The sequence below is a fragment of the Rhizobium sp. P32RR-XVIII genome (genome assembly GCF_012641395.1).
In the GTDB taxonomy this organism is placed as follows: domain Bacteria; phylum Pseudomonadota; class Alphaproteobacteria; order Rhizobiales; family Rhizobiaceae; genus Rhizobium.
This window is the reverse complement of the sequence record NZ_JABAIH010000003.1, coordinates 285,848-401,190: the sequence shown is the minus strand read 5'-3', so window position 1 is coordinate 401,190 and position 115,343 is coordinate 285,848. Positions and strand designations below refer to the sequence as shown.

The following is a 115,343-nucleotide window of genomic DNA, read 5'->3' as shown; positions in this document are numbered from 1 at the left end:
GTGGCAATCATCCACCAGGAGCTCAATCTCGTCCCTGAACTGACCGTCGCCGAGAACATGTTCCTCGGGCGCGAGCCGCTGATTGGCGGCCTTTTCGTTGACCGCAAGACCTGCACTCGCGAAGCACGGACGCTGCTTGCCCGCCTCGGTATAGCACTCGACCCGGAGGCGCGGATCAGCACGCTGAGGGTTGGCGAGCAGCAGCTCGTCGAGATCGCGAAAGCGCTCTCGCTCGATGCTCGCGTTCTGATCATGGACGAGCCGACGTCTGCTCTGTCGCCCGGCGAATGCGAGCGATTGTTCGCGATCATGCGGCAGCTCGCCGCCTCGGGGGTCGGCATCATTTACATATCCCACCGCATCGACGAGGTGATGCAGTTGAGCGATCGGGTGACGGTGTTCCGCGACGGTCGTCACGTTTGGACCAGGGCAATGGCTGACATTGACGAGGATCAGATCATCTCCGCCATGGTGGGGCGCAATCTCCACCGGTCCGAACACGCCCGGGACGGCGCCGATGTGGGTCGCGCGGCCGTGCTTTCGGTTCGCGACCTCGCGCTCGCGATTTCCGATCGCCGCGGCTGGAAGCAGGTGCTGCGGGGCGTCACCTTCGAGGTCGCAGCCGGTGAAATTCTCGGGATCGGCGGCTTGCTCGGCGCAGGCCGGACGGAAATCCTGCAGGCGATCACGGGCGCGACGGAAGGACAGGTCGGCGGGCAGATTCTCATCGAAGGCAGGCCGGTTACCGTGACCTCGCCGGTCGATGCGCGTCGCCTCGGCATTGCCTATGTCACCGAGGACCGGAAGGTGCAGGGACTGCATCTTCACGATACGATCACCGACAATGTCGCGCTTCCGCGCGTCGGACGGCTGGCGCGCTTCGGCATCCGCGATTTTTCCGGCGAGGAGGCGCTGGCGGCGAACGCCGTCCGAACGCTCGGCATCCGGGCGTCCGGCACGGATCAGGTGACCGGTACGCTGTCGGGCGGCAATCAGCAGAAAGTGGTGATCGGCAAATGCCTTGCCGCCGATCCGCGGATCCTGCTTCTCGACGAACCGACCCGTGGCATCGATGTCGGCGCCAAGAGTGAGATCTACGAGCTGATCTTCCGGCTCGCTGGCGAGGGCATGGCAATTGTTGTGGTGAGTTCGGAAATGCCGGAGCTGCTGCATCTGGCGGACCGCATCCTCGTCATGTCGGAAGGCCGGCAGACCGGCATTCTCGACCGGGGCATGGCAAGCGAGGAGCGTATCATGCAGCTCGCAGCGCCGCGTTCGCTGAGAAGGCAGGGAAAGGTGACTGCATGACGGTCATGAAACTCGTCTCACGCACGAAGCTTTACTGGGGGCTGATCGCCATCTTCCTGATCGGCGTGACTTTGTCGCCCGTGACCTCGTCGGGAAGGAACATCTTCCTTTCGAGCGGCAACCTGCTCGATGTGCTTCGGCAGGTTTCCACGACAGGGCTGATCGCTACCGGGATGACGGCCGTCATCATCACCGGCGGTATCGATCTCTCGGTCGGTTCACTGATGGCGATCTGCAGCGTCATCTGCGCCATGCTGCTTACCGTGCCGGGCGATACGCCCGCCTTCTTCGTCGGCGTTCCTGCCGCGCTGCTGGCAGCCCTCGTGATCGGTGCGGCGGTGACACGCTTCGTCTTCCTGAACATCGAGAAGAGCCGCACCGGCGTCGCCCATGGCCGCGACCTCACGCTCGATGCGACACGCGGCATCTATGTTCCGGCTTTCGTCGGTCTCGGCATCGCAGCACTTCTGCTCTTCTTCCTGCTACCGCAGAGCGAGAGCAAATTCGGTGTGCTCGGCGTGCTCTTGGTCGTGCCGGCGGTGGGGCTGCTCTTCGGAGCTATCAACGGCGTGATCATCGTGGTGGGCCGGCTGCAGCCTTTTATCGTGACACTGGCGATGATGGTAACGGCGCTCGGCATCGCGCGCCTGACGGCGGGACAGAACAATGCGGTGCTACCCGTCTATACCGGCTCCAATGCGACGGCTGATTTCGATATCTTGCGCTCGCTCGTCTTCGGCATCATCCCGATGCCCGGCATCTTCTTCATAACCGCAATCGTGCTCTACGGCGTGGTGCTGAAGTTCACGCCCTTCGGCCGCTTCGTCTATGCGATCGGCGGCAACGAGGAGGCGGCGCGGCTATCGGGCATCGACAGCGGCAGGGTCAAGATCGTCGCCTATGCCATGTCCGGTCTGCTCGCGGGCATCGCAGCGATCCTCTATGTCGCGCAATATCGGCAGGGAAAGCCCGATGCGGGAGCGGGACTGGAACTCGATGCGATCGCCGCGGTGGTGATCGGCGGCACCAGCCTCATGGGTGGCCGCGGCAGCCTGGCCGGCACCTTCTGCGGCGTGCTGATCTTCGGCCTGCTATCCAACATCCTGCAACTCCACAACATCAACTCGAACCTTCAGCTTGTGCTGAAGGGTCTCATCATCATCGGCACGGTGCTCGTTCAGGAGCGCAATGCACGCGATATTCTTGCGCGTTTCCGGCTCACCATGCCGCGGCACGCGAGATCGGAGGCGTCCGGGGAGGAGCGTCCGCCTAAGGAGACTATGTCTCTCAACACTGGAGGAAACGGAAATGAAACGTCGTGACATGTTGAAGATGGCGGTCGTTACAGCCGCGCTTTTCGCCACCACATCGCTTGTCGCCTCGCATGACGCGATGGCGCAGGACAAGAAGTTCCGCATCGGGTTCTCGCAGGCGACCACGATCGAGCCCTGGCGCGCCCAGTTCAACAAGGACATCATCGCTGAGGCTGCCAACCATCCCGAGGTCGAACTGATCATCACCGATGGCGAGGACAAGACGGAAAAGCAGGTGGCCGATGTCGAGAACCTGATCCGCCAGGAAGTTGATGCCATTCTGATCTCGCCGAAGGAATCCGCCGGGCTGACCGGCGTCGTGCTGCAGGCGATAGACGCCAAGATCCCCGTCTTCGTGCTCGACCGCAACGTCGACACCGACAAATACATCCAGTTCGTCGGCGGCGACAACAAGCTGATCGGCCGTGCGGCAGGCGAATATGCGGTGGAACTGCTCGGCGGCAAGGGAAAGGCGACAGGCAACGTCGTGGAGATCTGGGGCGGCATGGGCACGCAGCCGGCGCATGACCGGCACGACGGTTTCCATGAGTTCACCGACAAGGAGCCGGGCATCAAGAACCTGCTCGACCAGCAGTCGGGCGATTGGAAGCAGGACCAGGCCTATAACATCATGGCGACCGCGTTGCGCAACAACGAGAAGATCGATCTCGTTTACGGCCATAACGACCCAATGGCGTATGGCGCTTATCTCGCCGCCAAAGATGCTGGCCGCGAGAAGGAAATCAAGTTCATCGGCATTGATGCGCTGCCGGGCGAAGGCGTGACCTGGGTAAAGAATGGTGAACTGACTGCCACCTTCCTCTACGCTACTCCGGGTGCGGAAGGCCTGCGTCAGGCGATCAAGCATCTTAACGGCGAAAAGGTAGAAAAGACCGTCGTCCTCGATACGATGAAGGTAACCAAGGAGAATGCCGAACAGGTGCTCAAGGAAAAGGGCATGTAAGTCCGGTGCTGGACGAAAACGGACCGGCGTGCAGCGCCGGTCCGCGCTCTTTAGTAGGCGTGCTTCGTCAAGAACCTTGGAAGCGTCTCCGTTCTGCGAAGGTGACTGGACGCCTCACGCGAGCGACCGGAACCTCAGTGCTGTCTAGCGCGATGATGGTCGCTGGCGGCGGCCGCCGCAGGGCATCCTCAGCTGCTCTGCCGCGCCGCATCTTCGAGCTTTGAGCGCAGCCACCGATGGGCTGGGTCATGACCAAAGCGATTGTGCCACACCATTTGAACGGGCGTCGCAGGCGCCGACCAAGGCAACTCCGAGACCGCCACGGAACCCGATCTGAGAAAAACGTCAGCCAGTCTGGCGGGGGCGATGGCCGCCGCTGACGTTCCGGCCAGCAGCGTGGGAAGCGCGAGGAAGTGCGGCTGGACGACCTTCAGGTTCGGCGTCGCGCCGATCTTCGCGAACTCTCCCGCAAGCGTCGCGCGATCAAACATTTCCGTCCGCCGGGTCAAGCCGCGCTCGGATATCTGCCCATCCTCGATGCCGCCCGCTGCCACCACAAAGAGAGGAAGGGCGGAAAGCTGATCGACGGTGATGCGGCGACCGGCAAGGGGGTGATCAGGGGCAACCATCGCCACGTCCCGCTCATCAAAGAGCAGCTGGGCACGAAGACGATGGGGAATGTCCGAGAAGGAACCGAGAGCCACGTCAACCCGTCCCACATCTATCTGTGCTGTCAGGTCGATCCTTGTCGCAGGCAGGATCGTCACGCCCGCATGCGGTGCAAGTGACGCCAGGGTCCGAAGGAAATGCGGGACCACCACGGCCGTCATATAATCCGTCGCCGCGATGCAGAATTGGCGAGCAGAGGTTTCAGGTTCGAAGACCGGGGAACCTATCGCCCGCTCGGCAGCCACCAGCGCATCCCGCACCAGTGGCGCCATTTCGGTCGCGCGCGCTGTCGGCGCCATTCCCGCAGCTGTACGGACGAAAAGCTCGTCGTTCAACAGGGCGCGCAGCCGAGAGAGCGCGTGACTGACCGCCGAGGGGCTAAGCCCAATCGCCTGGCCGGCACGAAGCACGTTTCGTTCCCGCATCACCGCATCGAAAACGACAAGAAGATTGAGGTCGAGGTTGTTCATGCGTTCACAAGGTCTCCGACAATAATGCATGCCATGCATTTTCATATTGTCAACATTGCACTTCCTGAAACGGGCCGGCCGGGCGATGCTCGGGGCGTCGAACTACTTAACGGACACCAGCGATGACCAGCGACCCAGATACAGTCTCCGCCGTTGACCACGTCATGCGCGGTCGGTTTGCCAACCGGTTCTACGTGGATCGCCCTGTAGGCTTTGCGACGGTCACCCAGATCATTGACGTAGCACGTCATGCCGCGACAGGAGGGAATGTGCAGCCCTGGCGGGTACATCTGGTGACGGGCCATGCCAAAGCGGCGCTGGTCGGAGCGATCGGAGTTGCGCATGAGACCGAGGCCGGTGCCCATTCAGCCGAATACAATTATTTCCCGGAAAATCTGCCGGAGCTTTATGCGTCGCGCCGGCGGGAGTTCGGCGCCGTCTTTTATGGGTCGATTGGCATTGACGCCAAGGATCAAGCCGCGCGCGCCGCGCAGACCGCGCGCAACTACCGGTTCTTCGGCGCTCCGGTCGGCCTCATCTTCACGATCGATCGACACCTGGAAAAGGGAAGCTGGCTCGACCTTGGCATGTTCATTCAGAACGTGATGCTGGCGGCGCGGGCACGCGGTTTCGACACCTGCGCCCAAGAATTCTTCGCCCGCTACCATGCCGTCATCCGCCACCATCTGCCGCTTGCGCCGGAGGAGATGGTGGTCTGCGGCATGTCGATGGGATTTGCCGACCCCGAATGGTCACAGCGACGACCGCCGATGCCGAAAGCGCCGATCGAAGACATCGCTTCATTTCACGGCTTCTAAGCCCTTCCTGGAGGAACTTTCATGACTGAACGTGACGAACTGATCGAGGCAACAATTGCTTTCATCGATCAAATAAAAGACAAGACGCCGGGCGCGGAAATGGAGCGTTGGCTGAACGACAAGCACGGTCCTGGCAATGCAGTCTACGAAGACCTCGCGCGCCGTGTGAGGCGCGGCGTCGAGGACGGCTGGGCAGCCGACGTCGAGATCGGCGGGCGGCATTACCGGCGCAGCCGTCTTCTCGAGCCTTCCGCGAGAACGCATTATTTCAGTCTAACGACCGTCTACATGGACAGCCGTCAGGGCCGCCTCCCCGCCGACCAGAAGCCGGATTTGGCTCACGCTTTCCGGGGAGACTATCATCTCCATCCGTATGGCGAGTTCAACCTCGTTGTGCCATTGGAGCCGACCGCCGAACTGATGGGGCCGCTGGGATGGCGGCATGCCGGATGGACGGCGCCCGCCCCCGGCAGCCATCACTATCCCGAGGCCAGGGGCGGCGCGCTGATCGCCTTCTTCCTCCTGCCTTCCGGGCGCATCTCCTACGACATCGAGGCACCGGACAGCTGACTTGGTCTATCAGACCGGAACGCACGCTTGTCGTCGATGGTTAAATGGCCGAGCGGCAGTCTTCCTGTCCGGCTAGGATTGATGAGGTGACCGTGCTGGAGCAGCACGGTCACCGTTACTAACGGTAAACGGGAAAGCTTGACTGGCGACCCCGATGGCTTTTCTGAAAACCCACCTAAGCACCCTTTGGATTCTAATCGCGATGGACGAGGCATGGCACTTCCGCTTGCCTGGCTATTCGGCTGATTAGGCCCGGAGACGGATGTATACGTCCCCTACTCCTGACACGGCGGTCAACGACCCAGGAAATCGATTCCAGATCCGTAAAGCGGGGAGCCCCTGATTGAAAGGAGCGGCTATTCGATATATATGACAGAATTGAAAATCTTTGAGGAATTCATGCAAGTCGAGCTTCCGATCGAAACTATCGCAGAAAGCAGTTACCGGCGGATACGCGGCGACATCATTTTTGGCCGGCTGGTTCCGGGCCAGAAGCTGAAACTCGATAATTTGAAGGCCTCCTACGAGACCAGCGTCAGCACGTTGCGGGAGATCCTGAACCGCCTGACATCCGAAGGGCTTGTTGTGGCGGAAGGCCAGCGCGGTTTCGACGTTGCGCCGATGTCGGTTGCCGACCTTCGGGAGATTGCAGCACTTCGGCTATTGTTGGAGGAGCACGCACTTGAGCAGTCGTTTGACCAGGGCGACGTGGAATGGGAGGCTCGGCTCGTGTCCGCCCATTACAAACTGGCGCGAATGGAAAAGATGATGGCTTCGGGCGACACCAGCAGAGCCGAAGACTGGAAACGCTACGACTGGGAATTTCATCAGGCCCTGATATCCGCCTGCGGATCCCGTCTGCTCATGGAGACACATTCCGCCGTCTTCGACAAATATTTGCGGTATCAGATGGTTGCCCTCTCTTATCGTGGAGATGTCGCAGAACAGGAGCATAGGCAGCTTCTGGGCGCCGCTTTGCAGCGTGACAGCAAGACCGCAAAGAAAGTCCTTCAGCGCCACATCCAGGCAGGGGTGGAGCACGCGCTCGGAAAAGGACTGCTATCGGCCCTTCCCTCGCAAGCAGGATAGCGTCTTGCGGCACTCGCATGCTTGCGCGAAGCAGAGGATTACATGCTCAAAAATACTGGTGAACCTTCGGAGACCGTGAGCGACGTCGTGTTCCGGCAGATCCGTCAGGATATCATCTCGGGGGCCCTGGCGCCCGGTGCGAAGATCAAACTGGAGCAAGCCAAGGAACGCTACTCGATCAGCATTTCGTCGCTGCGCGAAATACTGAGTCGCCTGACCACGGAAAACCTAGTGCTGGCGGAGGGGCAGCGCGGCTTCGAGGTCAGCCCTGCATCCCGCAAAGAGCTTGAAGAACTCGCCGACCTGCGCACGGTGCTGGAAACCCATGCGATCGGCCTGTCCTTCGCGGCCGGAAATCTCGAATGGGAGGGGCGCATCGTTGCAGCCCACCACAAGCTGGCGGCCGCGGAGAGGAAGTTGCTTGCAGGCGATGCGTCACGCACCATCGACTGGGTTCGCTATGACTGGGAATTTCACCAGGCGATCGTCTCAGCCTGCAATTCCGCGACGCTGATGGCGGCGCTTTCTTCCGTGTTCGACCGGTTTTTGCGTTATCACATGCTGGCCCAGAGCTTTCGCGGCAAGGCCGTCGTCGACGACCACAAGCTCCTGTTCGAGCTCGCCTTGAAGCGCGACATCGAGGGGGCTCGAGCCGTCATCCGCCGGCACGTCGAGAGCGGCGTGGAGCATGTCCTGAAAAGCGGGCGCATTGCCTGACTTCAGGCATCAACCGGCGTCCTTGGGAATGCCCTCCGGCCGCATCTGCTTCTTGAGCGCGGCAATGCGGAAAATGGCATTGGACGCACCATAGCCGCGGTAGCCGCGGCGCTCGACAATTTCGAAGAAGAAGCCCTCGCCATATGTGCCGCTATAGAGCTGGAAATATTCGCCATGCTCGTCGCGGTCATAGAGGATGTTTTCTGTTTTCAGCCGCTCGGTGAGGTCGGGCTCCAGACCGAAGCGGGCCTCGACGTCATCGTAGTAGTTTGGCGAGATATGGAGCGCCTTGAAACCTCCCACCCGAAGAGTATGGGCGGTGGCGAATATATCGTTGGTCGAGAAGGCCAGATGTTGGATTCCCGAGCCGAATTTCTCGGCGATGAAATGACCGGCGAGCGTGCGGCGATTTTCCGCCCCGTTCATCGTGATGCGCAGCGTACCGGACTCATTTTCGACAACCTGGCTGCGCACGACACCGCTCGGATCGATGATATCGACCATGGGCGTCTTCCTGGTCTCGAAGATCGAGGTGTAGAAGAGCAGCCAGGTCAGCATTTCGTCATAGGCAACTGTCTGGGCGATATGATCGATCTGCTGCAGGCCGGCACCAGCAGCACGACCATTCTTCTCCGAAACGGGCTCGAAATCGATTTCCGAGAAACGGCCGAGCGGGCTCTTGTCATCGATGAGGTAGACGAGGCCGCCGCCGACGCCGCGAATGGCGGGAAACTCCAGTTCCCCATCGGCGACAGGCTGGCGGAAGGGCTCGGCATCGAGCGCCAGCGCCCGGCGATACGCCTCGGCAGCATCATCCACGACGAGCGCCAGCGCATAGGCAGATGTACCGTGGACCGCATAGGCCGCGTTCGCAAAGCCAGCGGTATCAACATTGACGAGAATGCGGATGCCGCCCTGTTCGAACAGCGTCACCTTCTTGGAGCGATGGACGGCAGCCTTGCGGAAGCCGAGAGCGCCGAGCAGGGCGACCAGCTCGACGGCCTCATCTTCATCGGTGGCAAATTCGACGAAACCGACACCTTTGACAGCAGCGCGTTCTGGCATGGGAACGCCGATCGGCGTCCGGACGCTCCGGCGAACCTGATCGGCCAGATAGATCAGTGACCGGTGGCCATCGGCGGCAATTGCCCGCGTCGAGCCGCCCCGGAACTGGTCATTGAAGATCTCCAGCGAGAAATAACCATCATAGCCTGTCGAGGCCACAGCCTCGGTAAAGGCCGTGACGGGCAGATCGCCTTCGCCCGGCATATTGCGGAAATGGCGGCTCCAATAGAGCAGATCCATGTCGATCAGCGGCGCATCCGCCAGTTGGACGATGAAGATCTTCTCCTTTGGAATCGAACGGATCGAGTTGATGTCGATCTTTCGTGACAGGGAATGGAAGCTATCGAGAATAAGTCCGACATTGGGATGATCGGCGCGGCGTACGATCTCCCAGGCGTCGCGATGGTCGTTGACATAACGCCCCCAGGCGAGCGCTTCGTAACCTATCTTCAGGCCACGTTTGGCTGCTCGCTCGCCAAGCTCGTGAAAATCGGCGACCGCGCGGTCAATGCCGCCGAGGGCCGCCTGCGAGACGTTCGAGCAGACGAGAACCATGTCGGTTCCGAGTTCCTGCATGACGTCGAACTTGCGTTCGGCCCGGTCGAAGGTGCGGCTTCGAAGCGCATCCGGCATGCCTTCGAAATCGCGGAAGGGCTGAAAGAGCGTTATTTTCAGCCCCAGGTCATTCGCCATCCTGCCAACATCGGCAGGGCTCCCGTCGAAGGCCAGGAAGTCGTTCTCGAAGATCTCGACGCCATCGAAGCCCGCCTGCGCGATGGCTTCGAGTTTCTCCGGCAGTTCACCGCTCAGCGTTACCGTCGCAATCGAGGTCTTCATGATCAACAACCCTTTCCATCGGCAAGACGAGGGCCAGTTGGCTGACTTGCATATAGCCGCCAACCTCCTCCTCATGGCATTATGTCAAATGTCGTGAGCATTTCAATTCAATTGATCAAATCGAAAGTATCATATGATTTTGAAAAACTCTGTTGATTTACGCCTGTTCCTCTGGCAAACAAGTGGTCATACAGTCGGGAGAGGATGACTGTTGGGTCGAAAGCGACCGCAAAAGGAGGAGGAATCAATGTTCAAGTCGATGCTGACGCGCCGAAATGCCATGCTGGGTGCCGCTGCTATCGTGGCTGCCATCGGGCTTGCAAAGCCGGCGGCCGCCATCACGCCTGAGGAGGTCAAGGCCAGAGGAAAGCTCATCGTGGGCATCCAGGGCGACAACCCGCCGTGGGGCTTTGTGACGAGCGCGGGCAAGCAGGACGGTCTCGATGCGGATATCGCATCGCTCTATGCCAAGGAACTGGGCGTGTCGGTCGAGTTCGTGCCTCTTGAAGTCAACAACCGTATCCCAGCGCTGACGACGGGTCGCGTCGACGTGCTCTTCGCGACAATGGCGATGCTACCGGATCGCGCCAAGGCTGTTCAGTTCAGCAAGCCTTATGTTGCCAACGCCATCGTCCTGATCGCCCCGAAAACGATGTCGATCAAGACCAATGAGGACATGGCCAATCTTTCGATCGGCGTCGCAAAGGGCGCGGCCCAGGACACGCAGGTCACCAAGAACGCACCACAGAGCGCAACCATCCGCCGCTTCGATGGTGATGCGCCCAGCGTCCAGGCTCTGGTGTCCGGCCAGGTGCAGGCGCTTGGCGGCAACATCTTCTACATGGATCGTGTCGAAAAAGCGCGTCCGGGGGAATTTGAAAACAAGCTCGAATTCCAGAAGCTCTACAACGGTGCCTGCACGCGCCTTGGCGAGAAGGAAATCAACGCCTCGATCAATGCCTTCATCGACAAGATCAAGGCGAACGGTGAGCTCAAGAAGATCTACGACAAGTGGATGAAGGTTCCGGTTCCGGAGTTTCCCGAGAAACTCGACGGCATTCCGTTCGCCGTCAACTAAGTCACTTACTGCTTCAGCAAGAGGCAAAAAAGGGGCGGGCATTACGGTGCCCGTCAACGGAATTGCCGTGCCAAAGGCTAGGGCCCAGCGCGTTTCGAGGAGCGCGATCATGAACAAGACGATATTTGTGCTCAACGGGCCGAACCTGAATCTTCTTGGCCAGCGGGAGCCAGCCATTTACGGCACGACGACGCTCGCCGATATCAAGGAAAAATGCCTCGCCAAGGCAAAGAGCCTGGGGTTCGACGTCGACTTTCGCCAGACAAATTTCGAGGGTGAGCTGGTGGAGAGTGTGCATCAGGCGCGCAACGCGGCCTGCGGCATCATCATCAATCCGGCCGGCTATACCTTCACATCGATCGCCCTGCTCGACGCGCTGAAGACGTTTGATCCGCCGAAAATCGAGCTGCACATATCGAACGTCCATGCCCGCGAGAGCATCTATCACAATTCGTTGGTCTCACGTGTCGCCACCGCGATCATGATCGGCTTCGGCGCAAACGGATACGAGCTGGCGATCCAGGCGATGGCCGGTATGGTCATGCGCGGCTGAGGAGAGGCGATGAACTACACCCTGGATTTCACGCCGGTCATCGACGGCTTGCCTGGGCTGCTGCTTGGCTGTCTCGGCACGTTCCTGCTTGCCATTTGCGGCATGCTGCTGGCAATCGTGATCGGCATCGGCGGCGTCGCGTTGCGGGATTCGCCGTTCAAGCCGCTGCGCTGGCTGATCATCGGTTTCGTCGAACTCATCCGCAACACGCCGTTTTTGGTGCAGATCTTCTTTCTCTACTTCGCGCTGCCGCTTGCCGGTATCCGGCTCGACCCGACGCCGACGGCGATCATCGCGCTCGGCATCAATGGCGGTGCCTATGCCATCGAGATTATCCGCGGTGGCGTCCAGTCCATCCCGAAGGGGCAGATGGAGGCGGGGCTGGCCCTTGGCCTCCACAAGGCGCAGGTCTTCCGGCTGATCATCCTCAAGCCGGCGCTACGGGCGATTTATCCGTCGCTGACAAGCCAATTCGTGCTGCTGACGCTGTCGACCAGCATTGCTTCGGCGATCTCGGCCTATGAATTGACTTCCGTCTCGCAACGCATCGAGTCGGAAAGCTTCAGAAGCTTCGAGGTCTATTTCACGGTCCTGATCTTCTACCTCGTCATTTCCTGGCTGATGATGCGCCTCTTTGCGCTCTTTTCGGCCCGTTATTTCACTTATCCGGTCAAGTAGGAGCCACCATCATGGGCAGCGAAGAATTCGTTTTCCTTCTGATCGGCCTGAAATGGACCGTCCTTCTGTCCGCCGTCGGCTTCGTCTGCGGTTGCATCGCAGGGCTTGGCGTCGCCTTGGCCCGCACGTCCGAGATACCGGTGCTGGAACGCGCTACGGCCGGCTACATCGCCTTATTTCAGGGCACGCCGCTGCTGATGCAGCTTTTCGTCGCCTATTACGGTCTGGCTTTGATCGGCCTGAAGCTCGACGCCTGGCTATCTGTCGCCATAGGATTGACGTTGCACGCCAGCGCCTATCTGGGCGAGATCTGGCGGGGTTCGATTGATGCCGTGCCGCGCGGCCAGACTGAGGCCGCAAAGGCGCTCAGCCTCAAATATGTCTGGCGGATGAAGGATGTGATCCTGCCGCAGGCGCTGCGCATCTCGCTGCCGGCAACGATCGGCTTCCTCGTGCAGCTCATCAAGGGAACGTCGCTGGCCTCGATCGTTGGCTTCACGGAGCTCACCCGCGCCGGCAACATCATCTCCAACCAGATCTTTGAGCCGCTGACGGTCTTCGGGATCGTAGGCGCCCTCTACTTCCTGATGTGCTGCCCGCTGACGATCTTCGGCGCGCACCTCGAAAAGCGATTTGCCGTGTCGGCGCGCTGATGACGCTCAAGCGAAACCACGAGAGATCGATGGAATTCAGACCATGACCAATGCTTCTGCATCGACCGTAGAGACGATGATCACCATGACCCACGTGGAGAAATGGTATGGCGCCTTCCAGGCCCTGCACGACATCAACATGTCGGTCCGCAAGAGCGAAAGGATCGTGCTGTGCGGACCTTCGGGTAGCGGAAAATCGACGCTCATCCGCTGCATCAACCATCTGGAGACCTACCAGAAGGGGGAGATCCGCGTTGGCGGCATCCTGATGGGAAACCAGGCAAAGGCGATCGATGCGATCCGGCGCGAGGTCGGCATGGTCTTCCAACAGTTCAATCTTTTCCCGCACCTGACGGTCCTTGAGAACTGCATGCTGGCACCGATGCGGGCGCTCGGCGTTGGAAAGACAGAGGCCGAGGAACGAGCCCGGTCACTGCTCGGCAGGGTCAAGATCCTGGAGCAGGCCGGCAAATACCCTACCCAACTCTCCGGCGGCCAGCAGCAGCGCGTCGCAATTGCGCGCGCGCTCTGCATGCGGCCGAAAGTCATGCTGTTCGACGAGCCCACCTCGGCGCTGGATCCGGAAATGGTCAAGGAAGTCCTCGATACGATGATCAGTCTCGCCGAAGAAGGCATGACGATGATCTGCGTGACGCATGAAATGGGCTTTGCCCGCCAGGTCGCTGACCGGGTGATCTTCATGGCAAGCGGCGCGATCGTCGAGGAAGCGCACCCGGCCGATTTCTTCACCAATCCGCGTCATGAGCGCACGCGCAAGTTCCTTGGCGAAATCCTGCGCAACTAGGCCCTCGAGGAAACTTCCATGTCAGAACAGTTGCAGATGGCTCCTTTGAAGATCGCCGTTATGGGCGCCGGCCTCATCGGCAAGAGCCATGTCGAACGCATCTTGGCCGAGCGGCGCACCGTACTTTGCGCCGTCATCGATCCATCAGACATCGGGCGCGACTTTGCGGCAAGCAAAGGAGCGACATGGCATACGACCTTTGCCGAAGCTGCCGCAAACGAGCGTCCGGACGGTGTCATCATTGCAACGCCGAACCAGCTTCATGTCGCAAACGCCATGGAGGTCATCAAGGCCGGCATCCCAGTCCTCGTCGAAAAGCCGATCGCGGATGATGCCGGAGCCGCCGCTATGCTCGTTGACGCTGGTGAAAGAGCCGGCGTCCCAATTCTTGTCGGCCATCATCGTCGCCACAACCCCATGATCCAGGCAGCAAAGCGCGTTTTGGAAGGCGGCCGACTCGGCAAGGTCCTGACCGCTCACGGAAGCTTCTGGGTGGCCAAGCCAGACGACTATTTCGACGTCGCATGGCGACGCCGGGCAGGTGCCGGGCCGACCTTTATCAATCTCATTCATGACGTCGACCTCTTCCGCTATTTCTTCGGCGAAGTTGAAAGCGTCCATGCGATGGAATCGAATTCCGCCAGGGACCATGCCGTTGAGGATACTGCCGTCGTCCTGCTTCGGTTCAGCAGTGGCGTTCTCGGCACGCTGAATGCCTCCGATGCCGTCGCGTCTCCCTGGAGTTGGGAAATGACGGCCGGTGAAAATCCGGCTTTTCCACGGCAGGATCAGACTTGCTACCAAATTGGCGGAACCGGCGGTTCGCTCGCAATTCCGCAACTTGCGCTTTGGACCAATGCATCGAAGCCTGATTGGCTGGAACGGTTGGTCGAAGAACACGTGCCATTCACCCCGGCCGACCCTCTTGCCGCACAGCTCAAGCATTTTTGCGATGTCATTCGCGGCAGCGCCGAGCCGCTGGTCAGCGGCCGGGAGGGACTTGCGACACTTCGCGTCATCGAGGCGATCAAGTCATCGGCCCGATCCGGTCAGACGATCCGCTTGACCGACGCTGACATGCGGCGAGGTCACTGACATGATCAGTGGAACCACGCAGCTGATCGCTCATCTCGGCTATCCAACGGAGTCATTCAAGGCGCCGCTGATCTACAACCCTTATTTCGAAAAGAGCGGGATCGACGCGGTCGTCGTGCCGATGGGCTGCAGGCCTGAAGACTATCCTTCCTTCCTCAAGCTCGTCTTCCGGCTTTCGAATATCCGTGGCGCTCTGATCACCATGCCGCACAAGATGACGACGATGAGCCTGCTCGACGAGGTTTCGACCAACGCCAGGGTGGCAGGCTCCTGCAATGCGGTCAAACTTGGAGCCGGCGGCGGACTGGTCGGGGACATGTTCGACGGCGAAGGCTTCGTACGAGGGCTCCTGCGCAAGGGGCAACAGGTAGCGGGTGCGGACGTGCTCGTCGTGGGTGCCGGCGGCGTCGGATCTGCCATCGCCGCCTCATTGGCCGGTGCAGGCGTGCGCCGGATTGCGCTTCATGACGACAACAAGGCGACATTGAAGGGGCTTCGAAACCGTCTCAACACATACTATCCCGCAACCGACGTAGCGATCGGTTCGACGGATCCCGCCGGCTTCGACATCGTCGTCAACGCGACACCTCTCGGGATGCGGAAAGATGACCCGTTGCCACTGGATGTCTCGCGCCTGTCCTCCGCCACGTTCGTGGGCGAAGTCGTCATGAAGGAAGAGATTACGCCGCTCCTTGCTGCGGCGCGCGCTCAAGGCTGCGCGTTCCAGGTTGGAACAGACATGTTGTTCGAACAAATACCAGCGTATCTGGAATTCTTTGGCTTCCCGACGACCACTGCGGACGATCTGCGCTCGATTGCTCTGTTCCCCTGAAGGGCGGTTGGCCGAACGATCGAAAGATCCATATCTCACCGACGGGATTATGTCCGGTGCGGGGCCGATCGGCTCGCTCAGTGCTTCTTGCTATTGAGTGCTTCTGACCGGGCGATCCGCGGCGGCGGTGGGCCGACATCGAGAACCGGTTCTCATCGACCGGAACCCAATCGCCCCCTGCCCGCAACAAGCCTCCTCAGTCCCGACACACAGGGTCCCTGCAACAAGCAGGAGGAGGAGGCGCCTGCAGCTCAAGCCGGCGCACTTGACGTTATATTTCTAGAAATATAACGATGGGTTTGTTGCAACACAACGCCAGCCCAGTCATGGGAGAGTTTCGAAGAGAGATGCGCGATGTCCGGTCTTGGTCTGAATGTTCCACGTGCGGTTTCGCTCCGCCAGCAAGTCACCGACAGCCTGCGTGCCTCCATCATTTCGGGGACTCTTCCTCCTGGACAGAAGCTGATCGAAAGGGAAATCTGCGAAGAAATGCGGATTAGCCGGACGGTGCTGCGTGAAGCCCTCCAGCATCTGGAAGCGGAGGGAATGATCGTCAATGTGCCGCCCAGGGGCCGATCGGTGGTGGCCATTACGCCGAAAGAAATCCGTGAGATCCTGTCCGTTCGACGCGCGATCGAAGCCCTACTGATTAGCGATTTTAGAAGAAACGCCAGCGAAAGTCAGGTCGTCGAACTGCGCAGACGGCTTGACGACCTCGAAACGGCTAACGAAGACGAGACAATGGCGATCGAGGATCAGATCTCGACGCTGATCATGGACGTGAGCGGCAACCGGACGGCGTCTGATATGTTAGCGCAGCTCAACAATCGCATCGTCCTATCGCGCCGCCTGTCCCGGTCGGACCCCATGGCGGGCGCCAAGAGACAGGCCGAACTGAGAGCCTTTCTCGCTGCGGTCGACGAGAGCAAGAGTGGCGTTGGAGATGCCAAGCGGGCGTCACGGTAGAGGCACTGGGCTCCGGTGCTCCGAAGCCCGTGCCTATTTCATCAGTCGATATGGACGCCGCCGATGTTTGCCACGGCGCGGCGTGTCATAAGCTCTGCGAGGTGCGCACGATATTCGCCGGATGCATGCATGTCGCCCATCATATCAGCAGGGTCGAGGTGCAGCCCGTCCAGGACGCCCGGCTCCAGCCGCGCGCTCAGTGCCTCCTCGGCTTCGGTCCAGCGAAAGACTCCGGAATTGCCAGCTCCGGTAATCGCGACGCGCACAGAACCGTCGCGAAGCTTCGAGACGAACGATGCGGCCAGCGAATAGCGTGATGCAGGATTGCGGAATTTCGCATATCCGGCGATCTCTGGAATCTTGAATTCCAGCCGCACGAGAATTTCACCTTCCTCCAACGCCGTCGTATAAAGCCCGGCAAAATAGTCGTCGGAAGATATCGCCCGGCGATCGGTATGGATTGTGGCATCGAGACTGAGAACAGCCGATGGGTAATCTGCTGCCGGGTCATTGTTGGCGACCGAGCCGCCGATCGTTCCAACATGCCGTACCTGCACGTCGCCGATCGATCCGGCAAGTCCGCACAACGCTGGTATCGCCGCCGCTATCTCACCGGAGCCTGCCACCGTCGCATGCGTCGTTGCCGCGCCAATGACGATCCTGTCGGCTGCAACAGAGAGACCGGAGAGCTCCGGAATACGGCGGACATCGATGAGGTTTGCAGGCGCGGCCAGACGGCCCTTCATGGCCGGGATGAGAGTGTGGCCGCCGGAAAGGTAGGCCGGCTCGTCACTGCTTGCGAAAATCTCCGCAGCCTCGGCCAATGTCTTCGGGCGATGATATTTGGTCTCGTACGTGTACATGGAGGGCTCCCCGTCCTTTGGCTTACTCAGCGGCTATGGCGTGCTCATCACGATATTTTTCGGCAGCCTGCAGGACGGCTTCGACGATGTTGTGATAGCCGGTGCAGCGGCAAAGATTGCCTTCGAGTTCGTGACGGATGGTATGTTCATCAAGGACACCGGCGTGACGGTCGATCATATTGACCGACGCCATGATCATGCCCGGTGTACAGAAACCACACTGGAGGCCGTGACATTCATGAAATGCAGTTTGGACGTCGTGCAGCTTGTCACCTTTCGCAAGGCCTTCCACCGTCGTCAGAGAGCTGCCATCGGCAGCGGCAGCGAGAATGGTGCAGGACTTTACCGCGCGACCATCGAGAATGACGGTGCAGGCGCCGCACTGCGTCGTATCGCAACCTACGTGCGTCCCGGTCAGTCCGAGATGGTCGCGAATGAGGTGAACGAGCAGCGTGCGGTCTTCCACGGTCTTGGTCTGCTCGGTGCCGTTGACGGTCAGGGTAACGGTGGACATGATCTTCTACCTTATTCTTTCAGCGGAGAACGGCCGCTGCGATCACCACCACGGCAACCGCGGCAGCGACGATGATCCATAGTTTCGCCGGGTTCATGGCAGGCGATGCGGCAGCAGAGGCAGCAGAGGCAGCGGATGCCGGACGCGGAGACGGCGCAGCCGCGACCGACGCGACTGAAGGAGCGACCGGCGGCACGGGTGCCGCTAGCGGCTCGGAGATACGGTCGGCGAGGCTCTTGAAGAACTCATCGGCGAGTTTCTTTGCCGTCGAGTCGATCAGCCGCGCGCCGAGCTGCGCAAGCTTGCCGCCGACCTGGGCATTCGCCACATAGGTCAGGATCGTCTCATTGCCGTCTTCGGCGAGCTTCACATCAGCGCCGCCTTTTGCGAAGCCCGCGACGCCGCCTTTTCCTTCGCCGGAGATCGTGTAGCTTGCCGGCGCCTCGATGTTGCTAAGCTTTACCGCGCCTTCAAACGTCGCCTTGATCGGACCGATCTTCGTCGTCACCCGCGCGATAAAGCCCTCCGCCGGACTGCCCTGCAGGCTTTCGCAGCCCGGGAGGCACGCCTTCAACACCTCCGGATCGTTGATCATCTTCCACACGTTTTCGCGAGAAGCCTTGATCCTGTATTCGCCCTTCAAATCCATCAGAAACCTCCCGGTGAATGCATCGACCCGCTCAGCGGTTGCCGGTCACGGTGTTGTAGTGGGCGAGGTCCAGATATTTGGACGGGTCTGTCAGCGTCGTTCCGCCCTTTCCGAAGCGTGAGCGCAGCTCCAGAACCCGCGTCATGCCATCCGCGAGGATCTTGGCATCCGGAGTCAGCCCGGAACGCGGCGAGAGCACGCTCGTCATGACCGATTGCAAGGCCGCCGGTTGAATCTCCGGCATCTTTTCCTGCAGGATACGTTCGGCCTGCGAGCGGTTCAGCGGATCGAGCGTCCAGGCCAGACCCTTGAGATACGCGCGGATGAAAGCTTTCACCGTCTCCGGGTTCTGCTCTGCCCAGGGGCGATGTGCGGCAACGGCGCCGCCCTGGTAGCTGTCGAAAATCTCCGTCGAAAGGCCAAGTACGTTGAAGCCGGACTTCCGCGCAATGCTGGTAAACGGCTCGATGGTCAAGGTCGCGGCATGCTCGCCTGACTTCACGGACTGCCACCGCTGCGGTGTTGCGCCAACGGGAACGTAGGTGACATCTTCCGGCTTCAGACCACCCCGCGCAAACATCTCGTAGAGCACGAAGGCAAAGCCGGTCGAGAGCGCATCGAGCGCGATGCTGCGTCCCTTGAGGTCGGAATAGCTTTTGACATCCGGAGCGGCAACGATGGCAAGCTCCAGCTGCGTCGCCCCCATGATCGTCACATAGTCGGGATTGACCGCGGCGCCTGCCGGCCCCTGCCCCTCGCCATAGGCGACGATATTGTCGAATGCCGTGAAGATAATGTCGAACTCGCCAGCGGCAGTCCTTTCGGCCTGAGCAATGGAATTCGGCGTTAGCGTCAGCTCGATCGAAAGACCCTCCGCTTCAAAAAAGCCGTTTTCGCTTGCAGCGAAAACCGGGAGATTGGGAGCGCCGGGGAAAGCAATGACGCGAACCGTTTGCTTATGGGTCATGGACGAAGTTCTCCTGAGTTATCGTGCACCGGCCTGATGAATGGCCTTCCAGACGGTGAAGGGCGTGAGCGGCATCGGCAATTGCGTGACGCCGTAATCTTTCAGTGCATCAATGACGGCGTTTGTTACGGTAACGAGCGCCGGCGTCGTGCCTCCTTCGCCGCCCGCTTTGACGCCGAGCGGATTTGTTGGCGAGATCACTTCGGCGATCTCGCAATTGAAAGATGGCAGATTGTCGAAGCGCGGCATGCCGTAATCCATCAACGAGCCGGCGAGCGGCTGACCCGTCGTCTCGTCGATGGCGCATAGTTCCCACATGGCCTGGCCGACACCCTGTGCAATACCGCCATGGGTTTGCCCGTGAACGATCAGCGGATTGATGCAGCGCCCCACATCGTCAATGGTCGAATAGGCGGTGATCTGCACATGCCCGGTCTCGGGATCAACCTCGACCTCACAGATCGCAGCCCCATTCGGAAACACGGGCGTGTGCATTTCATTGTCACGCGCAACCCGCAGGGGGCCGTCGGCCTCGCGGGTGCGGAGCGAGAGCTCGAAAATATCGATCGCTTCATTGCTGCCTCGCAGCTTGAAGTAACCACTCTCGAAGTCGATCGAGTCAACATCTACGCCATACAGGGCGGCGGTGCGGCGGCGTCCTTCGGCCAGAAGGTCGGCAGACGCCATCGCCATCACCGTACCGGCGTGACGCATCGAGCGTCCCGAATGCGAGCCGCCGCCGACACTCACGATGTCGGTATCTCCCAGGACGATCCAGACCTTTTCGACCGGTACCTGGAGCATGTCGGCCACAACCTGGGCAAAGCTGGTTTCATGCCCCTGTCCGCTGGGCTGCGTTCCGATCACGACTTCGATTGTTCCGTCGTCCTTGACCTCGATCTCGGCGCGTTCCTTGGGCGAACCGATCGAGGACTCGACGTAGTTGGCAAATCCGCGGCCAAGCAGCTTGCCACGCCTCGCCGCGTCCTGCTGCCGCTTCTCGAAGCCGTTCCAATCGGCAAGCTCGAGAGCCCTGTTCATGTTCTTTTCGTATTCGCCGCTGTCGTAGATGGAGCCCACCGCATTGGTGTAGGGCATCTGCTCCGGCTGAACCAGATTCCTGCGGCGCAGCTCGAGCGGATCGAAACCGAGCTCGCGAGCTGCGATTTCCACGAGACGCTCGATAGCGTAAGTGACTTCCGGGCGCCCGGAACTACGATAAGCCTGCGTGCACATCGTATTGGTGAAGACTGCGCGCGCGCGCAGCGCTGCAACTGGTATGTCGTAGGAGCCGGTAATCAGGCCCGAGCCTTTGCTGAGTGGCGAAAGCGAGACGCAGCGCATGCCCACATTGCTAAGGTTATCGGCCCGCAGCGCCAGGAATTTTCCTTCCTTGCTCAAAGCAAGCTCGACTTTCGTCACCAGATCGCGGCCCTGATAGTCGGTCAGGAACGCTTCCGAACGTGTTGCCGTGAACTTGACCGGCCGACCGACCTTCTTCGAGGCCCATAGAACGAGGCCGAACTCGACGTAGGCACGGTTGCGGGCGCCGAAGTTGCCGCCGACATCAAAGGACAGCACCCGGAGATTCTTGGGTTCGATGCCTAGAACCTTGGCAAGCTCCCCCTTCTGACGCACCGCTCCGCCGCTTCCTGCATAAAGGGTGTAGCGACCCGTCTCAGCGTCGAAGTTGGCAACCGCTGCGCGCGGCTCGATCGTCACCGCGGTCACGCGGTCGATATGGAAATCAGCGCGGATCACGTGATCTGCCTTGGCGAAGGCAGCATCGGTTCCGGCCCAGTCACCGAATTTCGACTCGATGAATACATTGTTCGGGACTTCATCCCAGACAGCCGGGGCTCCCGGTTCGGCAGCCGCAGCCGTGTTTGTCACGTGCGGCAGTTCCTCATAATCGACAAGGACCTTTTCGGCCGCGTCGGCTGCTTGCGCCGCGGTTTCGGCCACCACCATGGCAACGGCCTCGCCGACATGACGCGCCCGGTCAGCCGGCAGCAGGTAATGCGGTCCGATAAACGGCTTGCCGCCATCTGGCGCCGTCAACTTTATATCGAATTTTGTGGACGGCACGGGGCTGTGAGGGAGCGGCTCAAGCTTGTCGTCGAGAACATCCTGCCCCGTCAGCACAGCAAGAACACCGGGACTGGACAGCGCTTCGCTCGGATCGATCGACCGGATACGCGCATGAGGATATGGCGACCGCACCATCGCCGCATAGGTCTGGCCCGGAAAGTTGAAGTCGTCGGAGAACCGGCCCTTGCCGGTGATCAGGCGTCCATCTTCCTTGCGCGGAATGGGCTTGCCCACATGCCGGAAGAAAGCTTCTTCGACAAGCTTCATTTCAGGCGAGAGAGCGGGGTAGCTGATCTTCTCCCGCGCAGATTGCTCCAGCGTTTCAACGCGTTTTTGAGTTGGGTTGGCCATTCAGAACTCTCATCCTCCGCGACTTGCGGCATGCCGTTGCTATCAGGCAGTACGCTGTTGCTTCTCGTCATAATGTATGACAGTATGGCGATGTTAATGCAATCGAAAAAGACGGGCGTTTTTAAACATCTTGTTTCGCGATCCGGCCTATGTGCGATTGTGAATGATCGAAAATCAGCGGGAGGCGGCCTCTCTTCGGCCGCGGAAACGCATTTGGGAGCACCATTTTTATGAGGACAAAAGAGCAGAATGCTCCGCAGGATCTCCAGGAGCACCTCGCCCGGCTTGAGGCGAATGGATTGTTGACCAAAATCCAGGTGCCGATCGACAAGGATGCGGAGCTTCATCCGCTTGCGCGCTGGCAATTCCAGGGGGGCCTGCCCGACGATCAGCGCCGCGGTTTTCTGTTTACCGATGTTCACGGAGCAAAAGGCGAAAAATACGACATCCCCGTGGCTGTCGGCGTGCTTGCGGCTTCGCCCGCGATCTATGCAGCCGGCCTCGGCGTCGAGGAGGATGAGATTGGCGATGTATGGGTTCGCGCCATGGAGAACCCGATCGATCCGGTGATGGTCGATGAGGCGCCATGCCAAGAAGTCGTCATCACCGGCGATGCATTGAAGGCTGAAGGCGGTGGTCTTGGCAGCTTGCCTGTTCCGGTTTCCACGCCGGGCTTCGACAGTGCCCCTTATTTCACTGCAACGCTCTGCGTAACCCGCGATCCGGAGAACGGCATTCGCAACATGGGAACCTACCGCGCCGCACTTAAGGCTGAAGATCGCCTTGGCGTACGCATGGCAAGCCGCCTCAGCGGCGCCGGCGGATACCAGCATTGGCTCAAATATCAGAAGCGCGGTGAGCCGATGCCCTGCGCGATCGTGATCGGTTGCGCCCCGGCGGTGCTTTTCACCGGCCCACAGAAATTGCCGATCGATCAGGACGAACTTGGCGTCGCAGGCGGACTGACCGGCAAGCCCATCAGGATCGTCAAATGCAAAACGATTGACCTCGAAGTGCCGGCCGACGCCGAGATTGTCATCGAAGGACTGGTGGACACCGAACTTCTCGAGCCAGAAGGTCCGTTCGGCGAAAGCCATGGACACGTGGCCCTCGAAGACTTCAACATGTCGATGCGCGTGACGGCAATCACCCGCAAGCGCAAGCCGGTACTTGTATCGATCGTCAGCCAGGTCACCCCGAGCGAGTCGAGCGTGCTCAAGCGCGTCGCCTACGAGCCACTTTTCTACAATCACCTGAAGAAGGTCCTGAACGTCAAGGGAATCAAGCGCGTCGTCATGCACGAACCGCTGACCAATATCCGGAAGGTCATCTTCCTGGAATTCGACCGCTCGGCTCCGCAATCGGAAATCTGGCGTGGCCTCCAGGGTGCCGCGAACCTGCAGGCTCAGTGCGGAAAGATCGTCATCGCAGTTTCTGATGACATCGATGCGCGCAATGCCGACGCCGTATTCTGGTCACTCGCTTATCGCGCCAACATGATCGATGATGTGCATGTCAGTCCCTATCGTTCGGGCGGGCATGGTCCAAAATCGGGCTCGAAACGCGCCGAAGGCACCCTCTTGATCGACGCGACGCTCAAGGCGCCGATGCCGCCGCTTGCCCTGCCGGCAGAGCCCTACATGACACGTGCGCGAAAGATCTGGGAAGATCTGCAGCTCCCGCGTCTTTCGCCGCAGCCGCCATGGCATGGCTATTCGCTTGGCGACTGGAGCGATCTCTGGACCGGGTTTGCTGATTCGGCAGTCACGGGGGACTGGCGGGCGACCGGCGAGAATACGTTTTCACGCCGCCGGCCCGGCATCAAACCGGAAACTCCCGTTCGCGACATAGAGAAAAAGGACTGAGCTGCCACCGCGCAAATATACCCCCGACGCCGGCACGATTCCGGCGCCGGGAGGCATCCACGGGCTCCCTTGACGAAGACTCGCTAATGCGCGCAATAAAGATCTTTGAACAATGTCTGTCTGTGTGACAGTCATGTAATGTGGCACTATGAAGAGGCCTTAGCGGGGAAATCATGAATAATCGGGAAATCGAGCTTTTTGCACCCCTCAAGCAGGAGTCCGCACCCCTGCGTAACAAGATCATCCAGTCTTTGCGGCGGGCGATCGAAACCGGCCATCTGGAGCCCGGTGCCCGTCTGGTCGAGAAAGATCTTTGCCAGCAACTGAATGTCAGCCGCACGTCTCTTCGCGAAGCGCTGCGCCAGCTGCAAGCCGAAGGAATATTGACCGAACTCAACAATCGCGGGCTCGCGGTCGTCACGGTTACGGCCGAGGATGCCGGAAATATCTACCGCATCCGCGGCGTATTGGAGCCTTTGATCATCGAGCAATTCATAGAAAACGCACCTGACGCCGAAGTGGCGGCCCTCACACGCCACAGCAAGCGGCTGAAGGAGGCTTACAAGACTGGAACCGCCGAAGAGATCGTTGCCGCGAAGCGCGACTTCTACGATCTCATATGCTCCGGGGCTCGCAATCCGATCGCTTTCGACCTGCTGAAAAAGCTGACTCTTCTAACGTCCCCACTTCGCCGCCAGTCCGTCGTGCGGCCGGAGCGGCGGCTTCAGAGTATCAAGGAAATCGAGCAGATCGTCGACGCGATCGGCAAGCGTGATAAGCAGGCTGCCCATGTGGCCGCCGAAACCCATGTCGCGAATTCGGCGCGCTCGGCTCTCCACCGGAATGAACCTACAGAACTCATCCAAGCTTAAAGAAAGTTCCAGATCGCATGCGACGCCTCATCATAGCAATAACCGGAGCCTCTGGCATCATCTATGGCGTGCGCGCCCTGCAGCTTCTGAAGGACGTTGCCGATGTGGAGACGCATGCGATTATCTCACCGTCCGCTTTACGGACGGCTGCCGATGAAATCGACATGCCGGCGGAGGAAATCCGGGGCCTCGCGGACAAGCTCTATAACTACCGGGACATCGGCGCCGCCGTGTCCTCGGGTTCCTTCCGCACTGCAGGCATGCTTGTGGCGCCCTGCTCCATCAAGACGCTCAGCGGAATTGCCAACTGCTATAACGACGAGCTGATCGTGCGGGCTGCCGACGTCTGCCTCAAGGAGCGCCGCCGTGTCGTGCTGCTGTTGCGGGAGACGCCGCTGCATGCCGGCCATATTGCATTGATGGACCAGGCGACGCGCAACGGTGCGATCATCATGCCGCCTGTTCCCGCTTTCTACAGCAAACCGCAGACGATCGATGACATCGTGACCCAGACAGTCGGTCGCGCACTCGATCTATTCGATATCCACCTTCCCCTCGTCAAACGGTGGAAGGAAGAAACGGACGTTTCCAACTAGGGACCGACAGCTGCGGCAATCCTCCAGACTCGGGCCGATGCCCGCTCGCCGATAACTCCATCGCCATGGTGAGCCACAATGGCGATCATGTTGGCCGCCGCGGTCCCTCCGCCGGTTGCGGCCAAATGGCGCCCCTGGCTCTCCAAGAGCGCAAGTTCGATACGTTCGGCTGAGAGCTCCGCGCTCTTGATCGCATTGCGCAGCGCATCGGTCGTCTCGTTAGGAGCCGGCGACGGCCCTTCCTTCAACCGCTTCCTAATGACGCGCAGCGACGAGACGATCTCTCTTTGCCATCCGCCGATGGCCCCGATGATTTCGGCGATATCCGATGCCGAAAGCGCGATCCCTCGATCTCCGAGCCACGCAGCATAGAGAAGCAGCGGCACGTCGACGCCATCTTCATCCTGCAGCGCAAGACAAGCTTCAGCGACGCCCGGCCTGCCATAGAGGCTGACGGCAAAATCCCACAAAGCCTGCTCGCGCGCCGTATTCATCCGAAAGATCTCCCAATGAAAATCGCCGGAGGCAGAACCCCCGGCGACAAGATGAGCCTTGAAAGCCGAATATCAGGGAGCGTCCTGCCCGGCAATTTCACTTTGCCAGGGTGCAACGTATCGCTCGAGCAAGCCTACCAGCTCCGACAGCACGACCGCAATCACCATGATCAGAACGATCGGCACGAACATCTCAGCCGTCCGGAAGCCGTTGGCCGAGGTGATGATGATGCCGCCAAGACCGGAGATGGCCGTCTGGAATTCGGCGATCACGATACCGATCACCGCCTTGCCGATCCCGAGCCGCAGGCCCGCCATGATATAAGGGATCGTTGCCGGCAGAATGATGCCTCGCATGATCTGCGCCTGAGGAGCACAGAAGGCCGTCCCGACCTCGATCAGCGTCTTTGGCACGGCTTTCACACCAAACCAGGTATTCAAGCAGATAGGGAAGAAGGAAAGCAGAAAGACGATAACGGCCTTGACCATGAAGCCAAGACCGAACCAGAGGATCATCAGCGGCACGAGAGCAATCAGCGGCGTCGCATAGCCAGCGGTCACGTAGATGCCGAAGCCGGCTTCCAGAACGCGATACCGGCCAAGCAGCAATCCGACAGGAATACCGATCACGGCGGCCGCGAGGTAGCCTGCGACGAACGGCTTGCTGCTATCGAAGAGTGCGGTAAGAAGCCGGCCGTCGGCGGTCATCTCCTTCGCGGCAACCAGGATAGCGCTCGGATAGGTGCCAAGAAGCGGGTTTGCGCTGCGGCCGAAGTATTCCCAAATAGCCAAGGCGATAATCACGGAAATCGTCGTGATCATCCAGTTCGGCATCGTCCAACGGCTGCTTACGCCTTCGGCCTGTTTCGAGGAAAACACCCTGTCCGTCTGCGTGGTTGTAGACATGATCTTACTCCTCAAGCTGCCTTGCGTTCGTGATCGTGGAGTGCTTCCCAGATCATCGTGCGCTTCTTCGAATATTCTGCTGATGTGCGTACGGCGCGCATGTCCTGACGGTCGCGGCCGATCTCGATCGGGACGATCTCGCCGATCGTTCCCTTCTGCATCACGATGACGCGGTCCGCCAGCATGACGGCCTCATCGAGATCATGCGTGACGATGATAATCGTCTTTCCGGTTTTGCCGTGGATCGACAAAAGCTCTCCATGCAGCGTCTCGCGCGTCTGGGAGTCCAGCGCGCCGAACGGCTCGTCCATGAGCAGGACCTCCGGGTCGATGGCAAGCGCGCGGGCAATACCGGCGCGCTGTTTCATACCACCGGAGAGTTGGTGCGGCCTGAGCTTTGCCGCGTGATTGAGACCAACAAGGTCGAGATAGTGGCTGGATTTCTTCGAGAGTTCCGGCTCCTTGACGCCTTTCATCTCGAGACCGTAACCGACATTGCTGAGCGTGTTCCTCCAAGGAAGGAGCTCTGCATGCTGAAAGACCATACCTCGATCATGACCACAGCCCGCTACCGGGCGCCCGGCCACGCGAACCTGACCGGCCGTGGATGTCTCGAGGCCCATGATGATGCGCAGACAGGTCGTCTTGCCGCAACCGCTGGGGCCAATCAGTGCAATCACCTCGCCTTTCTCGACATCGAACGAAACACCATCCAACGCGCGCGCGAACTGGACACCCGATCGTGTGCCAAAAGACTTGACGATATTCTGCACCTCAAGATGAGCCATGCAGAGTCCTCCTCGAATTGAACAAGCTTATTTCTTCTGAACTGCCGCCAAGGCTTCCTGGCGAACACTTTCGTCAACGAATTTGCTGACATCGGCCTTCTGCTTCAGCGCACCAAGGCGAACCATCTGGTCGTCGGTCCACTGCAGATTTTCCATGGGAATCGCGAGATCGGTGGCGACGGCCTTATACTTGATGGCCTCATCATAGATGAACTCGGCCGTCTTGTCGTCGTCCGGCAGGTGCGCGACCTTGCGCGCCAGGGCGATCATGGCGTCCTTGTTGTTGACGGCATAGGTCAGGCCCTCCATTTCGGCGGCCAGGAAGTTCACCATGTCGGCACGGCGCTCGGCGATCTTGGCGCCCGTCGTCATGATGCAGACCTTGACGAATTTCGGCGTCACTTCCGCACCGGCAAGGAGCGGCTTTACCTTGAGTGTATCGGCGCTGACGGCGAACTCGCTCGAGCTTGCGGCAGCGGCAACGACGCCGGAGCTGATGGCGCGCACGCGATCGGCGCTGCCTCCAGCATTGGCGTAGGTCACGTCGGTAACGCCGGCCGCTTCCAGAGCGAGCTGACCGAAGAGCGCAGGCAGGGAACCCGGTGCCGAAACGCCGATCGACTTGCCCTTGAGGTCGGCCGCCGAATTGACATCCTGCGCGGCGAAGACCGTGTAGGTCATTCCCGGCCAGTTGCAGCCGATGATCTTGATGTCGGCATTCTGATGCATGGCCGCGAAAGCAACGACCGGGCTTGCTTCGAAGCTGTCGAGCTCGCCTGCAATCAGCGCCTTCAGCGCCGTCGGACCGCCGGTGAATTCCACCATGTCGATGTTGAGATTATGCTTCTGGCCGAAGCCACCTTCGGCTGCCTGGAACAGGAACCCGGAATCGCCCTTTGCTTCGACGATACCGTGCTTCCAGGCCTCCTGAGCTTGCGCCGGCGTCATGGTAAACACTGCCGCCAAGCTTCCTGCGATCGCCCACAAGCGGCTACGCACTGTCATTTTCGAAACCATCATTGACCTCCTCCCGAAAGGTATTGATTGAGTTTACCCCTGCAGGGGCGAGACCACATATGCAAGACTGTCGAATGTAATCTTGTCATAGTGTATGTTTGCCATACAATCATAACTGTGCCATAAGTCAAGTCGTTAAGCGGCCTGCATCGGACGGCGCTGTATTTGCTGATTATTTGGGAGCGAGTTTATGACTGAGAGAATCTGGAATAAGTTCTTGACCGAGCGGGATAAACGCGTGTTTGAGCTCGCAGGGTACGGCGCCAGGCAGGGCTTTGGAAAACGTCCGGCATTGCTGGTGATCGACGTGAATTATGCATTCTGCGGCGATCGCCGGGAGCCTGTCCTGGAGTCGATCAAGAAATGGCGGCAGTCCGGTGGCGAGGCCGCTTGGGATGCCCTGCCGATCATCCGCAGGCTCATCGATACCGCGCACGAGCGCGAGATGCCCGTCATCTATACGACCGGCGTCCGGCGTGACGACAACTGGGATGCGGGAGCCTGGGCGTGGAAAAACTCCCGTAGCGGAGAAAAGCCCACAGGTACGAACCAGGACGGAAACGAGATCATGCCGCAGATTGCCCCGAGCGCGCAGGACATCGTCATCTACAAGCAGAAGCCAAGCGGCTTCCACGGCACCAACCTTGCTGGCTATCTGACGCAGCTCGGTTGCGACAGCGTCATCATCACCGGCACCGCCACGAGCGGTTGCGTGCGCGCGACGGTCGTCGATGCCTTCAGCCACAATTATCGCGTCACGATGGTCGAGGACGCCTGTTTCGAACGATCCGAAGCAAGCCATGCGATAGCGCTCTGCGACCTCAATGCCAAGTATGCCGACGTCATAGAAAGCCCGGAGGTTCTTGCCTTCATGGAAAGCCTGCCGCGCGGAATGTTCAACCTTCCCAAGGGGTCGGCGCAGAAGTCCGTCGGCTGACCATCAAAACCGCCGCTGCCGGCGACCCGGCCGGCAGCGGCATCGACGTGCTACGACGATAAAGGAAAACCCCACGTGGAAACCCGCAAAACAGAATCCGATTTCGCAACAGCCCGGGACGGCACCCGCCTCTCCTACCGCCTGGTCCCTGGCGACGGCGCCGCCCGGTTTGTCCTTGTGCACTCGCTTGCCATGGACAAAAGCTTCTGGAACAGCACCGTCGAAGCGCTGAAGGGCGCGGGCGACGTACTGATCTTCGATTGCCGGGGGCATGGCCAGTCCGGCAAGCCGCAAGGCCCTTATCGCGTCGAGCAATTTGCCGACGATATCGCCGACTTGATGGACCATATCGGCTGGCCCGCCGCGATCGTGGCCGGAGCTTCGATGGGCGGTTGCGTCTCGCTGGCTTTCGCAAGCCATCACCCTGAGCGGACGCAGGGTCTCGGACTTTTCGACACGACGGCCTGGTACGGAGAAAATGCACCGGCCGCCTGGGCCGAGCGCGCCGCAAAGGCAAAGAACGAGGGCCTCTCGGCGCTGGTGGGCTTCCAGAAGACGCGCTGGTTCGGCGACGCATTCCGGGAAGCGAACCCCGCTATCCTCGACCAGGCTGTCGGCATCTTCCTCGCCAACGAACTGCCGGCCTATGCGGCAACCTGTGAAATGCTCGGCGCCGCAGATCTGCGCGCGTTTCTGCATAAATTCGCCTTCCCCTGCGAGATCCGCGTCGGCTCCGAAGACTACGCCACGCCGCCTGAGATGGCGCAATATCTGGCGGATAACATCAAGGGTTCACATCTGGAGGTGATGGAAGGGGTGCGGCACTTCTCGCCGCTCGAAGTTCCCTCTGAGATTGCCGCTGCGCTGCTGAAGCTCCGCGCGGCTGCATGACAATGCGCGACAGGCGGCCGGAGCAACCGGCCGCTCGGTCAAATCCCCGGCTCAACGCCGGAAGCAGGAGTTCCGTAGATGAAAGACCCTCATGGTGAATGGGAAGCTTTCGAGGACTACGTTCTCGATTTCGCGATCGAGACGCTGAAGCGCGGCGAGAAGCCGGCTCTCGTCACGCTGGTCAAGATCGAGGGATCGTCACCGCGTTTTCCAGGCGCTCAGATGGCGATATCCGAAACAGGAAACTGGGTCGGATATCTTTCCGGCGGCTGTATCGAGAGAGCTGTCGTCGCCGAGGCGCTCGAAGCCATTGCCGCCGGGGAGAGCCGGATGGTACGTTACGGCCGCGGCTCCAAGTATTTCGATATCCAGCTTCCCTGCGGCAGTGCGATCGAGCTTTTCTTCGACGTCAATGCCGATCTGAATACCCTTGACGAGATCGACCAGCGCCTGAAACATCGACAGGTCGCCGAATTGGTGATCGACGAAGGGAACTGCTTCGGAGCTCATATGCTTCGCGTTTACCGGCCGCGCAAACGGCTGGTTATTGCGGGCGTCGGACCGGCGACGGTTCAACTCGCCCGGATGGCACAGATCGCCGGTTTCGAAGTGCTTGCCTGGTCCTATGACGAGCCGACGCTTCAGCGCCTGTCTTCGTTCAATGTAGCGACGACGCACCTGACAAGCCCCAACCGCACGCCGCCATTCGAAGCCGACGCGCGCACGGCAATCGTCTTTATGTTCCACGACCACGATTGGGATCTGGCGCTGCTCCCGTCGGCATTGGCGACGGATGCCTTCTACATCGGAGCAATGGGAAGCCGACCGACCCACCGCCTGCGTCTGCAGCGGCTTGAGGAACAGGGGTTCGATCGCACAAGCCTGAACCGTATCAACGGCCCGGCAGGCCTATTTGCCGGCAGCAAGAGCGCCGGCGACATCGCGCTTTCGATCCTCGCCGAACTCGTTCACGTCGATCAAACACGGGTTAAGACACGCATCGCGGAAAACGACGGTGAGCCGTCGCAAACCTCCTTGGCCCACGTATTCGGCTCGGCATAAGCACCGCGAGCGCCGGCGCACTTTAGTCGTTCTTCCTTGGCGACAACGCAAAGCATTGGCAGGTCCGCGAGCTATAAAATAAACTCGGTACACCATATAATTTATCTTTGTCATGCAAGATGACCGGGAGCCAATCATGTGCCGAAACATACGACCCCTGTTCAATTTTGATCCACCGGCGACAGACCAGGAAATCAAGGACGCCGCGCTTCAGTTCGTGCGCAAGCTGAGCGGAACGACCAAACCGTCGAAACGGAATGAAGTGGCTTTCAGTCACGCGGTCAGTTCGATCGCGGCGGCCGCCCAGGAATTGCTCGATTCGCTGGAAACAGCGCAACCCCCACGCAACCGCGAGGAAGAAGCGGCAAAGGCGCGCGCTAGAATGGCGGTCAGGTTCAGCTGAGTCGACCGACCTAACCCTCCCATCGCAGGAAAACCGTCGCAAGCGGCGGGACCGTGAGAGAAATCGAGAATGCCTTGTCGTGCGTTGGCTGGCGTTCTGCCCATACCTCGATCTGCCCGAGATCGGCCCCTCCATAGACCGCGGCATCGGTATTAAGCATCACCTCCCAGCGCCCCTCCGCCGGCACGCCAACGCGATAACCGTTCCGTGGCACCGGCGTCAGATTGGACATGATCAGGACATGCGAGGAGCGGTCTTGCGCACTGCGAAGCATACCGTAGATGGAATTTTCCGCATCATCCGCCACCGCCCATTCGAACCCGGCGGGATTCAGGTCTCCGAACTGTAGTGCCGGCTCTCGTTTGTAGAGAGTGTTCAGGTCGCGGATCAGGCGCTGCAGGCCTGCATGGCCGGGCTGGTCGAGCAGGTCCCAATGAATGGAGCCGTCATGGCTCCATTCGGCATCCTGAGCAATCTCACCGCCCATGAAGAGCAGTTTCTTGCCGGGATGCCCCCACATGAAGCCGTAATAGGCGCGCAGGTTGGCGAGCTTCTGCCAGTGGTCGCCTGGCATCTTGCCGAAAAGCGAGCCTTTGCCGTGCACCACCTCGTCATGGGAGAGCGGCAGAATGAAGCGTTCTGAATAGGCGTAGATCATCCCGAAGGTCATCGCCGAGTGGTGGTATTTGCGGTAGACGGGGTCGTCCTGGATGTAGTGCAGCGTGTCGTGCATCCATCCCATGTTCCACTTGAAGTCGAAACCGAGGCCGCCCTCGTCGAGCCGCTTCGAGACGCCGGGCCAGGCGGTGGACTCTTCCGCCACTGTAAAGGCATGCGGGCAGCGGTGATGGATGATGCTGTTGAGGTGCTTCAGGAATTCGACGGCCTCGAGGTTCTCGCGGCCGCCGTACTGGTTGGGGATCCATTCGCCCTCGTTGCGGCTGTAGTCGCGGTAGAGCATCGAGGCGACCGCGTCCACGCGTATCCCATCCACATGGAAATGCTCCAGCCATTCCAATGCGCTGGCAATCAGGAAGCCTTTAACCTCGTTGCGGCCGAGATTGTAAATCAGCGTGTTCCAGTCCTTGTGAAATCCCTCCCGCGGGTCTTCGTGCTCATAAAGTGCGGTCCCGTCGAAGCGGGCGAGCCCCCAGACATCGGTGGGGAAATGGGCCGGCACCCAATCGAGGATGACGCCGATGCCGGCGGCATGGCAGCGATCCACGAAATAGGCGAAATCCTCTGGCGTGCCGTGGCGACCGGTCGGCGCGAAGAGGCCAAGCGGCTGATAGCCCCAGGAGCCACCGAACGGATGTTCCATGATCGGCAGGAGTTCGATGTGCGTGAAGCCGAGATCTCGGGCATACGGAACCAGCCTTTGGCTGAGTTCGACCCAATCGAGCGGCCGGTTTTCCTCCTCGGTGATCCTGAGCCAGGACCCGAGATGCACTTCGTAGATCGAGATAGCGCCTTCGAGCGCTCGGTCCGCTCGGTGCGCGCGCATCCAATCCTCATCGCTCCAGCGGAAGGGCTTCGAGGAGGCGACGATCGAGCCCGTCGAGGGTGCGGCTTCGCTGGCACGGGCAACCGGATCGGCCTTCTGCGGCAGGAGATTGCCGTGAGCGTCGACCAGCTCGAACTTGTAGCGCTCGCCATGCGTGAGGCGGGGAATGAAAAGCTCCCACACGCCCGCCTGCGGCCTGAGCCGCATCGGATGCCGCCGCCCATCCCAGGAATTGAAGTCGCCGATAACGGACACGCGCCGCGCATTCGGGGCCCATACGGAAAAGCGGACGCCTTGAATGCCATCGACCTCCGTCGGAATGGCACCGAGCGTGCGGCCGAGGTCGTAATGGGTACCTTGAGCGATGAGATGTAGATCAAGGTCGCCGAGCAGCAGGCCGAAAGCGTAAGGGTCCTCCGTCTCCTGTACGGCATCGGGCCAGTTGATGCGAAAGAGGTACTTGGTCGGGCTGCCGATCGCGCCGGCAAAGAGCCCGCCCGGATGAATCGTCTCCAGCCGCGTCAGCACGCGGTTGGTGCCGACCTCCACCACGTCCACGGAGATCGCTCCAGGCAGCAGCGCTCTTATGACGGTAAGGTCGCCATATTGATGAAGTCCGAGAATTGAGAATGGATCGCCCTGGCGGCCTTCGATGAGATCTTGAAGAGCCTCCTGGGCGGTGCCGATCATCAGGTCTGCGCGCTCGTGTCTCATGCGACGTTCTCCAGGAGTCTCGATGCGATGGCCGACAAGCCCGCAACTGGCAGGGCTAGCCAATTGGGACGGTTATGGGCCTCATAAGCGATCTCGTAAGCCGCCTTTTCCAGCAGGAACAGGTCGAGGATGCGACCGCGCGATTCCGCCGGGATGCTGAGTTCTCTTGCGCTGTCGATTGCGTCGAAATAGGCCTGAAGAAATGCAGGTCCCGCCATTTCGATGAAGCGGGCCACGAGCGCCGTATTCCTCTCATTGTCCACTTGGGTTACCAAGTCCCGGTCAACATCCGCCGACGCTGCCAGATAACTGAGCGATCTCAGTAGTCCCGCGACATCCCGCAGCGGATTGCTCTTGGCGCGACGTTCGGCGAGATCTCGGGCAGGCTCGCCCTCGAAATCGATGATGTAGGCATCACCTTCCGAGACCAGGATCTGGCCAAGATGGAAGTCGCCGTGATTGCGGGTCATGAAAGTGCCAGCCGCAGCCTTGGCAAGGTAGCCGGCCGCCTTCAAAAGGTCCTCGCGTCCGTCGATGAGCTGCCCGATCTGTTGAGCGACGGCCGGAGCGAGGCTGTCGCGGGTCTCCTCCAGAATGCCGAGGCTGGCCTTGACCTGCTCTTTGACGGCGTTTGCCAGCGCTAGGGCATCCGCATTGGACATCCTGATGGGTTTGAAATTCTCGTCCTCGGTCGGCTGCGCCAGCGCCACATGCAATTCGCCGAGCCGTTTGCCGGCCGTCGCGGCAAAATCGACGAGTGGCTTGAAGTGCTCGTCCGCTGCCTCCTCGTCGATCCCGGTTACCAGCACCTCATCGATCGAGCGACGGAGATTGCCGAGCATCCAGTCCCAGGCATCGCCCTGGTTACGGATCGCACCCTGCACGATCATGCAGGTGTAGCGACTGCCATCCGGCGCAATGCGCGCGACTTCGCCCAGCAGCTGCGCCGTATTCTTGTACCCGACCTTCGTGAGATGGCGGGTCATCTCCACTTCCGGATGGGTGCCCGGCAAGATGTGGCGGATGAGCTTGACCATCGCCATGTCGCCGATGATCAGGGAGCTGTTGGATTGCTCTGCCGAGAGCCACCGCACCGGCATGTCCTCGTTGACGTTCATACCGTCGAGCTGATCCGTCCCGAGAAATTCTAGCCTGCCGGCGCGGCCGGAGATGACTGCACGTTCGCTGAGCCCGCGGACGACGCCGCGCGCCAGGCCCTCCAGTGCAAAGCCGTCGGTCAGAAATCCCACCCGGCGGCTTTGGCGGAGGCGGGCAAGAGCAAGCTGTTGCACGAGGGCGGTCGGCTGGGTGTCGTCCCACGAGACGGCAAGGGGCAGCAAATAAGTGTCCGTGCGCCCGTCGAGCTCGACCTCCAGTTCTCCCAACAGGAGGTTGCCGGCAAAGGGAAGTGGGGTCGCGGCAACGAGGGATGCACGCCTCAACGCCTGGCCCTTGCTGCCGAACCAGCGCCGCTTGGCGAGATAGCCCGGCAGAACCTCGCTCGACAGCGTCCGGGAAAGCCGTGGCTCGTCGACCAGTTCCTGCAGATTGCGACGCATCACTACGGTCACCATGTCCTGCAACTGCTCGGGAGGCTCGGTGCGCCAGGCAGGGCCGTCCGCCTCCTGAGCGAGCTGGAACCAGAAGAATCCGTATGGGGGCAGTGTGAGCAGGTAGGTGAGCTGACCGATCGGCGGGAACGGAGACATGCCCGTCAGCTCGATCGGTACGCGGCCTTCGAACTGTGCGAGATCGAGTTCGACGGCCTGCGGCAGGCGGGAGAGGTTGGCGACGCAAAGGATCGTCTCATTATCGTATTCACGCAAGTACGCGAGGATCTTGCGGTTGCCCGGTGTGAGGAACCTCAAGGGGCCTCGCCCGAAAGCCATGTGCCTGTTGCGCAGGGCCAGCATGCGGCGGGTCCAGTTCAGCAGCGAGTGCGCGTCCGCTGCTTGCGCCTCGACGTTCACGGCCTCGTAGCCATAAAGAGCGTCCATGATCGGCGGCAGCACCAGCCGGGCCGGGTCGGCTCTGGAAAAGCCGGCGTTGCGGTCCGGAGACCACTGCATCGGCGTGCGGACGCCATCGCGGTCACCCAAATAGATATTGTCGCCCATTCCGATCTCGTCGCCATAGTAGATCACCGGGGTACCCGGCATCGAGAGCAACAGGGCGTTCATCAGCTCGACGCGGCGGCGGTCGCGCTCCATCAGCGGCGCAAGACGGCGCCGAATGCCGAGATTGATGCGGGCGCGGCGGTCGGCGGCATAAATGTTCCAGAGGTAGTCGCGCTCTTCGTCGGTCACCATTTCAAGCGTCAGCTCGTCGTGATTGCGAAGAAAGATTGCCCACTGGCAGTTTTCCGGGATTTCCGGCGTCTGCCGCATGATGTCGGTGATGGGAAAGCGGTCTTCCTTGGCGATCGCCATATACATCCGCGGCATCAGCGGGAAGTGGAATGCCATATGGCACTCGTCGCCGTCGCCAAAGTACTCGCGCGTGTCCTCCGGCCACTGATTAGCCTCGGCGAGGAGCATCTTGCCCGGATGCGTGGCATCGAGAGCCGACCGGATCTTCTTCAGGATCTCATGTGTCTCCGGCAGATTCTCGTTGATCGTGCCTTCTCTCTCGACCAGATAGGGAATCGCGTCGAGCCGGAAGCCGTCGATGCCGGTTTCCAGCCACAACCGCATCACGCCCAAGAGTTCCTCCAAGACCAGCGGATTATCAAAATTGAGGTCCGGTTGGTGGGAATAGAAGCGGTGCCAATAGTAGGCGCCCGCCACGGCATCCCAGGTCCAGTTGGACTTTTCAGTATCGAGAAAGATGATGCGGGTTTCCGGGAATTTCTGATCCGTATCCGACCAGACATAGAATTCGCGCTCCGGCGAGCCGGGCGGTGCTAAGCGAGCCCTCTGGAACCACGGATGCTGGTCGGACGTGTGATTGATGACGAGCTCGATGACCACCCGCAGGCCGCGTTGGTGCGCAGCTTCGACAAAGGCCGTGAACTCCTCCATCGTGCCGTAGTCCGGGCTGACGCTGGTATAGTCGGCGATATCATATCCGTCGTCCCGACGCGGCGAAGGGAAGAAGGGCAACACCCAGATCGTATTGGCGCCGAGCGCGGCGATGTGGTCGAGCTTTTCGTGCAAGCCCTTGAAGTCTCCAATGCCGTCCCCATTGGCATCGAAGAAGGATTTGATGTGAAGTTGGTAGATGACCGCGTCCTTGTACCACAGGGGATCGGGCTCTTGCGCGGATGTCTGAGCCAGCGCGCCGGGACTTAGGGTCATCGTATCCATTGTCGTTCTCCTCCCTTATCTCACGCGCCAGATCGCAAAGGGCAGGCCCGCATGCGGATCGAGCCGAATGCGCTGGATCTTGCCATTCAACGTGAATTTCCGGCCGGTGATCAGGTCCTCGAGGTCAAGCGCGCCGTGGTCTGGGAGATTCCATGACCAGAGCGGGATTTCCACGTCCGCTTCCTGCGCATTGTACGGATCGAGGTTGACGGCGATCAGCAGAGCGTTCTCACGGCTCGTGGTTGCCCTCTCATAGAACATGATGTTGTCGTTCCAAGCTGTGAGAAGCTGGAGGCCGAGGTGCGAATGCAGCGCCGGGTTCTCCCTTCGGATCCGGTTGAGCATGGCAATCTCCGATTTGATGTTGCCCGGCCGCTCGTAGTCCCAGGCGCGAATCTCGTATTTTTCCGAGTCGGCATATTCCTTGCGCTTGGCGTCGGGCCGGCCCTCGCAAAGCTCGAAGCCGTTGTAGACGCCCCAAAGTCCCGACAGCGTCGCGGCAAGCGCAGCACGGATCAGATAGGCCGGTCGCGGCGCGTTCTGCAGGAAATCGGGGTTGATGTCGTGCGTGTTGACGAAAAAGTGGGGCCGGAAGAATTCTTTCGGTTCCTCCGTGGTGATCTCGCGCATGTACTGCTCGAGCTCCCACTTCGCGTTGCGCCATGTGAAATAGGTGTAGGACTGTGAAAAGCCGATCTTGGCGAGGCGGTACATCACTTTCGGCTTCGTGAAGGCCTCCGACAGGAAAACGACCTCCGGATGCCGCGTGCGGATATCGGCGATCAGCCATTCCCAGAAGGGAAAGGGTTTGGTGTGCGGATTGTCGACGCGGAAGAGTTTTACGCCGTTGTCGACCCATTTCTGCACGACATCGCGCAGCTCGGTCCATAACGAAGGAACTGCGTTGCTGGCATAGAAATCGACGTTGACGATATCCTCGTATTTCTTCGGCGGGTTTTCCGCATAGCGGATCGTGCCATCCGGCCGCCAGTCGAACCAGCCCGGATGCTGTTTCAGCCACGGATGGTCGGGCGAGCATTGGATCGCCAGGTCGAGCGCTATCTCCAAACCGGCTTCCGCGGTCGCATCCACCAGGCGCCGGAAGTCTTCGAACGTGCCGAGCTCGGGATGGATCGCCTCGTGGCCACCTGCTTCGGAGCCGATCCCATAGGGGCTACCAGGATCTCCCGATGCAGCGTGGAGGCTGTTGTTCTTGCCCTTGCGGTTCGTCTTGCCGATCGGGTGGATGGGCGTGAAATAGAGCACGTCGAAGCCCATTACGCGGATCGCTGGCAGGCGCTCGATGACATCGTCAAAGGTGCCGTGGCGGTTGGGATCGCCGCTCTGGGAGCGTGGAAAAATCTCGTACCAGCTCGCAAATGCGGCGGCCGTGCGTTCCGCATCGAGCGGAATGGCCTGCGAGCGAACCCGATGGGGCCGACGGTCAGCCTCTGCCATCAGTTCGCCAGTCTCGGCGGCGAGCAGGATTTCGATCCGCTGGGAATCCTGCACTTCGGTCAGCTTGTCGAAAAGGCTCTGCAGCCGTTTTTTTACCCGACCGGACGAGTTGTCGAGCGCGTCGAGCACGTGGTTGATGCCCTCCTGGATTTCCAGGCGAAGATCGAGCCGTGCCTCGTGCTTCTTCGTGAATTCGTAGCGGAAGATGGCGAAGGGATTGCGCCAGCCTTCGACCATGAATTCATGGCGCCCCACGCGCTTCGGCGTGAATTCCGCGTGCCAGCGATCGTTTTCGATCAGTTGCATGCGGACCTCGTTCCACTTCGTCTCGTCGGCCGGTCGCCAAAGCAGAGCCGCCGACAGCGGGTCATGGCCATCACCGAAAATATCTGCCTCGACCTTCACCGTCTCGCCGACAATGCGTTTGACGACGAAACGCCCCTGATCGACCGAAGGCGTTATGTTCTCGATAGCCAGCCTCGCAGAGGCCGCGGCCTCGTCGACATTCGGCACCCGGACCGCATCAACGATCGGAATTGACGATGTTCCTTCGAATATCCGCAGCTCACCCGGCTTTAGTTTGAGCTCAGCGGTAAAGGCCTCATCCTCCGCGTCGAGAGCCTTTAGCGGCAGGAAGGCGGAGGCTGCTTCGCGGACGGCGTTAAACGGCGCTTGCGCCACGCGCCTGAGGTCGCGATTGAGGATGACGACGCGCGCCTTTTGCGACGTGCGGATGTCCTCCAGTTCGGTCTGCATCAGGGCGACCGTCGGCGTCTGACTGGCGAAGACCAACCTCAGCGGCTGCCGGGCGAAGCCGGCGGTGGTCTTGTTCGTTCCCCGGCTTACAGTACGGATGTCTCCTGAGAGATCGAACGAGCCGATGTCACGAAGTCCCGCCAAGCCGCTTCCGTCGCCATGCAGCGGGTCGAGCGGCGTTTCCACTCCGTATTCGAAGCCCATGGGGATCATCAACCCACTGGCAAACGTAGATGCAAGTTTCAGCGCCCGGACAGCCTTGCGCTGCAGAACTTCGCAACTGTCCGTGCCGTTGGTGGTGCGCCTGCCGAATGGCGCTTCCGGGAAGGTGATCTGATAGCCGATCTGCCGCTGGATCTGGTATTCGTCCATGATCCAGCGGTCCTCAAGGTTCCACCATGCAAACGAGGAGAAGCTGCCGTCGAAGCCAGTATCTGCAAGGGCTTTGCGGTCTTCGAAGGCACTGCCTGGCGTCCAGGCGAGAAAGGTCGTTTCCGGAGCCGACTGCCGGGTCGAGGCGATAAGCTCGCGCCACGCTTCCGGCGCCAGCCGTCCGATCCCCATGCAGCGGAAACCGGCGATGCCGAGGCCCGTAAGCCAAATCAAGCGGGTGCGCCAATCCTCGATGTGTTTGGCCTCACCCATGAAATCGATGCGCCGGCTGAGATTTTCCTGTGGTGCCACGCGCGGATCGGCAGTCATCGGTTCCGCCGTTTCATCATCGAGGGCAATCCGGTCGACGACTAGGTCGAGCATCAATCGGACGCCGTTCTCTCGAGCCGCCTGAACCAACGCCTTGAGACCGTCCCCAACGGATTCCCCTAGTCCCAGCTCAGGGTCAAGCCGGTCGAAATTCCTGGCGACGAAGACGCTGGCATTATGGCCGCGTTCGAAAAGGGGAGCCGTGAGCACAGTGTCCAGGCCAAGGTCCTTGGCATGCGCGAACACCTCTCTCCAGGCTTCCAGCCCCTTCAGCATCAAGGGATGCACGTAGTAAATCTGCGGTGGCAGTCGAGAGAGAGAAATTCGGGAAGCGAACTGGGGGCGCGTATCCATGATCAATGCCTCGCCACAGCGTTTTGCGTTGTAACGGAAGGTCGCCGGAACTTGTTCCTTCAAAACATGCCAAATCGGCTTACTCTTTCGGCCGTTCATTCCGCATCGCCGCAGCTATCCTCGCAACGAGCGGGATCGCGCCAAAATTCTCGATGGCCACCGACAGCTTCGGTTTCCAATTGGGATAGTCGTCACTTGTGCCTGGAATATTGGTCGGCCGTTTCTCGCTAGTCAGGTCGGCAAGGCGGACGGCGGCAAGGAGCGAGGGGGTCCTGGCAATGAAGCGGTACGCACAGACAACCAGATCGTGCAGCTTCTCTTCATCCGCTGTTCTAGCGGTGAGCTGCGCCGGCGGATCAAGACCTGCGTTCCCGAGCGCTTCCTTGAGGTCCCTGCGCTCACTTTTCCGTTCCTTGACATGTTGTTCCGTCACATCGGGCGGCACGATCCCATGTTCGGCCCTTGCCTTGACATCGCGACCTCGCCACCAGCCGGCCAACGTCTGGTGGTCATGGGTGGAGATGCAGGCGAGGGCCAGGGCCGGATAGACCTCCGCCGGTCTGAAGCCGCTTTTGTCCCGCTCATAGGAAAGGACGCGATAGGAAAGTATCTGCGCCTCGGAGAGATCATCCTGCAATCCTTCTGGAAGCATGCCGAGGTCTTCGCCGATCACCACGCAGCGGTATCGCGCCGAGACCTTTGCCAGGATCTTCAGCAACCGACGCTGCGGGTAGTCGACATAGGCGCCAGCCTCCGGCAGGCTGTCCAGCGGCACCAGAAAGAGGCGCCTCAGCGCCGCCGCGTGGTCAATGCGGATGGCGCCGGCATAGCGCATCGCCGCGCTCACCATCCGACGGTAGGGGGAACGCCTGCCCGAAGCGATCGTAGAGGGCCGAAATGCGGCCAGATGCCAATCTTGACCTTGCGTCGCAAAGGGGTCCGGCGGGCTTCCGATCGTTGCCCCGGCGATGTAGATGTCCCGCTTGCTCCAGGTCGCGGAACCGTCGATGGCTTCGCCAACCGCAAGATCGAGGTAGAACCCTATCCGCAGGCCGACCTTGCGCGCATGCTCGGCCGCCTCGGCGAGTTGCCGGTGTGCCAGCCACTGCAGCCACATATGGAAGCGAACTTCGTCCGCATTCTCCCGCTCGAATTCCACAACGGCTGGGTTATCCGGGTTTTGATATTCGGCCGGCCAGGTATGCCAACCAGCTCCTGCCGCCGATTTCACCATCGAAAACGAGATTGCTTCAAAGAGCGCATGACGGCGCAGCCCCTTGCGGCCCTCATGCAGGAACGCCTCGAAATCCGCAGGATCGTAAACCGGGTGGCGCGATGGCACGCCTCTCTGCCAGTTGGCCCAAAGAGACCTCAGGACGGCGAGCTTTGTGTGAGCGACCCCAACGTAATCAACGAGATCGGTTTGCCGCAGATCCTCCAGTCGGCGATCGAGCGCCAGGCTGCTCGCAAAGCCTGGAACCTGATCGACGGCTACGTAGAGCGGGTTGAGTCGCTGGCGGTTCGAAGGCTCGTAGGGGCTGCAGCGATCGGGATCGGCAAGAAAGGGAGCATGCAACGGATTGAGGCCGATGAAGTCACCCCCGAGCGACCGGACGAGATCCGCCATAACCGTAAGATCCTCGAAATCCCCCATTCCCCAGTTGCGCGAGGAACGCAGTTCATAGAGCTGCAGGCTGATCCCCCAGACACGGGTCTTACTGAGTCCCTCCGACAAGTATGCTTTCGGGGTCTTCTTTTTCATCGAGCGGGACCTTGCCGAATGGGCGCCGGCCTTCCCGGACGATTTCGGCGGCCCTTTCTTCGGCCGCGGCTCGATCTTCAAGGCGGCCAGGATTTTTCGCTTGGTCTCGTTGGAGATCGGCACTTCCTGACCATCCGGACTGGGCCTGGTGATGCTGATGCCGTGTCGCCGAGCCAGTTCGTCGAGTTGCTTGGACTTCATCGTTCAGTCGCCTTCTTCGCCTCCGGCCGTCGTCCTTCGCGAGGTCAGGTCTTGCTGATGCTCCAGATCACCGACCATGGTGCGAGACGGCCGCGGTTGATCGAGCCGCAGGCGAAAATCTGCTCCATGTTCTTATTCTGCGAACTGATGGACCTCTCCTGATCGGTCAGGTTGGCGAGCAGATGCAGCTGGACACCCCCGGCCAGCGTCCAATCGACTGCGACCGCGCTCCCTGCGGTGCGAAAGACACCGGTCTTGCCGCCGAGACCCTGCAGCAAGGGCGCGATCCGGCGGTGCCTGATCTCCAGAAGTGTCTTGTAAAAGCCGAGCATATCCACCGAAGAGGCATCGGCAAGCTTTGACCAATCGAGCTTGGCTGAAGCGAATGCGGAGTGCGCAGTCGGATCGAGAAGGTCTTCGGCATCGAAGCCTGGCAACCGGGACAGCTCCTCGCGGCGACCCTTCCTGACCTTTTCGTTAAGGTCCTCGTTGAAATCACAGAAATAGGGGAAGGGCTCTTCGGCGCCCCATTCCTCACCCATGAACATCATTGGAACCTGCGGGGCCAGAAGGTAAACAGCGGTAATCGCCTTGATCGCGTCCTTCGGGCGTGAGGCGACCATCCGATCCCCCAGCGCCCTGTTGCCGATCTGGTCGTGGTTCTGGATGAAGGAGATGAAGGCTGTGGGTGGAAGCTCCGCACTCGGCTTGCCGCGGGGCCGTCCACGATACGGCATGTGCTCGCCCTGGAACACGAAGCCAGCGGCGAGCGCCCGGCCGAGCTTGGCGACGTCACCGGCGTAATCGGCATAATAACCGAAAGTCTCTCCAGTCGCTGCAACATGCAGCACGTGGTGAATGTCGTCGTTCCACTGCGCCGTAAAGAGCGGTGCCGCACGTTCGGCGTTTCGCTTCAGAATATCGCTGTCATTGTCTTCGTTTTCGACAATCAGATGGACATTGCGGCCTGCGGCGGCTGCCCGCACACGACGGGAGAGCTCGTGCAGGAGATGTTCCTGGCTGTCGTCGTTGATGGCGTGGACGGCATCGAGGCGCAGACCGTCGAGCCTGAATTCGGTAATCCAATAGAGGGCATTCTGGATGACGAATTCGCGCACCGGCCCCGAATCCTCGCCATCGTAATTGATGCCATTGCCCCATGGCGTCTTGTGATGCTCGGTGAACAGCGGCGCATAGGCCGGCATGTAATTTCCATCCGGCCCGAAGTGATTGTAGACGACATCGAGGAACACACAGATTCCCCGGTGATGGGCCGCGTCTACCAAGGCCATCAGATTTTCCGGTCGCCCATAGCTGCTATCCGGAGCATAGGGAAGCACTCCATCGTAGCCCCAACCGTAGCGACCCGGGAAATCGCTGACGGGCATGATCTGGATTGCCGTGACGCCCAGCTGCCTCAGGTGATCAAGCCTTTCAATCGCGGGTAGGAAGCGACCCTCCTGGGTAAAGGAGCCGATATGCATCTCATAGATGACGATCTCCTCCCATGGCCGGCCCGTCCACGCTTCTCTGCTCCAGCCATAAGACGCCAGATCAATAACCTCGCTTGGGCCATGGACGTCCCGCGGTTGGAAGCGGGAAGCGGGATCGGGAACTTCAAGGCCGTCGGGCAGCACGAACTGATAAAGGGTGCCCGGGCCGGCGCCCGAGACTTCACAATGGTGCCATCCGTCACCAACCGGCCGCATCTCCAGTGGCTTGGCACCTTCCAGCTTCACAGATACGCGTCTATGAAAAGGCGCCCAGAGCCGAAAAAGAACGCCGTCATCGGTGAGGATTGGGCCAAACATCATTCTGGTCAAGGCGGTGCCTTCCGGTTGAAACAGAGTGAAGCGTTAACTCGACCGCCGTGAAAATGTTTCGAGGCTCTGCTGCTCTAAGAGCGAGAATGCAGCGCCCTTTCCGAGTAACAGACACTGAGGGAGCTTAAATGACACCGGCTCGCGGCCGTGCAATGTCGTTGACACCTTCCGCATCAGGCGCTTGTCCATAGCTCATGCGGCGCATTTGCTCGAGGACCCGCGCCATTTCGTCGTCGGGCAGCACCGGCGGTTCGCCGAGCGTCAAGGCCTGCACATAGATGCGTGACAACGTCTCGACTTCGATCGCCAGCCACAGGGCGGACTCGAAAATCTTGCCGAGCGAGATCTGGCCGTGCTGACCGAGCAGGCAGGCGATCCGGTCCTTCAGCGCCACCAGCGCGTTGTCCGACAAAGCCTGTGTCCCGAACGTCGCGTATTCGGCGCAGCGTATCGTCGTGCCGCCGGCAACGCCGGTCATATAATGGAAGCTGGGAATAGTCGTGTGGTGGCAGGCGAGCGTTGTCGCGTAAATCGAATGGCAATGCAGCACGACATTGATATCGGTGCGGTTCTTCAGGATGTCGCGATGAAAGCGCCATTCGGACGATGGGCGGCGGCCGACATAGGTGCCGTCGAAATCCATCTCCACCAAGTCCTCCGGCGTCATCGCGTCGTAGGGCAAGGACGACGGGGTGATTAGAAAACCGCTGCTGGTCCGCACGGACAGGTTTCCGGCCGTACCTTGATTGATGCCACTCGAATTCATCCGCCGGCAGACATCGACCATTTCGCGACGCAGCGCTGTCATATCGGTGTGTTCGTTCATGAAGTGAACCTTTCCTGATGGACGTTGAAATCGTTGCGCGCCGCATGCCGCGCCTCGCTTCGCCAGCGTTGGGCATAGGTCGCCAACTCGGCGGGCGGATGATGGAAGACCGGAGGCTTTTCGAGTGCGATCGAGGCGGCCCCCGGCGGAGTCTATGGGTTGCCAGGAGCGCTGCGCCGGATGCAACGCCATAGGGCTCGAGGCCGGCGAGCGTCTCACAATCCGGACGGAGCGCCGCCACGAGCGAGCCATAGAGCGGATCCCGCAGGAAGCTGCCATCGAGAATAAGCGGTCCGCCGTTCGCCAGCGCATCGACGCATTCGATCGTCAGCAGCGCCGTGTAAAGAACCGCCAATGCCCTGCGCTCGGCGTCATCGGTCGACCGAGGGCCGACGATCCTTCCCCTGCCGGCGCTGCCCGGAAACAGGCCGTCATCGTTCCCGAAGGAGGGCAAGGCCATCGTGCCCTGCCCGATCAGCCGGCTAACAAGCCTCGCGCTCGCCCCGCCGTTGGCATTGCCAACCCCTGCGACGTGGCCGAATTCCCGCCCGCCCATCGTCAGCGCGCCGCCGACGGGACGGCCAAATACGTCGCTGTTGCAGGTCATTCCCCGATGCTCGTCCAATCGCGTAAGCGGCGTCTCGGCGTTCAGCGCAACGATCCAGGTGCCGGTGGAAACGACGGTCGCATCCTCCAATCCCGCCGCCTGATAGCGGTAGAAGTTGGCGCTGCTGTCGTGGATGCCCGCCAGCACCTTCATATCGGCCGGCAATCCATACCGCTTCGCAAGACCCGCGCGGATGGTGCCGATTGCTTGCCAGGCCGTGGCGAATGGCGGCATCAGCCTGGCCCAGCCTTGCGAGGTCACGACTGGCGACCAGCGTCTTTCCGCAACGTTCCACAAATGGGATTGCGCACCGAGAACCGTCGTTTCCGACGCCGCCACAGCCGATAGCCGCCACGCCCAGTATTGCGGCACGCCGAGAAACCAGCGTGCTCGAGCAAAAGCCCGAGGCTGCGCCTGCTGCATCCAGAAAATCTGCCGCGCCTGATGGGTGGCACCGTGCATGATCGCACTGCCACGATCGAGGAAGGAGCCGGAGAGCGGTCGATAGCCTTCGCGGATACTGTCCGGTAAAGCCTGCTCGTAATCGATCATCGGCAGGACGGCTCCATCGCCGTCATCGGGTTTAGATCCGACCAGCACGCCACCGGAACCGTGACCAGTCGCGACGAAGGTGGAAAGCGGGTGGCGTCCGGAAAGAGCGGCCAGATTGTCGAACACCCAATCGCTCAGCCCCTGCAGGTCGTGATGCTTCCAAGGCGGGCCTTCCAGCACCGGGTTGCAGACCGACAGCGTTTCGACAATGTCACCAGCGGCCGTCACTGCATTGAGCTTTACGTTGCTCTTGCCCACGTCAAGCACGGCGACAGTCGCCGGCTGTCTGTCTTCCCTTAGATCGGTTGCCTGCCCTTCCGTCATTTCGGCTTTCCGGATTGCCGTTCAGATCAGGCCGTATTGCCGCGCCTTGTTGCGCAAGAACGGCAGGCCGTTGCCCATCACTTCGGCCTCATCCTTCGCAACCGGGCGCCAGACCGCGAGTCCGTAAGCGACTTCAGGCGGCATGTTGATGAAGCTTTCCATCGCCAGCCCGCCCTTGAAGCCTATGGCAGCGAGTGCCGCGTACACCTCGTTCCAGGGAATGTTGCCGTAGCCAGGCGTGCCGCGGTCACTTTCCGAAAGGTGGATGTATTTCAGGTGATCGCGAGCATCGAGAATGCCGTTGGCGGCGCCCTTCTCCTCGATGTTCATGTGATAGGTGTCGAGATGAACGAAGACGTTGTCGGCACCGACCCGCTCGATCATGTCAACCGCCTGACGGGCGGTATTGATCAGATGATTCTCGTAACGGTTTACCGCCTCGACACCCAGTTCGATACCCTTCGGCTTGGCATGCTTGGCCGCCGCCTGCAGGACGCGCGCGATATTGTCGTATTCGCCCTCAGTCGGCGGAACCCCGGTGCGCTCGCCGATGCCGCCGAAGATCACGCCGGACAGCGCTTCCGCGCCCATTTCCGCCGTCTTGTCGATGGCGACCTTCAAGTGCTCGATCGCCGCGTCGGGACGAACGGAGGCCCAGGCGCTTTCCGGCAGGCCAAGCGAGCAGACAGAGCGCAGCCTGTGTTTTTCCAGCAGCGCCCTGGTATGCGCTGCATCGACTGCCGGCGCATTCAGGAGCGCGATCTCGATGAAATCCATCTCGTACTTGACGGCGGCGGCAATCGCCTTCTCCGCACCGGCGCGATCCCAGTTCATGGTCCACATGCTGGTGTGAACACCGAAACCTTCCATGGCCTTATCCCTTTTTTCGCTTGAGAAATTTGAGATGCCCGGCCGCATAGCGCAGGATCATCACGGTGATGAGCAGGATGCCCCAGACGGCTGTCGCAAGATGCTGGTTGGCCCCCATCAGGTTGAGGCCGGATGCGAGCAGCTGCAGAACGACGAGCGCCACGAAGACGGGGATGACCCTCCCAAAGCCGCCAAATGGATTGACGCCGCCGAGGAAGCAGGCAAGCACGGTGATCAGCAGATAGGATTCACCGTGGCCGACGCGCACCGAGTTGAAGCGGGCGAGCATGATGATGCCGGCGACCGCGCACATGGCGCCAGACAGCGTATAGACCAGCACCAGGACCTTGCGCGTACTGATGCCCGAATATCGCGTCGCCTCGATGTTCGAGCCGATCATGTAGGTGTTGAAGCCGAGCTTCATGCGTGTCAGCAGCAGATGCCAGATCGCCACGCAGCCGATGAAGACGAGGAGCGGCACCGGAAAGCCGAGCACGCTGCCGTGGCCGAGAGGCGCAAGGTAGGCCGGGAAACCTGACACATCTCCTCCGTGCGTCAAGAACTCGCCGAGTCCGCGCAAGAAGATCATCATCGACAGCGACACCAGGATCGGGTGGGCCCGCGTATAGGCAATCACCAACCCCATCACCACGCCGCTCGCCGCCCCGACGCCGATGGCGAGGAGGCTACCGAGCACGAAAGCAAAGGGTCCCGCATCGACACCCCCGTGTGCCTTCAGCACCCAGGCCAGTGTCAGGCCGGCGATGTTGGCGGTGAAGGTGATCGCGAGATTGAGCCCGCCGGTCAGCACCGGCAACAGCATGGCGAGCGTGAGAAGCCCGAGTTCCGGTAGCTGGAAGGCCACCGAACCGAAAGTGGCGCGGCTCAGGAATTGTGGTGACGCGAAGCTGAAGAAGAGCAGGACCATAAAGAGCGCAAGTCCGGGCCCGGCCATTTCCGGCCCGATGATCGCCCAGCGGCGTTTAAGGAGGGCGGTCATCTGCGGCCTCCTTCCTGACGCATGAACGGCAGCAGCTTTTCGATGCTGGTGTTCGACAGCGTAATGGCGACCAGGATGATCGCGCCGACGATCATCTTGAAAGCATAGGGCGAGACGCCCGCGAGATTGAGGCCGTTCTGCGTGATCGAGATCAAGAGAACCCCGAGCACGCAGCCGAGGACGGAGCCCTTGCCGCCGCCGAGCCGGGCACCGCCAAGCACTACGGCGGCAAGCACGTCCAGCTCACGACCATAAAGCGCGTTTGGAACGACTTCCTGTGCGTAATGCGCCTGGATCAGACCTGCGATTCCCGCCATCAGACCAAGCCAGCCAAAGGCGATGAACTGCATTGCGGCGATATTGATGCCGAACCGGCGCGCCCCTTCGGGATTATCGCCGAAGGCATAAAGCTGCCGCCCCGTCGTCGTTCGGGTGATGAAGAGCCAGGTCGCAACGACGCAGATGACCATGACCAGCACCGGTAGCGTGATCTCGATCCAGCTCCCATCCGCCATCTCGTGCTCGAACAGGACAACGCGCGAGGTGAGCCAGTCCGGGAGATTGTAAATCGAGACGCCGCGCGTGAAAAACATCAACAGCCCGAAATAGATGTTGAAGGTGGCGATGGTCGCGACGATCGAAATGATCCGGAATCTGTGGATGAGGAAAGCATTAACGGCACCGAGCAGGATGCCGAGAACGCCGGCAATCAGCAGACCGCTCACCCAACCTCCGCCACCCATCCAGCCGAGCAGGATGGCGGTGATGTATTGAACGACGGAGGCTGCGACCGCAAAGGAGATATCGATGCCGCCGGCGATCAAGACGACGAGAAGCCCGACGGCGAAAATGATATTGACGGCGCTGGTGTTGAGCAGATCGAACGCGTTTCCGAGCGAGAAGAAGCGGTCGGTGACAATCGACAGGAACAGGCTGATGATCACCATGACGGCAAGCAGCGCAAATTCCGTCGCGTGGGATTGAACGAGTTTACGCATAGACGGCCGCCTCGATGTCCTCAAGCGCGCAGTCGCGCGGCGTGAACCGATTGACAATACGCCCCTTGGCCATGTGCAGCACGCGGTCCGCATGGAAGTAGACCTCCGGCACCTCGTCGGAGATCAGGATGATCGCGAGGCCGCTGGCTGCGAGTTTGGCGACGATATCGAAGATGCCGGCGCGGGCACCGACGTCAACGCCGACGGTCGGAGCGTCGAGAATGAGCAGCTTCGGACCGGTCGCCAGCCACTTGGCGATGGCGACGCGTTGCTGGTTGCCGCCGGAAAGCGTCGAAATCGCATCGTCCTGCTTGCCGATCTTGATGCCCAGATCGGTGATCCATCGGGCGACCAACTCCTGCTTGCCGGTATCGGACAGCAGCCCACCGGAGATGATGCGGTCAAGCGACGCGATGACAAGATTGTCGGCGATCGATTGCGGCTGAATGAGCCCGAGAGACAGCCGATCCTCGGAGAGATACGCGATCCCGGCCGCGATCGCGTCGCGATTGGAGGAGAAACGGACCGGCTTGCCCTCAAGCCTGATGGTACCTGCCTTCGGCTTCAACATGCCGAACAAGGACAGCGCGAGCTCGGTGCGCCCGGCACCAAGCAGGCCGGTAATACCGAGGGTCTCGCCGCGTCGCACGGTAAAGGAAATATCCTGAAACTGCCCGGGCCGGGTGAGACCCTCGACCTCCAGCACGACCGGATTGCTGCCGACGTCACGGACATGGATCGTCTGGTCGAAGGTCTTGCCGGTCATCAGCTCGGTGATGCGCGACTGGGTCATTCCGCTTGTCGGGTAGACGCCGACGAGCGCCCCGTCCCTCAGAACCGTCAGCCGGCTCGATATCTCGAGCACCTCGGCCAGCCTGTGGCTGACGAACACCACGGCGACACCGGATGCAGAGAGTGTCCGGACGATGTCGAGCAGATGGTCCGTTTCCGATTGCGTCAGCGAGGCAGTCGGTTCATCCATGAAGACCAGCTTGGCTTCGCCGATCAGCGCACGCGCAATCGCAACGATCTGACGCTTGGCGATCGCGTAGTCCTTCAGGGGCCGGTCGACATCCAGCTTGACGCCGAGCCGGGCCAGCGCTTTCAGCGCGGTTTGGCGCATGCTGTCGTAATTGACAAACCGGGGCCAGCGGCCAAGCACCGTCTGAAATGCGATGTTTTCGGCAACCGTCATTTCCGGAAACAGAGCAAGGTCCTGCCAGATGACCTGGATGCCTGCGGATTGCGCCGTCACCGGCGACATGTGCGTATAGGTCTGGCCGTCGTAATCGATGACGGCGCCGGGCTGTGGACGGTAGACGCCGGTGATGATCTTGATCAACGTGCTCTTGCCGGAGCCGTTTTCACCGGCCAGGCAGTGCACCTCGCCCGGCAGAACGTCGAAGCTGACGTTCTTCAGCGCCTTGACGCCGCCGAAGGTCATGTTGATGTTACGCAGGGACAACAGCGGCTCTGGATGGCCGCTCTCCACAGTTTCAGGTGCGATCATCGTTTCGATCCGAAGAATTCCCGGGCACCACCGAGCCAGCCGAAGCCAGCCCGGCAGCCCGGGAGGAATGCGTTCGGGGAACGTTACAGGCCCATGCCCGCGAGTTCGTCCACCGTGTCCTTGTTGATCGGCAAGAGTTGATCGACGATGATATCGTTGCCGACCGGCTTGATCACGCCAAGACCGGGAATGTCGTCGCCTTCCTTGACACTCTCGCCCTTGATCAGGCGATCGGCCAGCGTCACGAAGACTTCGCCGGCCTGCTTCGGATTCCACATGAATCCGCCGGAAATCGCATCCGCCTTGATCAGCTTCTGGCCCTGGCCGGGCGAGAAGGGCCCGAGAACGAAGATTTCTCCAGTCTTGCGCCGCTCCTCGATGGCGCGGCCGGCACCGATCGGGCCTTGGCTGCCGAAAGCGAGAAAGCCCTTGAGGTCCGGATGAGCCGAGATGAGATCGAGCGCCGTCGAGCGGCTCTTGTCGACATCTTCAGCCACGCCGTACCGTTCGCCGACGAGCTTCATATCGGGATAATTTGCCTTGATGTACGCGACCGCCGCATCGGCCCAGGCATTGTGCAGCGGAACTGTGAGCGAGCCGACGAACACGGCATATTCGCCCTTGCCACCCATCTTCTCAGCCAGAAGCTTGGCATGAGCTTCGCCGAAACCTTTCGATGAGGCCAGTTCGAAATTCCAGTCGGCGCCTTTCTGGCCGGGAGATTCATGGGTGATGACGATGATGCCCGCCGCCTTGGCTTTGGCCAGAACGGGTTCAAGCACCTTGGCATCGTTCGGAACGACGCCGATCACTTTGACCTGCTGGGCGATCAGATCCTCGATGGCGCGCACCTGAAGCGCCGGGTCGGCACTCGTCGGACCCACCATGAACGCATCGAGACCGAGCTTGGTCCCCTGCTCCTTGATCCCGGCCTCCATGGCATTGAACCACGGAATGCCACCGATCTTGACGACCACGCCAACCTTGTCGGCGGCCTGCGCAGCGAACGAAGCTCCAAGCGACAACGCTGCAGCAAGCGCTGCAATCATAAGCTTTTTCATGCTTCTCCTCCTCCGAACGTTCCGCGCAGGAACACGCCTTCGGCCGCCAATTGGCGTGCCAAGTTTCAGTTCCGATCTATGCGGAAAATCATGTCCTCCAATTCGCCGCCTCCTCAAGCGGACCTCGATGGCACAAGTGGCATTTCCTTCTTGCACAATCGATGGTGCAAGTAATATCATTTGAATTCAAGCTTTGGTCAAGGGGAAATTGGCAATAGAGGAGATGTCGGGAGGACGGCATGAAGCAGCAGGGCAAAAAGAAGGCTACGATCTATGATCTCTCGGTCCTGTCCGGTTGCTCGGCCTCGACGGTCAGCGCCGTGCTGAACGGCACCTGGCGCAAACGACGGATCGCGGAAAGCACGGCCGCACTCATTCAAAACCTGGCCGAACAGCACCAATATACGGCAAACCTGCAGGCCCGTGGTCTGCGCCATTCGCGCTCCGGCCTCGTTGGGCTGCTTCTGCCTGTGTACGACAACCGCTACTTCTCATCCATGGCGCAGACCTTCGAGGCCCAGGTGCGCAGCCGCGGCAAATGTCCCATCGTCGTCAGCGCCTCACGCGATCCGAAGGAGGAACTTGCGACGGTCGAAACGCTGATCTCCTATTCGATCGACGAGCTGTTCATCACCGGTGCGACCGATCCCGATAGCGTTCACACCCTCTGCGAAGCCGCCGGCATCCGCCACATCAACATCGACCTGCCCGGAACCAAGGCGCCATCTGTCATCAGCGACAACTACGAGGGCGCCCGGATGCTGACTGAGGCGATCATCCGGCGTTTCGATGCCACCCGCCCTCTGAAACCCGAGGAGCTATTCCTGTTTGGCGGACGCAACGATCATGCCAGCCGGGAACGCATAAGAGGCTTTCGCGATGTCAAATCAGCTTTGCTGGGAGGCGATAGCGACGCCTGCATTCAGCCGACCGGCTATTCGCCGGCGATGACGCAGCGAGCCTTCGAGACCTTCTACGAGCGCCAAGGAAAGTTGCCGCGCGGGCTCTTCATCAACTCGTCGATCAACTTCGAGGGCCTGCTCCGCTTCATGGCCCAACATCCCCACGAGACCTTCGCCGACATCGTCGTCGGCTGCTACGACTATGATCCCTTCGGCTCATTCCTGCCCTTCCCCGTCATCATGATCAGGCAGAACATCGAGAGCATGCTCGAGAAAGCATTCGAGCTTATCGCCGAGCATCGCCCCACGAACAAAATTCACCTCATCCAGCCGGAGTTGGTCCATCCGCGCACGGCGCTGAAAGGCCCCCTGGACGCGATCAAGGATATCTACGCTTAAGCAGGAAGAGCGGGGAGCCGGACCATTATTTTTCGCAGAGACGCCGCTCGCCGCGATAGGGCTGGTACGTACAATCCGAGGCTCGGAAGGAGCGATAGCTTCGCGAGCAGGCGCGAATATTGCACGAAGCAGCGGGTTGCTGTTCGCTCGTCAATATCTCCGCCCCGGAGCCATCGGGCGTAGAGGGGCTGGCCATGGCGGCCTGCATGAATTCGCGCCATATCCGAGCAGGCAAGGCGCCACCTGTTACCCCTTTCATCGGCGTATCGTCATCATTGCCGACCCAGACGCCCGCGACCAATGAATCGGTAAAGCCAACAAACCAGGCATCGCGATTATTCTGGCTGGTGCCCGTCTTCCCCGCAGCAAAGAAACCCGGTGAAGCCTCTCGTCCGGTCCCTCGCTCCACCACTAGCTGAAGAAGCGTAGAGAGGTCATCTCGATAGGCGGAAAGATCGACTGACGGCGTCACCTGCGGACCCACCCGGAAGGCCTGGGGCTCCGTCGCAGCTTGAAAGTCGATCACGCCCCATGGCTCCACGGGTGCGGTCCCCCAGCGAACGGACGCGTAGGCGCCCGTCAGGTCGAGCAAGCTGACCTCCGACGCCCCGAGCGCGAGGGCCGGCACCGGGTTGAGAGGCGCGTCGATTCCCAGCTCCTTGGCTGCCGCAGCGACATTCTCCATTCCCACATGCTGCGCCAGCACGACGGTCGCGGCGTTGAGCGAGCGGGCAAAAGCTTCGGCAACGGTGACCACGCCGCGGTAGCGACCTCCAGAATTCTCCGGGGCCCAGCCATCGACCTTGATCGGCCTGTCGTAGACGCGATCGCTCAGGCTGATGCCCTGCTTCAAGGCAGCATAGTAGACGAACAGCTTGAAGGTGGAGCCTGGCTGGCGCATTGCCGCGACAGCCCGGTTGAACTGGCTCGCCTTATAATCGCGCCCTCCGACCATTGCGACAACCGCGCCGTCGGGCGTCATGGCCACCAATGCCGCTTGCGACGCGCCGAGCGCTTTTCCGTCTTCATCGAGCGCCCGCTTGATCACCTCTTCTGCGGCGCGCTGGAGACGCGGCACCAAAGTGGTGCGTACCGTCACCGAACTGACCGAAGAACCCGCGATCTCGCCGGCCTGGCTCGATATCCAATCGGCGAACCAGCTGCCCAGACGTGGCGCCGGCGGGGTCAGGTGCAATGCAGTGAATTCGGCTTTCGCAGCAGCGGCCTCGCTCAACTTGAGCTTGCCGTTTGCAACCATGGCGTCGAGCACGGTCGCGGTTCGCCGCCGAGCGCCCTCGAAATTGTCGATCGGGTTCAGCTGGCTTGGCGCTTGCAGAAGGCCGGCGAGCATCGCTGACTCGCGAATGTCGAGCGCACCAATATCCTTGTCGAAATAGATCCGCGCTGCCGCCGGCATGCCGGTGGCGCCAGCGCCAAGATAGACCGAGTTCAGATAGCGTGTCAGAATCTCCCGCTTGCCGAGCTTCCATTCCAACCAGAAGGCGACGACCACTTCCTGGATCTTGCGCTTCAGCGTCCGGTCGCTTTCGAGATAGAGGATCTTGATAAGCTGTTGCGTGATGGTGCTGCCGCCCTCGACGATTTCGCCAGCCTGCAGGTTACGGAGCATGGCGCGTGAGATGCCCCTGAGGTCTATTCCGTAATGATCCGGGAACCGCCGGTCCTCGATCGAGAGCACGGCATCGATCAGGTGCGGAGGAAATTCTTCATAGCGCGCATAGCGGCCTTGGAACCTCCCCTGCCGGACGAGCGGCTGGCCGTCGGCCGTTTCAAGAAAGATCGTGGGCTTCAAGGAGCCGTCCGCGATCTCCCGCCAGGGCACATCCTTCAATGCCCAGATCAGGAGGATGCAGCCCAGCGAACCCAGGGCCAACAGACCCTTCCAGGAGCGAAGCCGCGGCCGGGCAGCGATCATGCACGTGAACATCCTCCTTGACCGAGAGGCGACGGAGCGTGAAGCGGCTATGAATCTGGCTCTTGCTTCTGGGACATCGACGTTACCCGCTCTTTCCCTGAGCGTCTTGGCCGCAGTGAGGAACCGTCTGGCACCGCGACGAGACGTCAAGCCGATGTCATGGCGCAATGCATGCGCAAGTTCCCGAACCGCGCGCCTGCTGCGCTCAAAAGGTGAGGGCAACGGCTCGGTCGCGTCGTTTCCGGGCGTTGCATCGGCAGCTGGACCAGACTCTGTCTTGATGGCTGTGTCGTTGTCTGTCGGCGTTGCGTCCGTGGTCACAGATTCCACCGGTTTGTGATCCCTGCGGAGGGCTCATCTTTTTCCAATTCGGTAATATGCAGGACTTCTTACCGAAGATTAGGTCACCACGCCATCAACTAGGACTGCACATTTTGGCGGGAAGCCCGGAGCCCTAGAAAAATGGGAGGGTTTGTTTCGGCCCTCCCCGAGAGGAGTCCAGAACTGCAACTCTCAACCACCACGCCGAATTGGTCTGAAGCATCGCCAATAAAGCACGGGCTCGTGTCTCCTCCGCCATGCGTCCGCATTGTTATCAAGCTCAGCTTTCAGTAAGCTTTCTGCCAAAGGAAAACGTGAACGTGCGGCGCGTCTCCATGACTGGGATGGGTTAACGTAGGAGGATGACATGGACTTAGAAGATCTGCGATCCGAGTACGAACAGAAGATCAAGGAACATGAGGACCATCTGAAGACGATGGATGAGAAGGAGATCCAGCACTTCCAAGCGGAAGGGAACGGGCCACTTGCAAATATCACTGAGCGTATCAAGGCGGAGTACCGCCGGAATATCGAAACCTACACGGCGCTGATCGCTCAGATCGATGCGATGCTGGGAGCTTAGGCCAAAACGCAGAATCCTCGCGGATTGAGACCAACGCTGCACCGACGCTGGCCCGGTTAGGCCGCGTGCGGCGACAACCCGATCGGCCCTATCTTTGCCTTCGACTGTCCGCTAAGGAGACCAAATATGACCGCCATCGATCTGAACAGTGATCTCGGAGAAAGCTACAGCGCCTGGACCATGGGCGACGATCAGGCGATGCTTTCGATTGTCTCCAGCGCCAACGTTGCCTGCGGTTTTCATGCCGGCGACCCGATAGGCATCCTGAAGACCGTACGGGCCGCGGCTGAAAAGGGCGTTTCGGTCGGGGCGCACGTCTCCTATCCCGATCGCGTCGGCTTCGGCCGCCGCGACATGGATGTCACCAGCGCTGAACTGATCGCCGATGTCATCTACCAGATCGGCGCCTTGAAGGGCATTGCCGCCGCCGCCGGGGTGGCGGTCGGCTATGTCAAACCGCACGGCGCCCTCTACAACCGCATCGCCTATGACCCGAAACAGGGACAGGCGGTGATCGACGCCATCAAGGCCGTCGACCCGTCGCTGGTGCTGATGGGGCTCGCCAACGCGCCGATCCTCAACCTTGCCCGCGAGGCTGGTCTCACGGTCGTCGCAGAGGCCTTTGCAGACCGCGCCTACACCCCGGACGGTCAGCTTCTCTCGCGCCGCGAGCCGGGCGCCGTGCTGCACGATACTCAGCTCATCGCACGCCGCATGCTGCAGCTCGCTCACGAGGGTACGCTGGAAGCGATCGACGGCACCACGATCAAGATCGACGCTCAGTCGATCTGCGTGCATGGCGACAACCCCAGCGCAGTCGCCATCGCCCGGGAAATCCGCCGCTCCTTCGAGGCCGACGGCATCACCGTCCGCTCCTTTCTTTCCGCCTGATCAAGGCCACGGCTGAGGTGACGATGCGTTTTCTGCCCGTCAGCCTGACAACCCTGCTTGTCGAACTCGCCGATCTCGACGAGACGCTGGCGCTTTTTGCCTCACTTAAGGCCGAACCGGTTGAAGGCATCGAGGAGATGATCCCAGCCGCCCGCACGCTGATGATCCACTTCCGGCCGGAAAAGCTGACGGCGGAGAAGCTGGCAGGCAGGATCAGCAGGCGCGATCTTTCCGCCCGCCTTGCGCCCTCCGACAAGCTGATCGAGATCCCCGTCCGCTATGACGGCGAGGACCTTGAGGACGTGGCAAACCTCACTGGCCTGTCGGTCGAGGACGTCATCCGCCGCCACACGGAAAGCGAGTTCACTGTGGCGTTCTGCGGTTTCGCGCCGGGCTTCGGCTATCTCGTCGGCGGCGATCCGGCGCTCCAGGTGCCACGCCGCCAAAGCCCGCGCACGAGGATCCCGGCGGGCTCGGTTGCCTTGGCTGGCGCCTTCAGCGGCGTCTATCCGCAGGCGAGCCCGGGCGGCTGGCAGATCATCGGCACCACGCCGGAAAAGATGTGGGACCTTTCGCGCGATCCGCCCGCGCTGTTCCAGCCCGGCTATCGGGTGCGCTTCTTCGATCTTGCGAAGAAACACGCCCCGACGACGCCGACGGCCGTGAGCTCAAAAATCACCAAACCGGTGGGTCGCTCCGCCTCGGACGGCTTGACGCTCAAGGTTCTCGCCGCGCCGATGCCGGCGCTGTTCCAGGATCTCGGACGCTTCAGTCAGACCGGCCAGGGCGTCTCGGCCTCCGGCGCGCTCGACAAAGGCGCGTTGAAGGCGGCCAATCGCGCCGTCGGCAATCCGATCGATTCGCCCTGCCTCGAAATCGCGCTCGGCGGTTTCTCGTTCGAAATTTCGGGACGCGCGGTGGTGGCTGTTACGGGCGCACCCTGTCCTGTCACGATACGCGATGCCTCAGGCCAGACCATTCCTATTGAAACCTATCAGCCGATCTCGCTGGAGCCGGGCGATATCGTCACCTGTGGCCATCCGCAGAGGGGCATGCGCAGCTATCTCGCCGTGCGCGGTGGCTTTGCCGTAAAGCCGGTTCTGGGCAGCGCCTCCACGGATACGCTTGCGGTCGTTGGCCCCGAAGCGGTGACAGCCGGTGCGGTGCTGACCGTTGGCACGCAGACCAAAGCTCTTAAGGCGGTTTCCGTGACCGAAGCCCCGGCCTTCGAGCATCCGGCACCGGGCGATACCCTGACGCTCGATGTTGTCATGGGTCCGCGCAGCGACTGGTTCACCGAGGGCGGGATTGCGAACCTTTCCGCGCAACTCTGGCAGGTGACGCCGCAGTCGAACCGCGTCGGAATCCGGCTTTCCGGCGATGTGCCGCTGGAGCGCAAGGACAAGGCGGAACTGCCGAGCGAGGGTACGGCGACCGGCGCGATCCAGGTGCCGCACAGCGGCCAGCCGGTGCTCTTCCTCGCCGACCATCCGCTGACGGGCGGCTATCCGGTGATCGGCACGGTCGCCGAATACCATCTCGATCTCGCGGGACAGATCCCGGTCAATGCAAAGATACGCTTCCGGCCCATAACTGCCTTCGCCGAAATACGGCCTGCCGAGGCGTGAGATCCCGGCGAGATAAAAGACGTGAGGAGCCCGCCCATGAAGAAAGTCCTGATTGCCAATCGCGGCGAGATCGCGGTGCGCATCATCCGCGCCTGCCGCGACTACGGCTTGCAATCGGTGGCGGTCTATGCCGATCCGGACATGGACGCCCTCTTCTGCAGGCTGGCGGACGAAGCTTACGGGCTCTCCGGCGCGCGACCAATCGAGACCTATCTCGACATCGACAAGTTGATCGATATCGCCAGACGCTCCGGCGCAGATGCGGTGCATCCGGGCTATGGCTTCCTCTCGGAACGGGCGGAGTTCGCCCGCGCCGTCATCGATGCGGGTCTCATCTGGATCGGCCCGGATCCGCTTGTCATCGAGACACTAGGAGACAAGGTCGAAGCCCGACGGATCGCAACCAAGGTCGGCGCTCCCCTGGTTGCCGGCAGCGACGGTCCTGTCGGGACGGCGGCTGAAGTCATTGCTTTTGCCGAAAAGCACGGCTTGCCGGTTGCGATCAAGGCCGCCCACGGCGGCGGCGGGCGCGGCCTGAAGGTCGCATGGAAGATGGACGAGGTGGCTGAGCTCTATGAATCGGCGGTGCGCGAGGCAAAGGCCGCCTTCGGCCGCGGCGAATGCTTCCTCGAACGCTTTCTCGACCGGCCGCGCCACATCGAAGCGCAGGTGATCGCCGACAAGCACGGCAATGTGCTGGTGCTCGGAACCCGCGACTGCTCGCTGCAGCGGCGTAATCAGAAACTTGTCGAGGAGGCCCCTGCCCCTTTCCTCAATGATGCCCAGCGCCGATCGATCCACGACGCGGCAAAGAAGATCTGCGCCGCCGCCGGCTATTCGAGTGCCGGTACGGTTGAATTTCTGCTCGGCATCGACGGCACAATCTCTTTCCTGGAGGTCAACACCCGCCTGCAGGTCGAACACCCGGTCACCGAGGAGACGACGGGCATCGATATTGTCATCGAACAGTTCCGCATTGCCGAGGGCCTGCCGCTCCGGGTAACCGAAACGCCTGCGCCGCGCGGCCATTCGATCGAATTCCGCATCAATGCCGAGGATTCGGGCCGCGGCTTCCTGCCGACGCCCGGCACGATCACCACTTTCGAGGCACCGTCCGGGCCAGGTGTACGCCTCGATAGCGGCGTCGTCGCCGGCTCGACCGTTCCCGGCACCTTCGACTCGCTGATGGCGAAGCTGATCGTGACCGGCGCCACCCGTGAGGAGGCGCTGAAGCGGGCTCGCCGGGCCTTGCAGGAATTCCGCATCGAGGGGGTCGCGACCGTCCTTCCTTTCCATCGCGCGGCAATCGAATCCATCGACTTCACCGACGAGAACGGCTTCAACGTGCACACGCGCTGGATCGAGACCGATTTCACCGCCATGCCCGAAGCGGAGAAGCGTCCGGAGCCGCCGGCCGAGACCTCGCTGATCCGCACCCACGTCGAAATCGACGGCAAACGCCATGAACTCGGTATTCCACCCGCGCTTCTCGCCGGTCTCGGACAGCTCCCTGTTCGAGGCACGGCCACGACTGTTAAAACGGAAGGCGGAGGGAGCGTCACCTCGCCGGTTTCCGGTACGCTGCAGGCCTTCAAGGTCGAGGATGGCGCCGCCGTTGAGGCGGGCGACCTGATAGCGGTCATGGAAGCGATGAAGATGGAAACTCAGGTGATCACTTCGTCCTCAGGAATGATCCGCATCACCGCCAATGTTGGCGATTATCTGCAGGCCGGGACGGAAATCGCCCGCATCGAGGTGCACTGACAGGCGACGGCGCGGCAGGGTGCCGCAAACAGCAATGTCTGTTAGTCGTAGAGATAGGTTGGAAGCCAGAGTGTCATGCCCGGCCAGATATACATGATAATCATGCAGAGAATGACGATCAGCATATAGGGCATCATGCCTGCGAAGATCTGGTTCAGGGTGACGTGCGGTGGCGAGACGCCCTTGAGATAATAGGCCGACATCGCCACCGGCGGCGACAGGAACGCCGCCTGCAAGTTGACGAAGACGAGCACGCCCCAGAGGATCGGATCGATATCGAAGTGCCTGAGCATCGGCAGGAAAATCGGCACGAAGATGATGATGATCTCCGTCCATTCGAGCGGCCAGCCGAGGATGAAGATGATCGCCTGCGACAGGATCATGAACTGCACGGGCGTCATATTGAGCGACAGCACCCACTGCTCGATGAGCGCCTGGCCGCCGAGAATGGCGAAGACGGCGGAGAAGAGTGCCGAGCCGACGAAGAGCCAGCAGACCATGGCAGTGGTCTTCGCCGTGAGGAACACCGCCTCCTTTGTGCGTTTCCAGTTGAGCGTCCGGGCCTGGAACGCCAGCAAGAAAGCGCCAGCGGCACCGACCGCGGCGGACTCGGTGGCCGTCGTGATGCCGAACAGAATGACAGCGAGCACGACGACGGTCAGGATTCCGAGCGGCATGACCGACGAAGCCAGCAGCTTCACCACCTGCAGCCGCTCGGCATTCATATTCCTGTAGTAGCGCACGAGGACCGCCGCCGCGATGACAGCAATGATCCCGAACGTCAGGTAGAAGCTGGTTGACGGCCCGTTTACCACCGCCGGGCCGACATCCGCCGCGGGTCCGCCGAGCTCTTCCAGCCCTTCGGGCACTTCCGCCTCCGCCGAGGCCTGCGGGTGGATGACGACATACCACCAGACGAGAGCCAGGGTGAGCGCCGTCAGCGACAAAGGCACGAGCGCGGCGAAGGCATTCTTGACCAGCTTCCAATAGGTGAGCCGCCCCTCATCCGTCTCGATCGCCATCGCCTTCGATGGTGAGACCAATGCACGGAGAAGCCCGGCGAGCATGTTGTTCGAATAGAGCCCCTGAAAGCTTCTCATCCAGGCGGCCACCGGAACTCTCGTCTGTTCCTCGGGCAAGGCGGGCGCGATCTTCGGATTGATCATCGCCCAGGCGAGAACGTAGACGAGATAGAGAAACGCCAGGAAGAAGCCGGGAAACATTGTGGCGGCATAGAGCTTGACCACCGATTGTCCCGCAACGGCGGCGTAGACGATGATCATCACCGATGGCGGGATCAGAATGCCCAGCGTGCCACCGGCGGTGATCACACCGGAGGCAAGCTTGACGTCATAACCGGCGCGCAGCATCGGGCTCATCGCGATGACGCCCATCAGCACCACGACGGCGCCCACGAGGCCGCTGGCGATACCCCAGAAGGTGCAGATAATCAGCGTCGCTACGGCGAGCGAGGCCGGCACCCGCCGGAACGAAAGCTGGATGCTGTAGAACATCTTGTCGACCAGCGCGCCGCGCTCCATCACGTAGCCCATCAGCACGAAGAGCGGGATCGAGACCAGGACGTCATTGGTCATTGCGCCATAGGTGCGCTGAACCATGAGGTCGAAGACGCGATTGTCGATCCAATGCTCGGCGGGATTGTAGAACGCGTAGAAGCCGAAGACCATGCCGAGCCCCATCAGCGTGAAGGCTGTCGGGAAGCCCATCACGATGACGACCACGATGAGAGCTAGCATCGTCAGTCCGAGGAACGGATCGCTCACGTCTCCATGTCTCCACCCCGGCCTCGTTGCCGAGCCGCCCTGTCGATGTCCTGGGCGCGCTCGATCGCGGCCTCGCGGGTTTCGGCATCTACGTGCTCGCTATGGGCAAGTTGCTCGGCGACGACGTCGATCTCCTCCACATCCTTGAGCCGGGCCGGCCATTCGCCGGTCCTCAGGCAGACGATGCAGCGCGCGATCTCGGCGAGGCCCTGCAGCATAACGAGCGCGCCCGCTATCGGAATGATGGTCTTGAAGTAGTAGATCGGCGGGCCTTCGGCGGTAACGGTCGAATGCTCGCCGATCCGCCAGGACAGCGCGGCATAGTCATAACCGGCATAGATAAGCGCCGCGACGCCCGGCAGGAAGAACAGGATATAAAGGATGAGATCGAGCGTCGCCTGTATTCGGGGCCTGAGCGAGCTGTACAGAAAGTCGCCCCGGACATGGGCGTTTTGCGCTAGCGCATAGGCTCCGGCGAGCATGAACAGGGTGCCGTAAAGCATGTTGGTGGCGTCGAATATCCACGCCGTCGGCATGTTCATGATGTAGCGCTTGAAGACTTCGACGCAGACGAGCGTCATCAGCCCGATGATCAGCCAGGCCGCGGCTTTGCCGACCCATACGCTGATCGCATCGACCCTGATGAGAAACTGCTGAACCTCCACGGCTGCCCCCGAGATAGCCGACTATCTTCGTCAGAGCATCATCGCCGACCGGCGATGACGTTATAGTTCCTTTGCAACGCCGTCCCGGCCGAAGTAATGATCGAAGGCTAACCGGCGGTTGACAAGGGTATCCTGTTCCCATCGTGTGGCCCGTTCTGCAAAGGCGATCTGGGACTCGATGACTTCCTTGAACAGCGGGTTTTCCGCCGCCTTCTTCTTCACGACCTCGTCGTAGACTTCCAGCTGCCTTTTGAGGATCGCTTCCGGCGTTTTGTAGAACTTGACCTTGTCGACCGTTTGCATCTCCGCGTAGTCTTTCGAATAGCGGTCGATCGCTTTCCAGGCCATATCCTGGGAAGCTGCTTCCGAGGCGTTGGAGATGATCGCCTTCATCTGGTCAGGCAACGCATCGTATTTCGCCTTGTTGAACAGCACCTCGAACTGCTCGGCATTCTGGTGAAAGCTTTGCAGCATGCAGATTTTGGAAACGTCCGGGAAACCGAGAGCCCGGTCGGACGAGGCGTTGTTGAACTCGGCTGCATCGAGCAGGCCGCGGTCCAATGCGGCGACGATCTCGCCCCCCGGCAGCGCATTGACTGCGGCACCGAGACCGGTGAACACATCAATGGAAATACCGACAGTGCGGAATTTCAACCCTTGGAGATCCTCCACCTTGGCCACCGGCTTCTTGAACCAGCCAAGCGGCTGTGTCGGCATCGGGCCGTAGAGGAACGAAACGACATTGGCTCCGATCGATTGATAGAGCTTTTGGAGAAGGTCCTTGCCGCCGCCGTATTTGTGCCAGGCGAGCAGCATGTTGGCATCCATGGCAAAGCCCGGACCCGAGCCCCATAGCGCCAGCGCCGCCTGTTTGCCGTAATGGTAAGCGACCACGCCGTGCCCGCCGTCAAGTGTCCCCTGGGAGACAGCGTCGAGCAGGCCGAAAGCGGGCACCACGGCGCCCGCCGGCAGCACCTCTATCTTAAGATCGCCGCCGGTCATGTCAGTGACCTTTTTTGCGAAATCAAGCGCGAATTCGTGAAAGATATCCTTGGATGGCCAGGTGCTCTGCCAGCGCATGCTGACCGCCCCCTGCGCTTTGACGACGGTGGGTGCCGCGATCATCGCCGCACCGGCCATGGCTGCGCCGCTCAGAAACCTGCGACGCGACGTTCTTCCCCTGATCTGGGTTCTGGATTTCATTTCTTCCTCCCAAAAGCATGAGCCTTTTTCGCCCTATGCCGTTTCTGCTGTATCCCCTCATAAGTTTGTGTTTTAGCTTCAGATAATACTCTCCAACGAGCCACAAGCAAGGATTGCTAATATAGTCAATGTTAGGGGTGCAGCACCTTCGCCCCGCGAAGCGTCCTTTCCGGAAAGGCGCCCTCACACACCGTCTCGCGGGCGAACCGATGCTCGAATGAGCGGCGGCCGAGCTCGGTGTATCGAGCCCGCGGACTTTCTGCTCTTTTCGCCGCGGGCCTACTGGCGGATGTTCGAGTCGCACAATGCGGCCCTCTGGCCGTTACACGTTCTCATATTCGCCGTCGGCTTTTTCGTGCTTGCGCTTGGCGTGCGGCGAGAGTCCGCCTCCGGACGCTTTATCGCGCCCTTTGCCGCCGCGATGCTCACGCTCGCCACCCGCATCGGGACAACAATCCATCAGCGTCGATTGACGCCAACCACCTGACTTAGGGCAAAAGGAGCAACTCCGCGGCTTTTCATCGTCATAACATTGCGCATACGCTATTTAATACATGCTCACATACACTTACCACTTGTTAACTGTGTTACAAAAAGAAACTAATAGTTTTAACCCATCATTTGTACTTGCAACCATAGCGTAATTGGTAACCCCGAGCGAGGATAACCATGCGCGTTTTTAGTTCCAGTTCGACGCAATTCTCCGGAAAAGACTTTACACGACGCATTGTATTTCCCATGGCGGGCGTGTTGATCGTGGCGATCATGGTCGTTATCGCGTTTGTCGTGGTTTCCGCAGGCCAGCAAAACGACCTCGAAGTCGAAGCATCGAAGAAACTTGCAACCACTGCCCTCCAGGTAAAAGCGAGAGAGGTTGGCCGCAATCTTCGCGACTATGCGGTCTGGGAAGACGCGTACAAGAACCTTCACGAAAACATCGACCTCGAATGGGCGGCCACGGATGGAAACATCGGTGCCAATATCTATGAGGGCCTCGGCTATGAAATGGCATTCGCTGTCAGCCCGGGCGACAAGACCGTATACGCTGTCATCAACGGCGTGCCGCAGCAGGTGGACGCGTTCAAGATCATGCCGCGCGGCCTTCGCGATCTTCTTCACGTCGCGTCCATTCAGACCGATCCGACGACGAGCGTCATCAAGGCAGGCGATGACATTTTCATCGTTGCCGCCAGTGCATTGCTTCCCCAGTCGATTGACCGCAAGACCGTCAAATCAAAAGATCTGACCATGCTGGTCTTCGCCAAGCGTCTCGACCAGAAGTTTCTCGATCGCATGAGCCAGGACTATCTCCTGTCGGGGCTGGCGATTTCTCCGCAAAAGCCGGAGGGCGCCGAGGCATCCATTCCGCTGATGTCACAAGACCGCGTCTACCTTGGCTCCATCACATGGTCGCCGGCAAAGCCGGGATTCCAACTCCTGCGGTTTATCCTACCGCCGCTCTGCATCTCTCTTGTCGTGCTGGCGGCATTTGCCATGCTGGTCGTACGCAATGCCGGCCGCTCCACGAAGGCGCTTGAAGAATCTGCCAAGACCGTGGAAGCCTATGCCCAAACGCTGAAGGAAAGCGAAGCACGGTTCAAGGACGTGGCGGAGGCCTCCTCAGACTGGATCTGGGAGAGTGACCAGACGCTACGGCTCATCTATTTCTCCACCCGCTTTACCGAGGTGACCGGCCTTTCCGCGGCGAGCGTCCTTGGCAAGACCTTCAAACAGTTCTTCTCCAGCGATGCCGATTCGGATGGATGGATCAGGCTTATCGAGGGAACGAATGACCACACGTCTTTCCGTGACCTGCGTTGCTGCTATCGCGACGCCAATGGCCATACACGCGTTTGCCGGCTGGCCGGCCGCCCTATTCTCGGGCCGAGCGGCGAGTTCCTTGGATTCCGCGGGACCGCCACCGACATCACAGAGGAGGTCGAGGCGCAGGAGCGCGCAACGCATCTTGCGCATCACGACGCGCTCACCGGCCTTCCCAACCGGGTGCTGTTCCGTGAACGGTTGAACCTTGCACTGGCTGCGAATACCGAGCAGACATCCCGGATTTCGATCATCTGCCTGGATCTCGATCATTTCAAGGAAGTGAATGATACGCTCGGCCACGGTGCAGGCGACCTCCTCTTGCAACAGCTCTCGAGCCGTCTCATGGGTTGCGTTCGCATGCATGATACCGTCGCTCGGCTGGGAGGCGACGAGTTCGCCATTATCCAGGTCGGCGTCAATCAGCCGCTGGAAGCCGAAGAACTCAGCCGAAAGCTGATCGAGGTCGTGCGCGCACCGTTTACGATCGAAGGTCAGGATCTGCATATCGGCGTCAGCATCGGTATCGCTATTGCCGATACCACAGACGGCGACCCCGAACGTCTTCTTAAGAATGCTGACATCGCACTCTACCGCGCCAAGCAGGGCGGCCGTGCAACCTACAGGATTTTCGAAGCCCAGATGGATGCCGAACTGCAGGCGCGCAAGGCACTTGAATACGACCTGCGCCAAGCCGTTCTGAAGAACGAACTCGAGGTGCACTACCAGCCGCTGATCGACCTCGAAACGCGCGATGTGGCTGCGGTCGAAGCGCTTGTCCGCTGGCGTCACCCTGCACGGGGTCTCGTCTCTCCGGCCGAATTCATTCCGCTTGCCGAAGAAACCGGGCTCATCGTTTCGATTGGCGAGTGGGTGCTGGAAACGGCCTGTCGCCAGGCTCTTGAATGGGAAGGGATGCGCGTCGCCGTCAACCTGTCTCCCGTGCAGTTCCGAAACAGGGAACTGGTTGAGACCGTCCGTCAGGTGCTTGAGAGAACGGGTCTCGAGCCAGCCCGGCTGGAGCTGGAAATCACCGAAAGCGTCCTGATCAACGATGCCACGGCCGCTCTTGATATTCTGAACGGGTTGAAGGCACTCGGGGTCAAGATTGCGATGGACGATTTCGGGACGGGGTATTCCTCGCTCGGCTATCTGAACTCGTTCCCGTTCGACAAGATCAAGATCGACAAATCCTTCATCGGTGGCATGAGCAACAAAGACAAGTCCGGTGCGATCGTCAAATCGGTCATCAGCCTCGGCCAAAGCTTGAACATGATTACGACCGCGGAAGGTGTCGAGACGCCCGAGCAGGTGGCGTTCCTCAGGGCGGAAGGATGCGACCAGCTTCAAGGCTACTTCTTCAGCAAGCCGGTCACCGCACCAGAACTTGCTGCCTTCATCGAACGGTGGAGTACCGAGAAGACCATCGACGAGATTGCCGCCTAAGACGCAACCAAAAAGCAAATCAAAACAATAAAACAGGGGTTAAACAATGAATTCGCATGCGCTAACGGCGGAAGATCAGACAGGCTTTTCGCCGGGAGAACTTCAGACACAGATCCAAGACGCGCTCCCTTCCCTCGAAAAAGCTCGCCAGTCCGGCGCGCCGCTTCGCAATTTCGAAAGCGTCGATGCGGCCATTGCGGAGCTGAAGCCGACAGAACCTGTCTTCTGCATCTCGCCGGCGAAGCTGCGGGAAGCCGCGGCCAGTTTCCAATCATTCCCGGGCCGTCCGCTCTATGCCGTCAAATGCAATCCCCATCCTTACGTGCTTGAAACGCTTTACCGCGCCGGGATAACGGATTTCGACGTGGCCTCGCTTGACGAGGTGCGGCTGATCGACGGCATGTTCGGCAAGGCCGCCGGCCAATTCTTCAACAATCCGGCAAAGACGCGCCCGGCAATTCGAACCGCCAGCGAGAGGCATGGCATCCGCTTTTATACGGCCGACTGTGTCGAGGAGATCGAAAAGATCATCGATGAGGCCGCCGGTAGCGATGATCTCGTGATTGCCGTCAGGCTCGCGACACGCGGCGCGGAGGCACGCTACGTGCTCTCCACAAAGTTCGGCGCGCAACCGGATGAGGCAGCCCGGATGCTGAGGTTCATTCAGCAGCGCGGCATCAAGGCGGGAATTTCCTTCCATGTCGGCTCTCAATGCCTGGCGCCCGGCGCGTTCGCGAACGCCGTCGAAATGGCCGGCAAGGTCGCACAGAAGGCGGACGTCGCTCTCAGCGTGCTCAACGTCGGTGGCGGCTTCCCTGCCCCCTACCCCGGCGATGATATTGCCGGTCGCGAGCAGTACTTCGGACAGCTCGTGCGCGCCATGCGAAATGTCGGGCTGCCAAGAAGTTGCATCGTCCTCTGCGAACCGGGCCGTTCGCTTGTCGCGACGTCCGGGACAACGATCGTTCAGGTGGTCATGCGCCGCGACCGCAATCTCTTCATCAACGACGGGGTTTTCGGCACCTTGCAGGAGCTCGGCCATCCGAAGGAGCGCAGACCTGTCCGCTTGATCCGAAACGGGATCAGAGCACCGGCGAAAAATGCGGACTTTAAGGTCTGGGGACCTACCTGCGATTCCAACGATGTCCTGGGCGCCCCCTTCAGCCTGCCGGAGGACGTTCGCGAGGGAGACTGGATCGAAGTCGGCATGATGGGCGCCTACAGCCTTTCCATGCGGACGCACTTCAACGGCTTCTTCGCCGATCAGATCGTCTCGCTCGGTTCTTGAAGGGTGTGCGATGAACCTGGCTAAAAACCGGATTGCCGCTTCCGCAATCGGAGCCATGGGGGTCATCCTATGGGCAACCGAGACCACGCTCGTCACCTACACCACGGCGATCCCACCACTGCAGACGGTTGCCATCGCCTTCTTTTTCGCCGCCGCAATGTCGCCCGGCGTCTGGCTTGTCACGCGCAGCCACCCGCTGCTGGCATTTCGTCAGCCGCTGCGTGTGTGGATCCTCACAGTCGGTTCGCTGGTCGGCTATCACGCCTGCATCTACTACGCCACCCAGAAAGCACCGCCTGCGGCGGCCGCTCTCCTTCAAGGCACGACCCCCTTGATGATCGTGCTCGGCTCGGCGTTTCTTCCGGGCGAGCGGCTGCGCTGGTGGCACGTCGTTGGCGCGGTGATGGGGCTGGCGGGCGTTATCAGCCTGATTGATCCTGGCGACCATGCGTCCTTGAGCGACGGCGCGCCATTTTACTTGTCGCTCATCGGTGTCGCTGCGGCATTGTGGGGACTCTATTCCGTGTTGACACGGACGCTACCGGAAGTCCCCTCGTCTGCTCTTGGCCTGTTTTACGCGGCGTCGGCTGTTGTTTCCTTCGTCGCTCATCTCGGTCTTGAGCCTTGGGTGCAGCCGAACACAACTGAATGGCTTGCGATGGCAGCCCTCGGCTGCCTGCCGATGGGCCTTGCGATTTACTTTTGGGACTATGGACTGAAGCGCGGTGATATCCAGGCGCTCGGCGCGTTTTCCTACGTCGAACCGTTTATCGGTGCGCTTCTTGTCGCGCTGTTTACCAGGGCGGTCTTGGACATTTCGCTTCTGTGGGCCGGACTCTTGGTCGTTTGCGGCGCGATCGTCGCCAGCGCAAGCCTTTGGAAGCGCCAGCGGGAATCCGCCGGAGACGTACGTGCGCCTGCAAACGGGACCCGGGGAACAGCCATACTAGACGCGCTGGCGACCGTATCGACGAGGGAAGACCTGAGCTCCGTCAGCAACAGCATCCTGGAGCGGCTGATGGAAATCGGACAGGATTACGCCGATCCGCGCAAGCATGATGTGGAAATCCGGCAGCTCCTCCACGCGCTAAGCCTGTCGATCAGCGTGTGGGATGAATGCGAAAGCGCCGATGCGCGGCAGCTGGACGCTGCCTGAATAATTCAACCAAAACCGCAGTCGATGCGTACGCGGGATCTTCTCCTGCCCGTTCCCCGCACGAGGAGTTCGCCAGAACGCTCGTGGCGAACGAGCATGAACCTATTGCACCGTGAGATGAACCGGAAACACTCGCGTCATGTCGGGCCAGATGCCGAACCTATGCCGCAATTGCCAAACTGCCTGTTCCAGCGCGAGGACAACGGCGGTCATGCTTTCGATCTCGCCGTGAAGATCGAGTGACTCGCCCTCCTCAAGGAGGCCGCTCGCGATCAGCCAGTGCGCATTTACGATCAACTGCTCGGCTCGCTGCAGGATCGCTAGACTTCCAGCGATAACGTCAAACATGCAAGTTCCCTTACTGTCTCTCGCGTTCTGTTAGAGAGAACGCCTAGACTGACCATAGCAATTCGGATCCCGATCTGACTATCGGCCCGTGGGAAGGAACGGATACCGACGAGGAAGGGATAACCTATACGCGGGTCTATGTGCCTTTCGGCGACTCAAAGGTCGGACGACGCGACGGAGGACGTTACGACCACGTCAGGCCGGGGTGCCGGAAGCCGAACCGAGCTGTATTCGATCTTTGCAAGGATCAACGGAGGGTCGGGTTCGGCGGGAGGCAGAAGCCCGCCTTGCGGCCAGACACGCCGTAATTCCTCTTTGGTCATCGCCGCGACGTTCACGTCGATATCGGTCAAGGTGCCCGGCACGCGATACGGACAGCGCCGCTGTGAACAATTGCTCGCAGACGAAAACTGCCAGAGAAAATAGTTTGGCCAGCTTCCAAAAGGGAAGACTTTGCGGATATCAGGCTTGTATCGGGCATACCACAGCGGGAGTCTGGCAAGGACGCTGTAGTCCCGGCGATAGGCGGCGATATAGCGTGCAGTGTCATGGTTGGTGTAGAGGATCGGATAGCGTCCCGTTCTCGCCCGGATGTGGCCGACGAAGATCTGCGCATCCTCGAGCGACATGAACTGATCGGTATCAAGTCCCTCAATATCGAGGATCATCAGATCGTTCGGCCCAGGAGTCGCATATTCGAGGAAGTGGTTCGCCTGATCGACTGGATTACCCGGCCGCCCAAGATGGTAGGCGCCCCATAGCAAGCCGTTTTGGCGGGCAATCATACGACGGCTGTCATAAAGTTCGTGACTCACGGCGTATTTGCGCCACATCGTCTTGCAGTGCGCGAAGGTGTCACCTCGGTGCTCCCCTTCGCAGCTGAAGCTCTCTGGCAAACCGTCCGACGCCTTCGAGATAAACGCCGCGATCCGATTATCCTTGAGCAGTGCCGCCCAATCGATGGCGTTCAGCTCGTAGGCATCAACGACCAACGCATTGGTGGGATTGTTCCAGGGCGATACATCATCCGCCAGCAGGGTCCCTGCTCCCGTGATGAAAGCAAGTAGAGAAAGGCACGACAGAACCGATGCTCGAAGCCCAACCATCGATCCAAAGTAAGACGCCCTCGGTTTATAACATCTTAATAGTCGAATATTCTTAATCGCCCCGCTTGGTCACCTGGTTGAATCCATGAGCGCCGCTATGGCGCCCAGGGACATATTCTGATTGCAAGCGGCCCTGAGTTTGCCGGCCGCTTGCGCCCGCCTCACGTCTCTCTTGCTTATATGTGCCAGTCGGTCCCCCCAGATTGGCTGCTGATCGCCGTCGGTGTGTGATCGAGCGAATAGGCATGAATGTAGTCTATCTTCATCTCTGCCCCGTCGCTAAACCCGGCGCCCGGGGCTCCTGCCGCCCCACCCACTGCCAGGTTTGCAAGCATGTACATCGGCTTGTGCATGTCATCAGGGGTGTCGGCGTGCGCGACGGCGACATCGTCGAAGTACCAGACAATCTGATCCTGATCCCACAGGACACCGTATTTGTGGAAGCCGTCAGTGCTCGCAACCTTGACAGGCGTCGATTCCATCGTGTGCGTGCCGGTCTCGTTGCTGTGAACCGTCACGTTGACGGTGTTCGGGTCCTGCCCCCGCATCTCAACGACGTCCAGTTCCGGCGGCCACGAACCGTCTTCGGGCAGAAGCCAGAACGCCGGCCAGGCACCCTGCTCGGTCGGCATGTCGGCGCGCATTTCGAAGTAGCCGTAGGTCTGAGAGAAAGAAGAATGCGTGTTGATGAGGCCGGACGTATAGTCGTAGCCGTTGATCTGCGATTGGATCGCATCCGACGCCGGAGCCGCCTTTATGGTCAGCACGCCGTCCTTCACGGAAAACGGGTTAACAGACGACGTGGGAGCGTAGGAGGGGTTGATGTACCACTGGAGTTCGCTGTTGCCGTGCAGCGAACTGCCTTTGTCCGGTGCCCACCAGAACTTGGCGTCCCAAACGCCTTGGTCGCCGTTACGCAGCGACAGGCTGTTGAACTCGTCAGCAAAAGTCTGCGTAAGGGCGGATCGGTCAAGCGTCAGCTGAAATTGGTCAGCATGAAGGTCGGCGACCGTCTTGTTGGCAAAAACGAGACTCTCTCCACCACCGAGATCCAGCCGCAGATTGGAGCCTTCCTGCGTCGTGTGGTTCAGGACCTGATCGAAGGTCGAAAGCCCATAGCTGTTCAATCGGACAGTGTCATCGCTGCCGAAATCAACGATCAAATCACTGCCGTTTCCGCGCGTGAATATGAAGGTGTCGGCACCGCCGCCGCCCTTGAGGACATCGTTTCCCGCGCCGCCGTCTATCGTCTGGCTGCCGGAGGCGCCGGAAATGATATTGTCCGCCCCATTGCCGAAGGCGAAGCGGCCATCACCGGTCACGGTCAGATTCTCGACGTTCTCCGGAAGGGTATAGCTCATCCAGGTGCTGACTGTATCGACGCCAGCGTCTGGAGCCTCCACCGCGCGATTGATGCTCGAATACAGATAATAAATGTCATCGCCGGTTCCGCCGTGCATGGTGACGTTTACGGAACTGTCTCCCCAGATCGAGTCGTTGCCGACCGTACCATACAGGTCTGGCCCCGAGCCCGTGGCCGAGTACCAGTGGGTCGATGCACCGCTGTAAAAGAGAGTTTTGCCAACGGCGTTCGTAACCGAGCTTGCCATATAAATCTCCTGGATTTCTGACTGCAATCAATTGACTACGTTTCTAAGAAGTTTGGGTACCTTTCAGTTCGTTTCTCGTTTCAATGTTCGCGGAAAGTCCGCACTAAACCTAACGAATTAGCCTGCCCGGCGGTCGCCTATGTGCCATTTCGGGCTAGAGTGGCCACCTATTGTGGCGATTCTCTGCCAAGCCAGATCACTCCTCCCGGAAAGCTCGCGCCACCTGATCGGTCAAGGGTTTGGTCAAATAGGCAAGAGCCGTGCGAGCTCCGGTCTGGACGAAGGCTTCCACCGGCATGCCAGGGATGGGTACCAGATCGGCCAGTCGCTTCCATTCATTTTCAGGAACCGAAATCCGGACGACGTAATAGGCTGCGCCTGTCTGCTTGTCGGTGGTCACGTCAGCCGCAACCTGCTCCACTACTCCATTGATCTCGGGCGTGCTTCTTTGGTTGAAAGCAGAAAATCGCAGGATGACTTGCTGGCCGACCGAAACCTGATCGATGTCTTGAGGTGAGACGCGAACTTGAGGCGTCAGCATATCGCGAGCGGGCACGATCTGCAGGATGGCCTCGCCGGGCGCGACCACGGCGCCCGTCGCGTGCACCGCCAGTTCATGCACTACGCCTGCCTGAGGCGCTCGGATATCAACGCGCTGCAACTCGTCCTTGGCAGCGGCGAGTCGTTCGGCGAATTCACTGATGTCGCTCTGCGTCTTGCGTAACTGCTCCGATACTTCGCTTCGCTGGTCATCGTCGATCTGGATGATCTGCAATTCCGTTTCGGCCACTTTTCCATTCGTTTCCGCAAGACTTGCGACAAGGCTGCCGAGCTCACCGGTCAAGCGCGCGGACTCGCGCTGGAGCTCATAAAGGCGATTGATCTCCACCATGCCCCGAGCCAACAGACGGTTGACGCTCTCGAGTTCCTTGTCGATCAGCGCCATCTCCGCCTTTTTCCCGGTCTGCTGCGCCATTAGCCCGTCCGCCTCCTGCCGCAACTGCTTGATCCGCTCGCGCAACTGGGCCTTTCTGCTTGTGCGGGATGTCCGGCGATCCTCGAACAAGCGCCGTTCCCCTGCGATGGTGTCACTCGCCGCGTCGGCACTTTCCTGTAACAGGTTAGTGGGAAATTTGATCTCGTCGTCACCATCCTGCTCGGCACGCAGTCTGGCGGCCGTGGCAGACAGTTCGATCAAGCGCTGGGAGATGATGGCAAGGTTCGAGCGCAATTGCGTATCGTCCAGATGGACGAGTATCTGTCCCGCATCGACGCGGCTGCCGTTCTTTACAAAGATTTTTCCGACAGTCCCGCCTTTTTGATGCTGAACGGGCTTCACATAGCTATCGACAACAAGCGTGCCGGTCGCGATGACTGCGCCAGAAAGATAGGTCGTGGCGCCGAGGCCGCCGACCACGCCGACGAGCAGCAGGACCATCGCCAGTGCGATCGTCGTCAGTCGCTTGATCGCTGCCTCGGATGCAGGCGCCGGGTTAACGCTCAATCTCGCCTCCCGCTGCAATGACTGTCAGAGTGCTGTTTCGCGGAGCTGCCGGAATCGTACCTTTTCTAAGAACGTCATCTTTTGGTCCGAAGGCCTGCAACTGCCCGTTTGCGAGCACGAGAACGAGATCGACGGCAGCCAGGGCGCTTGGCCGGTGTGCGATGACAACGGCAATGCCTTTGCGGGCGCGAACACCTGCAATCGCTTGCGTAAGCGCCGCCTCGCCATCGCTGTCGAGGTTCGAGTTCGGTTCATCAAGAACGACCAGGAAAGGATCGCCGTAAAGCGCGCGCGCCAGGCCGATACGCTGGCGCTGACCGGCCGAGAGCATCGAACCGCTCTCACCGATCGACGTGTCGAATCCGTCAGGAAATTGCACGATCATCTCGTAAACCCCTGCTGCCTTTGCAGCAGCGATGATCTTTTCCGATGGCGCGTTGCCGTCGAAACGCGCGATGTTGTCGGCAATGGTGCCGTCGAAAAGCGACACTTCCTGGGGCAGATAGCCGATCGACTGACCGAGCGATGATGGATTCCACTGATCAAGTGATGCCCTATCGAGGCGTACCGCGCCTCCTGCGGGCTGCCACACGCTGACAAGCGCGCGGGCAAGCGACGATTTCCCCGATGCACTCGGCCCAATGATGCCAACGGCATCTCCGGCCTGCGCCTTGAACGAAACGCCGCGCAGGACCATCGTCCGTGTACCGGGGATGGCAAGATGGAGCCCTTCAACGACAAGGTTTGCCGAGGGTGCGGGCAAGTCGACCTGCCGGTCAGTGGCCGGCATCAGGTCGAGAAGCTTCGTTAGTCGGCTCCAGCTTTGCCGGGCAGCGACAAAACCCTTCCACTGTCCGATTGCAAGTTCCACGGGGGCTAGCGCCCTGCTCAAAAGGATGGAACTTGCGATCATGATGCCGGGCGTCGCCTCCTGCCTGACGACAAGGATAGCACCGACTGCCAAGACGCCGGATTGCAACATCATGCGTAGAATTTTCGAGGTGGTCGCGAGGCTGCTCGTGACGTTTGTCGCCGAAATGTGGTTCGCAAGATATCGATTGTTGACGTCAGTCCATCTGGTGGCCAGGAGCGGCCCAAAACCCATCGACAGCGCGGCCTCCGAGTTTCGGCGGGTCGCCTCTGCAAGGTTCAGCCGGCGCGCCGCCAGTTCCGAGGCAATCATTGCGGGGCTGCGGGATTTGACCTCGGCGAGAACCGTGAGACCAACCAGCATGACAGCGCCGGCAAGCGCGGTCACGCCGATCCAGAAATGAAAGAGGAAGCACAGACCGATGTAGAAAAACATCCACGGCATGTCGAACAACGCCGTCGGCCCGGGTCCGGAGAGAAAGCCACGAACCGTATCCAGATCCCGGATCGATTGCAGGCCGTCGCCCGGCATTCGCATGCGGGAAGGCAACAGGATCAAGGAGTTATAAACGTCGTCTCCCAAACGTTCGTCGACCGCCGTGCCGACGCGCACCAGGAGCATCGACCGGATGAGATCGAGCAGCCCCTGAAAGACGAAGAGCGTGGCGGCAATAAGCGCGAGCCCGGCGAGTGTGGGTAGGCTCCGGCTTGGAATCACCCGGTCGTAGACCTGTAGCATGAAGAGCGAACCGGTCAGGGCCAGTATGTTAACGACGCAACTCGTTGCTCCTACACCCAGGAAAACGCGCTTGAGGGAGAATAGCACGGCCAGAAGGAAGGCCTGCGGTGGGCTGGGTCTTGCATCGGGCATGCATACTCCGCAACTAAGCAGCTGCCACAAAGCGGAAGCTTCGCACCGGCTACTCGACATTTCCTCCCATCACTATTGTTAGCATCGGATGTGGCGAGCATGCGACCCCCGAAAAGTTTTCCTGTGATCTGCATTAAGGATTGCCTTCCTTCGTCCGTTGCGCACCGCCGGCTGTTCAGCAACGGGACCCCGCGTTCTGCAGCTTCATGGCGAGCGGGCCGACCTATGGCATCCGGCAGGTAACTTTTTGTTAACCATATGGACCTACCGATAGGAGGCTGCTTTTCCGCGATAACAAAAGCAGCACGCCCGGTGCGAGCGTCGAGGTTACTGCCAGGAGCGCTGCTCACTGCCGCACCCATGTCACCCTTGGGATGGATGTCTCTTCAAGGAGGTTGCGATGCCGCTTGTCGCTTTGCTCGATACATTTAACATGATCGGTCACAATGCTATAATCGTCATGAAAGGCGACCGCACGCATCAAGCTGTCTGCGTGACGGAAGATGCACTCGCTGGTGTTCAGGCTGTGCCTGACGCGCGGCGGCTACCGCAGAATCTCAATGTGTTCGAGCTCATTGCGAGCCGAAAATTCGAACATGGCGAAATCGCATTCGATGGCCGCATCTGGATCACGGCGAAAGACTTGCACGACTGGCAGAACGAGACATTGCATTAGACTGCTGGCCACGCGCTTGATGCATGCTGCTATCGCCTTTGGGACCAAAATTCCTGGCTGCCTCGGGGGCCACATTTGTCGCATTGCCGTAATGTGACACCCCTACGTTTAGAAAGGCTCCGGGGTAGGGGCCGTTCTCAACTTTGGAGGCAGTACGATGAACGAGCATCTTTCTCAAAAGATATTCCCCACGACTCAGCTCGAAGACGCGGATGGCGAAGGCCACAATTCCAGCACCAACCCAACGATGGGTGAGATCATCAGCAAGCGCTTTTCGCGCCGTAACTTCCTCCAGGGTTCGCTTGCCGTCGCCGCGATTACCGCAACCGTCAGCCCCGTCGCGTTGATGACGGCGGAAAAGGCGCGTGCTGCCGGAAAATCGGCCTTCTCCTTCACCGAGGTCGAAGCCGGCGTCGACGCGGACCATCATGTCGCCGAAGGCTACAACGCCGACATCCTGCTGCGATGGGGCGATGCGCTTTTCCCCGATTCCCCGGCATTCGATCCCAAGAACCAGACGGCCGAGGCACAGAGCCGCCAGTTCGGCTACAACAACGACTATGTGGGCTATATCCCGCTCGAAGGCTCTTCCGAACACGGCTTGCTGGTGGTCAATCACGAATATACCAACCCGCACCTGATGTTTCCGGGTCTCGTCTCGATCGTTGACGGCAAGATCAAGCAGGCTCGGCTGAGCAAGGAGCAGGTCGACATCGAAATGGCCGCGCATGGCGGCACGATCGTCGAGATCCGCAAGGTCGATGGCAGGTGGCAGGTCGTTCCCGAAGGGAAGTACAACCGCCGCATCACCACCATGACCGAAATGCAGCTGACCGGTCCGGCGGCAGGCAACGAGCGCCTGAAGACTTCCGCCGATGGGACGGGCACAAAGGTGATCGGTACCATGAACAACTGTGCCGGCGGCGTGACTCCCTGGGGCACCTACATCATGGCGGAGGAGAATTTCCACGGCTATTTCTCGGGCGATCTGCCGGAGGGCCACAAGGAAGCCGCCAACTACAAGCGCTACGGCGTTCCGGAAGGCGCTTACGAATGGGCGAATTTCTACGATCGCTTCGACCTTGCCAAGGAGCCTAACGAGCCCAATCGCTTTGGCTGGATCGTGGAGGTCGACGCCATGGACCCGACCTCGACACCGAAGAAGCGCACGGCGCTCGGCCGCACCAAGCACGAGGGTGCCGCCTCGATCGTTTCCAAGAACGGCCGCGTCGTCTTCTATCTCGGCGACGACGAGCGTTTCGACTATGTCTACAAGTTCGTGACCGAGGGCACTTACAACGCCAACGATCGTGCCGCGAACACGGATCTTCTCGATAGCGGCACGCTCTCCGTTGCCAAGTTTGCCGAGGACGGCTCGCTGCAGTGGCTGCCGCTGACCTTCGGCGAAGGACCGCTGACGACCGAGAACGGCTTTGCCAGCCAGGCAGATGTGCTCATCGAGACGCGCCGTGCCGCCGATCTGCTCGGAGCGACGAAGATGGACCGGCCGGAGGACGTCGAGCCGAACCCGGTCAACGGCAAGGTCTACCTCATGCTGACCAACAACACGAACCGCAAGGCGGAGCAGGTCGATGCCGCCAACCCGCGCGCCAAGAACGCGTTCGGCCATATCATCGAGATCAGCGAGGACGACGGCGAATTCGCTGCAGCCTCCGGTAAGTGGGAAGTGCTGTTGAAATGCGGCGACCCCGCCGTCGCCGATGTAGGTGCATCCTTCTCGACGGACACAACCAAGAACGGCTGGTTCGGCATGCCCGACAACTGTTCCATCGATTCCGCCGGCCGCCTCTGGGTGGCGACGGACGGCAACAACAACAAGGCGACCGGCCGTACGGACGGCTTGTGGGCAGTCGACACGGAGGGCGAGGCGCGCGCGACCTCCAAGCTCTTCTACCGTGTTCCCGTCGGCGCAGAGCTTTGCGGTCCGCTGCTGGTTCCCGGTGACGAAACAGCCTTCGTCGCCGTGCAACATCCGGGTGATGGCGGCGACGACTGGAGCGGTCACGGCCGTCCATCCTACTACGAGGATCTCTCGACGCGCTGGCCCGACTTCAAGGATGACATGCCGGTTCGTCCGGCGGTCGTCGCCATCACCAAAATCGGCGGCGGCAAGATTGCCGTCTGAGCGGCAGGTTCTATAGCGGCGCCAAGCCACAGAGAATGCGGCTGGGACGAGCACATCGTCCCAGCCGTTGCATTTTTTCGCCGGAGAGATCAGCCGCCCTCACTGCCTTGGCGGAGCGTGCCATCTTTTCGCCGCCGCCAGTACATTAGTTTGTAATAAAATAGAGCTACATATCCCTCCCATAATGAGGAGGGAACCTATGCGCGAGATGACGTTGCCGGAGGTGCTAAACGATCCGCTGATCCGCCAGCTGATGCGGGCCGACAAGGTATCGCTTCAAGCTTTTAAGACTCTGCTTCGAGAAGCGGCTGCACGCGTTGAAGAGCAGGCTGACGTGAAGGCGGAGGCTGCGCATCAGCATGCAAGCAATGGCGTTTCGCCTAAAATCAATCCCATCCTGCAAGAGGAAGCAGTCTAGTCTACGGCCCCAAGCCGTTAGCAAGTCGCCTGGAATAAGGCGGCCGCCGTCGTCACTGCCGGCCGAGTTTGCGGCTGACGAAGACCGTTACGCCGCCAATCCCCAGCACGATCAGACCCCAGAGGACCCAAACGCTCTGATTGATCATGAAACTGGACGAGGGATACGGGAATAGTCCGCTCCCCTGACCTATCCAGATCAATCCGAGCAGCATCAAAATCGTCCCGAGGACGTAGCCAACTTTCCGCCTCATTTGCATTCCTCCTCCCGTAAGGCAGCGAGGACTTCGATCTAGGCCTCGATGCTAACGGCGCTCTTTCCAATAATTTCCCCAAAGCGTTTCGACACTGGATCGTCAGATGCCGCAGACGACGCCAACACGACTTCCCAGCATGCGTCGGCCTCCTTCAGACGGCAGACGCTCAGGATCGACTCCCGGCTTTCGGCCACCGATTCCGGCACCAGCGCGATACCCAGTCCATGCCCGACGAGTTCTAATAACGTGCTGAGATCGCTTACCTCGAATGCGATCTTACGATCACTATTGGCCGTCAGAAACAGTTCGTCAATCAGCTTGCGCGTACCCAAATCCTGCTCGAAATCGACGAACGGATAAGCGGCAATCTCTTCGATCGAAGCAATGTCGGCTGTCGCAAGCGGATGGGTTCGGCTGCAGACCACGACCAGTTCTTCACAAGCGATCATCGTCGTCGAAATGTCGGCCGGCGGTTCGAAGACCGGCAGAAACGCCAGATCGAGCTTGCCGTTGCGTACCTTCTCGAGAAGGTGGGCCGCACCGCCTTGTATGAGGCGGACTTCGATATGAGGGTGACGCTCATGAAAGCGCGCAAGCAATAGCGGCAGGTCGAGAAATGCCGGCAGGCCCTGAACAGTTCCGACATTCAGCTTCCCTGATTTCGCCTCAGTCACTGCGCTCACTGCGTCGCGCGCGTCTTTCGCTGCGGCCAGAACGATTTCCGCCTTTTCGAGCAGAGCCCGACCGGCGGCTGTCAGCCGAACCTTTCGCGTGGAGCGCACGAAGAGCTTGGCATTGAGCTCGAATTCGAGCGCCCGAATAGAACTCGATAGCGCGGACTGGACGATGTTCAAACGCTGCGCGGCCCGCGTAAAATGCTCAGCTTTTGCCGCAGCGACGAAATATTGGAGCTGGCGTAGTTCCATATGCGCCTCATTATGCATCAAAATCGATCAATCTTATCTAAATCTTCCGTTTGAAAGATGGAAGCAGCTGACGCATTCTTTCGTCAACGCCTCATCAGCGCACGTCCTGCTCTGGTAATCCCACCGTATGCTTCGTCAGCGGATCCTCTCGAGGACCTCTCGTTGAACGACTCGGGTGAAAGGAAGCGAGGGCGGCAGAATCGGCGGAACTCGCCGATGGGCTGGGTGCTGGAGGCTTCGAAATCGCGGCTGCAATTGATGACGCAGCCGTTTCAACGGAGGTAAAGAATGGACTATCGCAAACTCGGCCCGAGCGGCACGATCGTGACCGCATATTGTCTCGGTACAATGACCTTCGGAGCAGAGGCGGACGAAGCCGCTTCCCACCGGCTGCTTGATGACTATTTCGCCTGGGGCGGCAATTTCATCGACACCGCCGACGTCTACAGCGCCGGCGTTTCCGAAGAGATCACCGGCCGCTGGCTGAAAGCTCGTCCCACCGAAGCCAAGCAGGCTGTGATCGCCACCAAGGGTCGCTTCCCCATGGGCGACGGGCCGAACGACATTGGCCTCTCCCGCCGCCACCTTCACGATGCGCTGAACGCGTCGCTCAAACGCCTCGGCGTCGATTACATCGATCTCTATCAGATGCATGCCTGGGATGCGCTGACACCGATCGAGGAGACGCTACGCTTCCTCGACGACGCCGTTTCGGCCGGCAAGATCGGCTATTACGGCTTCTCGAACTATGTCGGCTGGCATATCGCCAAGGCCTCCGAGATCGCCAAGGCGCAGGGCTATACGCGTCCGGTGACGCTGCAGCCGCAGTACAATCTGCTCATGCGCGACATCGAGCTGGAAATCGTCGCAGCCTGCCAGGATGCGGGCATGGGCCTGCTTCCCTGGTCGCCGCTCGCCGGCGGCTGGCTGACGGGCAAGTACAAGCGCGACCAGGCGCCGACGGGCGCTACCCGCCTCGGCGAAAACCCAAAGCGGGGTGGCGAAGCCTATGAGGCCCGCAATGCGCAGGACCGGACCTGGGCGATCATCGGTGCTGTCGAAGAAATCGCCAGGGCACGCGGCGTCAGCATGGCCCAAGTGGCGCTTGCCTGGGTCGCCACCCGTCCCGCCGTCACCTCCGTCATCCTCGGCGCCCGCACGCCGGAACAGCTCGCAGATAATCTCGGTGCTGCCAAGCTGACGCTATCGGATGAGGAAATGCAGACGCTCACTGATGTCAGCGCGCCGACGCCCGGCCAGTACCCTTACGGCCAGCATGGCATCAACCAGCGCCACCGTAAGATCGAGGGCGGCCGCTAAGCGATAAAGCGGCGTCAGATCCTGGCGCCGCTTGTCTCATCGAAAAGATGCAGATGGCTCGGATCGACGGCGACCCCGATCGTATCGCCACCACGAACCAAACCGCGGCCTGTCTCTACAATCGTAAGCTCCGGTGTGGTTGCGGCTGTGACGAATGTCGACGAGCCGGTCGATTCCACAAAGGCGACCGGTACGTGGAACGTCCCCTGCCCCCGGCCGGTAATGCCGAGATGTTCAGGGCGAAGACCGGCCGTGACCTTGCGGCCCGGCTGCAACTGGTGGCCGGTTGCGATCGTCTGCTTTACCGGTCCGAGATCGAGCGTCAGGCTTCTGCCGTCCTCACCGACGATGGCCGGAATGAAGTTCATCGCGGGCGAGCCGATGAAGCCTGCGACGAACTTATTGGCGGGCCTGTCGTAGAGGTCGAGCGGTTTGCCCTGCTGCTCGATAACACCGTCTCTCATCACGACGACGTGGTCGGCCATGGTCATGGCTTCGATCTGGTCGTGCGTGACGTAGACCGAGGTCGCGTGCAGCCGGTCGTGCAGGGCGCGGATCTCCTTGCGCATATGGACGCGCAGCGCCGCATCAAGGTTCGACAGCGGCTCATCGAACAGGAAGGCCTTGGGGTGGCGGATGATGGCGCGGCTCATGGCGACACGCTGCCGCTGCCCGCCGGAAAGCTCGCGCGGATAACGCTTCAGGAGGTGCGATAGACCGGTCGTGGCGGCAACTTCCTCGGCTGCCTTTTTGGCGTCAGCCTTCGCCACGCCTCGGATCCGCAGGCTGTAGGTCAGGTTCTTCTCCACCGTCATGTGCGGATAGAGCGCATAGGACTGAAAGACCATAGCGACGTCGCGCTTGCGTGGCGGCACGTTGGTCATCAGCTCACCGGCGATCTTCAGCTCACCCTCGGAAATCCTCTCAAGACCTGCAAGCGAGCGAAGGAGCGTGGACTTGCCGCAGCCGGACGGACCGACCAGAGCGACGAACGTGCCTTTGGCAATCGAAAGGTTGATGTTTTTCAGGGCATGAAATGCGCCATAGTGCTTGTTGACGCCGCTGAGCTCGATCTGAGGGGTCATTTGAGGGCTCCCGAGGTAAGGCCGGATACGATGCGGCGCTGCAAGAGAACGAAGATGGCAAGGATCGGCGTTACATACATCGTGGCGTAGGCCATGATGTTGTTCCACTCGTTGGTGTTCGGTCCCATGAAGGAGTTGAGACCAACACTCGCCGGCTGAAGCTCGGCCGCTTGGATCATCGACTTGGAATAGACGAACTCGCCGAAGGCCTGCATGAAGATCAGGATGGCGCTGACGAGGATGCCGTTGCGGGCAAGCGGCAGCACGATGTGGAAAAAGGCGCCGACACGCGAATTTCCATCGACGAGGGCGGCCTCCTCAAGTTCCTGCGGCACAGCCATGAAGGTAGCGCGGACGAGCACGACGAAGAAAGGCATGCTCTTTGCGGCAATCGCGATCACCACGGCAAGGCGCGGATAGTTCAGCATGCCAAGTTGCGAGAAGCCGACGAAGATCGGCGTCACCATCAGCGAGGCAGGCAGCACCTGCAGCATCAGGATCAGGAAGAGGCCGATATCCACCCAGACATTGCGATAGCGCGCCAGGACGTAGGCACAACCGACCCCAAGCACCGTGATCAGCGTCACCGCGCCGACGGCGATCACCAGCGAGTTCCAGAGATAGCGGCCCATCTGGCGGCTTTCCCAGACATAGCCATAGGTGCCCCATTGCGGCGAAGACGGCCAGAAGCTCGGCGGCGTCGCGAACATCTCCGAGCCGCTCTTCAGCGTCGTGATGTACATCCAATAGAGCGGGAAGAGATAGATCGCCGCCATGATGATGGCGACCGCGAGCATCAGGCGGTTGCGTGCGGTCTCGCTCATCCGCGCACCTCATGGCGTGTCGAGCGGACATAGACGATCGAGGCGAACATGACGAAGACGATCATGATCACGGAGATCGTTGCTCCCTTGGCAAAGTCATACTGGCGGAAGGAGAGATCCCACGCCCAGTATTGCGTGACGTTGGACGAATTGTTCGGACCGCCCGAGGTAATGGCGGCAAAAAGGTCGAACTGCTGCAGCGTGAAGATCAGGCCGAGCGCAATGATCGCGCCGATCGTCGAGCGCATCATCGGCAGGGTGATCGTCCAGAAGCGCTGCCAGGCATTGGCACCGTCGAGTTCGGCAGCCTCGTAGAGATCGCCCGGAATGCCGGACAGGCCGACGGAGAGCAGGATCATGTTGAAGGCGGTTCCGAGCCAGATATTGGCGATGATGACGGCGTAGAGCGAATAATGCGGGTCCGAGCGCCAGAAGATATTGCCCGAGATGATGCCGCTTTCCTTCAGGATGAAGTTGAGAACGCCGAAGTCGCCGGAAAGGATCCAGTTCCAGATGGCGCCGACGACCAGGCCGGGCATGACCCAGGAGACGAGGAAGAGGCCGCGCAGCCATGAGGCGCCGGGGAAATTGACCCAGAAGAACAATGCCAGGCCGAAACCGATCAGGAACTGCCCGGCGATCGAGCCCACGACAAAGATCAGCGTATTGTAGAGGATCGGCAGTGTTTCGGGCTGCGCGAAGAGTTCCACATAATTCCTGAAGCCGACGAAGGGGCGCGAGAAGGTCCCGAGGCTGAACATGTCGACCTCCTGGAAGCTCATCACGACGTTGTAGATGAGCGGCAGGCCTGCCATCAGGAACAGAAAACCGAGCGGAAGGGCGACGAGCACAATATCGAAACCGCAGCCATCCCTAACGCTGGAAAGGATCCTTCTCATGGGTCCTCCGATGCTCCGAACGGAGCCGTCTTGCGCTTGCGCGGAAGACAGCCCCTGCCGGAGGAAGTGATTGGATGGCGCTGAGGCCAGCCGGTGAAACTCTCCCTTCTCCCCCAGCGGGGAGAAGATGCCCGTCAGGGCAGATGAGGGGTGAGCGACAAAGGAGCGAACGGTCGAGCGACGGCGAGATCGAACCGGCCGTGGCCCCCTCATCCGGCGGGCCACCTTCTCCCCGAGGGTAGAAGGGAAAGCCATCGTCAGCCCAAGACAGCCTTGATCTTGTCGGCCGCCTGGTCGAGGGCATCCTTGGCACTCATCTGGCCGGTGAGAGCCGCTTGGATGGCGTCCTGGATCGCCTTGGATATCTTCGGCCATTGCGGATGCGGACCACGGGGCTGCGCGTATTTCAGCTGCTCAAGGAAGACCTTGAGCGCTGCATCCTTGAGCGGCTGGCCGGTTTCCGGAATGGTCAGGTCCGAACGCGCCGGAAGCTGGCCGAAATCCTTGAACATGCGATCGTCCTGCGAGACGAAATATTCGAGAACCTTGAACGCTTCCTCCGGATGCTGCGTATTGGCGAAAATCGCCCAGTTGAAGTCGCCCATAGCCGACGAGCGCTTTGCGCCCTCCTCCGGAACAGGCAGGAGAGCAACGCCCCAGTCGAACTTCGCTTCCTTCAGCATGCGGTCGAGCTCCCAGGGACCCGAGATCGCCATGGCCGCATTGCCGGAGTTGAAGGTTCCAGTCGAATCCCACTGGCTGCGTGTCAGCGTATCCGGCGACGCAAGCTTCTCATCGATGATCTGCTTCCAGGCTTCCAGCGCCTTGACCGCACCGTCGGTATTGATGCTGTCGTAGCTGGCGCCGGCCATCTGCGCCCAGGGAAGAAACTGGAACGTGCCTTCTTCATTGGCCTTGGCGGAGAAGGTGATGCCGTAGACGTTCTTCGAAGGCTCGGTGAGTTTCTTCGCGTCCTCGACAAGCTCGGCCCAGGTCTGCGGCGGCTTATTTGGGTCGAGCCCGGCGGCCTTGAACATATCCTTGTTGTAGTAGAGGGCGATCGTGTTGGTGGCCTTTGGAATGCCGTAGTATTTGCCGTCCCACATCACGGATTTCAGCGGTCCCGGGAAGTAGTTTTCCGGTTTTACGATCGTCGACTTCGAGATCATGTCGGTGAGATCGAGAAAAGCGCCGCGCGAAGAAAACAGCGCGTGCTCCGGATTATCGACGGCGATGATATCGGGCGCCTGCCCCGTGGAATAGGCGCGCATTGCTTCGCTGACAACGTCGTCGAACTGAATCTGGCGATATTCGACCTTGATGCCATTGTTCAGCTTGTTGAAATCTTTGACGAGGTTGGGAGCCGGCTGGATGTCGCGGTCGAGCGACCAGACGGTGATGGTAACGTCGTCAGCCTTGGCGGAAAGGCCGAAGAGCGAGACGCCGGCGAGCGCCAGAGCGCCAAGAACTGCGAATTTGCGGATAGCCATAGTTCTCCTCCTTTGTGGTTATCCTCCGGTGCCCGGCAGTTCCTCCTCGCCGGACACATTCCTATCAAGCGGCGTCGGCGACGAAGTCGCCGCCCCGAGCATGCTTCAGATAATTCAGTGCATGAACCTGGCCGGTCATCTCCAGCTCGTTGCGATAGACCGGGTCGTGCCAGCCCTCGATGTCGATCGAACCCGACCAACCGGCGAGCCGCAGCTCGGAAATGATGTCCGTCCAGTTGCTATCGCCGAAGCCCGGCGTACGCATCAATACGAATTTCTCCTTGCCGAAGATGCCGTGTTCCTTGATGACATCCCAACGGATCGTCGCGTCCTTGCCGTGGACGTGGAAGATCTTCTTGGCCCACTTGCGGATCTGCGGCAGCGGCTCGATCAGATAGACCATCTGATGGCAGGGCTCCCATTCGAGGCCGATATTGTCGTCCGGCGTCTCGTTGAAGATCAGCTCCCAGGCGTCCGGATTATGGGCGATGTTCCAGTCGCCCGTCGCCCAGTTGCCGTCCATGGCGCAGTTTTCGAAAGCGATCTTGATGCCCTTGTCGGCGGCGCGCTTGGCAAGCTCGCTCCAGATCTCCTTGTAGCGCGGCAGGCTGTCGGTCAGCGGCTTGTTGCGAATGCGGCCGGTAAAGCCGGCTACGCAGGTGGCGCCGAAGTGATGCGCGTTGTCGATGCAGTCCTTCCAGCCCTGCAGTGTCTGCAGGTCGATGTCGGTTTCTTCCAGCGGATTGCCGAACATGCCGAGGGTCGAGATCGTGATGTCGCGGTCACCGATCGCATCCACGCAGCGCTTGCCAAGCTCGGCGAGATCCTGCCCGTTGGTCGTCTGCCAGAAAAAGGGTTCGAAGCTCTCAAAACCCAGATCGGCGATCTGGGCGATACGCTTGTCGGCGCCGCCCTTCGAGGCGCTCACCATGGTGCCGATACGAATGGATTTTGCAGGGTTGCTCACGTCATCTATCCTTATGCTGAAATTTCAATGCGCTTCCCGGTCTTTGCGCTCTCGATCGCGCCGAAGACCATGGCAAGGCTTCTGATGTTGTCGCTGCTGACCGTCTCCGGCCGCTTGCCGGTACGAATGGCGTCTACGAAGCTCGCGATCACGCTGGCGTGGCCGTGCGTCTCTTCGTCATGCTCGGGGCCGGGAACGTTTACCGGCGCAAAGCCGTGCAGAAGGCCGGGCTCGCCTCCGGAGACGGCCGCGCTGAAATTGTCAGCACCATCCCATGTGAGCATGCCCTTGGAGCCCACGAGCCGCCATTCACTCTCCCAGCTCGTGCGCTCGCCTTCGGCGCACCAGGAGCCGCGATAGGTAAAGACCACATCGTCGGAGAATTCGAAGGTGGCATTGGCTGCGGCGCCGTGACGGTACCAGGACCCCTTCGGGTTCTTCTCGACGCAATAGACGGCGAGCGGCTTCTTGCCGGCAACGTAGCGGGCGGCATCAAAGGTGTGGATCGCCATGTCGAGTAGCAGGACGTTATCCATCTCCTCGCGGAAGCCACCGAAATGCGGGGCGATGAAGAAGTCGCAATGGATGCCGGTCAGATCGCCGATCGCACCGCTTTCAACAAAGCGGCGCATGCGCCGGACGCCGGAGATGAAGCGCCGGTTTTGGATGATAGCGTGGATCTTGCCCATTTCGGCCGCAAGATCAATCAGTGCGGCACCTTCCGCGAGCGACGTCGCCATTGGCTTTTCGCTGAGCACATGGCAACCGGCCTTGAGTGCTGTGGAAACCACATCGAAACGGGCAGCCGGGACCACGACGTCGAACACGACATCCGTCTTCGTCTTGGCAAGGACCTCCGAAAGGTCTGTGCTGATGACAGCGGCGCTCAAACCGAACTCCGCAGCGATCGCTTCGGCGACGGCGGGGTTCAAATCGACAAGGCCGTTGACCTTGATCGCATCGGCCAGCGCCGGCGTTTCCTTGATCGCGCGCAGCCAACCCTTGCACATAGCTCCGCACCCGCACAAAACGGCATTCAATTTCACGATTTCCTCCCGCGGCGCGTTCTCTACAAACCTCCGAGAATACGCTCCGTAAACGTTTACGATCCTAAGCGGAAACGTTTCCTGCTGTCAAGGGAGGCAAAAAATAGAAGAATTGCTGCGGAAAACACCAGCGAAAGCGTGCCCTTAAGGCGGTTTGCGCCGCAGTGCAGCACAAAAAAATAGGCGCTGTCATCTGGCTGTTAAACAAACATTCTACTAAGCTCCCGATCGGATTGCACAGCCGTGCAATGGGAGGAGACATGATGAGCCAGGACGCGTTTCTGGAACTGAGTTCTGTTGCCTGCAGATACGGCAGCACCAAGGTTCTGAACGATATCAACCTCAGCATTGAGCGCGGCGAATTCGTTGCGCTGCTCGGCTCGTCGGGCTGCGGCAAGACGACCCTGCTCAGGGTTCTCGCAGGGTTCATCGCCCCTTCCTCCGGCAAGGTCTCCGTGCGCCACCGCGACGTGACCCATCTGCCGCCCGACAAGCGCGGCATGGCGCTGGTCTTCCAGTCCTACGCGCTTTGGCCGCATATGACGGTGGCGCAGAACATTGGCTACGGCTTGAAGCTCAAGGGCGTCGCAAAGGCGGACATCGCCAGCCGTGTCGCCGCCATGCAGACCCTTCTTGGCCTCGACGGGCTTGGAGCGCGCAAACCGGCAGCGCTCTCCGGCGGCCAACGCCAGCGCGTCGCCCTCGGGCGGGCGCTGGCGGTCGATCCCGAAATCCTGCTGCTCGACGAGCCGCTTTCCAACCTTGATGCCCGCATCCGCCTGACTGTGCGCCACGAGCTGCGGGCGCTGCAGCGGCGCCTCGGCATCACGGCAATCCACGTGACGCACGACCGCGAGGAAGCCATGGTGATGGCTGACCGCATCGTCATCTTGAATGCAGGGCAGATCGCCCAGCAGGGGACGCCGGAAGAGGTCTATAACCATCCTGCATCCGCCTTCGTTGCAGCCTTCATGGGCGCGGAGAACATGCTTGCACTCCAAGGCACGCCGCAGGGCGAAAGCTTCGCGATCGCAGCAGGTCCGGCCAATGCGGCGGGCAGCGTGCCGCTGTCCGGTCGCGGGCTGCGCGCCGGCGCCGTCGAGGCACGCTTCCGGCCGGAAGCCGCCCAGTTGTTGCCGCCCGACATGCCGGTCGCCGTGCCCGGCATGACCTTCGAAGGCGAGGTTGCGGCCGTCAGCTACCCCGGCGGCCACTGGCGCCATTCGGTGAAGCTCGGCAAAGGCGAGATCATGGCCGATGCGTCGCGCGCCTTCCAGCCGGGCAGCCGCGTCAAGGTGCATGTCGGCGCCGACGCGCTCTTCCTCTTCAATTCGCCGGAGTCCAACCCGGCCATTTCCGTTTCCCGGTCCGCGGCCGGGAAAGCGCACGCATGACTTTATCCCTTTGAACCCATGGAGACGTACTCATGAAGAGACTGACCTATGCAGCTTTCGCCGTCGCCCTCGCCGCCCTGCCCGTCAAGGCCGAGGACCTGACCGTCGCAACCGCCGGCGACCAGAACATGGTCGACTACATCAACCAGTATCTCGGACCGCTCTTTGAAAAGGCCTATCCGGGCAACACCGTCCGCGCCGTCGGCACCGGCCCCGGCGATGCCGGCTCGCAGAAGATCCTCGAGCGCTTCGACGCCCAGCAGGCTGCCAACAGCAGCGCTTGGGACATCGACGTCGCCGTCGTCCACGAGAAGTTTGCCGGCCCGATGGTCCAGAAGGGCTATCTCGAAAAGTACCGCGGCTCGATCGACACCGGCAAGCTCGTCTCGCGCGACAATGCCAAGAACGCACTCGGCTCCGACGTCGACGGCTATGTCATGCCGATGTTCAACAGCCAGACGGCGATCGCCTATAACCCGACGCTCGTTCCGAACCCGCCGAAGAGCTATACCGAGCTTGCCGAATGGGCCAAGGAACATCCGAAGCAGTTCGGCTACAACGGCATCAAGGGCGGCGCTTCCGGCGTCAGCTTCGTCATGGGCTGGATCTACGCCTTCGGCGGCGGCGATGCCAACAACCTGATGACCGGTCCGTTCAAACAGGACGAAACCACCAAGTGGGGCGACGCCTTCAAGAGCCTCGCAGACTTCACCAAGAACGCGACGTTGACTCCCGGCAACGCCGGCACGCTGGACCTGCTCTCCCGCGGCGAAATCGCCATGGGCCCGGTCTGGGTCGACATGTTCTACTCCTGGCAGGCCAACGGCCAGCTTCCGCCGGACCTGAAGCTCATCCTGCCTGCTCCGGGCATGCCGGGCCAGCCGATGCACTACGTCGTTCCGGCAAAGGCATCGCACAAGGATCTCGCCGAGAAGTTCATCGCGCTCGCTACCAGCCCTGAAGTTCAGGCTGACGGCATCGTGAAGAAGTTCAACTGGTATCCGGGCATCGACGCCCAGTACGTCAAGCCGAAGCTAGACGACGCGACCTGGAACAAGCTCTTCGTCGACATCACGCCGGATGACCTTGCCACCAAGGGCAAGCCCTTCCCGATCGCCCAGTACAACAACGCGATCCTCGAAGCCTACGAACAGTCGGTCAAGTAACGAAAACTGTCTTCTCCCCGACGGGGAGAAGATGTCCGAAGGACAGATGAGGGGGTAAGCGACGAAGGAGCGAACGGCCGGCGCAGGCAGGCCGCTTCCCAACCGAACCGCCCCCTCATCCGGCCCTCCGGGCCACCTTCTCCCCGAGGGGAGAAGGGAACAAGAAACGAGGTCGAACGATGTCCAGACGCCTCCTCGGTCTCCTGCTCGTGCTGCCGGCACTTGCGGTGATCGCCTTCCTCTTCATCTTGCCGCTGGTCATGTCGGCGGTCGGCGCTTTCCGCGTGGAAGACGGAGGCTTCGGCTGGCACAATTTTTACAAGACCTTCGATCTCTACACGAAAGACATCGTCTTTTCGGTGGTGATCATCACCATCTCGGCCATCCTCATCGGTCTCGCCTCGGTCGCGATCGGCGGCTATCTCACCCTCGGCGAACATCCGGTCGCTGTCGCAATACTGCGCTGGCTCTATCGCTGGCCGATGTTCATTCCCTTCATTGTCGTCGGCCAGATCCTGCGCACCTTCCTTGCCAAGAGCGGGCTGATGAACAGCACGCTGATCAGCCTCGGCCTGCTGACGCCGATCGACGCACAGAGCTACCTCGACTGGCGCGGCATCGTCATTGCCTTCGTCTGGAAGCAGACACCTTTCGTCGCCCTGCTCGTCGCCGGCGCCATGGCGTCGGTCAACCGCGACACGATCGAGGCCGCCCGCAATCTCGGCGCCTCGCGGCTGCGCATCCTTTTTGAAGTCCTCGTCCCGCAGGTTTCGGTGACGCTGACCGTCGGCCTCATTCTTTCTTTCGTGACCATGATGTCGGTTCTTTCCGTGCCACTGATGATCAATGCACAATCGCCGACGATGCTGACGGCCGACATAGCCTTCCGTGTGAACGCCTATGGCGACTATGGCGTCGCCAACGCGCTCGGACTTGTATCGCTGGTGCTCGCCTCGTCGGTCGCCTGGATCTACCTGCGCCAGAGCCTGAAGGAGCGCGCATGACCACCGCCACGCTTTCTGCTTCGCAAGCGCATCCCGCGGCTACCCTCTGGTGGATCCCTCGCGCCATCATCTTCGGGCTGCTTGCCTTTTTCATCTTCGGTCCGCTGGCAAACCTCCTGCTCTGGACGGTGGCGGAGAAGTGGTACTTCCCGCACAGCCTGCCGCTGCAATACGGCTTCAGCAGCTGGGCCAAGGTCTTTGCGCCCCGTGGCGGCGCGTTGGAGTCGCTCAGCAATTCACTGATTGTCGCCGTGCTGACCGTCGTCCTGTCGCTGCTTCTGGCGGTCCCGGCCGGCTATGCGCTGGCGCGGCTGAAGCTACCCTTCCGGGCGCTGATCCTGCTTGCCTTCCTCATACCCCAGGCCTTTCCGAACCTGACGGTCTATGTGAACGTCGCGCGTATCTTCTACGAGATCCGGCTGAACGGCACGATCCTCGGCGTCGTGCTGGTGCATGCGTCTCATGGACTGGTCTATGCGGTGTGGATTGCGACTGCGGCCTTTTCGGCAATCGACGAGGAACTGGAGCAGGCAGCGCGCTCCACCGGCGCCGGTGCTTTCCGCGCCTTTATGGACATCACCCTTCCCCTTGCCGCGCCAGGGCTGATGGCGAGCGCCATCTTCGTCTTCCTCGAAAGCCTCGACGAATTCACCGGCAGCTACTTCGTCGGAGCACCGGATGTGAACATGCTGCCGCTATTGCTCTATACTGCAGGCGCCGGTGGGAATTATCAGATCGCCTCGATCACCGCCCTCTTGCTGCTCATTCCATCCTTGGCTTTTATGCTAATCGTTGAGAGATTCCTGAAGGCAGACGTCCTGTCCCGTGTGGGGCACTGAGAGATTGCCATGAACGACGGCCCGACGAACGACGCAAAGAGCCAGCGCAAAGAGCGGATGCGCTTTGTGAGTGCCGAGCAGGTTGCGCAACTCGCGGGCGTCTCGCGCTCCGCGGTGTCGCGCACTTTTACGCCGGGCGCCAGCGTCGCGCCCGCGACCCGCGAAAGGGTGCTGAAAGCCGCCGAAGAGCTCGGCTATCACGTCAACGACCTCGCGCGCGGCGTGCTCGCCAACCAGAGCCGGCTTGTCGGCATCGTGGCGACGAAGCCGGAAGTGGGCTTTCGCGCCCATCTGGCAGCAGCGCTCGCCAAGTTCCTGATCCAGCGCGGCAGCATTCCGATCCTCATCAACACCGGTCAAACCGAAGAGGAACTGCTCGCGGCCCAGAAGATGCTGATCGGCCACCGGGCCGAAGCGACGATCATTCTTTCCGGCTCGCCACCCGCCAACTTCGTGGAGCTCGCGCACCGCAACGGCCAGCCGCTGGTGGTGATCGGCCGCACGGAGCCGGATGCAGACCATGTCAGGGCGGGGAACTCCGAAGCTTCCCGCAAGGCGGCGAAGGCATTTTTCGACCAAGGCCGCCGGCGGCTTGCTGTCGCCGCTTCCGATTCGGCGACGTCCAGCATCGCAGAGCGCGAAACCGCCTTCAAGGCGGCAGCCGAGGCCCTTGGGGCGACCGTCTCGATCGGCCGCGGCAAGGATTCCGACTATGACAGCGGCATTGCCGCTGCAAAGCAGCTGTTTTCCGAGGCTGAACGGCCGGACGCGGTCTATTGTGCGAATGACCAGATCGCCTTCGGGCTCATGGACTATGTCCGCACCACGCTCGGGCTGCGCATCCCCGAAGACGTTGCCGTCATCGGCTTCGACGACGTGCCGGAGGCGGCCTGGCTGAGCTACCGGCTCACGACGTTCCGGCAGGACCCTGTCGTGATGGCGCGCCGCGCCGTCGAGCTGATGGAAAAGCGCCTTGCCAACCCCGACCTGCCCCCCGCCTATGAACGGGTCATCCCAGAGCTGATCATCCGGGACAGCTTCGTACCCTGACCCAGAAAGACATCCATGCATTGCGAATTCCCCTATGATCCGCGTTTCGTACTCGCACGCCAAGTGATCCTCGACGCCGCCACGAGGGCGCGTTCTTATTTTGCCGATCTCGCCTCGTTGGAGAGCAGCCAGAAGCTCAACGGCCAGGATGTCGTGAGCGAAGCCGACAAGGCGATCGAAGCGCTGATCCGCGCAAGGATCGCTGCGAGCTTTCCGGATGACGGCGTGCTCGGCGAGGAGGAGGGCCTCAAAGAAGGACCATCCGGCTATCTTTGGGTGATCGATCCGATCGACGGGACCAGCTGTTTTATCCATGGCATCGACCAATGGTGCATTTCGATAGCCGTCATGAAGGGCAACGACACGGTGCTGGGGCTGATCTGCCAGCCGTCGACCGGCGACCTTTTCGTCGCGAAGAAAGATGCCGGGGTACAGCTCAACGGACGGCCGGTGCATGTCAGCCGTACAAGCACGATTTCGACCGGCCTGCTCGGCGTCGGCGCCAATTTCCGCATTCCGCTGCGGCAGGTCTCTTGCTTCATTCAACTCCTGCTCGAGGCGGGCGGCATGTTCATCCGCAACGGCTCCGGCGCGCTGATGCTGGCGCAGGTCGCCTGCGGCCGCCTTGCCGGCTACTACGAGCCGCATATTAATGCCTGGGATTGCGCGGCTGGTCTGCTGATGGTCCGGGAAGCCGGCGGGTGGACCGCCGAATTTCCAGGTGAAGGCCGCACCCTCCAAACCGGCGGCCCCGTCATCGCCGCGGGAGCACAGATGCGTGAAGAACTGCTCGCACTCGTCGCGCGCTCACTCGAAGACGCCGGAACCTTTTCATGAAGCTCATCCATATTTCCGATTTCCATCTCGTTCCAGCGGGTCAGATGCTGCTCGGCCTCGATCCAGCGGCGCGCATGGATGCATGCCTTTCGGATATCGAAAGGTTCCATTCCGATGCGGCGCTGGTCGTCGTCTCGGGCGATCTTTCCGAAACCGGGGGGGAAGAGACCTACCGTATCCTCAAAGAGCGCGTTTCGCGTTCGCCGCTGCCCATTCGGCTGATGCTCGGCAATCACGATGTCCGGGCAAACTTTGCGGCCGTGTTCCCGGATCAGATGAGCGGCAACGGCTTTGCGCAGGCTGCAATCGACCTGCCCCGGGGCCGGGTGATCACGCTCGATACACTCGACGACGGCAAGGTGACGGGCAGGCTCTGCGCCACCCGGATTTCATGGCTCAGGGAAAGGCTCGAAGAAGCGAGGGACCGCCCCGTCTGTATTTTCATGCATCACCCTCCGGCGAGGGTGCATATTCCAGCGCTTGACCGCATCGGCCTTGCCGAGCCTGAGGGTTTCTTCGATCTCGTGAGGGGGCACGACAACGTGCGGCATGTTTTCGCCGGCCATCTGCACCGCCTCGTCACCGGCAACTGGCAGGGCGTTCCCTTCACCATCCTGCGCAGCACGAACCACCAGACGGCGCTCGATTTCGTCTCGGAGAAGACCTCCAATGCGTTCGAGGCGCCGCTTTATTCGATCATCTTCGCCGAACCGGATTCGCTCGTCATCCACTTCCACCAGTTTCAGGATTAGCTGGCGAAGCTGCTTTCCGGAAACGTTTTCCTATGGCAATAAGGACGGATTACACGTTTCGGCCCGGGAGGAAGATCGCCGCAGATGAAAGGTATCCGCCAGCTTGCCGAGAATCTCGATATCTCGATTGGGACTGTTTCCCGTGCGCTGAATGGCAAGCCTGACGTCAACGAGGAAACGCGCAAGCGTGTGCTTGCTGCTGCCGAAGAGCTCGGCTACGTAGCGAACCAGTCCGGCCGCAGCCTCAGGCAAGGGACTACCAATGCCATCGGCCTGATGATCGAATCCAACAAGGAAACGGTCGAAAACAGCGACAACTTCTTTCTTGGCCTGACGGGCGGTCTGCAGAGCGTGTTTTCGCGACACAAGCTCGACCTAGTGATGCTCCCCTGCCCGAGCGACGAAGACCCGTATGAGTATCTGAAGCGCATGGTGGCGCGGCGTGTCGTCGACGCGATGATCATTTCGGCAACGCAGAGAATTGACCGGCGTATCGACCTTTTGGTGAAGGCGAAGATACCCTTCGTGGCGCTCGGACGCAGTTCGTCAGGCGGAAACCACCCGTGGATCGACCTTGATTTCGAGGGTGTCGCGGCATCGGCGGTCGCGCGGCTAGTCGCCAAGGGACATCGCAAGATCGCAGTCGCCGCACCGTCGAGCGATATTAATCTCGGCTATATTTTCGTCGACGCCTATCGGCAGGCGCTCGAGCGGCACGGCATGAAATACGACCCGAAGCTCGTCATCCGCGTCAAGTCGAGCGAGCAAGGCGGCTATCAGGCCGGGCACGAATTGCTGCTGTTGGACAGCAAGCCGACGGCCATCATCCTGATCTACGAGCTGATGGCGATCGGCCTCTACAGGCGGCTCATGGAGGCTGGTGTCGTGCCAGGCCGGGATCTGGCCGTGATCGGCTTCCGCGAAGAGCCGCGTGCAAAATTTCTGCAGCCGGCGCTCACCTGCTTCCGCATGTCGCTGCGCGATCTCGGCGTCGAACTTGCAGAGACGCTGCTTGCAGCCATGCCCGCCTATGCAAACTTCTATCCAAAAGGGGCGCACAACACGATCTGGCCGCTGGAACTGGTTCCCGGCGAAAGCGATGCCTTTTCCCTCGAGCCTTGAGAAAGGCCGCGCTCAATTCAAGCGCGGCTCTGATTGTCATTCGGCAGGTGCTGCGGCAGCACGGCGGCCAAGAGCCACTTGTGTCACGATGAAGGCGAACAAAGCGCAGACCGCGATACCCGCCGCCATCGGAAGCGCCGTGCCATCGGCAAAGAGGCTCGACACGACCATCGCGACGGCCGCGATGACGAAATGCAGTGTGCCCATCAGCGACGAGGCAGTGCCGGCGATCTCGCCGTGATCCTCCAGAGCAAGAACCGCGCTCGTAGGGATGACGAGACCGAGGAAACCGTAGCCGGCAAAGAGGAATGCGGCCATCACAGGAAGCTGGTTGAGGCCGCTCGCCATCACGACCGCCATGACCACCATGACAAGGGAAAAAGCGGTAACTGCGGTGCGCATGACGCGAACGAGGCCGAAACGTTCGCCGAGCCATCCGGTCGCCTGCGACACTGCGAAGAACGATACCGCATTGATCGAGAAGGCGAAGCTGTATTGCGTCGGCGTCAGGCCGTAATGCTGGATGAGCACGAAAGGCGAGTTCGCCAGATAGACGAGGAAGCTCGAAATCCCGAGCCCGCCGATGAAGGTCAGCGTCAGAAAGTTCTTGTCACGCAGCAAGAAACGATAGGCTGACATCGCGCTGCCGAGGCCGCTGCCCTTGCGGTCCTTCTCCGGGCGGGTTTCATCGAGCTGGGTCGCAAGCAGGAGAAGCCCGATGAAGGCGGCGACCATGACCGCCCAGAAGACGCCGCGCCAGCCATAGAACTCGATGACGGCGCTGCCGGCAAGCGGAGCGAGAATGGGCGAGATCGAGAAGACGAGCATCAGGAGCGACATCAGGCGGGCAGCCTGCACGCCGGTATGCATATCCCGGACGACGGCACGCGGAATGACCATGCCCGCCGCACCGCCGATGCCCTGGATGAAACGGAAGGCAATCAAGGTCTCGATGTTCTGCGCCAGCGCGCAGCCGACGCTGGCGATAGTGAAGATGCCGATGCCCAGGTAGAGCGGCAGCTTGCGGCCCCACATATCCGACAGCGGCCCGTAGAGCAGCTGGGCAAGTGCAAAGGAAATGAAGAAGGAAAGCAGGCTCAGCTGGGTTACGCTGTTATCCGAGCCCAGATCAGCGCCGATGGACGGCAGAGCCGGCAGGTACATGTCGATGGCAAACGGACCTATGGCCGACAAAAGGCCAAGGACGAGCGCCATGCGAAAGAATGAAGCAGTCATTTTGGTGATCTTTCATAAAAGCGCAGCGGTTCAATGATAATTGGTCGCTGTCGCGACGCGCTTGGGAGAAGCGTCAGCGAATACAAACCGATGTGTCAACTATTTTGGACATGCGTGTACAATTAGACAGCATTGTCTAAAACGTCAAGACGCCTTATCTTTGACGCATGAAAAATCTCGCGACACCCGAAAAGAGATCGGACGGTCCAACCCAGCGCGGCCAGTTCAAGAAGCGCGCCTCTATCCTGGAAGCGGCCGCGGATGTTTTCTGCCGCCAGGGCTTTGCGGGGGCCAGCCTCGATGAGATCGCGGTGGAGGCCCATGTCTCCCGTCAAACGATCTACAATCATTATTGCGAGAAGGAGACCTTGTTCGTCGCCGTCGTTGATGACGTTCTGAAGCGCGCCAATTCGATGCTTTTTTCGATGCTCGCAACGTTTCCGGCAAATGCGGCCAATCTGGAAGAGGACCTCGTGGCCTTTTTGATCCGCATCAACAAGAACTGCGTCTGCAACCAGGATGGAAAATTTCTCCGTCGCCTCGTTCAAACCGAGGGCGAGCGCTACCCGCATCTGTTCGAGACCTGGCGCCAGCAGGGTCCCGACCGGATCATCTCCGCGCTTGGCGCTCTTTTTGCGCGGCTGAGCGCAGGCGGTGCGTTGAAGATAGACGATTTCGATGTCGCGGCGCGGCAATTCCTTGCTCTCGGAAATGCGGACCTGCAGATCATGATGCTGTTCGGCCAGGCGCCGACAGACGAACAACTCGAAAGTGCCGCCCGCAACGCGGTGCGGACGTTCCTTCGGGCCTACGGCGCTGACAAGCTCGCGGCCGGGGCACAACTTGCCGCCGTCAGTGGCTGACTTTCAGGCGAACGCCCGCATTTGCGCCGGCACCGCGGCCAACATACCGTTGCGGTGCGCGACAGCATATTTCAGGGACTGTTCGACGACCGATGGCATGACCGGCTTGCTGACGACGCCGAGCGTACCTTTTACTCCTCCCGCGACCATCTCGGGATTAGCTGTCATGAAGACAACGGCGATGCCATAATCTTCCGCTAGCCTGCGGCCGATTTCCGGCCCGGTTGCACCGTCCGACAAATTGACATCCACAAAGGCAATGTCAGCTGTGGGGGCATAGCGCAGTGCCTGGTCCTTGTTTGCAGCAAATCCCGTCACTTCCATACCCATGGAGTGAACGGTCGCTTCGAGATCGAGGGCGATCAGGAACTCGTCCTCCACTATCAATACTCGCTGATTCATCTGGTTATCCCATAGCCAGCTACGCAAGACATTCGTGGCCATCACCCCATCCCCCGTTGACCCAGGCACGCGAAAGATGTCGTCCCGGCCGGATTAACGTCGCCGGAACTTGAGTCGATAACGACGTCGAGCGAGAAATGTTCCGAGCCGATACGCTTAATTTTTAAGTTAACTATTTGGTAGGGTTGACAAATTCTTAAAGGCCCCGCGGAGCACTTTTCCGCAAGAGCTGCCGCGAAGGATATTCTCAGCAGCTCTTTATGGCCGGTGCTTTGAGGTCGTGTTGACAAGTTTTCGCACTGGCTGGAGAGTGCCACAATCCAGCGCCAGGGATCCCGGGGGTAACTATGTCTGCACGCTCGCTCTTTGCAGTCGTCGCAATAGCTGTTTCAGCCATCATGACGAGTGTTCCCGCAATAGCTGCGGAAACGAAGCGTGATATCCAGACGATCAAGGACGCCGATTTCTTCGGCTTCGACCTGAGAACGGAACAGAATGTCTCGCTCGACCAGTGCAAGGCGTCTTGCATAGGCGACAAGAGCTGCAAGGCATTCACCTATAATCCAAAGGTGAAGTGGTGCTTCCTGAAATCCGACTTCAAGACGATGAACGCTTTCCCCGGCGCCATAGCGGGCCGGATCGTCGAAACCGCAGCCGGGCCGCAGGAAGCAGATATCGGCGCAGCCCCTCGCCTCGGCTTCCTCTCCGCCGACCTGATCCAGCAGGCACGCGACGTCAAGGCCAATCTGGCGCTTACCGAAGCGCAACAAGGCCAGACCGTCGATAGCCTGACCGCCACGGCGCGGCTCGATCTCACTGCCAACAATCTTGCAAGCGCGGTCGAAGCCTTTCACGGAGCGCTGGCGTTGACGCCTGATGACGCCGATCTCTGGCTGGAGACGGCCCGCGCAGCAAATTCCCTTGGCGGCACCGACAGTCAGGCTTTCGGCCAGGCGGTTCTCGATGCGTTGAACGGCTATGAACTGACCCGCACGGCTTCAAAACGCGCCGATGCGCTTGCCGTGCTTGCGGTCTCGCTGGAGAAGAGCTCTAATTTCCGCGCGGCCCTCAACGCTTACAAGGCGAGCCTCGCGCTGGCGAATTCCAGGGACGCGCAGGCCGCCTACCTGAAGCTCAAGTCGGAACAGGGCTTCCGCATCACCGAGCACAATGTCGATGCCGACAGCGCAACGCCGCGCGTCTGCGTGACCTTCTCGGAATCGCTCGTGAAGACGGTGGACTACGCGCCCTTCGTGACGCTGAACGGACAGACGCCGAAGGCGCTCGAAGCCAAGGACAAGCAGATCTGCGTGGAAGGGCTGGTTCACGGAGAGACCTACAAGATCGCCTTCCGCACCGGCCTGCCCTCATCCGTCGACGAAGTGCTGGAAGCACCTGTCAGCCTCGACATCTATGTCAAGGACCGCAGCCGGATGGTGCGGTTTACCGGCGACAGCTTCGTGCTGCCTTCGACCGCGCGCCGCGGCATTCCGCTCGTTTCCGTCAATCTCGACTCCGCCGACCTGAAGCTCTACCGCATCGGCGATCGCGGCATCGCACCGCTTCTCGTGAGCTCGCAGTTCCTGACGCAGCTCGACGGTTACAGCGCGCAGAATATCGAGGAGCAAAGCGGCGAACTCGTCTGGAAGGGTTCGATCGAGATCGCCGACGACCTCAACAAGGATGTCGTGACCAGCTTCCCGGTCGATGAGGCGTTGCCCGAGCGCAAGCCCGGCGTCTACGTACTGATCGCTTCGCCCACCAACGCGCCCGACAACGAATGGGATTCGAAGGCGACGCAGTGGTTCGTCGTTTCCGATATCGGCGTCACCACCTATGCCGGGACGGATGGGCTCAACGTCTTTACGCGTTCGCTCGCCTCTGCCAAGCCGATCGCCGGCGTCGAGCTGCAGTTGCTTGCCAAGAACAACGAAGTCCTCGGCACCGCGAAGACGGATGAGAACGGCCGCGCCACCTTCACAGCCGGATTGATGCGCGGCACGGCCGCGCTGTCGCCCGCGGTCATCACCGCCAGGAACGGCGCATCCGACTACGTCTTCCTCGACATGACGCGCGCCGGCTTCGATCTCTCCGATCGGGGCGTGACGGGCCGCGCATCGCCCGGTGCGATCGATGTCATGACGTGGACCGAGCGCGGGATCTATCGCGCCGGCGAGACGGTGCACGCATCGGCCCTAGCCCGCGATGTCGATGGCAAGGCGATCGAAAACCTGCCGCTGACCTTCATCTTCATGCGTCCTGACGGGGTCGAGGACCGTCGCGTCGTCAAGCAAAACAGCGATCTCGGCGGCTATGTGATCGATCTGCCGATTCCGGAAAACGCCATGCGCGGCACCTGGACGATGAACGTCCATACGGATCCCAAGGGATCGCCGATCGGCACGAAGAGCTTCCTCGTCGACGATTTCGTGCCGGATCGCACCGACATGGAGCTGAATACCGATGCCAAGGAGATCGGTCCCGATACGCCCGCAACGATCGACATCAGCGGCAAATATCTCTATGGCGCCCCGGCAGCCGGCCTGACGCTCGAGGGTGATGTCGTCATCAAGCCGACGCGCGAGAACAAGGCTTTCCCGGGCTACGTCTTCGGCCTCGCCGACGAAGAAGCAACCGAGGAGACCCGCGAGCCGATCGACGGCCTGCCCGAGCTTGACGAGAACGGCGGAGCCTCGACCGAGCTCACCGTCGGCGATCTGCCGGCAACCAGCCAGTTGCTGAATGCCACCGTCTATATCCGCATGCAGGAAGCGGGCGGCCGGGCTCTGGAACGCTCGCTGGTGATTCCGGTCAAGAACCAGGGGCCGATGATCGGCATCAAGCCGGAATTTTCGGGCGATGCAGCCGAGAACTCAACCGCCAACTTCAATGTGATCGGCGTCTCGACCAACGGCCAGAAGCAGGAGACGAAGGGGTTTCGCTGGAAATTCTACAATCTCGACCGTGAATACCAGTGGTACCGCGAGGGGACGGCCTGGAAATATGAACCGATCTACAATGCCCGGCAGGTCGCGAACGGCACGATCGACGCGAGCCTCGATGGCGGCAAGATTTCCGTCCCCGTAGGCTGGGGTCGCTATCGGCTCGAGGTTGAAAGCCCTGACGCAGACGGCCCAACCTCCAGCGTCGAATTCGATGCCGGGTGGATGGTGGAGTCCATCTCGACCGAAACGCCGGATGGCCTCGAGATCGCACTCGACAAGGAGAGCTACAAGGTCGGCGAGACGGCGAAGCTGAAGGTCACTTCGCGCTATGGCGGCGAGCTGATGGTGACAGCAGGCACGGAAAACCTCGTTGCTGTCAAGAACGCCACGATGGGCGAGACCGGCGGCGAGGTCGATATCCCCGTCACCGCTGAATGGGGCGCCGGCGCCTACGTCACCGCCACGCTTTTCCGTCCGGGTGCCAGCCAGGACAGCCATATGCCAATGCGCTCGATAGGCGTCAAATGGCTGAAGGTCGATCCGGAGCAGCGAGCGCTGCAGGTGAAGGTCGATGCGCCGGAAAAGATGCTGCCACGGGGCCCGCTGAACATCAGCCTCGCGGTTGCAGGAGCCGGAGCAATTGAGGACGCCTATGTGACGGTCGCCGCCGTTGATGTCGGCATTCTCAATCTGACGCGCTACGAGGCGCCCAATCCGGAAGACTGGTATTTCGGCCAGCGCCAGCTCGGCCTCGAAATCCGCGACCTCTACGGCCGCCTCATCGACGGCTCGCTCGGAGCAACCGGCAAGCTGCGCACCGGCGGCGATGGCGGCGCGGTAGCGCTGCAGGGCAGCCCTCCGACGCAGAAGCTCGTCGCCTTCTTCTCGGGTCCGGTAAAACTCGATGCCGAGGGTAAAGCGAATGTCAGCTTCGACGTTCCGCAGTTCAACGGCACGGCGCGCATCATGGCGGTCGCCTGGTCGAAGGACGGCGTCGGCCACGGCGTCAAGGACGTCATCGTCCGCGATCCGGTGGTGGTCACGGCCAGCCTGCCGAAATTCCTGGCACCGGGAGACAAGGCGGAACTCCGCCTCGACATCGCTAATACCGATGCGCCAGCCGGTGATTTCAAGATCGCCGTTACGGGTAATGATGCCGTCGGCGTTGAGGAAGCCTCTGCCTCCCGGACGATCCATCTCGATGTGGGCGCCAAGTCCGACCTGACGCTATCCCTGATCGGCAAGCAGCCAGGCGACGGCGCCCTTTCGATCAATCTCTCGGATGCCTCAGGCCTGTCGCTGGACCAAACACTCGATGTGCCGGTTCGCCCATCGTCGCTGTCCGTTACCGAGCGACGGGTGATCGCGCTCAAGCCCGGGGCCAAGCTGACGATCGACAAGGAGCTTCTGGCAAACAGCGTTCTGCCGGGGGCCTCGGTCAGCGTGAATGTGACGCGTTCGGCGGCGTTCGACATTCCCGCGCTGCTGATGGCGCTTGACCGCTACCCCTTTGGCTGCGCCGAGCAGACGACGAGCCGGGCATTGCCGCTTCTCTATCTCAGCGAGCTTTCGAGGCAGAACGGGCTCGAAGACGATGCGGATATCGGGAAGCGCGTGCAGGATGCGATCTATCGCGTGCTTTCCTATCAGGCCTCGGCGGGCAGCTTCGGCCTTTGGGGCCCGGATTCCGGCGACCTGTGGCTCGACTCCTATGTCACCGATTTCCTCACGCGTGCCCGCGAAGAGAAGTACGATGTTCCGGACCACGCGCTGGTCCAGGCGCTTGAGAACCTGCAGAATGCGCTGAGCTACGACGTGAACGTCAAGACGCAGGGCGATGAGATTGCCTATGCGCTCTATGTTCTCGCGCGCAACAGGAAAGCTTCGATCAGCGATCTGCGCTATTACGCCGACACGATGATCAACGACTTCCCGACGCCGCTCGCGAAGGCGCATATCGCCGCGGCCCTGGCGCTCTATGGCGATGCGACGCGATCGAAGAACATCTTCGTCGACGCCTTGCAGATGACCAATGATTCCATGGTTCATCGTGTCAACCTTTCCCGCACCGACTATGGCTCCATCCTGCGCGACGGAGCGGCGATCCTCGCGCTTGCCGCCGAAAGCCGGCCGGTGCCGCCGGTCATTCCGGAACTGGCAAAGGCCGTTGCCAGGGAATGGGACCGCAGCAAGTGGAAGAGCACGCAGGAAGAGGCCTGGATGCTGCTTGCCGCCCGCGCGATCCAGAGCGGTGACGACGCACTGAAGGTCGACGTCAACGGCGCGCTGCATACCGGCGCTTACATGGCCAAGATGAGCGGCGATGCGCTCCTGAGCAATCCGCTGACCTTGACAAGCGCCATGACGGAGCCCGTATCGGCGGTCGTGACCACGGTCGCAGCGCCCACTGTCCCGCTCCCCGCCGGTGGCGACGGCTTTACCATCGAGCGCAGCTACTACACGCTCGATGGCGAACCGGCGAATGTCAGCGAGGCAAAGCAGAACGAACGCTATGTCGTCGTGCTGCATGTGACGGAAAGCAATGCCTGGCCGTCGCGCATCATCATAACCGACCTGCTGCCCGCCGGCTTCCAGATCGACAATCCGAGCCTGGTCGACAGTGCCCAGCTCACCAATTTCGACTGGATCGGCGAACAGACGGCGGCGCATACCGAATTCCGCAACGACCGCTTCGTTGCGGCCTTTAACCGGACCTCGGACGACAATCGCGAGATCAATGTCGCCTACGTCGTCCGCGCCGTGACGCCCGGCACCTACGACCATCCGGCAGCAACCGTCGAGGACATGTATCGCCCCGAGCTTTCGGCGCGTACGGCAACCGGCAAGATGGAGGTCATCGCGGCACCCTAATGCGGCTCTGGCACAAGCTCTCGATCGGAACTGCTGCCGGTACAATCCTGGCCGGTGCAGCTTTGTTCGCCCTCGACCTGGCCGACAGGGCCTATCCGCCACCCCTCGACAAAACGGATGCCGTATCGGCGGAAGTGCTGGATGTGGACGGACAATTGCTTCGCGCCTTCGCAACATCAGAAGGCCGTTGGCGGCTGAAAACAACCGTCGCAGACGTCGACCCGCAATTCGTTCGGATGCTGGTCGCCTACGAGGACCGGCGGTTCTACGATCATCATGGCATCGATCCGCTGGCGGTCGGGCGCGCGGCGCTGCAGCTCGTCACCAACGGCCGCATCGTTTCCGGAGCCTCGACACTTTCCATGCAGGTCGCGCGGCTGATCGAGCCCCGAGCGGGACGCTCGCTCTCGGCGAAATTCCTGCAGGTCGTACGTGCCATTCAGATCGAACGGCGGCTTTCGAAGGAGCAGATCCTTAATCTCTATCTGACGCATGCGCCCTATGGTGGCAATCTGGAAGGGGTGCGCGCCGCAAGCCTTGCCTATTTCGGCAAGGAGCCGAAGCGGCTGACGGTGGCTCAGGCCGCCCTCCTCGTCGCCCTGCCCCAGCTTCCCGAAAGGCGAAGGCCGGACCGCAATCTCGCAGCCGCCGAAGCTGCCCGTAAACGGGTTCTGGAGCGCGTCGCCGTCGTCGACGCCATCGGCGGCGAGGCCGAACGCGCCGAAGCAACGCTCGTGCCTGCGCGCCGCATGCAGCTGCCGGCCCTCGCCGCACACGTCGCCGAAGCGGCCTTGCGCAAGGCGCCGCAGGAACGCGAGCACAAGACCACGCTCAAGAAGCAGGTACAGGAAGGCTTGGAGCTCGCCGCAAAAAATGCGGCCATGCGGCTTGGCCCGAAGCTCTCGGTCGCCATGGTTATGGCCGATGCCCGTAGTGGCGAAATCATCGGCGAGGTCGGCTCGGCCGATTATTTCGATGCCAGCCGGTCCGGCTGGATCGACATGACGCGTGTCAACCGCTCGCCCGGCTCCACGCTGAAACCCTTCATCTACGGGCTTGCCTTCGAGCAAGGGCTGGTGAACCAGGAAACGATCATCGAAGACCGGCCGGCCGATTTCTTCGGCTACCGCCCGCGCAATTTCGACATGAGCTATCAGGGCGACGTGACGGTGCGCGAGGCATTGCAGCTTTCGCTGAACGTACCGGCCGTGAGGCTTCTCGACGCCATCAATCCGGCGCGGCTCCTGGTGCGCTTCCGCCGCGCCGAGGTCCACCCTGTCCTGCCGCCGAACGAGACGCCCGGTTTGGCGATCGGCCTCGGCGGCGTCGACATTACACTCAAGGACCTCGTGCAGCTCTACACGGCGCTCGCCAACAAGGGCGAGCCGGTGCGGATCGGCGATGGCGTGACGGGAAAGCCCGGCAAGATCGAGGGCGAGCCGCTGCTGGAGCCGGTCGCCGTCTGGAACGTCACCGACATTCTTTCCGGCGTCATTCCGCCCGCAGGCGCCGCGCAGCGCGGCATCGCCTACAAGACGGGCACCAGCTACGGCTACCGCGACGCCTGGTCGGTCGGCTACGACGGGCGCTATGTCCTCGGCGTCTGGGTCGGGAGGCCGGACAATGGCGCAGTGCCGGGATTGACCGGTTACGGCACGGCGGCGCCGATCCTGTTCGAGGCTTTTGCGAAATCGGGCATTGCGACAACTCCGCTAGCGCGCCCGCCATCCGGAGCAATGCGCATCGCCCAGGCCGATCTGCCGGTCAGCCAAAGGCGCTTTTCACTGAATGCCAGCGGGCTGCTTTCCAATTCCAGCCGCGAACCGGCACCGCAGATCGTTTATCCGCCGGAGGGCGCGCATGTCGACCTCGGTGCAAATAACGGCGACCTTTCGCCATTGATGCTGAAACTGCAGGGTGGCCGCGCACCGTTCCGATGGCTTGCGAACGGCAAACCCCTTCCCGATCTTTCGCGCCGCCGCACGAATCAATGGATGCCTGACGGAGCCGGCTATTCGAAACTCACGGTGATCGATGCGATGGGCCGCGCAGCGAGCGTCGGCATTTTTGTCGACTAGGAACTGCGGGCCCGCCAATCATGTAATTTTTGCGTTTGAAGAATGCGGATTGTCGGTATCAGCTGGTTCAGCACGTCCTTGGGTCAAGCAGTGCGAGGAGGAAGCGATGAGAGAGTTGATCCTGACAATGGCAATGTCGCTCGACGGTTTCGTCAGCGGCCCCGACGGCGAAATCGAATGGATATTTTCCGGTGATGAAGAGGCCATCGCCTGGAAGGTGGATAACGCGTGGAATGCCAGCCTGCACATCATGGGCAGCCGCACTTTCAGGGGCATGGCCGCCTTCTGGCCCAACTCGACAAGCGTATTCTCGCCGCCGATGAACCAGATTCCGAAGGCCGTCTTTTCAAAACAAGGGCCGGCGATCCTAACGGCCGCGGCAAGCGCCCAGACGGGGCAATTGCAGCCCGGTGCGGAAAGCTGGGGCGAAGCCTATATGGCGAGCGGCGATCTGGCCGAGGAAATCGCCAGCCTGAAGGCTGGGGATGGCAAACCGATTATCGCTCATGGCGGCGCCACCTTTGCACGCAGTCTCATCGCCCATGACCTAGTCGATCAATATATGCTGATGCTGTATCCTGTTGTCCTCGGCAAGGGCCTGCCGATCTTCTCCGATGTCGCCTCGCCAAGGAACCTCAAGCTGGTCAGCTCGAAGACCTTTCCCAAAGGCTCGGTGGCGCAGATTTACCGGCCGGCGTGAGTTGGCTTGAGATTGGATGTGTTCAGATGCGGTCGTGTACCTAACTAAAAGAGAATAGCGGGAACAAAAGGCCAGTTGCCGTCGTTCCGGGCCGTCTCCTCTAGCAGCAGGCGGATATGGCGCTTCCGACTTCGACATATCGCATTCAATTCCGCAACGGCGTGACGTTCGACCGCGTGGTCGAATGCGTGCCCTATCTCAAGGCGCTCGGCATCAGCCACCTTTACGCCTCACCGATTTTCACCGCGACGACGGGTTCGACGCATGGCTATGACGTGACCGATGCCAATGAGATTGATCCTGCTGTCGGCGGCCGCGAGGGCTTCGACCGGCTGAGCGACGCGTTGCGAGAGGCCGGGCTCGGCCTGATCCTCGATATCGTGCCAAACCACATGGCCGCTTCGACGGAGAATCCGCGGTGGCGAAGCGTGCTGCAGCTTGGGCAGGAAAGCCCTTATGCGGCCTATTTCGATATAGACTGGAGCGAAAGGCTGACACTGCCGATCCTCGGCAAGCCATTGGAAGAGGCGCTCTCGGGCGGCGAATTGCGGCTGGCGCATGATGCCGAGAGCGGGGAACTGGCGCTTGGATATTTTGAGACCCTTCTGCCGCTTAGACCCGGCAGTACCGATCTACCTGCAGCAAACCCCGACGATCTGGCGTTGGACGAGCTCTCAAAAGACAAAAAGCTGATTGCCCGCCTCCACGAAGCCCAGCATTGGCAGCTGATATACTGGAAGGACGCCCAGAAACATCTGAGTTACAGGCGCTTCTTCGAGGTGACGGGACTGGTGGGACTGCGCGTCGAAGACGAGAAGGTCTTCGCAGAGACGCACCGGCTCACTCTTGAACTCGTGCGATCAGGCCGGGTGCAGGGATTGCGGGTCGATCATATCGACGGATTGGCCGACCCGAAGCAGTACCTGGAGAGGCTTCGCTCGGCAACAGGATCGGAAACCTACATCGTCGTCGAGAAGATCCTCGGCCATGACGAGACCTTGCCCGCAAGCTGGCCGGTTGCCGGGACCACGGGCTATGAGTTCATTTCGGCACTCAGCCAGCTCTTCATCGATAGTGAAGGTCTGCGGCAGCTCGGCGCGGCCTATTCAGCGCTCGCGCCCGAAATGTCAGACTTGGACGCCAGCTTTCGCACGACCAAACGATTGATGGTGGAGCGGAATTTCGAAGGCGAGGCGGCGCGGCTGGTGAGTATCGTGCGCTCCGCCCATCCAGACCTCGACCGGACTGCAATTGCGGCGGCCATCCGGGAGTTGCTGATCGCTTTTCCGGTTTACCGCACATACGGCAGCAACGGCCCGCTCGACGTGCCGGACGCGGTGGTGCTCGCCAATGCCGCCTCCATGGCGACTGAAAAGCTTGCAAACCACGACGCGCTCGATCTGGTCGTGCGGTTTTTGCGAGGCGAGAAGGCTGGCGCGACGGCAGAAGAATTCCGCCGCCGCTTCCAGCAATTGAGCGGGCCCATCATGGCAAAGGCCGTCGAGGATACCCTCTTCTACCGATACGACCGATTGCTTGCCGCAAACGAAGTCGGCGGTGAAGCGGACATGAAGGCCGGTGGCTTCGAGACTTTCCATGGCCTGATGCAGGAGCGCGCGCAGGTGCAGCCGCACGGGCTTTCCGCAACGTCGACCCATGACACCAAACGCGGCGAGGATACCCGGGCAAGGCTCTACACCTTGAGCGAAGGAGCGGATGTCTGGGCGCAGGCCGTGGAGCGCTGGCGCGAGATGAACCGCGAGCATCTGATCGAGCTGCCTGGCGGCCTGACGCCGGAGCCGAATATCGAATGGATGCTTTACCAGGCGCTCGCCGGCATCTGGCCCGAAGATTTTTCGAATGGGCAGGCAGAAGCACTGACCGGGCGCTTTACGGCTTACGCGGAAAAGGCGATCCGCGAGGCAAAGCTGCATACAAGCTGGGACGAACCGCATGCCGCCTACGAGGCGGGAGTGAAGGCTTATGCGGCGTCATTGCTCGCCTCTACCAACCTCGCTTTTCACGAGGACTTCGCCGAGGTGGTGCGGCCATTCATGGAAGCCGGCTATTTGAACAGTTTGTCACAGACGCTGATCAAGCTGACGGCGCCTGGAATACCCGATATCTATCAAGGTGCCGAAATCTTCGATTACAGCCTCGTCGATCCGGATAACCGCAGGTCCGTCAACATGGCGGCGCTGTCTGCCAGCCTCTCCGAGGGAGCGTCGGTTGCAAGGCTGACGGTTCCGGCCCTGAAGCAGCGGATCGTGGAAATCGGCCTTCATCTTCGGCAGCGGCGGCCGGAGCTCTTTGCGAAAGGTTCCTATGTGCCGCTTGAGGTGTCCGGCAGCCGGAAGGATCATGTCGTCGCCTTTGCGCGGCACTTGAACGGAACCTATGCGATCACCGTCGTACCGCGGCTGATGTTCGGCTGGCTCGATCCGGGCGTGCTGTTCGCCGGGCCGGAATTCTGGAACAACACGGCGATCAAAATGCCTGCCTCTCTTCAAGGCCTCAAGTGCGATCTTCTGACCGGCAGAATGCTCGATCCCGGCGGCGAACTATTGCTCTCGGCGTTGCTCGGCGGCCAACCCGTAGCTCTCATAGAGCCTAATTGACGGCGTTGAAAATTATTCCCTTGACCTTCCAGTTGCTGGAAGGTTCATAAGCCTATCCACTGCCCCATGGGGCAACGGAGAAGCCTATGAATACGCATGATCACCACCATCCCGGCGCTGGCAGTTGCTGCGCTCACGACCATGCCGGTGCCAGCGAAGCCGTTTTTGCGCGCGACCCGGTCTGCGGCATGATAGCGGATCCGGACGCTGGCAAACCCAGCCTCGACTACCAGGGCCACACCTATCATTTCTGCTGCGACGGCTGCTGGAAGAAATTCGAAGCAAGCCCGCAGGACTATCTGACGGCCAAGGACCCTGTCTGCGGCATGTCCGTCGATCGCTCAACGGCCCAGCATTTCCTGAAGCATGAGGGCGAGAAGTTCTATTTCTGCTCGGCGGGCTGCAAGGCAAAATTCGAGGCCGATCCGCAAGCCTATCGCGATGGAAGCCGGCCAGGGCCGAAGCCGATGCCGAAGGGCACCCAATATACCTGCCCGATGCATCCGGAAGTCATCAGCGATCACCCCGGCGACTGCCCCAAATGCGGCATGGCGCTCGAGCCGATGGGCATTCCGCCTGAAGACGAAGGGCCGAACCCGGAACTCGTTGATTTTACGCGGCGGCTCTGGATCAGCGCGGCATTGGCCATTCCGCTTCTTGCGCTCAGCATGGGGCCGATGCTCGGGCTGCCGCTGCGCGAAGCGATCGGCGAACCGCTTTCGAGCTGGATTGAGCTTGTGCTCGCAACGCCCGTCGTGCTTTGGGCGGCACTGCCCTTCTTCCGGCGCACCTTTGCCTCGCTCCGCAACCGCAGCCCGAACATGTGGACGCTGATCGGCCTCGGCGTTGGCACGGCCTATGTCTACAGCGTGGTGGCAACGCTTGCGCCCGGTCTCTTTCCCATGAGCTTCCGGGGGCATGGCGAAACAGTGCCCGTCTATTTCGAGGCTTCGGCCGTCATCGTGGCGCTGGTCTTCGTCGGCCAGGTGCTGGAACTGAAGGCGCGCGAGCGAACCGGCTCAGCTATCCGGGCACTGCTCGACCTCGCGCCGAAGATGGCCCGCCGCATCAATGCCGACGGCAGCGAGACGGATGTCGACGTGGACGATATCGCCGCGGGCGATCGGCTGCGGGTGCGGCCGGGTGAGCGCGTGCCCGTCGACGGATCGGTCAGCGAGGGCCAATCGACAGTCGACGAATCGATGATCACCGGCGAGCCGATTCCGGTCGAGAAGACCGTAGGCGATCCCGTCACCGGTGGCACGATCAACCGGAACGGCAGTCTCGTGATGACCGCCGAACGGGTCGGCGCGGAGACGACCCTGTCGCGCATCGTCGATATGGTCGCGAAGGCGCAGCGTTCCCGGGCGCCGATTCAAAATGCAGTCGATCGGGTTTCGGCCGTTTTCGTGCCTGCCGTCGTTCTGACGGCGATCATCGCCTTCGCCGCCTGGGCCGCCTTTGGGCCGGAACCACAAATGGCGCACGGACTGCTGGCCGCAGTTGCCGTACTCATCATCGCCTGCCCGTGTGCGCTGGGCCTGGCAACGCCGATGTCGATCATGATCGCGACCGGCCGCGGCGCGCAGGAAGGCGTGCTGATCAAGGACGCCGAAGCGCTAGAGCGCTTTTCGAAGGTCGACACGCTGATCGTCGACAAGACCGGCACGCTGACCGAAGGCAAGCCGCACCTGACGGACGTGGTGCCCGTCGGCGGCACGAATGAACAGCGGCTGCTCCTGCTCGCCGCGAGCGTGGAGCGCGGCTCCGAACATCCGCTGGCCGAGGCGATCGTTTCCGGTGCTGAGGAGCGTGGCATCAAGCCGATTGATGTCACCGGCTTTGAAGCCGTCACCGGCAAGGGCGTGAAAGGCAATGCTGATAACGCCACCGTGGCGCTCGGCAACGCAGCGATGATGAGCGATCTCGGCATCGATACTGCACCCCTTGCCGAAAAGGCCGGAGCTCTGCGCGACGAAGGCAGGACCGTCATGTTCGTCGCTATCGACGGCGTTCTTGCCGGTCTCGTCTCGGTTGCCGATCGCATCAAGCCGACGACCGCGCAGGCGATCCGCGCACTGCACGAGAGCGGCTTGCGCATCATCATGGCGACCGGAGATAGCGAGCGCACCGCAAAAGCCGTCGCAAGAAGCCTAGGCATCGATGAGGTGCGCGCCGACGTGCTGCCGGAAGGCAAGAAAGCGCTGATCGATGAACTGCATACCAACGGCGCAATCGTCGCCATGGCTGGCGACGGTGTCAACGACGCTCCGGCGCTTGCGGCTGCGGATGTCGGGATCGCCATGGGAACGGGTGCCGATGTTGCGATGGAAAGCGCAGGCATTACCTTGGTGAAGGGCGACCTCAATGGGATCGTACGTGCACGGCGGCTGGCCGAAGCGACAATGCGCAACATCCGGCAGAATCTCGGCTTCGCCTTCGGCTACAACGCCCTCGGCGTCCCGGTCGCGGCAGGGGTCCTCTACCCCATCTTTGGCCTGCTGCTTTCGCCGATGATTGCGGCAGCGGCCATGAGCCTGTCGTCGGCTTCGGTGATCGGCAATGCGCTGAGACTGCGATTCGAAAGGCTGTGAAAGGACAGGAAGATGAACATCGGTGAAGCATCGGAGCGCTCCGGCCTGCCATCGAAGACCATCCGATATTACGAGGAGATCGGCTTGATCCGCCCCAGCCGGGGCGGAAACGGCTATCGCGACTATGCAGTCTCGGACGTCCACAAGCTGCGCTTCCTCCAGCGCTCCCGCGGCCTCGGCTTCTCCGTCGAGGAATGCCGCCAGCTTCTGGCGCTTTACGAGGACAAGAGCCGGGCAAGCGCCGACGTGAAAGACATCGCCCAGGCAAAACTCACCGAGATCGACCAAAAAATCCGTGAGATGATGGAACTCAGGCGAACGCTAGAGCACCTGGTCCACGCCTGCCATGGCGACGACCGGCCGGATTGTCCGATTTTGGAGGAGTTGTCTGAAGCGAAGCCCGCCTAGAAATCAGGCCCAATCGTTTTAACATCCGTCAGCGCAAAGCCAAAATCTTTTGTGAGTATCGGCAGGTTTCTTGACTTTGATATCGCGTAGTGAAAGCAATCTGCAAGATTAAGCGCACTATTGCGGGTTTCGTCAGGATGACAGTGACGGCCATGCAGGTCGAAGGCCTTCAAGGCCAAATGGTTGTCTTCCGGCGTCACGGGCAATAGCGAAATTCCGGCTATGCGCGTGAATTCTTCGAGCTGCGCTTGAGCGTCGGCCATCGAAGTACTCTTCTTGCGATACATCGCTACCGTGGCTTCCCACAAAGCTATGACCGATGTGTATAGCGAGCCCGGCGCAGCATCTTCGAGAATTTTCACGAATCGGTCGGACTGAGGCTCTTGCAACAGGATGGCGATTATCGCCGATGCATCGACGAACATCAGTAGTCGCCACTCAATTCATCGAAAAAGGCCTTGTCCAGCACAACATCGCTGTTAGGCAAGGATGCTATTCTAGCCTGAAGGGGTTTAAGGCGGGTGGAGAGTGGCAATGTCTCTTCGAGACGGCGCAGTTCGCCTTCAAGCGCGAGCCGTACCGCTTCCGTTTTGTTTACATGCTTTTTCGCCGCCAGTTCTTCGGCAAGCTGATTGACGCGCTCATTTCTTATGTTTAGCGGCATTCCCGGCACTCCTGTGTAGACAAATCAATATAGCGTCTACACATTTCCTCGCCAACTGCTAAAAAAATTCGATGCCGGGATGGAATAAATCCTGAGCGGCATCCGTATACTCAACCATGGAACGGAAAGAACGCCCATTCGATGTCATCGGACAGCTCGCAGCGCTGAGGCGCTATGCGCGTGCGCTGGTGCGCAATTCGGATGATGCCGAAGACCTCGTGCATGATGCGCTGGTGCGCGCCTTCGAGAAGCGTCAGAGCTTCCGGCGCGGCGGCAATCTGCGGACGTGGCTGCTTTCCATTCTGCACAACGCGCATATCGATCGCGTTCGCCAGAACCGGTCGATCGCGCGCAGGCACGATGAGGCAGTCCTTGAAGCCGAACAGTCGCTGCCTGCCGGACAGGAGCATGCGGTACGCCTGCAGCAGGTTCGCGATGCATTCTTCAACCTGCCGGAAGAGCAGCGCGAGGCACTCCATCTCGTCGCGATAGAGGATCTTTCCTATCAGGAAGCCGCAGCCTCGCTCGGCATCCCGGTCGGAACGCTGATGTCACGTATTTCCCGCGCCCGGGCGCAGCTTCGCGAGTTCGAAGCAAGCACGCCGCGCGTCTCGTATCTGAAGTTAATCGGAGGGGACGGCAATGAAAGCAGTTGATCCGATCATCGATACAGATCTCGACGCCTATGTGGACGGCGAACTCGACGTGGCGCGCCGCATCCAGGTGGAAACCTATCTTTCCGAGAATCCCGCTATAGCGGCGAAGGTCATGGCCGACCTCAGCCTGAAGGGCGAGTTGCGCCTCGCGCTTGCCGGCGAAAGTGCTTTCGGCCGGATGGAGACCCGCGACGCCGCCCGGCGCCTCGAGCGTGGCCTGTCCCATGGCCGTATTCTACACACTGTGCAGCGGATCGCCGCCGTCGGCGTGCTCGTAACCGTTGGCTGGGTGGCGCACACGTCCTTTGGCGCCTTTACGGCAACCGAGGTTGCAGCCTCCGTTCCGGCGCCAGCCTATGTTGAAGAAGCGGTGCGGGCCTACCACGCGGCCAAGCTTCGCGAGACGCTGCCTTCTCAGTCGGCAGCGAAATACAATGCCGACGACATTCGAGCCGCGACCGCAATCACGATGCCGGAGTTGCCGAAGGACTGGAAGGTTTCCGATGTGCAGATCTTCCCGTCCGCGTTCGGCCCGAGCGTCGAAATGGCGATCCAGGAATCTGACAGGAAGCGTCTTTCGCTTTTCGCCGTCCGGCCAGGCGCCTTCGCCGTTCAGCCGGTCGCCCATCTTGTGCTCGACAATACCAATGCCGCCTACTGGCAGATTGGTGATGTCGCCTATGCGCTGATTGCCGGTGACAAGGACCTTGACCTCGACCGGACCGCCGAAGGTCTCGCCCGTTCGCTCTACTAGTTCAACCCGAGGGAGATCAAAATGAACCCGACCAATCCGCGTTACGGCTACGGTTCTGCCGCAGGCTCGCAGGCTCTCTTCGACGAGGGTCTCCGTCAGCATATGCTGCGCGTGTACAACTACATGGGTCTCGGTCTCGTCATCACCGGGATCGTGGCCTTTATCGTC

The 115,343-nt window shown here is 60.7% G+C and carries 96 protein-coding genes and 1 pseudogene (2 of these 97 running past the window's edge); 53 read left to right on the top strand and 44 right to left on the bottom strand.

Annotation, left to right across the window (positions count from 1 at the left end; translation table 11 throughout):
* The 3 genes in view from HGP14_RS11520 to HGP14_RS11510 are tightly spaced (each overlapping or abutting the next) and all read left to right on the top strand, a layout consistent with a single transcriptional unit that may run on beyond the window.
* On the top strand, positions 1 to 1,308 hold the 3' portion of the coding sequence (locus HGP14_RS11520; protein WP_168829970.1) for a sugar ABC transporter ATP-binding protein. It extends 294 nt beyond the left edge of the window; the window shows 1,308 of its 1,602 coding nt (coding positions 295-1,602); its start codon lies off the left edge, out of view; the stop codon is at positions 1,306 to 1,308.
* Complete coding sequence (locus HGP14_RS11515) at positions 1,305 to 2,630, top strand: ABC transporter permease (protein WP_168829969.1); 1,326 nt, start codon at positions 1,305 to 1,307, stop codon at positions 2,628 to 2,630. Before HGP14_RS11520 ends, HGP14_RS11515 begins: the two co-directional genes overlap by 4 nt.
* Positions 2,617 to 3,585 (top strand): substrate-binding domain-containing protein, encoded by a 969-nt coding sequence (locus tag HGP14_RS11510; protein ID WP_168829968.1) that lies wholly within the window; start codon positions 2,617 to 2,619, stop codon positions 3,583 to 3,585. The genes HGP14_RS11515 and HGP14_RS11510 overlap by 14 nt, the downstream gene beginning before the upstream one ends.
* Positions 3,586 to 3,773: 188 nt before the next feature.
* Here the strand turns inward: HGP14_RS11510 and HGP14_RS11505 are convergent, their stop codons facing one another.
* Positions 3,774 to 4,724, bottom strand: coding sequence for a LysR family transcriptional regulator (locus HGP14_RS11505; RefSeq protein WP_168829967.1), 951 nt, complete (start codon positions 4,722 to 4,724; stop codon positions 3,774 to 3,776).
* 122 nt (positions 4,725 to 4,846) lie between these two features.
* On the opposite strand from HGP14_RS11505, the gene HGP14_RS11500 reads away from it, so the two are divergent.
* The 4 genes from HGP14_RS11500 (at position 4,847) to HGP14_RS11485 (ending at position 7,918) form a co-directional block, all read left to right on the top strand.
* The gene (locus HGP14_RS11500) at positions 4,847 to 5,542 is read left to right on the top strand and encodes a nitroreductase (protein WP_168829966.1); all 696 of its coding nucleotides are present in this window, start codon (positions 4,847 to 4,849) and stop codon (positions 5,540 to 5,542) included.
* 21 nt (positions 5,543 to 5,563) lie between these two features.
* Positions 5,564 to 6,112 carry a DUF4863 family protein gene (locus tag HGP14_RS11495; RefSeq protein WP_168829965.1) on the top strand — a complete coding sequence of 183 codons (549 nt, stop codon included), beginning with the start codon at positions 5,564 to 5,566 and terminating at the stop codon, positions 6,110 to 6,112.
* Positions 6,113 to 6,511: 399 nt separating this feature from the next.
* Positions 6,512 to 7,201, top strand: coding sequence for a GntR family transcriptional regulator (locus HGP14_RS11490; RefSeq protein WP_168829964.1), 690 nt, complete (start codon positions 6,512 to 6,514; stop codon positions 7,199 to 7,201).
* A 42-nt stretch (positions 7,202 to 7,243) separates the two neighbouring features.
* The gene (locus HGP14_RS11485) at positions 7,244 to 7,918 is read left to right on the top strand and encodes a GntR family transcriptional regulator (RefSeq protein WP_168829963.1); all 675 of its coding nucleotides are present in this window, start codon (positions 7,244 to 7,246) and stop codon (positions 7,916 to 7,918) included.
* A gap of 9 nt (positions 7,919 to 7,927) precedes the next feature.
* On the opposite strand, the gene HGP14_RS11480 is transcribed toward HGP14_RS11485, so the two are convergent.
* The gene (locus HGP14_RS11480) at positions 7,928 to 9,820 is read right to left on the bottom strand and encodes a bifunctional sugar phosphate isomerase/epimerase/4-hydroxyphenylpyruvate dioxygenase family protein (protein ID WP_168829962.1); all 1,893 of its coding nucleotides are present in this window, start codon (positions 9,818 to 9,820) and stop codon (positions 7,928 to 7,930) included.
* A 247-nt stretch (positions 9,821 to 10,067) separates the two neighbouring features.
* Between HGP14_RS11480 and HGP14_RS11475 the strand changes: the two genes are divergently transcribed.
* From HGP14_RS11475 to HGP14_RS11440, 8 genes are all read left to right on the top strand, one after another.
* Positions 10,068 to 10,898, top strand: coding sequence for a transporter substrate-binding domain-containing protein (locus tag HGP14_RS11475; protein ID WP_168829961.1), 831 nt, complete (start codon positions 10,068 to 10,070; stop codon positions 10,896 to 10,898).
* A gap of 109 nt (positions 10,899 to 11,007) precedes the next feature.
* Complete coding sequence (aroQ, locus tag HGP14_RS11470; protein ID WP_168829960.1) at positions 11,008 to 11,451, top strand: type II 3-dehydroquinate dehydratase; 444 nt, start codon at positions 11,008 to 11,010, stop codon at positions 11,449 to 11,451.
* Between the two features lie 9 nt (positions 11,452 to 11,460).
* Entirely contained in the window at positions 11,461 to 12,129 is a 669-nt protein-coding gene (locus HGP14_RS11465; protein WP_168829959.1) for an amino acid ABC transporter permease, read from the top strand.
* Positions 12,130 to 12,140: 11 nt separating this feature from the next.
* The gene (locus tag HGP14_RS11460; protein ID WP_168829958.1) at positions 12,141 to 12,782 is read left to right on the top strand and encodes an amino acid ABC transporter permease; all 642 of its coding nucleotides are present in this window, start codon (positions 12,141 to 12,143) and stop codon (positions 12,780 to 12,782) included.
* Between the two features lie 76 nt (positions 12,783 to 12,858).
* Positions 12,859 to 13,587 carry an amino acid ABC transporter ATP-binding protein gene (locus HGP14_RS11455; RefSeq protein ID WP_168830295.1) on the top strand — a complete coding sequence of 243 codons (729 nt, stop codon included), beginning with the start codon at positions 12,859 to 12,861 and terminating at the stop codon, positions 13,585 to 13,587.
* A gap of 36 nt (positions 13,588 to 13,623) precedes the next feature.
* Positions 13,624 to 14,682 (top strand): Gfo/Idh/MocA family protein, encoded by a 1,059-nt coding sequence (locus tag HGP14_RS11450; protein ID WP_168830294.1) that lies wholly within the window; start codon positions 13,624 to 13,626, stop codon positions 14,680 to 14,682.
* A gap of 1 nt (position 14,683) precedes the next feature.
* Positions 14,684 to 15,514: a shikimate dehydrogenase gene (locus HGP14_RS11445; protein ID WP_168829957.1), complete on the top strand. Its 831-nt coding sequence runs from the start codon at positions 14,684 to 14,686 to the stop codon at positions 15,512 to 15,514.
* A gap of 354 nt (positions 15,515 to 15,868) precedes the next feature.
* Positions 15,869 to 16,480: a GntR family transcriptional regulator gene (locus HGP14_RS11440; RefSeq protein ID WP_168829956.1), complete on the top strand. Its 612-nt coding sequence runs from the start codon at positions 15,869 to 15,871 to the stop codon at positions 16,478 to 16,480.
* Positions 16,481 to 16,521: 41 nt separating this feature from the next.
* Here HGP14_RS11440 and HGP14_RS11435 read toward each other — a convergent pair whose 3' ends face one another.
* From HGP14_RS11435 to HGP14_RS11415, 5 genes are read right to left on the bottom strand one after another with little or no spacing between them, the layout of a single operon-like run.
* Positions 16,522 to 17,343 carry an FAD binding domain-containing protein gene (locus HGP14_RS11435; RefSeq protein ID WP_168829955.1) on the bottom strand — a complete coding sequence of 274 codons (822 nt, stop codon included), beginning with the start codon at positions 17,341 to 17,343 and terminating at the stop codon, positions 16,522 to 16,524.
* 22 nt (positions 17,344 to 17,365) lie between these two features.
* Positions 17,366 to 17,857: a (2Fe-2S)-binding protein gene (locus tag HGP14_RS11430; protein ID WP_168829954.1), complete on the bottom strand. Its 492-nt coding sequence runs from the start codon at positions 17,855 to 17,857 to the stop codon at positions 17,366 to 17,368.
* A gap of 19 nt (positions 17,858 to 17,876) precedes the next feature.
* The gene (locus tag HGP14_RS11425; RefSeq protein ID WP_168829953.1) at positions 17,877 to 18,506 is read right to left on the bottom strand and encodes a carbon monoxide dehydrogenase subunit G; all 630 of its coding nucleotides are present in this window, start codon (positions 18,504 to 18,506) and stop codon (positions 17,877 to 17,879) included.
* Positions 18,507 to 18,537: 31 nt separating this feature from the next.
* Positions 18,538 to 19,473: an ABC transporter substrate-binding protein gene (locus HGP14_RS11420; protein ID WP_168829952.1), complete on the bottom strand. Its 936-nt coding sequence runs from the start codon at positions 19,471 to 19,473 to the stop codon at positions 18,538 to 18,540.
* Between the two features lie 18 nt (positions 19,474 to 19,491).
* Positions 19,492 to 21,915, bottom strand: a complete 2,424-nt coding sequence (locus HGP14_RS11415) for a xanthine dehydrogenase family protein molybdopterin-binding subunit (protein WP_168829951.1) — start codon at positions 21,913 to 21,915, stop codon at positions 19,492 to 19,494.
* 230 nt (positions 21,916 to 22,145) lie between these two features.
* On the opposite strand from HGP14_RS11415, the gene HGP14_RS11410 reads away from it, so the two are divergent.
* The 3 genes from HGP14_RS11410 to HGP14_RS11400 all read left to right on the top strand — a co-directional run bounded on the left by HGP14_RS11410 (position 22,146) and on the right by HGP14_RS11400 (position 25,248).
* Positions 22,146 to 23,780, top strand: a complete 1,635-nt coding sequence (locus tag HGP14_RS11410) for a UbiD family decarboxylase (RefSeq protein WP_168829950.1) — start codon at positions 22,146 to 22,148, stop codon at positions 23,778 to 23,780.
* A 173-nt stretch (positions 23,781 to 23,953) separates the two neighbouring features.
* A complete protein-coding gene (locus tag HGP14_RS11405) occupies positions 23,954 to 24,652 on the top strand; it encodes a GntR family transcriptional regulator (RefSeq protein WP_168829949.1) in 699 nt (232 codons plus the stop codon).
* Between the two features lie 17 nt (positions 24,653 to 24,669).
* A complete protein-coding gene (locus HGP14_RS11400) occupies positions 24,670 to 25,248 on the top strand; it encodes a UbiX family flavin prenyltransferase (RefSeq protein WP_168829948.1) in 579 nt (192 codons plus the stop codon).
* Here HGP14_RS11400 and HGP14_RS11395 read toward each other — a convergent pair.
* From HGP14_RS11395 to HGP14_RS11380, 4 genes are all read right to left on the bottom strand, one after another.
* A complete protein-coding gene (locus HGP14_RS11395) occupies positions 25,245 to 25,742 on the bottom strand; it encodes a TIGR02444 family protein (RefSeq protein WP_168829947.1) in 498 nt (165 codons plus the stop codon). The genes HGP14_RS11400 and HGP14_RS11395 overlap by 4 nt on opposite strands.
* Positions 25,743 to 25,814: 72 nt before the next feature.
* The gene (locus tag HGP14_RS11390) at positions 25,815 to 26,648 is read right to left on the bottom strand and encodes an ABC transporter permease (protein WP_168829946.1); all 834 of its coding nucleotides are present in this window, start codon (positions 26,646 to 26,648) and stop codon (positions 25,815 to 25,817) included.
* Positions 26,649 to 26,659: 11 nt separating this feature from the next.
* The gene (locus HGP14_RS11385; protein WP_168829945.1) at positions 26,660 to 27,436 is read right to left on the bottom strand and encodes an ABC transporter ATP-binding protein; all 777 of its coding nucleotides are present in this window, start codon (positions 27,434 to 27,436) and stop codon (positions 26,660 to 26,662) included.
* Between the two features lie 27 nt (positions 27,437 to 27,463).
* Positions 27,464 to 28,456, bottom strand: coding sequence for an ABC transporter substrate-binding protein (locus tag HGP14_RS11380; RefSeq protein ID WP_168829944.1), 993 nt, complete (start codon positions 28,454 to 28,456; stop codon positions 27,464 to 27,466).
* A 235-nt stretch (positions 28,457 to 28,691) separates the two neighbouring features.
* On the opposite strand from HGP14_RS11380, the gene HGP14_RS11375 reads away from it, so the two are divergent.
* From HGP14_RS11375 to HGP14_RS11360, 4 genes are all read left to right on the top strand, one after another.
* Positions 28,692 to 29,390, top strand: a complete 699-nt coding sequence (locus HGP14_RS11375) for an isochorismatase family cysteine hydrolase (RefSeq protein WP_312862125.1) — start codon at positions 28,692 to 28,694, stop codon at positions 29,388 to 29,390.
* A 75-nt stretch (positions 29,391 to 29,465) separates the two neighbouring features.
* A complete protein-coding gene (locus HGP14_RS11370; RefSeq protein ID WP_168829942.1) occupies positions 29,466 to 30,281 on the top strand; it encodes an alpha/beta fold hydrolase in 816 nt (271 codons plus the stop codon).
* Positions 30,282 to 30,359: 78 nt separating this feature from the next.
* Positions 30,360 to 31,343, top strand: a complete 984-nt coding sequence (locus HGP14_RS11365) for an XdhC family protein (protein WP_168829941.1) — start codon at positions 30,360 to 30,362, stop codon at positions 31,341 to 31,343.
* 136 nt (positions 31,344 to 31,479) lie between these two features.
* Entirely contained in the window at positions 31,480 to 31,746 is a 267-nt protein-coding gene (locus HGP14_RS11360; protein ID WP_168829940.1) for a DUF2277 domain-containing protein, read from the top strand.
* A gap of 10 nt (positions 31,747 to 31,756) precedes the next feature.
* On the opposite strand, the gene glgB is transcribed toward HGP14_RS11360, so the two are convergent.
* The 12 genes and pseudogenes from glgB to HGP14_RS11300 form a co-directional block, all read right to left on the bottom strand.
* Positions 31,757 to 33,964 carry a 1,4-alpha-glucan branching protein GlgB gene (glgB, locus tag HGP14_RS11355; protein ID WP_168829939.1) on the bottom strand — a complete coding sequence of 736 codons (2,208 nt, stop codon included), beginning with the start codon at positions 33,962 to 33,964 and terminating at the stop codon, positions 31,757 to 31,759.
* Entirely contained in the window at positions 33,961 to 37,269 is a 3,309-nt protein-coding gene (gene treS / locus HGP14_RS11350) for a maltose alpha-D-glucosyltransferase (RefSeq protein WP_168829938.1), read from the bottom strand. Before treS ends, glgB begins: the two co-directional genes overlap by 4 nt.
* Before the next feature lie 15 nt (positions 37,270 to 37,284).
* Positions 37,285 to 40,539 carry an alpha-1,4-glucan--maltose-1-phosphate maltosyltransferase gene (locus HGP14_RS11345; protein ID WP_168829937.1) on the bottom strand — a complete coding sequence of 1,085 codons (3,255 nt, stop codon included), beginning with the start codon at positions 40,537 to 40,539 and terminating at the stop codon, positions 37,285 to 37,287.
* Between the two features lie 79 nt (positions 40,540 to 40,618).
* The gene (gene malQ, locus HGP14_RS11340; RefSeq protein WP_168829936.1) at positions 40,619 to 42,502 is read right to left on the bottom strand and encodes a 4-alpha-glucanotransferase; all 1,884 of its coding nucleotides are present in this window, start codon (positions 42,500 to 42,502) and stop codon (positions 40,619 to 40,621) included.
* Positions 42,503 to 42,546: 44 nt separating this feature from the next.
* Positions 42,547 to 44,316, bottom strand: coding sequence for a malto-oligosyltrehalose trehalohydrolase (gene treZ / locus HGP14_RS11335; protein WP_168830293.1), 1,770 nt, complete (start codon positions 44,314 to 44,316; stop codon positions 42,547 to 42,549).
* 133 nt (positions 44,317 to 44,449) lie between these two features.
* On the bottom strand, positions 44,450 to 45,151 hold the full coding sequence (locus tag HGP14_RS11330; protein ID WP_246704424.1) for a class II aldolase/adducin family protein: 702 nt from the start codon (positions 45,149 to 45,151) through the stop codon (positions 44,450 to 44,452).
* A pseudogene (locus tag HGP14_RS11325) lies at positions 45,148 to 46,634 on the bottom strand (FGGY-family carbohydrate kinase). The gene HGP14_RS11330 and the pseudogene HGP14_RS11325 overlap by 4 nt, the downstream one beginning before the upstream one ends.
* Before the next feature lie 21 nt (positions 46,635 to 46,655).
* The gene (locus HGP14_RS11320; protein ID WP_168829935.1) at positions 46,656 to 47,504 is read right to left on the bottom strand and encodes a sugar phosphate isomerase/epimerase family protein; all 849 of its coding nucleotides are present in this window, start codon (positions 47,502 to 47,504) and stop codon (positions 46,656 to 46,658) included.
* A 4-nt stretch (positions 47,505 to 47,508) separates the two neighbouring features.
* The gene (locus HGP14_RS11315) at positions 47,509 to 48,504 is read right to left on the bottom strand and encodes an ABC transporter permease (protein WP_168829934.1); all 996 of its coding nucleotides are present in this window, start codon (positions 48,502 to 48,504) and stop codon (positions 47,509 to 47,511) included.
* A complete protein-coding gene (locus tag HGP14_RS11310; RefSeq protein WP_168829933.1) occupies positions 48,501 to 49,502 on the bottom strand; it encodes an ABC transporter permease in 1,002 nt (333 codons plus the stop codon). The genes HGP14_RS11315 and HGP14_RS11310 overlap by 4 nt, the downstream gene beginning before the upstream one ends.
* Complete coding sequence (locus HGP14_RS11305) at positions 49,495 to 51,012, bottom strand: sugar ABC transporter ATP-binding protein (protein WP_168829932.1); 1,518 nt, start codon at positions 51,010 to 51,012, stop codon at positions 49,495 to 49,497. Before HGP14_RS11305 ends, HGP14_RS11310 begins: the two co-directional genes overlap by 8 nt.
* An 83-nt stretch (positions 51,013 to 51,095) precedes the next feature.
* Positions 51,096 to 52,073: an autoinducer 2 ABC transporter substrate-binding protein gene (locus HGP14_RS11300; protein ID WP_168829931.1), complete on the bottom strand. Its 978-nt coding sequence runs from the start codon at positions 52,071 to 52,073 to the stop codon at positions 51,096 to 51,098.
* A gap of 239 nt (positions 52,074 to 52,312) precedes the next feature.
* Here HGP14_RS11300 and HGP14_RS11295 point away from each other — a divergent pair, with 239 nt between their 5' ends.
* Positions 52,313 to 53,374, top strand: coding sequence for a LacI family DNA-binding transcriptional regulator (locus HGP14_RS11295; RefSeq protein ID WP_168829930.1), 1,062 nt, complete (start codon positions 52,313 to 52,315; stop codon positions 53,372 to 53,374).
* Positions 53,375 to 53,399: 25 nt separating this feature from the next.
* Here the strand turns inward: HGP14_RS11295 and HGP14_RS11290 are convergent, their stop codons facing one another.
* On the bottom strand, positions 53,400 to 55,322 hold the full coding sequence (locus HGP14_RS11290) for a PBP1A family penicillin-binding protein (RefSeq protein WP_409527071.1): 1,923 nt from the start codon (positions 55,320 to 55,322) through the stop codon (positions 53,400 to 53,402).
* A gap of 676 nt (positions 55,323 to 55,998) precedes the next feature.
* On the opposite strand from HGP14_RS11290, the gene HGP14_RS11285 reads away from it, so the two are divergent.
* The 4 genes from HGP14_RS11285 to HGP14_RS11270 all read left to right on the top strand — a co-directional run bounded on the left by HGP14_RS11285 (position 55,999) and on the right by HGP14_RS11270 (position 60,497).
* Positions 55,999 to 56,214 carry a hypothetical protein gene (locus HGP14_RS11285; protein WP_168829928.1) on the top strand — a complete coding sequence of 72 codons (216 nt, stop codon included), beginning with the start codon at positions 55,999 to 56,001 and terminating at the stop codon, positions 56,212 to 56,214.
* 126 nt (positions 56,215 to 56,340) lie between these two features.
* On the top strand, positions 56,341 to 57,105 hold the full coding sequence (locus HGP14_RS11280; protein WP_168829927.1) for a LamB/YcsF family protein: 765 nt from the start codon (positions 56,341 to 56,343) through the stop codon (positions 57,103 to 57,105).
* A gap of 23 nt (positions 57,106 to 57,128) precedes the next feature.
* The gene (locus HGP14_RS11275) at positions 57,129 to 58,733 is read left to right on the top strand and encodes a 5-oxoprolinase/urea amidolyase family protein (RefSeq protein ID WP_168829926.1); all 1,605 of its coding nucleotides are present in this window, start codon (positions 57,129 to 57,131) and stop codon (positions 58,731 to 58,733) included.
* Positions 58,734 to 58,769: 36 nt separating this feature from the next.
* On the top strand, positions 58,770 to 60,497 hold the full coding sequence (locus HGP14_RS11270; protein ID WP_168829925.1) for a biotin carboxylase N-terminal domain-containing protein: 1,728 nt from the start codon (positions 58,770 to 58,772) through the stop codon (positions 60,495 to 60,497).
* Positions 60,498 to 60,538: 41 nt separating this feature from the next.
* Here HGP14_RS11270 and HGP14_RS11265 read toward each other — a convergent pair whose 3' ends face one another.
* The 3 genes from HGP14_RS11265 to HGP14_RS11255 are packed head-to-tail and all read right to left on the bottom strand — an operon-like array spanning position 60,539 to position 64,149.
* Positions 60,539 to 62,281, bottom strand: a complete 1,743-nt coding sequence (locus tag HGP14_RS11265; RefSeq protein WP_168829924.1) for a TRAP transporter large permease subunit — start codon at positions 62,279 to 62,281, stop codon at positions 60,539 to 60,541.
* The gene (locus HGP14_RS11260; protein WP_168829923.1) at positions 62,278 to 62,946 is read right to left on the bottom strand and encodes a TRAP transporter small permease subunit; all 669 of its coding nucleotides are present in this window, start codon (positions 62,944 to 62,946) and stop codon (positions 62,278 to 62,280) included. The genes HGP14_RS11265 and HGP14_RS11260 overlap by 4 nt, the downstream gene beginning before the upstream one ends.
* 60 nt (positions 62,947 to 63,006) lie before the next feature.
* Entirely contained in the window at positions 63,007 to 64,149 is a 1,143-nt protein-coding gene (locus HGP14_RS11255; RefSeq protein ID WP_168829922.1) for a TRAP transporter substrate-binding protein, read from the bottom strand.
* Positions 64,150 to 64,366: 217 nt separating this feature from the next.
* Between HGP14_RS11255 and HGP14_RS11250 the strand changes: the two genes are divergently transcribed.
* The 4 genes from HGP14_RS11250 (at position 64,367) to HGP14_RS11235 (ending at position 69,860) form a co-directional block, all read left to right on the top strand.
* Entirely contained in the window at positions 64,367 to 64,636 is a 270-nt protein-coding gene (locus tag HGP14_RS11250) for a hypothetical protein (protein WP_168829644.1), read from the top strand.
* 182 nt (positions 64,637 to 64,818) lie between these two features.
* The gene (locus HGP14_RS11245) at positions 64,819 to 67,416 is read left to right on the top strand and encodes an EAL domain-containing protein (RefSeq protein ID WP_168829921.1); all 2,598 of its coding nucleotides are present in this window, start codon (positions 64,819 to 64,821) and stop codon (positions 67,414 to 67,416) included.
* Positions 67,417 to 67,462: 46 nt separating this feature from the next.
* The gene (locus tag HGP14_RS11240; RefSeq protein WP_168829920.1) at positions 67,463 to 68,704 is read left to right on the top strand and encodes a type III PLP-dependent enzyme; all 1,242 of its coding nucleotides are present in this window, start codon (positions 67,463 to 67,465) and stop codon (positions 68,702 to 68,704) included.
* Positions 68,705 to 68,714: 10 nt separating this feature from the next.
* Positions 68,715 to 69,860, top strand: coding sequence for a DMT family transporter (locus HGP14_RS11235; RefSeq protein ID WP_168829919.1), 1,146 nt, complete (start codon positions 68,715 to 68,717; stop codon positions 69,858 to 69,860).
* Between the two features lie 102 nt (positions 69,861 to 69,962).
* On the opposite strand, the gene HGP14_RS11230 is transcribed toward HGP14_RS11235, so the two are convergent.
* The 5 genes from HGP14_RS11230 to HGP14_RS11210 form a co-directional block, all read right to left on the bottom strand.
* The gene (locus tag HGP14_RS11230) at positions 69,963 to 70,208 is read right to left on the bottom strand and encodes a hypothetical protein (RefSeq protein WP_168829918.1); all 246 of its coding nucleotides are present in this window, start codon (positions 70,206 to 70,208) and stop codon (positions 69,963 to 69,965) included.
* A gap of 155 nt (positions 70,209 to 70,363) precedes the next feature.
* Positions 70,364 to 71,314, bottom strand: coding sequence for a glycoside hydrolase family 25 protein (locus HGP14_RS11225; protein WP_168829917.1), 951 nt, complete (start codon positions 71,312 to 71,314; stop codon positions 70,364 to 70,366).
* 176 nt (positions 71,315 to 71,490) lie between these two features.
* Positions 71,491 to 72,924, bottom strand: coding sequence for a family 16 glycosylhydrolase (locus HGP14_RS11220; protein ID WP_168829916.1), 1,434 nt, complete (start codon positions 72,922 to 72,924; stop codon positions 71,491 to 71,493).
* Between the two features lie 196 nt (positions 72,925 to 73,120).
* Positions 73,121 to 74,428, bottom strand: a complete 1,308-nt coding sequence (locus HGP14_RS11215; RefSeq protein WP_168829915.1) for an HlyD family type I secretion periplasmic adaptor subunit — start codon at positions 74,426 to 74,428, stop codon at positions 73,121 to 73,123.
* The gene (locus HGP14_RS11210) at positions 74,418 to 76,169 is read right to left on the bottom strand and encodes a type I secretion system permease/ATPase (protein WP_168829914.1); all 1,752 of its coding nucleotides are present in this window, start codon (positions 76,167 to 76,169) and stop codon (positions 74,418 to 74,420) included. Before HGP14_RS11210 ends, HGP14_RS11215 begins: the two co-directional genes overlap by 11 nt.
* 400 nt (positions 76,170 to 76,569) lie before the next feature.
* On the opposite strand from HGP14_RS11210, the gene HGP14_RS11205 reads away from it, so the two are divergent.
* The 3 genes from HGP14_RS11205 to HGP14_RS11195 all read left to right on the top strand — a co-directional run bounded on the left by HGP14_RS11205 (position 76,570) and on the right by HGP14_RS11195 (position 79,409).
* Entirely contained in the window at positions 76,570 to 76,845 is a 276-nt protein-coding gene (locus HGP14_RS11205; RefSeq protein ID WP_168829913.1) for a hypothetical protein, read from the top strand.
* Between the two features lie 157 nt (positions 76,846 to 77,002).
* Positions 77,003 to 78,991: a PhoX family protein gene (locus tag HGP14_RS11200; protein WP_168829912.1), complete on the top strand. Its 1,989-nt coding sequence runs from the start codon at positions 77,003 to 77,005 to the stop codon at positions 78,989 to 78,991.
* 199 nt (positions 78,992 to 79,190) lie between these two features.
* Entirely contained in the window at positions 79,191 to 79,409 is a 219-nt protein-coding gene (locus tag HGP14_RS11195) for a hypothetical protein (RefSeq protein WP_168829911.1), read from the top strand.
* A 52-nt stretch (positions 79,410 to 79,461) separates the two neighbouring features.
* Here HGP14_RS11195 and HGP14_RS11190 read toward each other — a convergent pair whose 3' ends face one another.
* On the bottom strand, positions 79,462 to 79,662 hold the full coding sequence (locus tag HGP14_RS11190; protein WP_168829910.1) for a hypothetical protein: 201 nt from the start codon (positions 79,660 to 79,662) through the stop codon (positions 79,462 to 79,464).
* 38 nt (positions 79,663 to 79,700) lie between these two features.
* Positions 79,701 to 80,591 carry a LysR family transcriptional regulator gene (locus HGP14_RS11185; protein ID WP_168829909.1) on the bottom strand — a complete coding sequence of 297 codons (891 nt, stop codon included), beginning with the start codon at positions 80,589 to 80,591 and terminating at the stop codon, positions 79,701 to 79,703.
* A 288-nt stretch (positions 80,592 to 80,879) separates the two neighbouring features.
* Here HGP14_RS11185 and HGP14_RS11180 point away from each other — a divergent pair, with 288 nt between their 5' ends.
* Positions 80,880 to 81,911 (top strand): aldo/keto reductase, encoded by a 1,032-nt coding sequence (locus HGP14_RS11180; RefSeq protein WP_168829908.1) that lies wholly within the window; start codon positions 80,880 to 80,882, stop codon positions 81,909 to 81,911.
* Positions 81,912 to 81,925: 14 nt separating this feature from the next.
* Here HGP14_RS11180 and HGP14_RS11175 read toward each other — a convergent pair whose 3' ends face one another.
* The 6 genes from HGP14_RS11175 to HGP14_RS11150 all read right to left on the bottom strand — a co-directional run bounded on the left by HGP14_RS11175 (position 81,926) and on the right by HGP14_RS11150 (position 88,222).
* The gene (locus tag HGP14_RS11175) at positions 81,926 to 82,996 is read right to left on the bottom strand and encodes an ABC transporter ATP-binding protein (RefSeq protein ID WP_168829907.1); all 1,071 of its coding nucleotides are present in this window, start codon (positions 82,994 to 82,996) and stop codon (positions 81,926 to 81,928) included.
* Positions 82,993 to 83,820 (bottom strand): carbohydrate ABC transporter permease, encoded by an 828-nt coding sequence (locus HGP14_RS11170; protein WP_168829906.1) that lies wholly within the window; start codon positions 83,818 to 83,820, stop codon positions 82,993 to 82,995. Before HGP14_RS11170 ends, HGP14_RS11175 begins: the two co-directional genes overlap by 4 nt.
* Complete coding sequence (locus HGP14_RS11165; protein WP_168829905.1) at positions 83,817 to 84,719, bottom strand: carbohydrate ABC transporter permease; 903 nt, start codon at positions 84,717 to 84,719, stop codon at positions 83,817 to 83,819. The genes HGP14_RS11170 and HGP14_RS11165 overlap by 4 nt, the downstream gene beginning before the upstream one ends.
* A gap of 257 nt (positions 84,720 to 84,976) precedes the next feature.
* Positions 84,977 to 86,209 carry a sugar ABC transporter substrate-binding protein gene (locus HGP14_RS11160; protein ID WP_168829904.1) on the bottom strand — a complete coding sequence of 411 codons (1,233 nt, stop codon included), beginning with the start codon at positions 86,207 to 86,209 and terminating at the stop codon, positions 84,977 to 84,979.
* A gap of 64 nt (positions 86,210 to 86,273) precedes the next feature.
* Entirely contained in the window at positions 86,274 to 87,176 is a 903-nt protein-coding gene (locus HGP14_RS11155) for a sugar phosphate isomerase/epimerase (protein WP_168829903.1), read from the bottom strand.
* Between the two features lie 11 nt (positions 87,177 to 87,187).
* Positions 87,188 to 88,222, bottom strand: coding sequence for a Gfo/Idh/MocA family protein (locus HGP14_RS11150; RefSeq protein WP_168829902.1), 1,035 nt, complete (start codon positions 88,220 to 88,222; stop codon positions 87,188 to 87,190).
* Between the two features lie 263 nt (positions 88,223 to 88,485).
* Here HGP14_RS11150 and HGP14_RS11145 point away from each other — a divergent pair, with 263 nt between their 5' ends.
* The 8 genes from HGP14_RS11145 (at position 88,486) to HGP14_RS11110 (ending at position 96,386) form a co-directional block, all read left to right on the top strand.
* Positions 88,486 to 89,616, top strand: a complete 1,131-nt coding sequence (locus HGP14_RS11145) for an ABC transporter ATP-binding protein (protein ID WP_168829901.1) — start codon at positions 88,486 to 88,488, stop codon at positions 89,614 to 89,616.
* A gap of 32 nt (positions 89,617 to 89,648) precedes the next feature.
* Positions 89,649 to 90,782 (top strand): extracellular solute-binding protein, encoded by a 1,134-nt coding sequence (locus HGP14_RS11140; protein WP_168829900.1) that lies wholly within the window; start codon positions 89,649 to 89,651, stop codon positions 90,780 to 90,782.
* A 179-nt stretch (positions 90,783 to 90,961) separates the two neighbouring features.
* Positions 90,962 to 91,786: an ABC transporter permease gene (locus HGP14_RS11135; protein ID WP_168829899.1), complete on the top strand. Its 825-nt coding sequence runs from the start codon at positions 90,962 to 90,964 to the stop codon at positions 91,784 to 91,786.
* Positions 91,783 to 92,625, top strand: coding sequence for an ABC transporter permease (locus HGP14_RS11130; RefSeq protein WP_168829898.1), 843 nt, complete (start codon positions 91,783 to 91,785; stop codon positions 92,623 to 92,625). Before HGP14_RS11135 ends, HGP14_RS11130 begins: the two co-directional genes overlap by 4 nt.
* 9 nt (positions 92,626 to 92,634) lie before the next feature.
* Positions 92,635 to 93,675 carry a LacI family DNA-binding transcriptional regulator gene (locus tag HGP14_RS11125; RefSeq protein WP_168829897.1) on the top strand — a complete coding sequence of 347 codons (1,041 nt, stop codon included), beginning with the start codon at positions 92,635 to 92,637 and terminating at the stop codon, positions 93,673 to 93,675.
* Between the two features lie 15 nt (positions 93,676 to 93,690).
* Positions 93,691 to 94,512 (top strand): inositol monophosphatase, encoded by an 822-nt coding sequence (locus HGP14_RS11120; RefSeq protein WP_168829896.1) that lies wholly within the window; start codon positions 93,691 to 93,693, stop codon positions 94,510 to 94,512.
* Complete coding sequence (locus tag HGP14_RS11115; RefSeq protein ID WP_168829895.1) at positions 94,509 to 95,264, top strand: phosphodiesterase; 756 nt, start codon at positions 94,509 to 94,511, stop codon at positions 95,262 to 95,264. Before HGP14_RS11120 ends, HGP14_RS11115 begins: the two co-directional genes overlap by 4 nt.
* A gap of 84 nt (positions 95,265 to 95,348) precedes the next feature.
* Positions 95,349 to 96,386 (top strand): substrate-binding domain-containing protein, encoded by a 1,038-nt coding sequence (locus HGP14_RS11110; protein ID WP_168829894.1) that lies wholly within the window; start codon positions 95,349 to 95,351, stop codon positions 96,384 to 96,386.
* A gap of 36 nt (positions 96,387 to 96,422) precedes the next feature.
* On the opposite strand, the gene HGP14_RS11105 is transcribed toward HGP14_RS11110, so the two are convergent.
* Positions 96,423 to 97,622, bottom strand: a complete 1,200-nt coding sequence (locus HGP14_RS11105) for a multidrug effflux MFS transporter (protein ID WP_168829893.1) — start codon at positions 97,620 to 97,622, stop codon at positions 96,423 to 96,425.
* Positions 97,623 to 97,789: 167 nt separating this feature from the next.
* Between HGP14_RS11105 and HGP14_RS11100 the strand changes: the two genes are divergently transcribed.
* Complete coding sequence (locus HGP14_RS11100; RefSeq protein ID WP_168829892.1) at positions 97,790 to 98,485, top strand: TetR/AcrR family transcriptional regulator; 696 nt, start codon at positions 97,790 to 97,792, stop codon at positions 98,483 to 98,485.
* 3 nt (positions 98,486 to 98,488) lie between these two features.
* Here HGP14_RS11100 and HGP14_RS11095 read toward each other — a convergent pair whose 3' ends face one another.
* Entirely contained in the window at positions 98,489 to 98,929 is a 441-nt protein-coding gene (locus tag HGP14_RS11095) for a response regulator (protein WP_168829891.1), read from the bottom strand.
* A 305-nt stretch (positions 98,930 to 99,234) separates the two neighbouring features.
* Between HGP14_RS11095 and HGP14_RS11090 the strand changes: the two genes are divergently transcribed.
* From HGP14_RS11090 to cueR, 6 genes are all read left to right on the top strand, one after another.
* On the top strand, positions 99,235 to 104,703 hold the full coding sequence (locus HGP14_RS11090) for an alpha-2-macroglobulin family protein (protein WP_168829890.1): 5,469 nt from the start codon (positions 99,235 to 99,237) through the stop codon (positions 104,701 to 104,703).
* Positions 104,703 to 106,781 (top strand): penicillin-binding protein 1C, encoded by a 2,079-nt coding sequence (gene pbpC / locus HGP14_RS11085; protein ID WP_168829889.1) that lies wholly within the window; start codon positions 104,703 to 104,705, stop codon positions 106,779 to 106,781. The genes HGP14_RS11090 and pbpC overlap by 1 nt, the downstream gene beginning before the upstream one ends.
* Before the next feature lie 106 nt (positions 106,782 to 106,887).
* Positions 106,888 to 107,481, top strand: a complete 594-nt coding sequence (locus HGP14_RS11080; RefSeq protein WP_168829888.1) for a dihydrofolate reductase family protein — start codon at positions 106,888 to 106,890, stop codon at positions 107,479 to 107,481.
* Positions 107,482 to 107,597: 116 nt separating this feature from the next.
* Entirely contained in the window at positions 107,598 to 110,099 is a 2,502-nt protein-coding gene (treY, locus tag HGP14_RS11075; protein ID WP_168829887.1) for a malto-oligosyltrehalose synthase, read from the top strand.
* An 86-nt stretch (positions 110,100 to 110,185) separates the two neighbouring features.
* The gene (locus HGP14_RS11070; RefSeq protein ID WP_168829886.1) at positions 110,186 to 112,693 is read left to right on the top strand and encodes a heavy metal translocating P-type ATPase; all 2,508 of its coding nucleotides are present in this window, start codon (positions 110,186 to 110,188) and stop codon (positions 112,691 to 112,693) included.
* 12 nt (positions 112,694 to 112,705) lie between these two features.
* Entirely contained in the window at positions 112,706 to 113,101 is a 396-nt protein-coding gene (cueR, locus tag HGP14_RS11065; RefSeq protein ID WP_168829885.1) for a Cu(I)-responsive transcriptional regulator, read from the top strand.
* Here the strand turns inward: cueR and HGP14_RS11060 are convergent.
* Together HGP14_RS11060 and HGP14_RS11055 are read right to left on the bottom strand one after the other, a co-directional pair.
* Entirely contained in the window at positions 113,098 to 113,526 is a 429-nt protein-coding gene (locus tag HGP14_RS11060; RefSeq protein WP_168829884.1) for a type II toxin-antitoxin system VapC family toxin, read from the bottom strand. The genes cueR and HGP14_RS11060 overlap by 4 nt on opposite strands.
* On the bottom strand, positions 113,526 to 113,765 hold the full coding sequence (locus HGP14_RS11055; protein ID WP_168829883.1) for a type II toxin-antitoxin system VapB family antitoxin: 240 nt from the start codon (positions 113,763 to 113,765) through the stop codon (positions 113,526 to 113,528). Before HGP14_RS11055 ends, HGP14_RS11060 begins: the two co-directional genes overlap by 1 nt.
* A 116-nt stretch (positions 113,766 to 113,881) precedes the next feature.
* Here HGP14_RS11055 and HGP14_RS11050 point away from each other — a divergent pair, with 116 nt between their 5' ends.
* The 3 genes in view from HGP14_RS11050 to HGP14_RS11040 are tightly spaced (at most 21 nt apart) and all read left to right on the top strand, a layout consistent with a single transcriptional unit that may run on beyond the window.
* Positions 113,882 to 114,421, top strand: a complete 540-nt coding sequence (locus HGP14_RS11050; protein ID WP_168829882.1) for a sigma-70 family RNA polymerase sigma factor — start codon at positions 113,882 to 113,884, stop codon at positions 114,419 to 114,421.
* A complete protein-coding gene (locus HGP14_RS11045) occupies positions 114,408 to 115,175 on the top strand; it encodes an anti-sigma factor family protein (protein WP_168829881.1) in 768 nt (255 codons plus the stop codon). Before HGP14_RS11050 ends, HGP14_RS11045 begins: the two co-directional genes overlap by 14 nt.
* A 21-nt stretch (positions 115,176 to 115,196) precedes the next feature.
* Positions 115,197 to 115,343, top strand: partial view of a Bax inhibitor-1/YccA family protein gene (locus HGP14_RS11040; protein WP_168829880.1) — the beginning only. The gene runs 570 nt beyond the window's last position; only the first 147 of its 717 coding nucleotides appear in the window; the start codon lies at positions 115,197 to 115,199; the stop codon falls past the right edge of the window.

Bases quoted from the DNA above. Each gene is read 5' to 3' on its own strand.
- HGP14_RS11115 (WP_168829895.1), top strand. From the start codon at position 94,509: ATGAAGCTCATCCATATTTCCGATTTCCATCTCGTTCCAGCGGGTCAG.
- malQ (WP_168829936.1), bottom strand. From the start codon at position 42,502: ATGAAGTCCAAGCAACTCGACGAACTGGCTCGGCGACACGGCATCAGC.
- HGP14_RS11250 (WP_168829644.1), top strand. From the start codon at position 64,367: ATGAGCGGCGGCCGAGCTCGGTGTATCGAGCCCGCGGACTTTCTGCTC.
- HGP14_RS11410 (WP_168829950.1), top strand. From the start codon at position 22,146: ATGAGGACAAAAGAGCAGAATGCTCCGCAGGATCTCCAGGAGCACCTC.
- HGP14_RS11425 (WP_168829953.1), bottom strand. From the start codon at position 18,506: ATGGATTTGAAGGGCGAATACAGGATCAAGGCTTCTCGCGAAAACGTG.
- HGP14_RS11415 (WP_168829951.1), bottom strand. From the start codon at position 21,915: ATGGCCAACCCAACTCAAAAACGCGTTGAAACGCTGGAGCAATCTGCG.
- HGP14_RS11505 (WP_168829967.1), bottom strand. From the start codon at position 4,724: ATGAACAACCTCGACCTCAATCTTCTTGTCGTTTTCGATGCGGTGATG.
- HGP14_RS11235 (WP_168829919.1), top strand. From the start codon at position 68,715: ATGAACCTGGCTAAAAACCGGATTGCCGCTTCCGCAATCGGAGCCATG.
- HGP14_RS11130 (WP_168829898.1), top strand. From the start codon at position 91,783: ATGACCACCGCCACGCTTTCTGCTTCGCAAGCGCATCCCGCGGCTACC.
- HGP14_RS11090 (WP_168829890.1), top strand. From the start codon at position 99,235: ATGTCTGCACGCTCGCTCTTTGCAGTCGTCGCAATAGCTGTTTCAGCC.
- HGP14_RS11120 (WP_168829896.1), top strand. From the start codon at position 93,691: ATGCATTGCGAATTCCCCTATGATCCGCGTTTCGTACTCGCACGCCAA.
- HGP14_RS11490 (WP_168829964.1), top strand. From the start codon at position 6,512: ATGCAAGTCGAGCTTCCGATCGAAACTATCGCAGAAAGCAGTTACCGG.
- HGP14_RS11225 (WP_168829917.1), bottom strand. From the start codon at position 71,314: ATGGTTGGGCTTCGAGCATCGGTTCTGTCGTGCCTTTCTCTACTTGCT.
- HGP14_RS11210 (WP_168829914.1), bottom strand. From the start codon at position 76,169: ATGCCCGATGCAAGACCCAGCCCACCGCAGGCCTTCCTTCTGGCCGTG.
- HGP14_RS11245 (WP_168829921.1), top strand. From the start codon at position 64,819: ATGCGCGTTTTTAGTTCCAGTTCGACGCAATTCTCCGGAAAAGACTTT.
- treS (WP_168829938.1), bottom strand. From the start codon at position 37,269: ATGGATACGATGACCCTAAGTCCCGGCGCGCTGGCTCAGACATCCGCG.
- HGP14_RS11400 (WP_168829948.1), top strand. From the start codon at position 24,670: ATGCGACGCCTCATCATAGCAATAACCGGAGCCTCTGGCATCATCTAT.
- HGP14_RS11445 (WP_168829957.1), top strand. From the start codon at position 14,684: ATGATCAGTGGAACCACGCAGCTGATCGCTCATCTCGGCTATCCAACG.
- HGP14_RS11285 (WP_168829928.1), top strand. From the start codon at position 55,999: ATGGACTTAGAAGATCTGCGATCCGAGTACGAACAGAAGATCAAGGAA.
- HGP14_RS11480 (WP_168829962.1), bottom strand. From the start codon at position 9,820: ATGAAGACCTCGATTGCGACGGTAACGCTGAGCGGTGAACTGCCGGAG.
- HGP14_RS11360 (WP_168829940.1), top strand. From the start codon at position 31,480: ATGTGCCGAAACATACGACCCCTGTTCAATTTTGATCCACCGGCGACA.
- glgB (WP_168829939.1), bottom strand. From the start codon at position 33,964: ATGAGACACGAGCGCGCAGACCTGATGATCGGCACCGCCCAGGAGGCT.
- HGP14_RS11095 (WP_168829891.1), bottom strand. From the start codon at position 98,929: ATGGCCACGAATGTCTTGCGTAGCTGGCTATGGGATAACCAGATGAAT.
- HGP14_RS11170 (WP_168829906.1), bottom strand. From the start codon at position 83,820: ATGAGCGAGACCGCACGCAACCGCCTGATGCTCGCGGTCGCCATCATC.
- HGP14_RS11365 (WP_168829941.1), top strand. From the start codon at position 30,360: ATGAAAGACCCTCATGGTGAATGGGAAGCTTTCGAGGACTACGTTCTC.
- HGP14_RS11280 (WP_168829927.1), top strand. From the start codon at position 56,341: ATGACCGCCATCGATCTGAACAGTGATCTCGGAGAAAGCTACAGCGCC.
- HGP14_RS11405 (WP_168829949.1), top strand. From the start codon at position 23,954: ATGAATAATCGGGAAATCGAGCTTTTTGCACCCCTCAAGCAGGAGTCC.
- HGP14_RS11165 (WP_168829905.1), bottom strand. From the start codon at position 84,719: ATGAGAAGGATCCTTTCCAGCGTTAGGGATGGCTGCGGTTTCGATATT.
- HGP14_RS11310 (WP_168829933.1), bottom strand. From the start codon at position 49,502: ATGCGTAAACTCGTTCAATCCCACGCGACGGAATTTGCGCTGCTTGCC.
- HGP14_RS11230 (WP_168829918.1), bottom strand. From the start codon at position 70,208: ATGTTTGACGTTATCGCTGGAAGTCTAGCGATCCTGCAGCGAGCCGAG.
- HGP14_RS11135 (WP_168829899.1), top strand. From the start codon at position 90,962: ATGTCCAGACGCCTCCTCGGTCTCCTGCTCGTGCTGCCGGCACTTGCG.
- HGP14_RS11485 (WP_168829963.1), top strand. From the start codon at position 7,244: ATGCTCAAAAATACTGGTGAACCTTCGGAGACCGTGAGCGACGTCGTG.
- HGP14_RS11205 (WP_168829913.1), top strand. From the start codon at position 76,570: ATGCCGCTTGTCGCTTTGCTCGATACATTTAACATGATCGGTCACAAT.
- HGP14_RS11320 (WP_168829935.1), bottom strand. From the start codon at position 47,504: ATGGAAGGTTTCGGTGTTCACACCAGCATGTGGACCATGAACTGGGAT.
- HGP14_RS11160 (WP_168829904.1), bottom strand. From the start codon at position 86,209: ATGGCTATCCGCAAATTCGCAGTTCTTGGCGCTCTGGCGCTCGCCGGC.
- HGP14_RS11110 (WP_168829894.1), top strand. From the start codon at position 95,349: ATGAAAGGTATCCGCCAGCTTGCCGAGAATCTCGATATCTCGATTGGG.
- HGP14_RS11510 (WP_168829968.1), top strand. From the start codon at position 2,617: ATGAAACGTCGTGACATGTTGAAGATGGCGGTCGTTACAGCCGCGCTT.
- HGP14_RS11080 (WP_168829888.1), top strand. From the start codon at position 106,888: ATGAGAGAGTTGATCCTGACAATGGCAATGTCGCTCGACGGTTTCGTC.
- HGP14_RS11390 (WP_168829946.1), bottom strand. From the start codon at position 26,648: ATGTCTACAACCACGCAGACGGACAGGGTGTTTTCCTCGAAACAGGCC.
- treY (WP_168829887.1), top strand. From the start codon at position 107,598: ATGGCGCTTCCGACTTCGACATATCGCATTCAATTCCGCAACGGCGTG.
- HGP14_RS11270 (WP_168829925.1), top strand. From the start codon at position 58,770: ATGAAGAAAGTCCTGATTGCCAATCGCGGCGAGATCGCGGTGCGCATC.
- HGP14_RS11430 (WP_168829954.1), bottom strand. From the start codon at position 17,857: ATGTCCACCGTTACCCTGACCGTCAACGGCACCGAGCAGACCAAGACC.
- HGP14_RS11200 (WP_168829912.1), top strand. From the start codon at position 77,003: ATGAACGAGCATCTTTCTCAAAAGATATTCCCCACGACTCAGCTCGAA.
- HGP14_RS11240 (WP_168829920.1), top strand. From the start codon at position 67,463: ATGAATTCGCATGCGCTAACGGCGGAAGATCAGACAGGCTTTTCGCCG.
- HGP14_RS11395 (WP_168829947.1), bottom strand. From the start codon at position 25,742: ATGAATACGGCGCGCGAGCAGGCTTTGTGGGATTTTGCCGTCAGCCTC.
- HGP14_RS11380 (WP_168829944.1), bottom strand. From the start codon at position 28,456: ATGATGGTTTCGAAAATGACAGTGCGTAGCCGCTTGTGGGCGATCGCA.
- HGP14_RS11295 (WP_168829930.1), top strand. From the start codon at position 52,313: ATGAAGCAGCAGGGCAAAAAGAAGGCTACGATCTATGATCTCTCGGTC.
- HGP14_RS11185 (WP_168829909.1), bottom strand. From the start codon at position 80,591: ATGGAACTACGCCAGCTCCAATATTTCGTCGCTGCGGCAAAAGCTGAG.
- HGP14_RS11140 (WP_168829900.1), top strand. From the start codon at position 89,649: ATGAAGAGACTGACCTATGCAGCTTTCGCCGTCGCCCTCGCCGCCCTG.
- HGP14_RS11275 (WP_168829926.1), top strand. From the start codon at position 57,129: ATGCGTTTTCTGCCCGTCAGCCTGACAACCCTGCTTGTCGAACTCGCC.
- HGP14_RS11385 (WP_168829945.1), bottom strand. From the start codon at position 27,436: ATGGCTCATCTTGAGGTGCAGAATATCGTCAAGTCTTTTGGCACACGA.
- HGP14_RS11440 (WP_168829956.1), top strand. From the start codon at position 15,869: ATGTCCGGTCTTGGTCTGAATGTTCCACGTGCGGTTTCGCTCCGCCAG.
- HGP14_RS11050 (WP_168829882.1), top strand. From the start codon at position 113,882: ATGGAACGGAAAGAACGCCCATTCGATGTCATCGGACAGCTCGCAGCG.
- HGP14_RS11495 (WP_168829965.1), top strand. From the start codon at position 5,564: ATGACTGAACGTGACGAACTGATCGAGGCAACAATTGCTTTCATCGAT.
- HGP14_RS11195 (WP_168829911.1), top strand. From the start codon at position 79,191: ATGCGCGAGATGACGTTGCCGGAGGTGCTAAACGATCCGCTGATCCGC.
- HGP14_RS11515 (WP_168829969.1), top strand. From the start codon at position 1,305: ATGACGGTCATGAAACTCGTCTCACGCACGAAGCTTTACTGGGGGCTG.
- HGP14_RS11100 (WP_168829892.1), top strand. From the start codon at position 97,790: ATGAAAAATCTCGCGACACCCGAAAAGAGATCGGACGGTCCAACCCAG.
- HGP14_RS11180 (WP_168829908.1), top strand. From the start codon at position 80,880: ATGGACTATCGCAAACTCGGCCCGAGCGGCACGATCGTGACCGCATAT.
- HGP14_RS11345 (WP_168829937.1), bottom strand. From the start codon at position 40,539: ATGGATACGCGCCCCCAGTTCGCTTCCCGAATTTCTCTCTCTCGACTG.
- HGP14_RS11435 (WP_168829955.1), bottom strand. From the start codon at position 17,343: ATGTACACGTACGAGACCAAATATCATCGCCCGAAGACATTGGCCGAG.
- HGP14_RS11300 (WP_168829931.1), bottom strand. From the start codon at position 52,073: ATGAAAAAGCTTATGATTGCAGCGCTTGCTGCAGCGTTGTCGCTTGGA.
- HGP14_RS11220 (WP_168829916.1), bottom strand. From the start codon at position 72,924: ATGGCAAGCTCGGTTACGAACGCCGTTGGCAAAACTCTCTTTTACAGC.
- pbpC (WP_168829889.1), top strand. From the start codon at position 104,703: ATGCGGCTCTGGCACAAGCTCTCGATCGGAACTGCTGCCGGTACAATC.
- HGP14_RS11045 (WP_168829881.1), top strand. From the start codon at position 114,408: ATGAAAGCAGTTGATCCGATCATCGATACAGATCTCGACGCCTATGTG.
- HGP14_RS11190 (WP_168829910.1), bottom strand. From the start codon at position 79,662: ATGAGGCGGAAAGTTGGCTACGTCCTCGGGACGATTTTGATGCTGCTC.
- HGP14_RS11330 (WP_246704424.1), bottom strand. From the start codon at position 45,151: ATGAACGAACACACCGATATGACAGCGCTGCGTCGCGAAATGGTCGAT.
- HGP14_RS11125 (WP_168829897.1), top strand. From the start codon at position 92,635: ATGAACGACGGCCCGACGAACGACGCAAAGAGCCAGCGCAAAGAGCGG.
- HGP14_RS11070 (WP_168829886.1), top strand. From the start codon at position 110,186: ATGAATACGCATGATCACCACCATCCCGGCGCTGGCAGTTGCTGCGCT.
- HGP14_RS11475 (WP_168829961.1), top strand. From the start codon at position 10,068: ATGTTCAAGTCGATGCTGACGCGCCGAAATGCCATGCTGGGTGCCGCT.
- HGP14_RS11255 (WP_168829922.1), bottom strand. From the start codon at position 64,149: ATGAAATCCAGAACCCAGATCAGGGGAAGAACGTCGCGTCGCAGGTTT.
- HGP14_RS11420 (WP_168829952.1), bottom strand. From the start codon at position 19,473: ATGACCCATAAGCAAACGGTTCGCGTCATTGCTTTCCCCGGCGCTCCC.
- treZ (WP_168830293.1), bottom strand. From the start codon at position 44,316: ATGATGTTTGGCCCAATCCTCACCGATGACGGCGTTCTTTTTCGGCTC.
- HGP14_RS11060 (WP_168829884.1), bottom strand. From the start codon at position 113,526: ATGTTCGTCGATGCATCGGCGATAATCGCCATCCTGTTGCAAGAGCCT.
- HGP14_RS11500 (WP_168829966.1), top strand. From the start codon at position 4,847: ATGACCAGCGACCCAGATACAGTCTCCGCCGTTGACCACGTCATGCGC.
- HGP14_RS11290 (WP_409527071.1), bottom strand. From the start codon at position 55,322: ATGTTCACGTGCATGATCGCTGCCCGGCCGCGGCTTCGCTCCTGGAAG.
- HGP14_RS11315 (WP_168829934.1), bottom strand. From the start codon at position 48,504: ATGACCGCCCTCCTTAAACGCCGCTGGGCGATCATCGGGCCGGAAATG.
- HGP14_RS11175 (WP_168829907.1), bottom strand. From the start codon at position 82,996: ATGACCCCTCAGATCGAGCTCAGCGGCGTCAACAAGCACTATGGCGCA.
- HGP14_RS11465 (WP_168829959.1), top strand. From the start codon at position 11,461: ATGAACTACACCCTGGATTTCACGCCGGTCATCGACGGCTTGCCTGGG.
- HGP14_RS11105 (WP_168829893.1), bottom strand. From the start codon at position 97,622: ATGACTGCTTCATTCTTTCGCATGGCGCTCGTCCTTGGCCTTTTGTCG.
- HGP14_RS11305 (WP_168829932.1), bottom strand. From the start codon at position 51,012: ATGATCGCACCTGAAACTGTGGAGAGCGGCCATCCAGAGCCGCTGTTG.
- HGP14_RS11450 (WP_168830294.1), top strand. From the start codon at position 13,624: ATGGCTCCTTTGAAGATCGCCGTTATGGGCGCCGGCCTCATCGGCAAG.
- HGP14_RS11145 (WP_168829901.1), top strand. From the start codon at position 88,486: ATGAGCCAGGACGCGTTTCTGGAACTGAGTTCTGTTGCCTGCAGATAC.
- HGP14_RS11460 (WP_168829958.1), top strand. From the start codon at position 12,141: ATGGGCAGCGAAGAATTCGTTTTCCTTCTGATCGGCCTGAAATGGACC.
- aroQ (WP_168829960.1), top strand. From the start codon at position 11,008: ATGAACAAGACGATATTTGTGCTCAACGGGCCGAACCTGAATCTTCTT.
- cueR (WP_168829885.1), top strand. From the start codon at position 112,706: ATGAACATCGGTGAAGCATCGGAGCGCTCCGGCCTGCCATCGAAGACC.
- HGP14_RS11055 (WP_168829883.1), bottom strand. From the start codon at position 113,765: ATGCCGCTAAACATAAGAAATGAGCGCGTCAATCAGCTTGCCGAAGAA.
- HGP14_RS11455 (WP_168830295.1), top strand. From the start codon at position 12,859: ATGATCACCATGACCCACGTGGAGAAATGGTATGGCGCCTTCCAGGCC.